We start from the raw sequence: 113,960 nt of genomic DNA, 5'->3' as shown, positions 1-113,960 counted from the left end.
GCGAACTGTGCGCCGTGCCGGTTCGCACCGTGCACGCCGACGAACAGGTCACCCGGCTGCACCTCGGTGGCGCTCAGCGTGACACCGGTGGTCTCGATGCTGTCGACCGAGCCGACGACTCGCAGACCGAACGCGTTGGCGAGTTCGGAGACGGCCCTCGGGGTCGGGTGTTCGGGTCGGAGGACCGGGGGGATCCGTGCGGACAAGTGTTCCTTCTTCCTCACCACGTGGACGGGTAGAGCTTCGCCTCGGACGCGGAGGGGGCTACTCGGTACTTCTCGAGCACCTGGGACATGAGTGTGCGGAACGCCGGAGCCGCTCCGCTGGACCACTTGTTGGTCTGCGGCTTCGTGAACGTCACCGTGACAACATACTGGGGGTCTTCGGCGGGTGCCATTCCGGCCACCGACGTGATGCGCTGACCGCCGTAGCCCTGCGACCCCTCGGCCACCTCGGCGGTCCCCGTCTTCGCGGCGATGTTGTAGCCGGAGATCGGCTTCATGCCCACCAGCGTGCCCCCCGTGACGACGCTCTGCAGCATGCCGGTGACCTGCGTGGCGGCGGCTGCGGAGACGACCCGCTGCTTCTGCACGTCGGGCGCGTCGATCGTCTTGCCGTCCGCCGTGGTGCAGCCCTTGACGAAGTGCAGCGGGATCCGGACACCGTCGTTCGCGATGGTCTGGAACACGCTCGCGACCTGCACCGCCGTGGTCGAGATGCCCTGGCCGAACATCGAGTTGATGTTCGTCTGCTGGTCCCAGTTCGGGGTGGTGCCGTAGTCCATCGACGGCTGGCCCGGGTAGTCGATCGCCGTCTCCGGCTCGAACAGCCCGAACTTCTTCATGTAGTCGAAGCGCTGCTGGGCCGTCAACCGTGCGCCGAGCTCGGTGATGCCGACGTTCGACGAGTTCTGCAGGATGCCGGTGAGCGTGAGGTTCTCGGTGGCGTGGAACTCGGAGTCGTGGATCGTGCCGCCCCAGGGGAACGTGCGCGAGTACGGCACGACGGCCTGGTCGGTCGGGCTCGACTTGCCCTGGTCGAGCAGTGCCGCGGCGATGGCGGCCTTGATCGTGGAGCCCGGCTCGTACGACGCCGTCAGGGCACGGGAACCGAAGGCACCCTTGTCGGTCGTGGCGTCGACGTCGTTCGGGTCGACCGTCGGGTAGTCCGCGACCGCCAGCAGCTCACCCGTCTTGACGCTCGTGACCGTCGCCGTCGCGGACTCCGCCTGCAGGGTCTTGGCCGCGGACGCGATGGTCTGCTGCGCCATGTACTGCAGGTCGCTGTCGATGGTGGTCTCGAGCGTGCCGCCGTCCTTGGCCTTCTTCGTGGTCACGGTGCTGCCAGGGAGCTGCACGCCGTCCTCGCCGCGCTCGTACGTCTCGGAGCCGTTGGTGCCCGCCAGGCACTGGTTGTAGGAGTACTCCAGGCCGGCCTGGGCGCCGTCCGTGCCCATGAAGCCGGTCAGGTTGCCCGTCGTCGCACCCGTCGGGTACACCCGCGCCGCCTGCGGCTCCGGGTAGAGCCAGGGGATGCCGAGCGCACGCACGGCCTCGTAGTGCTGCACGTCGAGGCCCTTGACCAGGTACGCGAAGTCGGACTTCGGGTTCGCGGCGATGTTCTTCCGCATGGTCGCGACGTCACCGCCGGAGGCCTTCGCCAGCGCACTCAGGGCGGTGCCGACACTGACGTCCTTGATGCGGGTGCCGCCGAGCTTGCCCTTGAAGCCCTTCACCAGACGCGGCGAGGTCGTGATGTTGTACCGGGTGACGCTGTCCGCGAGTTCGGTGCCGTTGCGGTCCACGATCGACCCGCGGGTGCCGTAGATCGTCACGGGGATGCTGCGCTTCTGGGCGGACGCCTTGTTCAGCTCCGACGCCTGGACGACCTGGATGTCGACGAGCCGCACCACGAACACCCCGACGAGGGCGATCACGGCGAGCATCACGATGCTGTAGCGCAGGCGTCGGTTGCGGATCGTCTTCGTCACGCGGTGCGGTCCTTCCCGGGCGGTGCTGAGGGTGCGGCGGACCCGCTGGTCACCGGGTGGAGGGCGCCTGGAGCGGGTTCGCGTCGGACTCTACGGACGACTTCGCCGTCCCCTGGTCCGACGCGCTGGCGCCGCTCGTCTTCTCAGACGTGGCGGTGCCGCTCGTCTTCTCGGACGGCGCGGTGCCGTCGGCGGATCCCGTGGTGCCCGTCGTGTCCGTCGTGTCCGTCGTGCCGGTCTCCTTGCTGGTGGAGGTGTCCCCCGGCTTCGTGGCCAGCGGCACGTCGCTCAGCAGCGAGTTCGGCACCTGGTTCTCGGTGGACGCCGTGGCCTCGTCGGGCTTCGCCGGGGTCGGCGTGCCGTACACACGACCGGTCTTCGGGTCGAGGTACACCGGCGTCGAGTTGGCGATCATGCCGAGCGACTGGGCGTTGCGGGCCAGGTTCTGCGGCGAGTCGAGGACCCGGAGCTGCTCGGACAGCGACTGCTGCGTGCGGGACAGGTTCGTCTGCTCGGCCGACAGCGAGTTGAGCGTGTAGGCGCCCTGGCTGAGCACCATGCTGATGCCGAGCTGGGCCAGCAGCAGGATCCCGAGCGCGGCGACGGCCACCACGGCGTACCCGATGCGGGGGCGTGCCCGGCGCTGGGCCGCGGTCGGGGTGACCTCGACCAGCTCGGGGCGGTGCTGACGGTCGGGGCGCGGGGCCCGCGACGGGACGACCGCAGGGTCGACGAGTGCGAGGTTCGTGCTCATGTCAGTTCCGGATCCGCTCGGCCGCGCGCAGGCGCACGGGGGTTGCTCGGGGGTTGGCGGCGCGTTCGGCCTCGTCGGCCAGCTCGGCGCCCTTGACGATCAGGGAGAAGGTGGGGGCGTGCTCGGGCAGCTCCACCGGCAGGCCGGCGGGGGCGCTCGACTTCGTGCGCTCCACCAGTGCCCGCTTGACGATGCGGTCCTCGAGGGACTGGTACGACTCGACGACGATCCGACCGCCGACCGCGATGGCGTCGAGCGCCGCCGGGATCGCCCGCTCGAGCACGCTGAGTTCGGCGTTGACCTCGATGCGGAGCGCCTGGAAGACGCGCTTGGCGGGGTGCCCCTGGCGCTGGATGGCGACCGGGGTCGCGTCGTGCAGCACCTGGACCAGGTCGCCGGACATCTCGAACGGCTTCGTCGCCCGCCGCTCGACGATCGCTCGGGCGTAGCGGCCGGCCAGCTTCTCCTCGCCGTAGCGCTGGAAGATGCGGCGGAGTTCGCCCTCGTCGTAGGTGGCCAGGACGTCGGCGGCGGTCTGCCCCTCGGTCCGGTCCATCCGCATGTCGAGCGGGGCGTCCTGGCTGTACGCGAACCCGCGCTCGGCCCGGTCGAGCTGCAGCGAGCTCACGCCGAGGTCGAAGAGCACGCCGTCGACCTTCGTGAAGCCCTCGCCCTCGATCGCGTCGACGATGCCGTCGTACACGGTGTGCACGAGCCGGACGCGGTCACCGAAGCGGGCCAGGCGCTCCCCCGCGATGCCGAGTGCGTCGGTGTCCCGGTCGAGCCCGATGAGCGTGAGCTCCGGGAACCGCTCGAGCAGACCCTCGGAGTGGCCGCCCATGCCGAGCGTGGCGTCGACGACGACCTTGCCCGGGCCCTCGAGCGTCGGCGTGAACAGGTCGACGATGCGCTGGAGCATCACCGGCGTGTGCGGGAAGCGTGGCGTCTCGTTGTCGTTGTCGGCCATGTGCAGCCCCTCGTCTCCTGGGCCGTGGGTCCGGATCCCCATCCATGCGACCTGACACCGGGGAAGTGGCGTCAGGGCTTCACGGCTGGGAGTCCCGATCCGCGGATCAGAAGATCCCCGGGATCACCTCCTCGTCGTTGTCGGCGAATGCCTCTTCGGCTTCGGCGTAGTAGGCCTCCCACGCGGGGGTGGACCAGATCTCGGCACGGTCACCGCTGCCGATGACCGTGAGGTCCCGTTCGAGCCCCGCGTACTCGCGGAGGTTCTGCGGGATCGTCACGCGGTTCTGCTTGTCGGGCTGTTCGGCGCTGGCCCCCGAGAGGAACAGACGCATGTAGTCCCTGGTGCGCTTCGACGTCATCGGGGCGGTCCGGATGCGCTCGTGGAGTTCCTCGAACGTCCGGGCACTGAAGACCACGACGCAGCGTTCCTGGCCGCGGGTCATCACGAGCCCGCCGGACAGTTCGTCCCGGAACTTGGCGGGGAGGATCACGCGACCCTTCTCGTCGAGCTTCGGGGCATGAGTACCGAGCAGCACGTCGGGCCTCCCCTCCGCTCCACCGGACCGTTGCGAGCCCCACTTTACTCCACTCCCCTCCCCACGCCCAGGTTTCCGCTCCCTTTTCGGCCCGCGACACCCCTACTGGGGGCACGCAGACCGGAATGGACCAGGCAGCGACGACCCCCGAGGCCCGGAATCATGCGGTTCGACAGCACCGGGGATGGCGTGGAGGAAAGTGGAGGACTTTCGCAGCCGGTGGAGCGCCCCGGGGCGCGCCGCGGGTTCGGGGTCGGCCCCGCCACGCCCGGCTTCCGGTCAGCGCGCGGTCACGACGTGCCGCCGCCACCACCCCGAGTGGTCACCGACCGTCGCCCGCGCCGGCCCCAGCCGACTGTTCCCGCACCTTCGGCGACCCGCACGCGGCATGTCGTGACCACTCGCGCACGCACGCGGCGACGGTCCACCCCGGCCTGGAGGCCCGCCCCACCCTCGCCGCGGTGCCCACGCGGGCGCATGGTCGACCCCACCACGCCCGGCTGCCGGCCAGCGCACGGTCACGACATGCCCGCCGCCGCGACGCCGAGTGGTCACGAACCGTCGCTTGCGCGGGCCCCGGCCGACAGTTCCCGCACCCTCGGCAACCCGCACGCGGCGTGTCGTGACCACTCGCGCGGCACGATCCCGCCCCCGGAAACACGAAACGGGGCCGACCCGAAGGCCGACCCCGTGGAGGAGTGTGGAGGGAGTCCTGACGACTCCTGTCAGCTACTGACTCTGATCGTTTACTAGCTCTGGTCGTTGCGCTTGTCCCAGCGCTCGTTCATCCGGTCCATGAAGGACCCGCCGCCACCGGTGGACGGACGCGCCGACCCACCGGACGCGGGCTTGCCCGGTCGAGCGGGCTTCGCCTTCGGGGCACGCATGCCCGGGCGCAGCGCGAACAGGACACCGGCGAGCATCACGACGAAGCCGAGGATGCCCAGCAGCGGCGCCTTGATGACGAGGCCGACGATGACGATGGCGACCCCGGCGAGTGCGCCGAGGACCCCGAGCGTGATGGCTGTGTACGTCGGACGACCCTGTCGACGTGTGACACGAGCCACGAAATCGGAATCGTTCTGGTAGAGGCTGCGCTCCATCTCTTCGAGAAGGCGCTGCTCCTGTTCCGAGAGCGGCATCTTGGTTCCCTCTGTTCCTGGGATCGACGCGGGGTTGAAAAACGCGGGTTGAGTGGACCGATTCTATGCCTCGACCACTCCACTAGGGTAGGGATCGTGGCTGAGAGTACGCGATTAGTGGACCTCGTATCGGCGCGTATCGACCGGGCACTCGACGAGCAGCGTGAACGGCTCCTCGCGATCAGCCCCGACCTCGCGCCGTTCGACCGGTACGCACGAGACCTGTTGTCCGGCGGCAAGCGCTTCCGGGCACTGTTCTGCTACTGGGGATGGCAGTCGGTGGCGGGCCGTTCGGGCTCGTTCGACCCGCTGGCCGAAGGGTCCCGGCAGACCACCGCCGAGGCGGTCGTCACGGTCGCCGCCGCGCTCGAGGTCTTCCACGCCGCCGCCCTGGTGCACGACGACATCATGGACCGCTCGGACACCCGCCGCGGGCGTCCGGCCGCGCACCGCCGCTTCGAGTCCCTGCACGAGGAGTCCGGCTTCGTCGGCGACCGCGGGCAGTACGGCACGAACTCCGCGCTGCTCCTCGGCGACCTGCTGCTCTCGCTGAGCGACTCGGTCTTCGACGAGGGCCTCGCGCTCCTCGACCCGGTGCGGGCCCGCATCGTCCGCCAGGAGTTCCACGCGATGCGCCTCGACGTCACGGCGGGGCAGTACCTCGACGTGCACGAGGAGACCGCCTGGCCGGTCATCGACGAGTCCGAGCACCTGCTCCGCGCCCAGCGCGTCATCGTCTTCAAGTCGGCGAAGTACTCGATCGAGGCCCCGCTGGTCATCGGTGCCCTCGTCGCCGGCGCGAGCGACTCACAGCTCGAGGGCCTCCGCGCCTTCGGACTCCCCCTCGGCGTGGCGTACCAGCTCCGCGACGACATGCTCGGGGTCTTCGGCGATCCCGAGGTCACCGGCAAGCCGGCCGGCGACGACCTGCGCGAGGGCAAGCGCACCGTCCTCATCGCCTCGGCGCGCAAGACGCTGGCGAACGGCCCGCGGCAGCTCCTGGACGAGCTCCTCGGAGACCCCGACCTCGACGAGGAGCAGGTGCAGATGCTCCGCGCGACCCTCACCGAGTCCGGCGCCGTGGCCGCCGTGGAGCGGTCGATCGAGCGGCACGTCCAGCGCGCCAAGGCGGCGCTCGACGCCTCGCCGCTGACGCCGTCGGCGCGCGAACAGCTCGCGTCGCTGGCCGACACGGTCAGCCGCCGGTCGTCCTAGACGCGAGGCAAGGACAGACAGGAGGCCCGTGGCGACACCGCCACGGGCCTCCTGTCCGTCCTGATGGCGTCTAGAGCAGCGACTGGGCGACGCGACGCACCTCGGCCTTGCGGCCGGCGCGGAGCGCCGCGATCGGCGTGGTGCCCATCGCGTCGTCGACGGTGAGCATCCAGCGCACCGCCTCGTCGTCGGTGAAGCCGTTGTCGCCGAGCACGATCAGCGTGCCGCGGAGCTCGGGCATCGGCTCCCCGTCCTCGAGGAACTCGACCGGCACGCGCAGCACACCGCCGACGCGGGCTGCCAGCAGGGTCTTCTGCTCGAAGAGTCGGTGGATCCGTCCGGGGCTCGTGCTGAACATGTCCACCAGCTCGGGGACGGTCAGCCAGCGTTCGGAGAGGGACAGGTCGTCGGCGGGTGCGGCACTCACACGCCCATGGTGCCAGAGTGACCGCCGGAGTGAATCCGCCTCGTTCGTCACATTCGTCACATCCACCCCATCTGACTCTCTGGTTGACTTGGGAATCAGGCCATGCCAGCGTTGTGGCACCTGTGAGTGCGCGCATGCGTGCGCACGGCTCAGTCGAGATCAGGAGAAACCCGTGGACCACGCTGCAGACGAAGTCGCCCGGCGCGCACGATCCGCCCGGTTCGCCACCATGCCCATCGTCCTCGCGGGCACGATCGCCGTGACCGCCGGCCTGACCGGCCCGATCGCGCACGTCGAGCCGCGGCACGACCACGCCGACGCGAACCACAAGCGCCACGTCGACCAGGACCGCGCCGTGACCGACCGCCCGGTGTTCGGCACCGCCGTCGCCCGGCCGACGCAGACCGTCGTGCGGACGGTCGCCGCCACCACGAAGGCCCCCACGACCGCTGTGCCCACGAACTACACCGTCCGCCACGGCGACACGGTCTCGGGCATCGCCGCCCGCTTCGGCCTGTCGGCGCAGGAGATCCTCGTGCGCAACGGCCTCGGCTGGAACACGATCATCCACCCCGGGCAGACGCTCCACCTCGCATCGACGCCCGCCGTCACCACCGCATCGGTGCGGACCTCCGGGTCGACCGGCGGCTCCGGCTCGGACACCTCGAACTACCACGTGAAGCAGGGCGACACCGTCTCCGCCATCGCGTCCCGCGTCGGCGTGTCGACCACGGCGCTCCTCAGCGCGAACAAGCTGTCGCAGCGCAGCGTCATCTACCCCGGGCAGACGCTCCGGGTGCCGCACGGCACGTCGTCGACGCCGTCGGTGTCCACCGCCTCGGCCCCGTCGACGAAGACGAGCGTGAAGATCAGCGCCGGCGACACCGTCGCCTCGATCGCCGCCGCGCACCACGTCTCCGTCAAGTCGCTCCTGTCGGCGAACGGCCTGTCGTACACGAGCACGATCTACGCCGGCAAGACGCTCGTCATCCCGTCGTCGAACGCCACCGCCGCACCAGCGGTCTCGGCGAGTGCGGCGGTCAGCGGTGCCGTCGGCCTGAGCGCCGAGCAGCGCCAGAACGCCGCGACCATCGTGGCCGTCGGTCGATCACTGGGCGTCCCGGACCGCGGCATCGTCGTGGCCCTCGCCGCCGCGATGCAGGAGTCGAGCCTCCGGAACCTGCCGCACGGCGACCGCGACTCGGTCGGCCTCTTCCAGCAGCGTCCGAGCCAGGGTTGGGGCAGCGCGCTGAAGCTGCAGGACCCGGCGCACGCCACCGCGCTGTTCTTCGGCGGGCGACACAACCCGAACGCCGGCAAGACCCGCGGCCTGCTCGACGTGCCCGGTTGGTCCTCGATGAGCATCACCGACGCGGCCCAGGCCGTGCAGCTCTCCGCCTACCCGAAGGCCTACGCCACCTGGGCGAGCGCCGCCGAGGGCTGGCTGGCGACGCTCTGAGCCTCATCCGGAAGATCGAGATTGGGTCACGGGCGGTGCGCCGGTGCGTCCGAGTGCGGTTCCGATTCGTAGAATGCCGCCGATGACCACCAACGCCGCCACGGATCCGATGATCGGTCGCATGATCGATCAGCGGTACCGCGTCCGCTCCCGCATCGCGCGCGGGGGCATGGCGACCGTCTACCTCGCGACCGACGTGCGCCTCGAGCGACGCGTCGCGATCAAGATCATGCACGGGCACCTGGCCGACGACCAGGCCTTCCGTGAGCGCTTCATCCAGGAAGCCCGGTCGGCGGCCCGGCTGTCGCACCCGAACCTGGTGGGCGTGTACGACCAGGGCGCCGAGGGCGAGATCGCCTACATCGTCATGGAGTACATCCCCGGCATCACGCTCCGGGACCTGCTGCAAGAGCACCACGCCCTGACGCCCGAGCAGGCGACCGACATCCTGCGCGCCGTGCTGGCCGGCCTCGCCTCGGCCCACCGCGCCGGGATCGTGCACCGCGACCTGAAGCCCGAGAACGTCCTGCTCGCCGACGACGGCCGCATCAAGCTCGGCGACTTCGGCCTGGCCCGGGCCACGACCGCGAACACGGCGACCGGCGCGGCCCTGCTCGGCACGATCGCCTACCTGTCCCCCGAGCTCGTGACCCGCGGCGCCGCCGACTCGCGCAGCGACATCTACGCGCTCGGCATCATGCTGTACGAGATGCTCACCGGCGAGCAGCCCTACAAGGGCGAGCAGCCGATGCAGATCGCGTACCAGCACGCCAACGACTCCGTGCCGGCACCGAGCGCCGCCGTGTCCGGGGTGCCGCCGGAGCTCGACGAGCTGGTCGCCTGGTCGACCGCACGCGACCCCGAGGACCGCCCCCGCGACGCCCGCGAGATGCTCGACCACATGGCGGGCAACCAGCAGCGTGCGACCGGCCAGTACCGCACCGCCGTGCTCCGGCCCGAGAACGGCACCGCGATCCTGCCCTCGGGTGGCGCCGGCACGCTCGGCGCGGCAGCGGCCGCAGGAGCCGCAGGTGCGGACGAGACCGCCATAATCGACCGGTCCGGCGACCGCGACACCGGCGACCGCGGTCGAGCACCCGCCCGTGCGCGCGGCAACGCCCCGGGACCCCGTCGGACCGGCGCCCAGCCGGGCGTGCTCTCCCCCGCCGGACAGCGGCTCGCCGACCAGTCGGCGAAGCGACGGAAGCGCGGCTGGATCCTGCTGTCCGTGGTCGTCGTGCTCGCGCTGATCGGCGCCGGCTTCGGCTGGTACTTCGGCCCGGGGCCGGGTGGCAACGTGCGGATCCCGGAAGTCACGGGCAAGTCGGTCTCGCAGGCCCGGCAGCTGCTCGAAGCACAGGGCCTGCAGGCGGCGTCGAAGACCGGGACACGGTTCGACGCCGTCGTCGCGAAGGGGCAGGTCTCCACGACCAAGCCCGCCCCGAAGCGCGAGGTGCAGAAGGGCACGGCGGTGCAGATCGTCGTGTCGAACGGCCCCCGGATGATCCCGCTGCCGGCGATCGTCGGGCAGCCGCTCTCCACCGTGACGGCCGCGCTCGACGACGACTTCGAGCTGCAGGACGACCGGTACGAGTTCTCCGCCGACGCCCCGAAGGACACCGTGGTCGCGGCGACCGGTCGCGCGTCCGGCGGCAAGCCGCTCGACCTCACGACGGTGAAGGCCTACGGCGAGACCGGGCCGGTCACGCTGACCGTCTCGCTCGGCCCCGTACCCGACGTGGTCGGCAAGACGGCCGACGAGGCCGCCGCTGCACTCGATGACGTCGGACTGATCCTCGGCGCCCGCACCGAGGAGTACAGCGAGACCGTGCCAGCGGGCCAGATCGTCTCCGCCGCCGTGCAGGACTCCCCAGCCGTGCGCGGGTCCGCGGTGGACGTCGTCGTGTCGAAGGGGCCGACGCCGATCACCGTGCCCGAGGACGGCGTCGTCGGGGCGACGATCAACGAGGCGACGAAGACCCTCGAGGACCTCGGCCTCAAGGTCTCCGTGCCCGACTGCACGAACATCCTCTGCGGCTTCTACGACTGGAAGTCGTCGCTGCCCGTCACCGGCACCGACCCGGGGGCCGGCGCCACCGTCTACCGCGGCGACACGGTCACCCTGTCCTACGACCAGTAGGGGCCGGGGCGGACGCTGCACGGGCGGTGTGCCGCCAGAGCGACACTGTCTCGCCCGACAGCGCCGACACCGTCGCGAAAGCGACAGTGTGCCGCCACCGTTCGGCAGCACACGGTCGCTTTCGCGAGCAGCAGATGCTGACGCTCCGCATCCTCGGCCGTCGACGCGACCCCGGGACGGACGGGAGGCCCGTGACGGCGCCGTCACGGGCCTCCCGTCCGACACACGAAAGCGACAGAACCCCGCGAACATGCCGCGGGGTTCTGTCGCTTTTGCGAAACGGTTCCTGCGTTACGAGCGGTCGGGCTGGTGCGCGCCGAGTTCCTCGGCCACCAGGAAGGCAAGCTCGAGCGACTGCATGTGGTTGAGGCGCGGGTCGCACAGCGACTCGTAGCGCGTGGCGAGGGTGGCCTCGTCGATGTGCTCCGAGCCGCCGAGGCACTCGGTGACGTCGTCACCAGTGAGCTCGACGTGCATGCCACCCGGGTACGTGCCGACCTGGCGGTGCGCCTCGAAGAAGCCGAGGACCTCTTCCACCACGTCGTCGAACCGGCGGGTCTTGTAGCCCGTCGGCGTGGTCAGGCCGTTGCCGTGCATCGGGTCGGTGACCCACAGCGGGTTGGCGTCCATGCCCTTGATCGCCTCGAGCAGCTTGGGCAGCTCGTCGCGGATCTTGCCCGCACCCATCCGCGTGATGAAGGTCAGACGACCCGGCTCACGGTTCGGGTCGAGCTTGTCGACGAGCGCCTTCATGTCGTCGACGCTCGTCGTCGGGCCGAGCTTCACGCCGATCGGGTTGCGCACCCGCGACAGGAAGTCCACGTGGGCGCCGTCGAGGTCGCGCGTGCGCTCACCGATCCAGATGAAGTGACCGGACGTGTCGTACGCCAGGCCGGAGCGCGAGTCGATGCGGGTCATCGGGCGCTCGTAGTCCATCAGCAGCCCCTCGTGCGAGGCGTAGAACTCGACGTGCTTGAGCGCCTCGAAGTCGGCACCGCAGGCGTCCATGAAGCGGATCGCGCGGTCGATCTCCTTGGCGAGGTGCTCGTAGCGGGCGTTCGCGGGGTTCGAGGCGAAGCCCTTGTTCCACGAGTGCACCTGGCGCAGGTCGGCGAAGCCCCCCTGCGTGAAGGCACGGACGAGGTTCAGCGTCGAAGCAGCGGTGTGGTACCCCTGCACCAGGCGGCGCGGGTCGGCCGTCCGGCTCTCCGACGTGAAGTCGTAGCCGTTCACGATGTCACCGCGGTAGGCGGGCAGCGTGACGTCGCCACGGGTCTCGAAGTCGCTCGAGCGGGGCTTGGCGAACTGCCCGGCCATGCGCCCCATCTTGATGACGGGCATCGAGGCGCCGTAGGTCAGCACGACGGCCATCTGCAGGATCGTCTTGACCCGGTCACGGATGGAGTCGGCGGTGGCACCGGCGAAGGTCTCGGCGCAGTCACCGCCCTGCAGCAGGAAGGCCTTGCCCTGGGCGGCGGCGGCGAGCCGCTCGCGCAGCTTGTCGACCTCGCCCGCGAACACGAGCGGCGGGAGCGTGGCGATCTCGGCCGAGGCGGCCTCGGCAGCGGCGGCGTCCGGCCAGGTCGGCTGCTGCTTGATCGGGAGCGTCCGCCAATAGTCGAGCCCCTCGATGACGTCCGGATCCTGCAGGGCGACGAAGTCGGTCGACTCGAACAAGGGCGTTACCTCGGTGTTCTGTGCGGGCGGCCCGACGACGCCACCGGCACCAGGCCGCGCGTCGTCGATGGGCGTCCTGGCGGGGTGCCGGGACCATCAGAGCCTAACGTGCAGGCGTCGACTTCCGTTCCCGCATGACGGCCTCGCGCGCGGAGCTCGCCCGCTCCTTCACGCTGGTGGCGTAGACGTCCACGTACTCCTGTCGGCTCAGGCCGGCGAGCTCGTGCATGACCTCGTCCGTGACGCTGCGCAGGATGAAGCGGTCGGTCTCGAACCCCTGGAACCGCGAGAAGTCGAGCGGCTTGCCGAACACGACCCCGACGCGCTTGATCTTCGGGAAGCGCTGCCCGATCTGCTGCACCTCGCGCGTGCCGACCATGGCGACGGGGACGACGAGCACGCGCCCCTCGAGGATCATCCGGGCGATGCCGGTGCGGCCGCGGTAGAGCTTGCCGTCGGGGCTGCGGGTGCCCTCGGGGTAGATGCCGAGCTGTTCACCGCGCGCCAGGACCTGCAGGCCGGTGCGCAGCGATGCCTCGGACGCCTTGCCGCCGGAGCGGTCGATCGGCAGCTGGCCGATGGCGTTGAAGAACGTCTTCGTCGCCCAGCCCTTCAACCCGCGGCCGGTGAAGTAGTCGCTCTTCGCCAGGAACGAGAGTCGGCGGTCGAGCACCGCCGGCAGGATCACCGAGTCGATGAACGAGATGTGGTTCGACGCGAAGATGACCGGGCCCTTGGCGGGCACGTGCTCGCGCCCGACGACCCACGGCCGGAACAGGGTGAGGATGAGCGGGCCGAGCACGAAGTTCTTCAGCAGCCAGTAGGTCATCGACGACTCCAGGTGGTGAGAAGGTGGTGGCCCGGGCGGGTGGCCTGACCCTACGCCGTGCGGGCGTGGATGCGGGCGAGGTCGGCGGCACCGACGACGCCGGCGTCGTTGACGAGTTCGGCGATCACGAAGTCCGGCTCCGGGTGGTACCCGCGGGCCGGCAGGTTGTTGAGGTACGCCTGCTTGATCGGGTCGAGCAGCCGGTCCCCCGCGCTGGCGACGCCGCCGCCGAACACGAAGAGCTGCGGGTCGAGCACCGCGGACAGCGACGCGCACGCCTCGCCGAGGTGTCGACCGAGCCGACGGAGGGCCGCGAGGGCACCCGGGTCGTCGGCCAGGATCAGGTCGCCGACGATCTTGCCGTCGAGCTGGCCGCCGTTGTCGGCGCGGGCGTCGGCCAGGGCCGAACCGATGCCACCGGCGTCGGCGACGTCGTTCGCCATGCGCTGCAGGGCACGACCCGAGCCGTACTGCTCGATGCAGCCGCGGGCACCGCAGCCGCAGGGCAGCCCGTTCGGGACGATGCGCAGGTGGCCGATCTCGCCGCCGGTGCCGAAGCCCCCGCGGAACAGACGGTCCTCGGTCACGATGGCCCCGCCGACGCCCGTGCCGATGGTGAGCATCGTCATGTCGGACACGAGCCGACCGGCGCCGAACCGGAACTCGGCCCAGCCCGCGGCGTTCGCGTCGTTGTCCACCGTGATGTGCAGGTCGCCGAGGCGCTGCTGCAGCTTCTGCCGGAGCGGTTCGTTCCGCCACCGGATGTTCGGCGTGTAGTAGACGATCGACTGCGAGGCGTCGATGAACCCGGGGGCGGCGACCCCCACGGCGCCGACCTGGTGGAGCGAGCTGAGTCGCTCGACCATCGAGACGACGTCGTCGAGCATGGCGTTCGGGTCCGCAGCGTTGGTGGCCACGCGGTCCTCGGCGACGATCTCGCCCAGTTCCGTCACGACCGCACCCGCGATCTTGGTGCCCCCGATGTCGATTCCGATGGCGTGCACGAGCAACGAGCCTACCGGTTCGCCGCGAAGTCACGGAACGCCCGGTGACGCGTCCTATGCTGGCGGTGTCGCCTCGGTGTTGAGGCGCACTCGAGTCGAACCGGCAGACAAGGGAGTCACCGTGAACGATCAGCGTCCTGCACGCAGCAGCGCCTCCACCGACACGTCCACCGCTGGCAGTGCCGCCACCGGGACGACACCGTCGGCCGGCAGACACGCCACACCCGCCGGCACCGGCGCCGGCGCCGGTCCGGCCACCGCGGCCGCACCGGCCGCACCGACCGCCCCGGCCCAGGACCACCCGGTGTCCACGGCCCACGGCGGTCCCGTCGCCCCGGACCACGGCTCGGCGGCACGGCTGCTCGGCGACCGTGTCCGCCTGACGCCCGACCGTCCGATCCTGGCCCAGCGCCACGGTGACACCTGGACGACCTTCACCGCGGCGGAGACGCTCGCCCGGGTGCGCGGCATCGCCAAGGGCTTCGTCGCCGCCGGGCTCGAACCGGGCGCGCACGTCGCGATCCTGTCGCGGACGCGGCTCGAGTGGACCCTGGTCGACTTCGCCGTGTGGACAGCCGGCCTCGTGTCCGTCCCCGTGTACGAGACGAGCTCCCCCGACCAGGTGCGCTGGATCCTGTCCGACTCCGAGTCGGTCGCGATCGTCGTCGAGCAGGAGGAGCACGCGCGCCGCGTCGCCTCCATCGCGCCCGACCTGCCCTCCCTGGGCCAGCACTGGACGATCGACGGCGGCGGCCTCGACGACCTGACCCGGCTCGGCGAGGACGTCACCGACGACGAACTCGACGCCCGGACCGCGAACGTGCACGGCCACGACGACGCCACGATCATCTACACCTCGGGCAGCACCGGTCGCCCCAAGGGCTGCGTCCTGCGGCACGACAACTTCACCGCCACGGTGGAGGGCGCGAGCGAGGCGATGCCCGAGGTCGTCGCCGACGGCGCCTCGACCCTGCTGTTCATCCCGCTCGCCCACGTCTTCGCCCGGTTCATCGCCGCGATGTCGGTGTCCGCCGGCGTCCTCGTCGGCCACGAGCCGGACACCAAGGACCTGATGCGCGCGGTGTCGACCTTCAAGCCGACGTTCCTGCTCGCGGTCCCCCGGGTGTTCGAGAAGATCTACAACTCCGCGGAGCAGAAGGCCGACCTCGGTGGCAAGGGCAGGATCTTCCGCGCGGCGGCCGACACCGCGGTCGCCCACTCCGAGGCCCTCGCCGCCGGCAGGGTGCCGTTCCTGCTCGGGCTGAAGTTCACGCTGTTCGACCGGCTCGTGTACGCCAAGCTCCGCGACGCCCTCGGCGGCCGGGTCGGGTACGCCGTCAGCGGTTCGGCGCCCCTCTCTCCGCGGCTCTCACACTTCTTCCGCTCGATCGGGGTGCTCATCCTCGAGGGCTACGGCCTGACCGAGACCACGGCACCCGCCACGGTCAACCGCGCCCGCGAACTCCGCATCGGGACCGTCGGCCGCGCGCTGCCCGGCATCGAGGTCCGGATCGCCGACGACGGCGAGATCCTGATCCGCGGCGTCGACGTCTTCGACCGGTACTGGCGGAACGACGAAGCGACCGAGCACGCCTTCGCCGACGGCTGGTTCCGCACCGGTGACCTGGGCAGGCTCGACGCCGACGGAGTCCTCACCGTCACCGGACGCGCCAAGGAGCTCATCGTCACCGCGAGCGGCAAGAACGTCGCCCCGGCACCGCTCGAGGACGGCATCCGCGAGCACCCGCTCATCGGCCAGGTCGTGGTCGTCGGCGAGGGCAAGCCGTTCGTCGCCGCGCTCGTGACGCTCGACCGCGAGATGCTGCCCGGCTGGTGCGAGTCCCGCGGGATCACCCCGGCGCTGAGCGGGCACGAGGCCGCGTACGACGAGCGCGTGCTCTCCGCCGTCCAGGAGGCCATCGACGCCGCCAACGGCCGGGTCTCCCGCGCCGAGTCGGTCCGGTCGTTCACGATCCTCGACACGGACCTGACGGAGGCCTCCGGGCACCTCACGCCGAAGCTGACGATCAAGCGGTCGGTCATCCTGAAGGACTTCGCCGCCGACATCGACCACATCTACTCCGGGTCGAAGGTGCAGACGACGGCGACCCCGGTGATCGAGGGTCGGCGCCGCAACCGCGCGTAGCGCCCGCCGGGCGCACCGGGGCGTACCGGGTCGTTTCGGGCGTACCGGGTCGGTTCGGGCGTACCGGGTCGGTTCGGGCGTACCGGGTCGGTTCTTCTGACCAGGTACGCCCGATTCCGGTAGGCACGCGCAGGTGTGGGCGCAACCGCCTGGAGGTCCGGCGCCGGTCCGCCGGACTGGCGCCGGGCCTCCAGGCGGTTGCCGCGTGGGCGTAACGGGTCGATTCGGGCGTACCGGGTCGATTCTTCCGACCAAGTACGCCCGATTCCGCCAGGTACACGCGGGGCCGGCCCGTGACCGACCGGCAGCGGGCGTACCGGGTCGATTCGGGCGTACCGGGTCGGTTCTTCCGACCAGGTACGCCCGATTCCGCCAGGTACGCCCGATTCCGCCAGGCACGCGCGGGTGTGCACGCAACGGCCTGGAGGCCCGGATCACGTCCGTCGGACGTGATCCGGGCCTCCAGGCTGTTCAGCGGGCGCCGGGGGCGCCTGCGGGGCTCAGGCCTCCTGCGACTGCTCCGTCGCGGGGGCGTCGAGGACGGCGGTCGAACCGGTCGTGACGGTGACCTCGGCCGGTCGACGGTTGGTGCGGGTGCGGTGCGAGCTGAGCTCGTCGTTCTGACTGGTCATGCGGGAGTCCTGGGGGGATGGGATGGTCGTCGGTGGGAGGCCGACAGCAGCACGGTACCCCCTCGTCAGGACAAAGCGACAATCCCCCGTGGGGGTGTCACACCCCTGTTCACAGCCGGCGAACGCGGGCCTGTGCGAGCACTCAGTGGAACCAGTCCTGCGCACGGATGTCGCGCAGCGCCTGACGGCGGATCTCGGGGTCGAGCGTCATCACGTAGACGGTGCCGTCGAGGTGGTCGCACTCGTGCTGGAGCGCCTCGGCCATCAGGCCCGTGCCCTCGAGGATGACCTCGTCGCCGTCGACGTCGACACCCCGCACCTTCGCGTACGGGGAGCGACGCGTCGGGTAGCCGAGCCCCGGGACGGAGAGGCACCCTTCTTCCATGAGCTCGGGCTCCCCGGAGACCTCGACGATCTCGGGGTTGAGGACGTAGCCGACCTCGCCGTCCACGTTGTACGAGAACGCACGGAGTCCGACGCCGATCTGGGGCGCGGCCACTCCGGCACGTCCGGGTTCCTTGACGGTGTCGATGAGGTCCTGCACGAGGTCACGGACCCCGGCGCTCCCGAGCAGTTCGGGGCGGATCGGGTCGGCCGGCGAACGGAGGACGGGGTCGCCGAACAGGCGGATGGGACGAACGGTCAATTTACTGCAGCACCACCAGGAGGTCGCCGGCGTCCACCTGCTGGGTCACCGGGATCGCGAGTCGGCCGACGGTGCCCGACACGGGCGCCGTGATGGCCGCTTCCATCTTCATCGCCTCGATGCTCGCCACCGGCGTACCGGCCTCGACGACGTCACCGACGGCGACCTTGAGCGTCACCACGCCGGAGAACGGCGCGGCCACGTGCTTGGGGTCGGACGCGTCGGCCTTCTCGGCCGCCTTCGTCTCGACCTCGACCGAACGGTCACGGACGGCGACCGGGCGGAGCTGCCCGTTCATCGTCGCCATGACCGTGCGGATGCCCTTGGCGTCCACCTCGCCGATCGCCTCGAGCCCGACGAACAGGTCGACGCCCTTGCCGAGCGGGACGCTGTGCTCCTGTCCGGGGCGCAACCCGTACAGGTAGTCGACGGTCGGCACGACGGACAGGTCGCCGTACTGCTCCCGCACGCGCTGGAACTGCTGCGTCGGCTGCGGGAAGAGCAGGCGGTTGAGGGCCTGCTGTCGCGCGGGTCCGGGGGTCTCGAGGTGCGCGCGTTCGTCCGCGGGCACGGGGGTGATCTCGAGTCGGACGTCACGACCGGCCAGGACCTTCGAGCGGAACGGCTCGGGCCAGCCGCCGGGCAGGTCGCCCAGCTCGCCGGCCATGAACCCGACCACGGAGTCCGGGATGTCGTACTTGTCGGGGTTCTGCTCGAAGTCGACCGGGTCGGCACCGACCGCGGCGAGCTGCAGCGCGAGGTCGCCGACGACCTTCGACGACGGCGTGACCTTGGTCGGGCGCCCGAGGATCCGGTTCGCCTCGGCGTACCAGTCCTCGACCTGCTCGAACCGGTCGCCGAGCCCGAGGGCGATCGCCTGCTGCCGGAGGTTCGACAGCTGACCGCCGGGGATCTCGTGCTTGTAGACACGCCCGGTCGGACCGGCGAGCCCGGACTCGAACGGGGCGTACACGCGACGGACCGATTCCCAGTACGGCTCGAGGTCACCGACGGCGTCGAGGGACAGACCGGTGTCGCGCTCGGTGTGGGCCAGTGCGGCGACCAGGGCGGACATGCTCGGCTGGCTGGTCGTGCCGGCCATGGGTGCTGCGGCCACGTCGACGGCGTCGGCCCCGGCGCGCGAGGCGGCGAGCAGGGTCGCGAGCTGGCCGCCGGCGGTGTCGTGGGTGTGCACGTGCACGGGCTGGTCGAAGCGCTCGCGCAGGGCGGTGACGAGCTTCTCGGCCGCACCCGCGCGGAGGAGCCCCGCCATGTCCTTGATGCCGATGACGTGCGCGCCGGCCTCGACCATCTGCTCCGCCAGGCGGAGGTAGTAGTCGAGCGTGTAGAGGTCCTCGGCGGGGTCGAGGAGGTCGGCGGTGTAGCAGAGCGCCGCCTCGGCGACGGCCGTGCCGGTCGCGAGCACTGCCTCCAGGGCTGGACGCAGCTGGCTGACGTCGTTCAGCGCGTCGAACACGCGGAAGACGTCGACGCCGGACCGAGCCGCCTCGTCGACGAAGGCGTCCGTGACCTCGGTCGGGTAGGGCGTGTACCCGACGGTGTTGCGGCCGCGAAGCAGCATCTGGATCGGGATGTTCGGCATCGCTTCGCGCAGCGAGGACAGGCGCTCCCAGGGGTCTTCACCGAGGAACCGGAGCGCGACGTCGTACGTGGCGCCACCCCAGGCCTCGACGCTGAGCAGCTGCGGGGTGAGCCGCGCCACGTGCGGTGCGACGGCGACGAGGTCCTTCGTGCGGACCCGGGTCGCGAGGAGCGACTGGTGGGCGTCCCGCATCGTCGTCTCGGTCACCGCGAGGGCCGTCTGGGCGCGCAGGGCCTTCGACCACTCGGCCGGGCCCATCGCCAGCAGACGGTCGCGCTGTCCCTCGGGCACCGGGGTCGTCAGGTCGGTGGCCGGGAGCTTGTCGGCCGGGTCGGTGACCAGCGGCGACCGCTCACCGTTCGGCTTGTTCACCGTGACGTCGGCGAGCCAGGTGAGCACCTTCGTGCCGCGGTCCTTCGAGACGTGACCGCCGAAGAGCTGCGGGCGTTCCTCGATGAACTTCGTCGAGACGTCGCCGCGGGCGAAGTCCGGGTCCTCGAGCACGGCCTGCAGGAAGGGGATGTTCGTGCTGACGCCGCGGATGCGGAACTCGGCGAGGGCGCGCTTGGCCCGGGACACCGCCGCCGGGAAGTCCCGACCGCGGCACGTCATCTTCGCGAGCATCGAGTCGAAGTGCGGGCTGATCTGTGCGCCGGTGGCGACGGTGCCGCCGTCGAGCCGGACGCCGGCACCGCCGGGGCTGCGGTAGGTGCTGATCCGGCCGGTGTCCGGACGGAAGCCCTGCGTCGGGTCCTCGGTCGTGATGCGGGTCTGCAGCGCGGCGCCGTGCACGGCGACGGTGTCCTGGGACAGACCGAGGTCGGCGAGGGTCTCCCCCGCCGCGATGCGCATCTGCGACTGCACCAGGTCGACGTCGGTGACCTCTTCGGTGACCGTGTGCTCGACCTGGATGCGCGGGTTCATCTCGATGAAGACGTGCTGCCCCTCGCGCTCGCCCTCGGTGTCGAGGAGGAACTCCACGGTGCCGGCGTTGACGTACCCGATCGACCGGGCGAAGGCCACGGCGTCGCGGTGCAGTGCCTGCGCGATCGCGGGGTCGAGGTTCGGCGCCGGCGCGATCTCGACGACCTTCTGGTTGCGCCGCTGCACCGAGCAGTCCCGCTCGAACAGGTGGATCGTGCCCGCGTCGGTGCCGGTCGCGTCGGCGAGGATCTGCACCTCGATGTGGCGCGGACGGATGACGGCCTGCTCGAGGAACATCGTCGGGTCGCCGAACGCACTGTCGGCCTCGCGCATCGCTGCTTCGAGGGCGTCGCGCAGCTCGGGCTTCGTCTCCACCCGGCGCATGCCACGGCCGCCACCACCGGCGACGGCCTTGGCGAAGACCGGGAACCCGATCGCGTCGGCGCCGGCGATCAGTTCGTCGATGTCGCGGCTCGCCGGGGTGCTCGCGAGGACCGGGACGCCGGCCGCGATCGCGTGCTCCTTGGCGGTGACCTTGTTGCCGGCCATCTCGAGCACGTGTTCGCCCGGACCGATGAAGGTGATGCCGTTCGCGGCTGCTGCCGCGGCGAGCTCGGGGTTCTCGGACAGGAACCCATAGCCCGGGTAGATCGCGTCGGCCCCCGACTCGCGGGCGACGCGGATGATCTCGGAGACGTCCAGGTACGCCCGGACCGGGTGGCCCCGCTCCCCGATCAGGTAGGCCTCGTCGGCCTTGAGGCGGTGCAGGGAGTTCCGGTCTTCGTACGGGTAGACGGCCACCGTACGGGCCCCCAACTCGTAGGCGGCACGGAACGCGCGGATGGCGATCTCGCCACGGTTCGCAACGAGGATCTTCGTGAACACGACGTCCCTTTCAGCCCGGGTTGAGGTGAGACAACCCTAGTGGCGGTAACGTTGCTCAACGTGCATGTACTCAGCGTGAGCTCCCTCAAGGGTGGTGTCGGCAAGACGACGGTGACGCTCGGCCTGACCTCGGCCGCGTTCGCCAAGGGACTGCGCACGCTGGTGGTGGATCTGGACCCGCAGTCCGACGTCTCCACGGGCCTCGACATCAACCTCGCCGGCCACCTCAACGTCGCCGACGTCCTCGAGAACCCGAAGGAGAAGATCGTCCGTCAGGCGATCGCCCCCTCGGGCTGGACGAAGGGGTCGCAGGGCAAGATCGACGTCATGGTCGGGTCACCCTCCGCCATCAACTTCGACGGGCCGCACCCGTCGATCCGCGACATCTGGAAGCTCGAAGAGGCCCTGGCCAACGTCGAGCAGGACTACGAGCTCGTCCTCATCGACTGCGCGCCGTCGCTGAACGCCCTGACCCGCACCGCGTGGGCCGCGTCCGACCGCGTCACCGTCGTCACCGAGCCCGGCCTGTTCTCCGTCGCCGCCGCCGACCGTGCGCTGCGTGCCATCGAGGAGATCCGCCGCGGACTCTCCCCGCGCCTGCAGCCCCTCGGCATCATCGTGAACCGTGCCCGGGTGCAGTCGCTCGAGCACCAGTTCCGCATCAAGGAACTCCGCGACATGTTCGGCCCGCTGGTGCTCTCCCCGCAGCTGCCGGAGCGCACCTCGCTGCAGCAGGCGCAGGGTGCCGCGAAGCCGCTGCACGTGTGGCCCGGCGAGTCCGCGCAGGAGATGGCGAAGAACTTCGACCAGCTGCTCGAGCGCATCATGCGCACCGGCAAGATCGGTCCGTACGCCGAGGGTGGCGCCGCGTAGGTCGGTGCTCGTGCGGTCGCGGCGCGGTTGCGGCCAGGTGACGTGCCGCTCACCTTCGCCGAACGGTCACCAACTGTCGGCTGGCAGTGTCGCAGGCGACAGTTCGTGACCACTCGGCGACGCGCACACGACGGTTCGTGACCACTCGGCCGCCGCCGGGAGGCCCGCCCCGGCCCCGGTAGACACGCCCGGCCCCGGCACTCCGAGCGGTCACAACACCCCGCTCACGTCCGCCGAGCGGTCACCAGCTGTCGGCTGGCACCGTCGCAGGCGACAGTTCGTGACCACTCGGCGAGGCGCACACGACGGTTCGCGACCACTCGGCGAGGCGCACACGACGGTTCGTGACCACTCGGCCGCCGCCGGGAGGCCCGCCCCGGCCCCGGTAGACACGCCCGGCCCCGGCACTCCGAGCGGTCACAACACACCGCTCACCTCCGCCGAGCGGTCACCAGCTGTCGGCTGGCAGTGTCGCAGGCGACAGTTCGTGACCGCTCGGCGAGGCGCACACGACGGTTCGTGACCACTCGGCCGCCGCCGGGAGGCCCGCCCCGGCCCCGGTAGACACGCCCGGCCCCGGCACTCCGAGCGGTCACAACACACCGCTCACGTCCGCCGAGCGGTCACCAACTGTTGGCTGGCAGTGTCGCAGGCGACAGTCCATGACCACTCGGCGACGCGCACACGACGGTTCGCGACCACTGGGCCCGAACCCGAACCTGAACCCGAAAGGTCAGGAAGCGCGGGAAGCGCGACGAGCGGCGAGCTCGTCGGAGGGGTCGGCCGCCGCGGTGGCGTCGAGCTCGACCAGGGAGCTCTCGACCTCGCGCAGGACCTTGCCGACCGCGATGCCGAAGACACCCTGGCCGCGGGACACGAGGTCGATGACCTCGTCGTCGGAGGTGCACAGGTACACCGAGGCGCCGTCGGACATCAGCGTGGTCTGCGCCAGGTCGGAGACGCCGGACTCACGGAGCTGGTTGACCGCCGTGCGGATCTGCTGCAGCGAGATGCCGGTGTCGAGCAGCCGCTTCACGAGCTTGAGCACGAGGATGTCGCGGAACCCGTACAGGCGCTGCGACCCGGAGCCGGCGGCCCCACGAATCGTCGGCTGCACGAGTTCGGTGCGGGCCCAGTAATCGAGCTGTCGGTACGAGATGCCGGCTGCCCGTGCGGCGACGGTGCCGCGGTAGCCGTTCTGCTCGTCGTGCTCGGGCAGACCATCGGTGAAGAGCAGCCCGAGGTCGTACCGGGTCACATCAGACTCGGTGCCAGGGGTGTCGTTCCCACTCATGAGCTTGCCTTCCACGACGATCGAGCTCCCACCCGAAGCTTCAACGACGGGTTGAGAGTTGTTCCGAGGTCCACGGTAGCGACTCCGACCGCTCCCGCGCGGGACATCCGACCCGGCGCGTCCGGCGTGTCGAGGATACGCCTCGGCCACTGACACACAAGCCCTGTCGGAGCACCGGACGGTGTCATGCGTCGAGACGACCGATGGCCTGGCGGATGAGGTTCGACCGGATGATCTCGAGGTGCCCGGCGATCTCGCGCGCCAGCTCGGTGGCCTTCGCCCGCGAGGTCGCATCACCCCGGCGGGAGACCGGCATGAGGGCCGACTCGATGAGACCGACCTCGCGCTCGGCAGTGCTGCGCAACGTGCGGAGGTGTCGCGGTTCGATCCCCGTGCGCTGCAGTTCGACCAGGGCCTTCAGCACGGAGACGCCGTCGTCGCCGTAGGTGTCGGTGGCCGGCAGCAGCGAGGCCGAGACCGCGTCGGCGAGGAGCATCGGTGAGGCACCGGCTGCACGGACCGTTTCGTCGCGGGTGTACCGACGCTCGCGTCCGAGGATCGACGGCTTCGGTGCGTCTCCGCCGCCGGGCAACACGGGGTCACGCCCGGCATCGAGGTCGGCCAGGTAGTCCTTGATGACCTTGAGCGGCAGGTAGTGGTCGCGCTGCAGTCCGAGGATCACCCGGAGCCGCTCGACGTCGGCCGCGGAGAACTTGCGGTACCCACTGGCCGTGCGGATCGGGGTGACGAGCTCGCGCTCTTCGAGGAACCGCAGCTTGGAGCTCGACAGGTCCGGGAACTCGGGCTTGAGGCGAGCGAGGACCTGCCCGATGGTGAGCAGGTCCGGTGCCGCGGACCCCGCCCGGGCCGCAGCGGACCGTGCGGCCACTACGCGTTCGCCAGGCGCGCCAGGTCGACCCGAGATGAGTAGAACGTCAGGCGGAACTTGCCGACCTGGACCTCGGCCCCGTCGGTGAGCAGCGCTTCGTCGATGCGGACACCGTCGAAGTACGTGCCGTTCAGGGAACCGTTGTCCTTGACGCTGAAGCTCGTGCCGTGGCGCAGGAACTGCGCGTGCTTGCGCGACACGGTGACGTCGTCGAGGAAGATGTCGGCGTCGGGGTGTCGACCGGCCGTCGTGACGTCGGAGTCGAGGAGGAACCGCGCACCCACGTTGGGGCCACGACGGACCACGAGCAACGCCGACCCGGAGGGCAGGGCGTTGACGGCTTCACGTTCTTCGGTCGAGACACCGGACTCGGCGGTGAGCGCCGCGCCCATGTCCATGCTGAAGGTCAGCGTGGTGTCGACCAGCCGCTGCTCCGGGGTCTTCTGACCGCCCGGCTGCGGGACCACTGGATCTGGCATCGGTGGACCTCCTCCTCTTGGCCCACCAGCGTATCGGAAACGAAGGCCCGAGCGGCAGCCCCGATCTGGGACTGTGGAGGGACTTCCGCGATCCGCGAACGCACGAGCGGCGTCAGCGACCCGTGCGACCCGGCGTCACCGGCCCCGTGCGAGCAACCAGAGCAGGTACGGCGCCCCCACGACGCCCGTCACGACCCCCACCGGCAGCGCGTTGCCGGGGATCGCGAACTGGGCGAGCAGGTCGCTGCCGAGCGTGATCGCGGCGCCGACGGCTGCGGCCGGCGCGAGCGCGACCCGTCCGCCGCCGACCAGGCGTCGGGCGATCGGCGCGGCCATCAGCGCCACGAACGAGACCGGCCCCGCCGTGGCGACGGCTGCGGCGGTCAGGCACACGGCGGTGAGGAGCAGGAGCACCTTCGCCCGGTCCGGCCGGAGTCCGAGCGCGGCGGCGACCTCGTCCCCGAGGCTCAGCACCTGGAGGCGTGCGGACTGCAGCAGTGCGAGTACGCCGAGCACGACGAACGCGACGGCGAGCACCCCGACCAGGTCGCGGTCGACGGCGTTCAGGCTGCCGGAGAGCCAGAGCAGCGCGGTGCCGGCCTGCGTGACGGTGCCGCTCGTGAGCATCCAGCCGGTGATGCTCAGGCAGATCGCAGCGACGCCGATTCCGACGAGGACCACTCGGTTGCCGGTGATCCCCCGTCGCCAGGCGAGCCCGGCGATGACGATCGAGACCACCACCGCGCCGACGAGCACGACCGCGAAGAGCGTTCCACCGCTGGCACCGAACAGCACGATGGCGGTGATCCCGGCGGCACTGGCCCCCGAGGTGATCCCGATGACGTCGGGGCTCGCGATCGGGTTCCGCACGACGCTCTGCACGATCGCGCCCGCGATGCCGAGACTGGCGCCGACGAGGACGGCACCGAGCACCCGCGGCCCGCGGAGCTGCCCGATCACGAAGTCCGAGATCCGGTCCCCCTGGCCGAACAGGGAGGCGAGCACCTGGCCCGGCGTGAGCGGGATCGAACCGGCGCCGAGCCCGACCAGGACGAGCACCACGACGACCACGACCACGGCGACGAGCACCGCGACCTCGCGGCGCAGGCCGACGGAGCCGAACACCCGCCTCACAGTCCCCGCACCACCCTCGACCGCACGAGCGCGATGAACACCGGCGCCCCGATGAGCGCCGTGACGATGCCGACCTGCAGCTCCCCCGGGTACGCCACGACGCGGCCGATGACGTCGGCGACGAGCAGCAGTGCGGGGGCGACGATCGCCGACAGCAGGATGGTCCAGCGGTGGTCGGGGCCGCTCAGCCGGCGGACGGCGTGCGGCACGGCGAGCCCGACGAAGGCGATCGGCCCGGCGGCGGCCACCGCGGACCCGGCCAGCAGCACCGCGACCAGACCGCCGACGGCGCGGACGAGCACGACCCGCTGCCCGAGCGACGCCGCGAGTTCGTCCCCGAGCGCGAGGGTGTTGAGCGATCGACCGAGACCGAACGCGATCACCAGCCCGACGAGCACCGGCGCCGTGATGATCCCTGCCGTGCCGAGGTCCTTGCCGGCGAGGGCACCGACCTGCCAGAACCGCAGCTGGTCGAGCAGGCTCTGGTCGGTCACGAGCACCGCGGTGGTGACCGACGACAGCGCTGCGGCGACCACGGCTCCGGCGAGGGCGAGTCCGACGGGTGAGAGGCCGCGACGGGCAACGGTCGCGATCGCGTACACGAGCAGTGCGGCGAGGGCTGCCCCGACGAACGCGAACGGCAGGTAGGCCGCCGTGCCGCTCACGCCGAAGAGCGCGATCCCGGCCACCACGGCCAGGGTCGCACCGGAGTTGATGCCGAGCACGCTCGGGTCGGCGAGCGGGTTCCGCGTCACACCCTGCATGACCGCCCCGGCCACCCCGAGCGCGGCCCCGGCGAGCAGTCCGACGACGGTGCGGGGCACGCGGTTGCCGAGCACGATGAGCCCGACCTCGTCGCTCCGACCGGGGTGCATCACCGTGTCGAGGACGGTGCCGAGCGGGATCGGCCGCGAGCCGTACGCGATCGACAGCGCACACGCCACGGCGAGGACGACGACCGCCAGCACGGTCGCACCGACGAGTCGGGGGACGGAGCTGGGAGCCGGGGGCGTGGACGACGACGGAGGCATGGAAGTAAGGCCACCCTAACGCCGGAGCCCCACTCGGCGTCCCCCGAGCAAGCCCGGAGCGTGCGCAGGGTTCGTTCATAGGCTCGTCATGGGGAAGCGCTCTGTACTGATCTCCATCGACGCCCGACCGGGCCGTCGAGGGACGACCGGAGAGCACCGATGAACGAGACCCCGAACCCCGCAGCCGCCGACCACGACGAGAACGGCACCCCCGCCGCGCAGCAGCAGGCTCCCGGGATGCACTGGGAGGCACCGCACGCCGACCCGGCCTCCCTGCGCCCGGCGTACGCGTTCGACGGCTCCGGTCCCTACCTCTACGGCCCCGACGGCTCCGGCCCCTACGCCTACACGCCGGACGGCCGCGGCCCGTACCTGATCGGCAGTCCGGCACTCGCCGGCGCGAACCACGCCTGGGCCTACTCGGCGGCGACCGCGAACCACCCCGGTACGACGAAGCGCCCGCGTCGGCTCGGGCTGGTGATCGGCTCCGGCATCGCCGCGCTCGCCATCGTCGGCGCGGCCGGTGGCACGGCCCTCGGCCTGTCCTCGCAGGGGACGACCACGACGTCGAGCCAGTCGCAGGGCACCACCACGCTGCCCGGCACCGGATCCGGCACCGACGGCACAGGCGGCTCCGGCAGCAGCGACGGCACGAACGGCTTCACGGTGCCCGGCGACGGCACCGGCACCGGCACCGGCACCGGCACGACCCAGTCCCCCGCCACCGCGGCGACGGCCGCCGACAAGAAGGGCGTCGTGACCATCAACACCGTCCTGAACTACGACGAGTCGTCGCAGGCGGCCGGCACCGGCATGGTCCTGACCTCCGACGGCACGATCCTGACGAACAACCACGTGATCCAGGGCGCGACGAGCATCACCGTCACCGACGAGACCACCGGCAAGGAGTACAAGGCCGACGTGGTCGGGGCCGACGCCACCAACGACGTCGCCGTCCTGAAGCTCGAGAACGCCTCCGGGCTGTCCACGGTCACGCTCGACGACGACGGCGAGCCGAGCACGGGTGACACCGTCAAGGACGTCGGCAACGCCGAGGGCACCGGCAACCTCGTCGCCGCCGAGGGCACCGTCACCGCGACCGATCAGGACATCCAGGTGCAGAGCGAGTCCGGCACCGGCACCGAGTCCCTGACCGGCCTGATCGAGATCTCGGCGGACATCGTCTCCGGTGACTCCGGCGGACCGGTGCTGGACAGCGAGGGCGAGGTCGTCGGCATGGCCACGGCAGCGTCCTCGGGCACGGCCGACGTCACCGGGTACGCCATCCCGATCACCACCGCGAAGACGATCGCCGAGAAGATCCTCGCCGGGGAGTCGTCGAGCACGATCACCATCGGGCTGCCCGCGTTCCTCGGGGTCGAGGTCAGCAACACCACCGGCACCACGGGCGGCGTCGCCGTCGCCGGAACGGTCGAGGGCTCGGGCGCTGCGAGCGCCGGCCTGGCCGCCGGGGACACCATCACGAGCATCGACGGCACCGCCGTGACGAGCTCGGACCAGCTGACCAAGGTCGTCCAGTCGCACTCCGTGGGCGACAAGGTCAGCGTCCGCTACACCGACAGCACCGGTGCCGCGAAGACGGTCACGATCACCCTGACCGCCGGCCCCGCCGCGTAGCGGGAGAACGCAGGCGCGCTCAGCCCAGCAGCGCCCGCACCACCGACCGGTAGACGTTGGCCGGGGAGTCCGTCCGGAAGGCGGTCTCCCCGGCCTTCGTCGTGCCCACCCGCGCGAATCCGTGTCCCTCGGCCCGCACGATCGTGATCGGCTTCGGCTTGCCCGGTCGACGCAGGTACGAGACAGCCCACGGCGCAGCCCAGAACCGCGCGAGGCGCGGGTCCGCCTCGGCGAGGGCCTCGGGCAGGTCCGGCGCGTCCGGACCGCCGGCCAGCTTGCGGCCGAGCAGGTGCCCTGGGAGCGACCCCGTGCGGAACGGGAAGGTCCACGTCGGACCGATGCCGAGCCTCCCGGCCATCAGCGCGACGGCCCGGTCGGGCGTGACGGACGCGACCACGGCGCCCGCCGCGTCGGTCCCGTCGACGACGGTCTGCGACCAGGCCTGGAGGCGCGACTCGCCCCCGTCGGGCAGGTGCTGTTCCAGCGTGACCGGCTGGGCATCGCCCTGCCAGGGTTCGAGCAGGGTCTGGGTCGACTCCGGCAGGGTGCCGAGCCGGCCGACGAGGCCCGCCTCGATGAGTTCGCGGCCCGCAGCGGTGCGGAGGAGCGTGGGGTTCCACCGGCGTCCGGCGAGGCTCTGCAGGGTGCCGATCGCGTCCGTGCTGAGCCGGGGGCCCTCGAGCGGTGTCGTCGGGGCGGGGGCCGGCAGGGGTTCGAGGTCGCGCTCGGGGCGGACCGGGACCGTCTCGGTGGCGCGGACGCTCTCGAGGACGGCGAGCACGAGGTCGTCGGTCTCGAGCAGCCGGGTGAGCGGGCGTTCGATCGTCAGGTCGACCCGGTGCCGACCGGTGACGAAGAGCAGGTGGGTGCCGGCGACGTCGCCGTGTTCGTCGGGCCGGACGTACTCGACCAGCCGGGCCGGGGCGCCGGCGGTGGTCCACGGGTCGCAGCCGACGAGCAGCAGGCCCTCGACCGAGCCGGGCAGCCGTGCGAGCAGGCCGGTGTTCTCGTCGCCGATCGCGCGGTCGCTGGGTCGGGATCGGACGGTGAGGACGATGTCGTCGCCGGTGACGCGCAGGTCCGCCTGGGCTGTGTCCTCGCGGCGCCAGGAGTCCGGGCGGCGGAGGGTGAGGCGGGCGGTGCGGTCCTCGGTGCCGAGCGGGACGGGGACTGCCATGGGATGAGCGTATGTCGGGAGCGGGGCGCGGGGGCGTGCGGCTCGCCGGGGTGGGCGGGGTGGGACGCACGTCGGGATGCGTGCTTGCGCGCGGCGGGGCGGGGTGGAGTGCGGGGCGGGCGGGGTGCGGGGCGCCGGGTTCGTACGGAGGTGTGGTTCGCACGGTGCGAGGTTCGTCAGCCGGTGCGGGGCTGGTGGCTCCGTGCAGCACCACAACCCCGCACCGAGCCTCCGGCGGCGCACCCGCCGACGAAGTCCGCACCGTGCGACCCCGGCTCGACAGCACGACAAGTCCGCACGGTGCGAGCCGAGCGCCTCAGCGCCGAGCAGGCCGCGTGGGCGGGGGCGGCGGGACGGGCTTCGCGGCGACGACGTCGGCGACCCGGACCTCGACCGGACCGCGGCGGGTCGCGATCGTCACGGCGTCGGACGTCCGGGCGACCAGGTCGCCGAGGGCGTCCTGCGCGCCGTCCCCGTGGTGCGCCCGGACCACCAGGCGGTCCCCGATCGCGGCGTCGCGCAGCACCCCGAGCGCACGGGCCCGGGCGATCGCCGCCTGTTCGTCCGCATGCACCGCCCCAGGGTACGGGCCGCCTAGAGTGTCGGCATGGAGAAGGCCCGGGTCGACAGCTGGATCTGGGCCGTCCGGATCACCAAGACCCGGTCGGCCGCGACCGCCGCGTGCAAGGCCGGTCACGTCCGGGTGAACGGGGAGCGCGCGAAGCCGGCGCAACCGATCGGCCCCGGCGACGAGGTGCGGGTGCGCCAGAACGGCTTCGACCGCATCGTCGTGGTGACCGGGATCATCCTGAAGCGCACGAGCGCCCCCGAGGCCGCGAAGCACTTCGAGGACAGGACCCCGCCGCGGCTGTCGAAGGAAGAGGCCGGGTTCGTCCCGATGCGCGACCGCGGCGCCGGACGGCCGAGCAAGCGGGAGCGCCGCGACCTCGAGAAGCTCCGCGGCTACTGACGCTTCGGCTTGCCGTACGGGTCGATGACGACTTCGAACTCCGTCTCGCCGTCCCACTCGACGGCGACCGGCTGCCCGGTCCAGCGGGCCTCGAGGTGACCGTCGTCGTCCTCGTCGGAACCGCACAGGGCCGAACCGCTCGGCACCCGCTCGATCGCCACCCGTCCGTCACGGCCGACCGCGTACAGCTCGACGACCCGTCCACGGATCGACTGCGTCCGCGCCGAGTCGTGTCGGACCTCGCCGAACCGCCGTGCTCCGTCCGCGGAGACGACCCAGTACTCCACGACGTCGCCGATCTCCACGGCCGGGCCACAGCACTCGTGCTCCCAGCCGCCGATCTCGACCACGACGCGCGACGCGGACATCAGACGAAGCGGACGGTCTGCTGCAGGCGGTCGCGGATCTCGAACACGTCGACCGAACCGGCCGGCGACCAGACGCCGCCCAGCACCTGGGCGAGCGCACTGCGGCGGACGACGAGCGCGGTGGGCTTCTTCGGGGAGCCCACGAGCTGCACGTCCTCGGTGACGGCGGCGTCCGGCACGACGAGCAGCCGCCCGGAGAACCGCACCCGGGTCTGCTTCTGCACGGCGCGGGCCGCGCGGACGAGTTCCTTGACGGGTCGCTCCCCCGGCGCGAGCGTCTCGCCGACGATCTCGCCGTGCTCGACGCGGACCGGAGCGCCCCAGTCGATCGACTCGACGGCCCAGAGTCCGCTCGGGGTCAGGACGGCGTGGTCGAGCTTGCCCTCGGCCCCGGCGTCGAGGTCGTGCCACACCGTGACGCCGATCCCCATGTCGGAGACGATCAGGGCGGTCGCCTCTTCCGCCAGGGCCTCGGCGAGCAGCCGTCGGATGTGCCGGGGCGCGGAGCGGATGAGCGTGGGGTCGTAGGGGTCCTCGATGGGGTCGCCGAGGCCGACCCACTCGCGCTCGGCCTGCAGGAAGACCTCGCGCGACCGACCACCGGGGTGTCCGTGGGACCGCGCCCGGGGGCGGGTGTCGCGACGCGCTGCCGGGGGTGCGTAGGCGTCGCGACCGGTGTCGCCCCTGCCGGTCGAGCCGGAAGCACCGAACGAAGCCGACGCGCGGGACCCGATGTCGTACGCGCGCCGGGCTTCCGGCGTGCCGATGCGCTCCCATGCGAGCTGGACCTGGCGGAAGCGCTGGGCATCGCCGCCGAGGTCGGGGTGCGTCTCGCGGGCCGCCCGCCGGTAGGCGCGGCGGAGCGCGTCGTCGTCAGCCGTCGCGGGGACGCCGAGGACTTCGTAGGGGGTGGCGTCGGCCGGGCTGTCCGTCATGGCCCTGCGACATTACCGGAGGCAGTGTCGGAGTCCGCCGCATGGTTGCTGGGTACGGTCTGGGCCCACGCCGCCGGTTCCGCACCGACGCCAGCGGCGGGGCGGCCGTGCCGGTGGGGAGAGGAGCGGTGCGGCCGGGCAGCCTCGGCACACGATCCGCAGGTGGTCGCGTCAGACCACCGTGGTCACGACCGGCGCTCCGAGGAACGCCGCATACCGCGCGGCCGCCGTCTCGAGCGCACGGACGGACGACGTGTCGAGGACGCCGAAGGGTGCGATGGTGACGAGGTGCTCGGCCCGGCGCTCGGTGCGCTTCCAGGTGCCGACGACGCGACCCCGGACGACGGCCATCGGCAGGAACACGCCGTTGGCCCCGGGGACGACCCGGTCGGCGTGGGCGGGGTCGAGCTGCGCGGACCGGTCGGCGTACCCGAGCAGGTACTCGTCGAACCCGGGGAGCAGGTGCCCGGTGGGGACGCGTGCGGCTGCCGGCCGGTCGGCGAGGGCGAGGAGCCCGTCGCCGAGGTCCTCCACCGCGTCCCCCGCCGCGGCCCGAGCACGGCGGAGGTCGCCGAGCGGCAGCTTCGTCCAGCTCGCGGCGTCGGCCTCGGTCGCGGGGCCACGGCCACGCAGGTACCCGAGCAGGACCCGGCGGAGGGCTTCGTCACGGTCCGGCGGGTCAGCGGTGGCGGGTGCCCACTCGTCGAGCAGCACGAGCCCCTGCCCGACGCGGGCGGTGGGACCCCAGGCGACGAGGCGTTCCTGCGCGAGCTGCAGGACCAGGTGGTAGCCGCGACCTCCGGCCGGGTCGATGCCGGCGGCGCGGTACGCCGCGAACAGGTCGTCCCGGACCAGCGCACGGCCGCCCTCGAGGGCCGCGATCGTCGCGTCACGGGCCCGACCGAGCAGGGCGTCGTCGATGCCGAGCTCGGCGGCGCGTCGGGCGATCGTGCGGAGGGTCCGCTCAGCGGTGAGCGAGAGCAGCAGGCGCAGGTCGTCGGGGCGCAGGGCGTGCAGGGTGCCGCGCATCGGCCACGAGCGGACGAGTTCCCCGCGGTCGAAGGCACCGCGGACGTCGTCCCGCGTCGATCCGGGAGCGCGGACCCCGATGGCCCAGAGCACCTGACCGAGGTCCTGCCCCTGCACCGCCAGCATCCGCTCGACGACCTCGGTGGGGCGCAGCCCGGGCACGGCGATGCCCTGCGCCGCGAACCGCGCCGTCCGGAGCCGCGCGGGGCTGGTGGTCACGCGACGGCGGCGGTGACGGCGTCGGCGTGCTGCTCCAGGTAGGCGACGTCGGCGCGGTACAGGTCGGCGTGGCCGTGCTGCAGGTCGCTGACGAACTTCGGGTTGCCGGCGGCGGCCTCGTGCTCGATCGTCGTGACGAGCGCGACGAGGGACGCGATCATCGTCTCGGCAAGGACGCTGCGGGAGCGGTCGTCGAGGGCGTAGGCGCGGCAGAACTCGGCGGCGCGTGCCAGCCGCTCGTCGAGGTCGGGGGCGGTCGATCCCTCGACAGCGCCGGTGGTGAACGGCGCGAACCGGTAGACCGCACTCGCGACGTCCCAGACGCGGGGCCCGGGGTGCGCGGTGTCGAAGTCGATCAGGCCGACGGCGGCGATGCCGTCGTAGACGCAGTTGTACGGGGCGAAGTCGCCGTGCACGATCGTCTCGACCGGGGCACGGTCGGCCTGCGACCAGAGGTCATCGGTGGCGCTGCGCGGGAAGCTGGCGGCGGCGTCGTGGAACTGGCGGAGCAGGCGGGCGCTGGTGACGAGGGCTGCCTCACTGGCGATGTCCTCGGTCCAGGGGTACTCCCCCGCGACGCCCGGGACGAACGAGACCGTCTCGAGGGTGTCACCGAGGGCGATGGGTTCGGGGGCTGCGACGAACCCCTGCTCGTGCAGGTGGGCGAGCAGCCGGTGCACCGTGGGGGTCCACGGCCCGGCGGGGCGGTGGACTCGGTCGTCGGCCCTGGTGATGCGCTCCAAGGGGAACCTCCTGCGTGTTGCGTCTCCGTTGACGGAGGGCCAGCGTACCTGCAGCGACCGACGGCCGCTCCGCGACCGTCCAGAACACGGCGGTCCGAGTGGCGGCTACAGCTGGTCGCGCAACCAGGACGGCCCGTGGACGACCGCGCCGAGGGCCTCGACGCGGTCGCGGAGTTCGCGGTCGGCCGTCACGACGACGACCGGCCCGTCGCCGGCCTGCACCGCGGCCCGCGCGGACTCGACGATCGCGTCGTCGCCGGAGGCCGGAGCACGGACGACGTCGACAGCGCCCGTGTCGGCGACGTCAGCAGCGGCCCGGGCCTCCCCCTCGAGCACCACGGTCCACCGCGGCCACCACCGGGCGAACGGCAGGTCGAGCAACGACGCGGACACCCCGCCCGCGGCGAGCGCCGACACCTGTGCGAGCAGGCGTGACGCGGCGCCGGCTCGGTCCTTCCACCAGCCGTCGGGCACGCTGCCGACGACGTTCGCCGCGTCGACGACGACGTGCGGTGTGGTCGCGACGGTGGCACGGAGCGCCGGCCACGACCTGCCGAAGCCGGGGTGCAGGGGCAGGTCGTCGACCTGCTCGATCGGGATCCACGACAGGGCGAGGCTCTCGCGGTCGGCGATGACGGGTTCGAAGGGTCGGGAGGCGCGCCCCACGACGGTCGTGTAGGTCCAGAACCCCAGGTCGAGCAGTGCCGTGTGGCGCAGGGCGATCGCGTCGTCGGGCACGCCGGCTTCCTCGGCGGATTCGCGGAGGGCGGCGGTCACGGCTGCTTCGCCCTGGTGCCGTGCGCCGCCGGGGATGCCCCAGGTGCCGCCGTGGTGGCTCCACTCGACGCGGTGCTGCAGGAGCACGCGGCCGGCGCCGTCGTCGACGAGCAGGCCGGCGGCGCCGAAGCGTCCCCACGCCTTGGTGCCGTCGGGGCCGACCGCCCAGGCGTCGCCGGGGTCGCGGGGGCCGGGTGGGGGCCCGGGGGGCGTTGCATCTGGCACGGTCCAACCCTGGCACACGGTGCCCGGAGCGGGCCTCGAAGTGGTCACCGGGCGTCGTGTACGGTGTCGCTCGAGACACGGGGTGCCGCATCCAGCGGCTGAGATCACACCCGTCGAACCTGCTCGAGCTCGTACTCGCGAAGGGATCGTCCATGGAAACCGCTGCGCCCTCCCCTGCCTGGGCCCACCGAACCGCCGAACTGCTCGAGGCTGTGCGTGCCCGGGCCCCGCTGGTGCAGTGCATCACGAACACCGTCGTGCAGAACGTCACGGCGAACGTGCTGCTCGCGCTCGGGGCCTCGCCCGCGATGGTCGACGTGCCGACCGAGGCGGGGCCGTTCGCCCGCGTCGCGGATGCCCTGCTGGTGAACACCGGCACCCCGCACGCCGAACCGCGGGTCGCCGCGCTCGAGGCCGTGCACGCGGCCCGTGACGCGGGCACCCCGTGGGTCCTGGACCCGGTGGCCGTCGGTTCGCTGCCGGTGCGGACCGCCCTGGCACGTGACCTGCTCGCGCTGCACCCGACGGTGCTGCGGGGCAACGCCTCCGAGGTGCTCGCCCTGCTCGGCGACTCGGCCGGTGGCCGCGGGGTCGACAGCACCGTGGGCACCGAGGACGCCCGGGTCGCGTCCGTCGCTGCTTCGGACGGGAGGCTCGTGGCCGCGGTGGCCGTTTCGGGTGCGGTCGACCTGCTGGTCGCGCCCGGCATCGGTGTGGTCCGGGTCGCGAACGGGACCGACCTGTTGACGCGGATCACCGGTGGCGGGTGCGCGCTCGGCGCGGTCGTCGCCGCGTTCACGTCGGTCGCGCCGGAGGACGCGGGGGCCGCTGCCGTCGCCGCCACCGCGGTGCACACGATCGCCGCGGAACTCGCGGCACGGGACGCCGGCGGACCGGGGACCTTCGAGCCGCTGTTCCTCGACCGGTTGGCGTCGCTGACCCCGGAGGACGTCGTCCGCGAGGCCCGGATCACCCTCGAGGCCGCTCCTGCGGTCGACACCCGGGCGGTGTCGGCGTGAGCGGGCTGCAGTCTGCGGGGTTCGGCGTCTACCTGGTGACCGACGGTGCCCTGGCCGACCGGCACGGCATCGGGGTGCTCGGGGTCGTCCGCGCCGCCGTGCACGCCGGGGTCCGGATCGTGCAGGTGCGGGACAAGGACGCCTCGGCGCGTGACCTGCTCGCCCTGACCGCCGCGGTCGCCGACGCCGTCGGGGACCGCGCGAGGGTGGTGGTCGACGACCGGCTCGACGTCGTCCTCGCCGCACGGCACGCGGGACACCGGGCCGCGGGCGTGCACCTCGGCCAGTCCGACGTCCCCGTCACGGTCGCCCGCGCCCTGCTCGGAGCGGACGCCCACGTGGGCCTCACGGCGAACACGCTCGCGCACCTGGCTGCCGTCGAACGACTCCCCCGCGGCACCGTGGACCTGCTCGGCGTCGGGGTCGTGCACCCCACGGCGACGAAGGCCGACCACCCGCCGGCCCTCGGCCACGACGGGTTCGCCCGGCTGGCCGCCACCACCGACCTGCCCTGCGTGGCGATCGGCGGGGTGACCCTCGACGACGTCGTGCCGCTCCGGGCAGCGGGCGCAGCCGGGGTCGCGATCGTCTCGGGCATCTGCGCCGCGGCCGATCCCGGGTCCGCCGCGGCCGCGTACGTGGCCGCGTGGGGCCCTGGACCCGGCCATGCGGCGGAGCGGGAGCGGCTTGCAGCGGGCGATCCGTTCCTCCCGGCTGGGACGTCGTCGTGAGCGTCCCGCGGGTGCTGAGCATCGCCGGGACCGACCCGACGGGCGGAGCCGGGATGCAGGCCGACCTCAAGGCGATCGCCGCGCACGACGGGTACGGGATGGGGGTCGTGACGGCACTCGTCGCGCAGAACACGCACGGGGTGCGGTCCGTGCACGTGCCGGACGTCGGGTTCCTGCGGGAGCAGCTCGACGCGGTGTCCGACGACGTCGTGGTCGACGCGGTGAAGATCGGGATGCTCGGCACCGCCGACGTCGTGCGGGTCGTGACGGACTGGCTGCGGGAGCACCGGCCGCCCGAGGTCGTCGTGGACCCGGTGATGGTGGCGACGAGCGGTGACCGGTTGCTCGACGAGGACGCCGCCTCGGCGATGGGTGCGCTGTTCGGGCTGGCCGACCTGGTGACGCCGAACCGGGCCGAGCTCGCGGTGCTGGCGGAGCTCGCCGGCGCGTCTGCCTCGTCGTCGGCGTCGTCGGCGTCGTCGCTGGATGCCGCGCGTGCCGTGGCGGCGCGGTGGGACGTCCTGGTGCTGGCGAAGGGCGGCCACGACGAGGGACCGACCTCCGACGACGTGCTCGTGGCACCGGACGGCACCGTGCGGGTGTTCACCGGTCCCCGGGTCGCGACGACGAACACGCACGGCACCGGGTGCTCCCTGTCGAGCGCGATCGCGACGCTCGCAGCACGGCACGGCGACTGGGAACTCGCGGTCGGGGTGGCGAAGGAGTGGCTGACGGCGGCGCTGCACGGGGCCGACGACCTGGCGGTCGGGAGCGGCAACGGCCCGGTCGACCACGGGGCGCAGGCACGGGCGGCCCTGCCGGCGCTGTCGTACACGGACGTGTGGTGGGCGGATGCGGCGTCGGTGCTGCAGGAGACGATCGACTGCGCGTTCCTGGTGGGGCTCCGGGACGGGACGCTCGAGCCGGAGGTGTTCGCGGGCTACCTGGCGCAGGACGTCCACTACCTGCGGGCGTACGAGCGGCACCTGGCGGCACTCGGGGTCGGTGCTCCCGGTGCCGGCTCGGATGCGGGTGCTGCTGCTGCGTTCTGGGCGGCTGCTGCGCAGGGGTGTGCCGACGAGGCCCGCGACCTGCACCACCGTCGGCTGGCCGGTTCGCACGCCGACGATCCCGTGCACCCCACGTGCGCCGGGTACCTCGCACACCTGCAGCAGGCGGCCGACTCCGGCTCCGCGGCAGTGCTCGCCGCCGCGGTACTGCCCTGCTTCCGGGTCTACGCCTGGGTCGGGTCGCAGCTCGGGGTCGCTCCGGACGGGCACGCCTTCGCCGACTGGATCACGGCGTACGGGGACCCGGGGTTCGCGGCGTCGAGTGCCGAGGCGACCCGGCTCGTCGAGGAGCTGGCCCGTGCGGCGACGCCCGACGAGCGAGGGCGGATGGCGCGGGCGTTCCGGCGTTCGACGGAGTGGGAGCTGGCGTTCTTCCGGATGTCGACGGAGGCACGCGACCGGGGCGAGCGGGCAACCGGGGTCAGCGGGCGACCGGCGGCAGCCGCACCAGTTCGACGGACAGTTCCGCGCCGCTGACGGTGCCGCGCATCCACGTGTGGTCGGGCTGGCGACGGCGGTCGGTCGGCGATCCGGGGTTGAGCAGGCGCATCCCCGACGGTGCCACGGTGTCCCACGGGATGTGCGAGTGCCCGAAGACGAGCACGTCGGTGTCCGGGTACTCGGCGTCCATCCGCCGTTCCCGACCGGTCGATGCCCCGGTCTCGTGCACCAGGGCGAACCGCAGGTCCTCGACGCCGAACCGGGCGACGAGCGGCAGCCGGTCGTCGAACTCCGGACCGTCGTTGTTGCCCCGCACGCCCGCGAAGCGGCGGGAGCGCGCCTGGACGGCGTCGAGGGTCGCGAGGTCGACCCAGTCCCCCGCGTGCACCACGAGGTCGGCCGCGTCGACGTCGGCCCACAGCCCGGGCGGCAGGTCCTTCGCGCGCTTCGGCAGGTGCGTGTCGGACAGCAGGACGAACGACGTCGTCACGACTCGGTGGGTGCCGGCATCGGGAGCCCGGCCTCGTCCGAGGCACCGAGGCGCTCCAGCAGTCCGGCGAGCAACGCGATGTCGTCGTCCGACCAGTCGGCGAGCCGTTCGTCGAGCGCGTCGCGGTGCAGCTGCACCGACCGTTCGAGCGCTGCGCGGCCGGCATCGGTCGCCTCGAGCGGCTTCGCGTTGCCGCTGCCGCCGTCGGTCGTCCGCACCAGTCCGGTCGCGAGGAGCCCGGACAGTTGCCGCGAGATCGTCGAACGGTTCAGCCGCAGGTAGCGGGCGATGTCGATGGCCATGCAGCCCGGGTGCTGGACGACGAAGTCGACGAGGGACTGGTCGACGACGCTCAACACCTGATCCGAGCCCCGGGCACGGATGCTCGCCCGACGGGTGATGCGGGCGAGCTCGGTGTACGCCCGGCTGATGTCGCTGTTCCGGACCCTCGAACTCGGGTGGTCCATGGTGGCTCCAGCCTGTCTGTGCCGGCGCCTGCCGGCGGTCTTCTGGTCCGGTCACACTACCGGCGGGTCCGCGTGGAGTGGGGTCAGCGACCGGCCGCGGCAGCCTGCAGTGCGGGGATGTCCAACTTGACCATCTGCATCATGGCCTCGAACACGCGGGCGTTGGCCTCCGGGTCGCCCGATCCGCTCATCAGCTCCCCCAGCATCGACGGGGTCACCTGCCACGCCAGACCCCAGCGGTCGGTCAACCACCCGCACGCCATCGGGCTCCCGCCGTCGGCGAGCAGGGCGTCCCACAGCCGGTCGAGCTCGTCCTGCGTGTCCACGTCGATCTGGAACGAGACCGCGTCGGTGTGCGGGTGCCCGGGGCCGCCGTTCATCGCGCGGTACGGGGCGCCGAGCAACGTGAACTCGACGACGAGGGCACGGCCGTCGGGCATCCGGCTGACACTGTCGACGCGGCTGTCGGGGAACAGACCGACGTAGTACTCGGCCGCTTGTTCGGCCTGGTCGTCGTACCAGAGGAACGGGGTGATGGTGGGCACGGGAGCCCCTTCGTTCGGTGCTCAGTCCGCGGCGCTGCGGCTGAGCAGGTCGGCTTTCTCGGGGTGTTCGTCGAACCACTTGCCGACGAACCAGCACATCGGCACGATGCGCTTCGTGGTCGACGACTCGACGTCGGCGACGGCGTACTCGACGAGTTCCGCCGCGTAGCCGTGGCCGCGGTGCTTCGGGACCGTGTACGTGTGCGGGAACGCCACAGCGTCACCGTTCACCCGGTAGTCGAGCACGCTCACGAGCTCGCCGCCGACGTACATCGCGTAGCGGTCCTGGTCGGTCTCGTCGCGGAACTCGTGGTCCATGCCGCCATCATGCTCCCGGCGGGGCGTCCATGTCCCCGGGGAATGCACGACGGCGGGCAGCGTTGCAGGGACACCATGACAACCATCGGAATCATCGGCGCCGGCAACATCGGATCCCAGCTCGCACGACTCGCGGTACGGAACGGCCACCAGGTCGTCATCGCGAACTCCCGCGGCCCGGAGACCCTGACCGACCTGGTCACGGAACTCGGCGACGGCGCACGCGCAGCGACCCGCGACGAGGCAGCCGCAGCGGGCGAGATCGTCGTCGTGACGGTGCCGCTCGCCGCGATCGAGACGATCCCCGTCGAGCCCCTCGTCGGCAAGGTCGTCATCGACACGAACAACTACTACTGGGAGCGCGACGGCCAAATCGCCGCCCTCGACGACCAGTCGACGACCACCGCCGAGATGCTGCAGGACCACCTGCCCGGCGCCCGTGTCGTGAAGGCGTTCAACCACATCGGCGCCGACGACCTGACCGGCCACGCGACGACCGCCGGTACCCCGGACCGTCGTGCCCTCGTCATCGCCGGCGACGACGACTCCGCCAAGCAGACCGTCGCCGAGCTCATCGACGCGTTCGGCTTCGACGTCGTCGACGCCGGGCCCCTCGCCGAGGGCTGGCGCATCCAGCGGGACACCCCCGGCTACGGCCCGCGGATGACCGCCGCCGAGCTGCGCGACGCCCTGGCCGCCGCGACGCGCTAGTCCGCGGCTCCGCGCAGCCCGCCGCGCACCGCCGCCGTTCCGCGCTGAGCGACACCCCACGGGCTCCGCAGCCCGTGACCTGTCGCTCAGCGCGAAACACCCCGGCGCGAAACGAACCGGCGCGAGACAGCGCGAAACGCCCGCTCAGGCCCGGTCGAAGATCATCGCCATGTCGGCGATGTCGTCCTCGGTCGGCGTCCACGTCGTGCCGGCCTCGACGTTCTGCGTGATCTGCTCCGGCTTCGTCGCCCCCGCGATGACGCTCGACAGCCCCGGCTGCGCCAGGAGCCACGCGAACGTCGCCTGCAGCATCGTCACGCCCCGGTCATCGCAGAACCGCTGGTAGTCGTCGAGCACGTCCCACGGGGCGTCCTCGAGCACCTGCGGCTTCGAGGTCGTCAGCCGCCCGTCGGCCGGGCCGCCCGCCTTCGTGTACTTGCCGGTGAGCAGCCCGTTGTAGAGCGGGAAGAACGGCAGGAACCCGAGCGCGTACGCGCGTACCGCCGGCAAGACCTCGGCCTCGGCGTCCCGGGCGAGCGGGCTGTACTCGTTCTGCGCGGACACGAACGCGGTGGTGCCGGCGATCGACGCCGTGAGCTCGGCCTCGGCGATCTGCCACCCCGCGAAGTTCGAGTGGCCGACGTACCGGATCTTGCCCTCGCGGACCAGGTCGTCGAGGACCGACAGGGTCTCCTCGATCGGCGTCACCTCGTCCGGCCGGTGCATCTGGTACAGGTCGATCCAGTCCGTGCCGAGTCGGCGCAGCGACGACTCGACCGCGAGCCGCACGTACCGGCGGGACCCGCGGACTCCCCAGTCCGGGCCGTTCGCGCCCTGCATGTCCATGCCGAACTTCGTGGCGAGGACGATCTCGTCGCGGCGGCCGCGGATCGAGCGTCCGAGCATCTCCTCGGACATGCCCGGCACGCCGCCGTAGATGTCGGCGGTGTCGAAGAGCGTCACCCCGGCGTCCAGGGCCGCGGCGACGACCGCGTCGGTGCCCTCCTGCGACTCGGACGCGGTCCCCCGCCGCCCGAAGTTGTTGCAGCCGAGGCCGACGGTGGAGACGACGAGCCCCGAGGGGCCCAGGGGACGGTGTTCGATTCCGGTCATCACCCGAACGTACCGGCGACCCCGAACTGGGGCTGCGATCCTCACAGCGGTTGCCGCTACAACTGAGCATGGATCAGTCGACGGAAGGAGCGCCGCAGTGGCAGCGCATCGCATGCCCGAATCGGACCGGCCCCGTCGGCCCGTCCCGGCCTGGGTGACCGCGCCGCCCGTCGACGAGGTCGCGCCCGAGCGGGTCGCCGCCGCCGGTCACGTGAACGCCTCCGGCCGGGAGGCCCGCCCCACCCCCGCCTCGTCCCGCGCCGCCCACGCGGCGCCGGTCCCACCGACCACGGTCGCCCCGGCCGGGACCGTGCCCACCGCGCACGCACCCGCGCTCGCACCGACCGCCGAGCCCGCGTCGATCGCCGCCCTGGTCGAGGCCGACGCCCCGGTGCCCGACTTCCCCCCGCAGCAGGAACTGCTCCCCCCGGCCCCGACGTCGCCGAACGTGCACACCGTGCCGTTCGAGACCCCAGCGGTGCCGCCGTCGTCGGTCGTCCCCGCGTCCGGGCTCGTGGTGCCGGTCTCCCCGGTCGCCGCCGCACCCGCCTCGGCGGACGCCGCACCGCTCGTCGCACCGCTCACCACCCCGTCGCCGGAGGCCGCCCCGGCACCGCCGACCGCCGCACCCGCGGTGCCCGTCGCCGGACAGCCCCGGTTCTCGGTGCCCGGCCTGGAACACGTGGTAGTCGAGGGCACCGAACCCGAGCCCGTCGGCCCGATCGGCTACCGGACGCCCCGACGCTTCGCGCACCAGCAGGCCGCCGCACGGTCGGCCGCACCGGCACCCGCAGCCGCACCCGCACCCGCACGATCCTTCGACGCCGTCCTGCACGCGGCGCCGGCCGCCGCCGCTCCCGGCAGCCCCGCCGTCGCGACCCAGAACGCCGACGCAACCACGGCCGTGGTCGCACCCGTCCCGGTGCCGAAGGGTGCTGGCGGGGGCGAGGCGGGCCTCCCGACCGAACTGCTCGACCAGCCCGTGGTCGCAGCCGCCGCGCCGGAGCCACGCCGTGCGCTCGGCGCGACCGCCAGTGCGGTGCTCGGTGCCGTCGCCGGGATCGTGACGATCGGTCTGGCGGCCTGGTGGTTCACCGCTCCCGCGACCGTGCACGGTGTCGGTGTGGCGCTCGGACTGCTCGCGCTGGTGCTCTCGATCGTGACGCTGCGCGACCGGACGGCCACGTGGCAGCGGCCGGTCGCGCTGCTCGGCGCCGTGCTCGGTGGTGTCGGCACGGTCGTGCTGCTGTGGGCCGTCGCGGCGGCGCTGCTGCCGCTCGCGGGGGTGACGCTGCCGGACGTCACCGGCACCGGCACGACCCCGACGCTCGCCCCGTAGCGCCGCGCGGCCCGCCAGCGCTCAGACGGCGCGGACGACCCCGCGGGACAGGATCGCGTTCGTCAGCGCGTCGATCGGCTCCCGCTGCACCGTCGGGTTGGCGATGAGGACGTAGTCCACCGCCGGCAGGTCCGGCAGCCCGAGCCGCTGCGACACCTTCACCAGGTCCGCCGGGATCAGCGAGTGCGGGAACACCGCGACGCCGATGCCTGCGCGCACCGCGGCGAGCACCCCGTTGACGTCGCGGGTGTTGCAGGTGATCCGCCAGGTGCGGCCGGCGGCCTCGAGGGCGTCGATCGCCATCTGCCGGCTGATGCTCGGCGCCTGGTACGCGATGAGCGGGACGGGTTCGCCGGGTTCCAGGGCGATGCCGTCCTGCGCCATCCACACCATCTGGTCGGTGGCCACCCGGGTGCCCTCGGCGGACTCCCCCGCCGTCTGCTTGATGAACACCAGGTCGAGCTGGCCGGCGTGCACCCGGCGGAGCAGCGGTGACGACTGGTTCACCGTGAGCTCGAGGTTCACCTGCGGGTGCAGTCTTCGGAAGTCCCGCAGGATCCGCGGCAGCTGGGTGATGGCGAGGTCGTCCGCCGCCCCGAACCGCAGCCGTCCGCGGGTGGCCGCGCCGGAGAAGTAGGCGTCGGCGGTGGCGTGCGCGGCGAGGATCGTCCGCGCGAACCCGGCCATGGCGTCCCCGTTGTCGGTCAGGGCGACGCCGCGGGTGTCCCGGGCGACCAAGGTGCGCGCCACCGCGGTCTCCAGGCGCCGGACGTGCTGCGACACCGTCGGCTGGCTGATGCCGAGCCGGGTGCCGGCCTGCGTGAAGCTGCCGGTCTCCGCCACGGCCAGGAACGTCTGCAACAGGACCGGATCGAGCACGGGGCACCTCGTTCGTTCGCGCGGTCATTCGACATCGCAATGGACTGATAGCCACCATAGGGGTATCGAATGGGCCGGCGCCACGTAGTTTCGTTGGGGTACCAGATCCACACCGACGTCCGGAGAACCCCGCACCGTGAGCGCGTCACCGACGACCCTCCCCCCGCCCACCGAACCGCTCCCGATCCAGGCCACGCGCCCGCCGTGGCGCCACACGCTCATCGCCCTGTCCGTGCCGAACTTCCGGCTGTTCACGGCGACGAACCTGGTGGCGATGACCGCCGGCTGGATGCAGCGCATCGCACAGGACTGGCTCGTGCTGCAGCTCACCGGGTCGGTCGCGCAGGTCGGCATCACGGTCGCCTGTCAGTTCGCACCGATGCTGCTGTTCGGGCTGCTCGGCGGCGTCCTGGTCGACCGGTTCTCGAAGCGCGCGCTCATGATGATCACGCAGGGAGCCTTCGCGGTGCTGTCCGCGCTGCTCGCCGTCCTGACACTGGCCGGCGTCGTCGAGGCGTGGCACATCTGGGTGATCGCGTTCCTGGTCGGCATGGTCACCGTGATCGACAACCCGGCACGGCAGGTGTTCGTCACCGAGATCGTCGGGCACAAGCACCTGCGGAACGCCATCAGCGTGAACTCGTCGGTGTTCCAGCTCGGCGGCATGATCGGTCCGGCGCTGTCCGGGGCCCTGCTCGTCGCGGTCGGCGCGGGGTGGTCGTTCGGTGTGAACGCGATCGCCTGCGTCGCCGTCGTCGTGACGCTCGGGTTCCTGAAGGCCTCCGAACTGCACCGCACACCTCCGGCACCCCGCGGCAAGGGGCAGCTCGTGGAGGGCCTCCGCTACGCCGTGCACAAGCCGACGATCATCGTGCCGGTGATCCTCGTCGCGTTCTTCTCGGTGTTCGCACTGACGATGCCCGTGCTGCTCTCCGCCTTCGCGTCACAGGTGTACGACGTCGGTGCCGGCGGTTACGGGGTCTTCAACTCCGCAGTGGCGATCGGCGCCCTGGTCGGCGCGCTGCTGTCCACCCGCCGGGCCGTCGTCCGACTCCGCACCATCGTCGGTGGGGTGTTCTGGACGGGCCTGCTGCTCGTCGTCTCGGGGTCGATCCCGGCGATCGCACCGTTCACCGTCGCGCTCGTGGCGGTGGGGATGTCGCAGCTGCTGTTCCAGACCGCGTCGAACTCGCTCGTGCAGCTGTCGTCGAACGTGGCGATCCGCGGCCGGGTGATGTCGCTCTACGTCCTGGTGCTGCTCGGTGGGCAGGCGATCGGCGGGCCCCTGATGGGGCAGATCGTCGACCACTACGGCGCGCACGTGGGGATGATGGTCGCCGGTGGCGTGCCGGCAGCTGCCGCCGCGGTGATCGCGCTCGTGCTCGCCCGCCGGGGCGGCCTGCACCTGGCGGTGCGGATGCGCCACCACCTGCCGGTGCCGGCGATCGTCGCCCACTAGCGGGGGCCCTGGCGGTGACCACCCGCCGGCCTGGAGGCCCGTGGCGGCCCCGCCCCGCGCCTCCCGTCCGCCCGTTGGTCGCGCCGGGCAGTACGCAAAACACCGGTGTTCACGCTGGACGCCGCGGGATCCCGCGGTGCGTTGTGTGAACACCGGTGTCTTGCGGGGGGGGCAGTGCCTCAGTAGGCGACGCCGAAACGCGTCTGGTGGTGCGCCGGGGTGACGATCTCGTCGACGAACGCGATCGCGTAGTCGGCGCCGGAGATGTCCGAGTTGCCCTCGGCGTCGGCGAGCAGGACCTCGTCCGAGGCGCGGTAGGTGCCGCGACGCTCGCCCGGGTTGTAGCCACCGAAGGCCGCGGCGGGGCTCACGTAGAACCAGTCGACCTGGGTGTCCGAGGCGCGCAGGGCGTCGAGGATCTGCGCGTGGCTCTTCGCCTCACCCTTGAAGGCATCCGGGAAGCCGTCGGTGTCGAAGAGGCGGGGGCCGTCCTCGGACACGCGCATCGAACCGGCACCGCCGACGATGCCGAGACGCGCACCCGCTGCGGCGGCGGCGTCGACGAAGTGCTGGAACTTGTCCTTCAGCTCGCTGCCGTCCGCCTGCACGGCGTGGAGCGAGACGACGACGACGTCGGCACCCTTCGTGACCTCGGACACGAAGTCGGCGTCGAACGCGTCACCCTGCGCCAGGGTGAGGCCCTCGGCCGGCTCGAGCTTGCTCGTGTCGCGAGCGACCGCGGTGACGGTGATGCCGCGGGAGAGTGCCTCGTGGGTGATGGCGGAGCCGGCGTAGCCGGTGCCTCCGAAGACGACGATGTTGGTCATGGTGTTCCCTTCGTGAACGTGCTGGGCGTCAGTGACGTTGACAGTCACCGTACAAGAGTTACTCTCTTTGAGTAAGTAGGCACCTGGCGGTGCGTTGCGGAGGACACCATGTCAGCACTCGAGTACAGCCCCTACGCGGCGGACTGCCCCAGTCGGCAGCTGCTCGACCGCATCGGCGACCGGTGGAGCGTGCTGACGATCGGCGCCCTCGCCGACGGTCCCGCACGGTACTCGGCGGTGGCGGCCCGGGTGCAGGGGGTCTCGCAGAAGATGCTCACCCAGACGCTGCGGGCCCTCGAACGCGACGGCATGGTGACTCGGACGGTGTTCCCCGAGATCCCGCCGCACGTGGAGTACGAACTGACCGAACTCGGGCGGTCGCTGCGCACGGTGCTCGTGCCGCTGGAGGACTGGGCCACCTCGCACATGCCCGACGTCGCCGAGGCGCGCGAGGGGTACGACGCGCGCTGAGCGAGGGGTACGACGCGCGCTGAGCGAGGGGTACGACGCGCGCTGAGCACCGGCGCACTCGGAATCCCCGACGGCGACGGGTGGTTGCCTGGGGACATGCGATCGATCGTCTACACGAAGCCCGGTGCCAGCAGCGTCCTCGAACTCGTCGAGCGGGAGATCCCGGAGCCCGGTGCCGGAGAGGTCCGCGTCCGCGTCGCCGTCTCCGGCGTCAACCCGACCGACTGGAAGGCACGTGCCGGCGGGACCTACGGCGACGGGCTGCCGTTCCCCGAGATCACGCCGAACCAGGACGGCGCAGGTGTCGTCGACGCCGTCGGTCCCGGAGTCGACGGACTGGCCGTCGGCGACCGTGTCTGGCTGTTCATGGCGGCGGCGTCCCGTCCGACCGGCACCGCGCAGGAGTACACGGTCGTACCCGAGTCGCGCGTGGTCCCGCTGCCCGACGGCGTCTCGTTCGACGTCGGCGCCTCGCTCGGCGTGCCCGCCATGACGGCGCACCGAGCGCTCACCACCCACGAGGACGGCCCCGCACGCCTGGGCCCCGGTGCCCTGGACGGCTTCACCGTGCTCGTCGCCGGCGGCGCCGGTGCCGTGGGGCACGCCGCGATCCAGCTCGCCCGCTGGGCCGGCGCGACCGTCATCACGACGATCAGCTCGGACGCGAAGGCAGCACTGGCGACTGCGGCCGGCGCCCACCACGTCGTGAACTACCGCGACGAGGACGCCGCCGAGCGCATCCGGTCGATCGCACCGGACGGTGTCGACATCGTCGTCGAGGTGTCGATCCCACAGAACGCCGCGCTGGTCGCCGACGTGCTGGCGAACCACGGCGTCGTGTCGATCTACGCGAACAACGGCGGTGACGAGGCGAGCCTGCCGATCCGCCCGAACATGAGCGTGAACGCCCGCTACCAGTTCCTGCTGCTCTACACGATCGGCGACGAGGCGCTGTCCGCGGCGGCCGAGGACGTCACCGAGGCGCTGCACGACGGCGTGCTGCCGGTCGGTGAGGACGCCGGTCTCCCGCTCACCCGGTTCGCGCTCGAGCAGACCGCCCAGGCGCACGACGCGGTCGAGCAGGACACCGTCGGCAAGGTCCTCATCGACGTGACCGAGGCGCGGTAGCCGCGACACCGGCTCGGGCGCGGGCTCCGGCTCCGCTCCGGCTCGGACTCGGGCTTGGGCTCGGTGACGACGAACGGCTCCCACGCATGCGTGGGAGCCGTTCGTCGTGGACGATGCGGGAGGGGTCAGCGACCCAGACGCGCGGCGATGGCTGCGGTGACCCGGAGCCGGGCTGCAACGCGCTCGCGTTCGATGTTGGCGGCGATGACGTCGAGGTCTTCGTAGTCGGCGTCGGTGGTGGTGTCGTTCCAGTTCGGCGAAGAGATCCGGGCACGCCCGAACGACGGCGGAGCAGGGTTCACGGTCGTCATGGGGGCATCGTACGTCGAGCGTCCGACAGAGCGTGTGAGCATCACGGGCCTTTCCTTGGATTGCGGTCGCGCTCGGGGAACGAGTAGGTCAGCGAGAACGCGACGGCCATGAACGACGCCATCATCGCGATGTTCTTGGCGTCGAGTTCGGTGAAGGCGTCGGGGACCGGGGAGTCGACGGTGAGCATGCCGAACGAGTACTGGTCCGACCGGATCACCACCGAGACGTACGAGGTGTACCGCGGTTCGAAGCCCTGCAGGTCCTGGTCGACGTCCACGTCGGCCGAGCGGTCACCGACGATCCGGGGTGATCCCCCGACCAGCACCCACTCGAGGTTGCGGTCGCCGTAGGGCGTGCCCGCTCGGAAGACCCCGGCGGTGTCGCCGGCGCCACCGTGACCGATCGGCTCGAGCGCCCGCAGATCGGTGGACAGCTGGTACACGTTGGCGCGGACGTCGGGCACCTTCGGCAGCAGGTAGAACGCCAGGGCCACGGCGACGCGGTCGGCGACGACCGAGAGTTCGCCGTGGCGATCGGACCGGGGCAGCTCGGTGAACCGGACGAGCCGGGTGGCGATCTGGCCGAACGCGTACCGGACCGCCGTCGACTGCTCGAGCTCGGCCGCGGTGGCGTTGTCCTCGGCCACGGACCGTGCGGCGTCGCTGCGCCGGGTCCGGACGACCTGCACGGTCACGGCACCGACGAGCACGACGAGCCCGAACGCGACGAGCGACAGTCGGACCGCCGGCGTGACGAACAGGTTCGGCAGCTGGAACGCCGCGGTGGGCGCGGCAGCCACCACGATCGGCCACACGACCGTGCCGACCCGTCCTGAACGCTGGTTCCCCATGACCACGACGCTAGGTCACGCCACCGACGCGGACGGAGTTGTCCACAGGCGGGTTCTCCACAGGATCCATCGGCCTCCACCGGCCCGTCGCACGCAGCTGGTAAGCAGGACCCATGACCGACGTCAGCACGCCCGTTCCCGGATCCAGAGCACTCGTCCTCGGTGGCGGAGGTGTCGCCGGCATCGCGTGGGAAGTCGGTGTCCTCGTCGCCCTGCACGAGGCCGGCGTCGACCTCGACGCCGCCGACCTCGTCGTCGGCACCAGCGCCGGCAGCGTCGTCGGCGCGTTCGTCCGGAACGGTGCCGTCCAGCAGGCCTACGACCAGCAGCACACCCCGGCGCCCACCACCTACGAAGAGCCGGCGCCCATCGACGTCGAAGCCGTGCAGCAGCACATCGGCGCAGCACTGCAGGGTGCGACCGGCGAGCAGGACGCCCGCGCTCGACTCGGCCAGGCCGCCCAGCAGGTCGTCGGCGGGCAGAGCGACGACGAGCGCACGGCGACCTTCGGCGAGACGCTCCCGTCCACCGAGTGGCCGGACAAGCCGCTCGCCGTCACCGCGGTCGACGCCACCGACGGCACCTTCCGCCTGCTGACGGCGGCCGACGGTGTGCCGCTCCCCCGTGCGGTCGCGGCCAGCTGCTCGGTACCCTTCGTCTGGACACCGGTCGCCGTCGACGGCCGCCCCCACGTCGACGGTGGCGTCCGCTCGGGCACCAACGCCGACGCCGCCGTCGGGTACGAGCGGGTCCTCGTCATCGCCTGCGGCCCCGAGGGGCCGTCACCCTGCGGGCCATGGCTCGACGTCGCCGTCGAGGCACTGCGCGCCGGCGGTTCGTCGGTCGAGGTCGTCGTGGCGGACAGCGCGTCCCAGCAGGCCTTCGGCACCAACTCGCTCTCGCTCGCCACGCAGGCGCCGTCGGCCGAGGCCGGTCACGCCCAGGGCACCGCGGTCGCCGAGCAGGTCGCCGCCTTCTGGGCCGAAGACCTGGCGAGCGTGCACGCATGAGCACCCCGTTCTCCGACCTCGACCAGTACGTCGCGCTCCCCCGCGTCGACGGCATCGACATCAGCCCCGACGGCACCCGCGTCGCGCTGACGGTCAGTGCGCTCGACCCGGACGCCACCGGGTACCGCCGATCGATCTGGCAGGTGCCCGCGACGCCGACCCCCGACACCGCCGCGCGCCCGGTCCGCCTGACACGCTCCGCCAAGGGCGAGGGCGGCATCGCCTTCACCCGCACCGGTGACCTGCTCTTCGTCTCCGCCCGGCCCAGCGCCGACGCCACCGACCTCGAGGCAGCCCAGCTCTGGGTACTGCCCGCGACCGGCGGCGAGGCCCGTCCGCTCACCCGCCTGGCCGGGGGCGTCGGTGGCGTCCTGGCCACCGCGGCGTCGTCGGACGTCGTCGCGCTGACGGTCGACCTGCTGCCGGGGGCCGGCTCCGACCCGGCGACCGTGCTCGAAGCCGACGCGGAGCTCCGGAAGACCCGGAAGGACAAGCACGTCCGGGCGATCCTGCACGAGACCTACCCGGTCCGGTACTGGGACCACGACCTCGGCCCGGCACAGACGCACGTCCTGACCCTCGACACGGCCGGCATCGACACCGACGGTGACGGCGACGGCGCCGGCGTGAGCGCCGAACCCGTCCGGCCCGTCGACCGCACACCGGCCCCCGGCCGCTCGCTCGACCACGTCAGCGGGGCGCTCGCACCCGACGGCGCGGTCCTGCTGGCATCAGTGGGCGTCCGGGAGGCCCGTGGGGACCGCTCGACGCTCGTCACCATCGAGCTGTCCAGCGACCACCGCACGGTCCTGTTCGACGACGTCGACGTCGACCACGAGATGCCGGCGCTCAGCCACGACGGCAGGACGATCGCCTGGGTCCGCACCGTCCGTTCGACCCCGGCCGGCGGGAACCAGCAGGAGGTATGGGTCGCCGGCATCGACGGCTCCGACGCCCGCCGCGTCGCGACCGACTGGGACCGTTGGCCGAGCGAGCTCGTGTTCGAGCACGGCGACCGCGCGCTCCTGGCGGTGGCCGACCAGGACGGCCGCGCGCCGGTCTTCCGCATCCCCCTGGACGGCGGAGCCGTCGAGCAGCTGACGCACGACGACTGGGCGTACTCCAGCTTGCGCGTGGCGGCGGCGACGGGCGTGGTCGTGGCGCTCCGGGCCTCCTGGGCGGCCCCGCTGCACCCGGTGCGGATCGCGACGGACGGCACGGTGACCCCGTTGGCGACGCCGGCGCCCCTGCCGGACGTGCCCGCCCACCTGGAAGAGGTCGAGACGACCGCAGCCGACGGTGCCCGCGTGCGCGGCTGGCTCGTCGTGCCCGAGGGCGACGGGCCGCACCCGCTCGTCCTGTGGATCCACGGCGGACCGCTCAACTCGTGGAACCAGTGGTCCTGGCGCTGGAACCCGATGCTGCTCGCAGCCCGGGGCTACGCCGTGTTGCTGCCGGACCCCGCGCTCTCGACCGGTTACGGACTCGACTTCGTGAACCGCGGCTGGAACGCCTGGGGGCAGGCGCCGTACACCGACCTGATGGCGATCACCGACGTGGTCGAGGCGCGGGCGGACATCGACGCGACCCGGACCGCAGCGATGGGCGGGTCGTTCGGCGGGTACATGGCGAACTGGGTCGCCGGGCACACCGACCGGTTCCGTGCGATCGTCACCCACGCCAGCCTGTGGGCGCTCGACCAGTTCAACGGCACGACGGACTCGTCGCAGTACTGGTCGTCGATCTTCGACGCCGACGGGATCGCGGCGAACGACCCGCACCGGTTCGTGGCCGACATCGCGTCACCGATGCTCGTGATCCACGGCGACAAGGACTACCGGGTGCCGATCGGCGAGGGGCTGCGGCTCTGGTCCGAACTCGCGGAGCACCACGCGGCACCGGACGGCTCGATGCCGCACCGGTTCCTGTACTTCCCGGACGAGAACCACTGGGTCCTCGCTCCGCAGCACGCCGTGGTCTGGTACGAGACGGTGTTCGCGTTCCTCGGGCAGCACGTGCTCGACCAGGAGTGGGAGCGGCCGGCCCTGCTCGGCTAGCGCGGCGGGCCGGGCGGCCCGCTAGACGAACGCGGCCTGCCCGGTGATCGCCCGCCCGACGATCAGGGTGTTGACCTCGCGCGTGCCCTCGTACGAGTAGATCGCCTCGGCATCGGCGAAGAACCGGGCCACGCCCTTGTCGAGCACGATGCCGTTGCCGCCCTGCACCTCGCGGCACCAGGCCACGGTCTCCCGCATCTTCGCGGTGGCGAACGCCTTGGCCATCGCCGAGTGCTCGTCGCCACCGACCCCGGCGTCCTGCATGGCCGAGGCCTGCGTGCACAGTGCGATCGAAGCCGTGATGTTCGAGAGCGACTTGACGAGCAGGTCCTGCACGAGCTGGTGCGCAGCGATCGGCTTGCCGAACTGGATCCGCTCGCGGGCGTAGGCCAGCGCGGCCTCGTACGCTCCGACCGCGATGCCGACGGCCTGCCAGGCGACCTCGGTGCGGGTCAGTCGGAGCACCTCGGCGGTCGAGCGGAACGACGTCGCGTTCTGCAGCCGACGCGACTCGGGCACCCGGACGTCCTGCATGACGATGTCGGCGTTCTGCACCCCGCGCAGGGCGATCTTGTCCTCGATCTTGGTCGCGGTGAAGCCCGCGGTGTCGGTGGTGACGAGGAAGCCCTTGACCTGACCGTCGGCCACGTCCTTCGCCCAGATCACGACGACGTCGGCGAAGGTGGCGTTGCCGATCCAGCGCTTCTCGCCGTCGAGCACCCACTCGTCGCCCTCGCGCCGAGCGGTGGTGCGCAGACCCTTCGCCGAGTCACTGCCCGAGTACGGCTCGGTGAGCCCGAACGCCCCGACGATCTCGCCCGTGGCCATCCGGGGCAGCCACTCGCGCTGCTGTTCGTCACTGCCGGCGACCGCGATCGAGTTCATCGCCAGGCCCGACTGCACGCCGATGAAGGTGGCGACGCTCGCGTCCACGCGTCCGAGTTCGAGGGCCGCCCACCCGCGGTACACGGCCGAGTTCTCGAACTGCCGCACGAGCGGGACGCCGGGCCCGTACATGCCGAGCTCGGCCAGAGGCGCGATCACCTGCATCGGGAACTCTGCGCGCGCCCAGTACGCGTCGGCGATGGGCGCGACCTCGCGCTCGAGGTACTGCCGGAGCTGCCCGAGCGACGCGCGCTCCTGCGCGGTGAGCTGTTGCTGGAAGCCGTAGAAGTCCGATTCGAGCAGGGGCGTCGCGGGCATCGTCGTTGACATGGGAACCACGATGCATCATTCTCGAAAACGTTGCAAGAGAGGATCGCGTGTACACATCAGACTCTGCGCTGCGCGCCTTCCGGGAGGCCCGTCACACCTTCATCGCCGGCTCACGGATCGACATGGGGGCGTTGGCTGCCGCACTCGGCGTCGACCGGACGTCGCTGTTCCGCTGGGTCGGCAACCGTGACCGGTTGCTGTCCGAGATCCTGTGGTCCCTCGCAGTCCCGACCCTCGACGGAGCCACCCATGCCGCCGACGAGATCGGGGCCACCGGAGCAGCCCGGCTCGTCGTCGTGCTCGACCGGTTCACCGCCGACCTGATCGACGCCCCGTACTTCCGGGCGTTCCTGACGCGCGAACCCGCTCGGGCGATGCGTCTGCTCACCACCTCGGACAGTGACGTGCAGAGCCGCTTCGTCGCCCGGGTCACCGCACTCATCGAGCAGCAGGAGTCGTCCGGTACGTTCGATCCGGCACCGTTGTCGGCTGAGGAGCTCGCACGGCTGCTCGTCCGGATCTCCGAGTCGTTCACCTACGCCGAGTTCATCTCCGGTGAGACCCCTGATCCCGACCGGGCCCGTGCGGCGTTCGAGTACGTCCTGCGGCCCGACGCGGTGCACGCCTCACCCGCACCACCGATCGGAGACCGATGACCATCGACGAGTACCCGTTCCGCCGCTCCTACCCCACCAGGTGGAACGACAACGACATGTTCGGGCACGTCAACAACACGATCTACTACTCGGCGATGGACAACGCGTCGACGTACTGGTTCCGTGAGGCCGCCGGGCTCGACCCGTTCTCGTCGGAGTGGATCGCCGTGCTGGTGTCGTCGAGCTGCCGGTTCGTCGAGTCCGCCGTCTGGCCGGACGTCATCGAGGTCGGGATGCGCTCGAAACACCTCGGCACCACGAGCCTGTCGTGGGAGTTCGGCCTGTTCCGGCAGTCCGACGGCGCCCTGCTCGCCACCGGTGAGTTCGTGCACGTCATCATCGACCGCGAGGGCGCCCGCCGTCCGATCCCGCTGCCAGCCGAGCTCCGCGAGCTCGTGACCGGCTCGATGGTCGCGCAGCAGCCCGCCGTCGCGGACTGACCGGCCGCGCGGCGCGCGTCCCGCCCGGAGCCCCGCGCACAACCAAAGTGCTCCCGAACCGCGCATTCGCGTGGTTCGGGAGCCCTTTGGTTGCGCCGATCAGATCGGCACCGGGTTCCGGCCGAGGACGGCGCGGACTGCTCAGGACTTGAGGGCTGCGAGCTCGAGGTTGATGTCGTCGGGGTCCTGCACGGACAGGATCACCATGCCGGCGTCGCCCAGGTCGGTGACCTCGCCGTGCTCGACACCCGCGGCATCGAGTCGGGCGGCCGCCTCGTGCAGCTCGTCGACCGAACCCACGACGAAGCTCACGTGGTCGAGGCCGACGGTGTCCGGGTCGAACGTCTGCCCTGCGGGAGCGACCGGACGGAGTCCGAACACCTGGTCGCCGAGCCGGAACACCGATCCGCCGTAGAAACGCTCGCGATCCTCGCGGACACCCGGCTCGTCGACCTGGTCACTGAAGTCGATCGCCGGATCCGTGCCGAGCAGCAGCTGGTAGAAGGCCTTGCTCCGGTGGATGTCGGTCACGGTGACACGGACGTGGGCCAGGGCGGTCGGGCGTGCGAACGGCTCGGTCATGGTGGAGCTCCTCAGGGTTGCGCGCCGTGGTTGCGACGCGCTCCCGAGGCAACGCTCGGTCCCTCCGAAGCACCCGAGGCCGTGCGGCGACCGGACAGCCCCCTACACGACGTTCCACACGCCGCAGAGCCGAAGTGCCCCCGAACCACGCGATCGCGCGGTTCGGGGGCACTTCGGTTCTGCAAGCGGCGCTGGACCCGAACGCCAGCGCCGCAGTCCGGGGTCAGATCAGGTCGTCGGTCAGGTGGTTCGGCGTGCCGAAGCGGTGCGCCGTGATCGACACCGCCTGCTCGCGGACGAACGGCAGGATCTCGAGCCGCCCGGCCTCGGTCACGGGGCCGCCGTACACGGCGACGTCCGGACGACCACCGACGGCCGAGTACAGCGCCGAGGTGTCCCCGCCGATGAGCCGGACACGGGTCGACGGACCCGAGGCGACCGAGCTCGCGAAGGCCTCGTCGGACACCGTCTGCGACAGCGACCGGACGATCGGCAGCGAACGGATCGCCGCGGCGACGGACGACGGCAGCGTCGCGGCCGTGGAGACCTCGATCGTCGTGCCGGCACGGAGCGCAGCGGCGACGACGCGGACGAGCTCGACCACCGAGGCGTCGGGGTCCGTGTCCGAGCCGGCACCCGCGGCCAGCCGCACCTGCACCGCCGGGAACGGCAGGTACCGGGCGATGTTCCGCTCGGCGCTGAGAGCCGAGACGTCGTTCACGGTGCCGAACAGCGTCGACCACGCCTGCTCGTCGGACGCCAGCGCACGGTCGAGCACCGGCGAAGCGACCTCGGCAGCCCGGACGAACGCCGAGACCGGACCCGACACGGCGACACCGGACGCAGCGATCGCCGGTGCCGGCGTCCACGACCCGAGCCCGAGCAGGTAGTTCAGCCCACCGGCCTTCGTGCCGGCGCCCACGGCCGACTTCTTCCACCCGCCGAACGGCTGACGCCGGACGATGGCGCCCGTGATGCCGCGGTTGACGTAGAGGTTGCCCGCCTGGATCCGCGACAGCCACGTGCCGATCTCACCCGGGTCGAGCGAGTGCAGGCCCGAGGTCAGGCCGTAGTCGACCTCGTTCACGATGTCGATCGCCTCGTCGAGGGAGTCGGCGGTCATCATGCCGAGGATCGGGCCGAAGTACTCCGTGCGGTGGAACTCCGAACCACGGCGGACGCCCTGTCGGACACCCGGGCTCCAGAGCTTGCCGGTCTCGTCGAGCTGCTTCGGCTCGACGGCCCAGGACTCCCCCGCGCCGAGCTTCGTCAGGCCGTCGAGCAGCTTGCCCGAGGCCGGCTCGATGACCGGGCCCATCTGGGTCGCCGCGTCGGTCGGGTACCCCACGGTGAGCGAGGACACCGCGTCGAGCAGCTGGTTGCGGAAGCGCTTCGACCCGGCGACCGAGCCGACCATGACGACGAGGGACGCGGCCGAGCACTTCTGGCCGGCGTGCCCGAACGCGGACGCGACGACGTCCTTGACGGCGAGGTCGAGGTCGGACGACGGCGTGACGATCACGGCGTTCTTGCCCGAGGTCTCGGCGAGCAGCGGCAGGTCGGGGCGGAACGAGCGGAAGAGCTCGGCCGTCTCGTAGGCACCGGTGAGGATGACCTGGTCGACCATCGGCGACGCGATGAGCTGCTGCCCGAGGTCGTTCTCGGACACCTGCAGGAACGCGAGCACGTCGGCCGGGGCGCCGTGGGCGTCGAGCGCGGTCTCGATGATCGAGGCGAGCACCGCCCCGGAACGCTCGGCGGGCGGCGCGGGCTTCAGCACGACGGCCGACCCGGCCGCCAGCGCGGCGAGGGTGGATCCGGCGGGGATCGCGACCGGGAAGTTCCAGGGCGGCGCGACCAGGGTCAGCGCCGCGGGCGTGAAGGTCGCACCGTCGACGTCGTCGAGCGAGGAAGCCAGGGTGCCGTAGAAGTGCGCGAAGTCGATCGCCTCGGACACCTCGGGGTCGGCTTGGTCGATGGTCTTGCCGGTCTCGGACGCCATGACCTCGACGAGGGCGGCGCGGTTCGCCTCGAGTGCGTCGCCGACGGCGTGCAGCACGGCGCCACGTGCACCACCGGACCAGGTCCCCCAGACCGCACCCGCGGCCTTGGCGCGACCGAGCGCGGTGTCGAGCGCCGTGTCGGAGTCGACCCGGGCCTCCTGGACGGCACGGACGCCGAGCGTCGACGAGGCGACCCGTGCGGTGATGGCGTCGCCCCAGGCGCGGACGGCGCCGACCGAGGGGTCGCTGTCCGGGGTGTTCTCGAAGTGACCGGGGCCGGGGCGACCGACGGCGGCGTAGCGGTCGGCGACCCGGTGTGATGCCGGTGCTGCGAGCCCCTCGGGCGTCGCGAGCGGCACGAGGGACGCGCGGAAGCGCTCCTCTTCGCGGGCGAACAGCGGCGGCGAGGACACCAGCGAGAAGACCGCGGACATGAAGTTGTCCTGCGACGCGCCCTCCTCCAGGCGACGGATCAGGTACGCGATCGCGACGTCGAACTCGCCCGGGTGGACGACCGGCGTGTAGAGCAGCAGCGAGCCGACGGTGTTCTTCACGGCCGACGCCTGGCCCTGCGCCATGCCGAGCAGCATCTCGAACTCGATGCCGTCCCGCACGCCGCGCTCACCGGCGAGCAGCCAGGCGTGGGCGACGTCGAACAGGTTGTGCCCGGCGACACCGACGCGGACGTTCTCGACGCGCGATGGGGTGAGCGCCCAGTCGAGCACGCGCTTGTAGTTGGTGTCGGAGTCCTGCTTGGTGTGCCAGGTGGCGAGCGGCCAGCCGTGCACCGAGGCCTCGACCTGCTCCATCGGCAGGTTCGCGCCCTTGACCAGACGGACCTTGATGCCGGCACCACCGCGGGCACGGCGGGCGGCGGACCACTCCTGCAGCTCCTGCATCGCGGCGAGCGCGTCGGGCAGGTACGCCTGCAGCACGATGCCGGCTTCGAGGCCGAGGAACTCGGGCTCGTCGAGGAGCTTCGTGAAGACCGCGATGGTGAGGTCGAGGTCCTTGTACTCCTCCATGTCGAGGTTGATGAACTTGGCCGGGCTGGCGGCTGCGGCGCGCTGGAAGAGCGGTCGGAGCTGTTCGACGATGTCGTCCACCGCGTGGTCGAACGCCCACGGCGAGTGCGGGTGCACCGTCGAGGACACCTTGATGGAGACGTAGTCGACGTCGTCGCGGGCCAGGAGCTTGTGCGTGCCCTCCAGTCGTCGGGCGGCTTCGCGCTCGCCCAGCACGGCCTCGCCGAGCAGGTTGACGTTGAGGCGGACGCCGTCGCGCTTGATGCCGGCGATGGCCGGGCCGAGCTTGGAGTCGGTGGCGTCGACGATGAGGTGGCCGACCATGTTGCGGAGGACGCGTCGGGCGATGGGGACGACGACGTTCGGCAGCACCGGGGCCATGCCGCCGCCGAGCCGGACGAGTCCGCGGAGCGCGGCGGGCAGGAACCCGGGGGCGTCCGGGGCGATCTGGCGGAGCTTGCGGGCGGCGACGGCGAGGTCCTCCGGGCGCACGACCCCGTCGACGAACCCGACGGCGAAGTCGAGTCCGGCGGGGTCGGCGAGCACGCCGGCGAGCTGCTTCGCGGAGCCGTCGACCGGGTACGACTCGGCCTCGGCCAGCCACTGTCGGACGAGTGCGACGGACTGGTCCGCCAGGGCGTCGTGGTCGATGGCGGAGTCCTCGTGCAGCGTCGTCATGGGTTCAGTGTGGAGGTCCGGGATGCGGTAGCGGAAGTGAGCGTTCCTGATGGATACCGTTCAGTTGCGCTACCGTTCCGGTCGTGACCCGGCTAGCGTCGGACCATGCTCGACGTCCGCCGTCTCGTGCTCCTCCGTGAGCTGTCCATCCGCGGCACGATCGCGGCCGTCGCCGAGGCGGTGAACTTCACCCCGTCGGCGGTCTCGCAGCAGCTGAGTGCACTGGAGCGGGAGGCCGGCGTGCAGCTCCTCCGCAAGGCCGGGCGGCGGCTCCAGCTCACCCCGCAGGCCGAGGTGCTGGTTGCCGCGGCGGGCCAGGTGCTCGACGTCCTCGAGCACGCGCAGTCCCAGGTTGAGGAGACCCTGTCGTCGGTGCAGGGTCGCGTGCGGGTCGCCGTGTTCCAGTCGGCGGCCCTGGCCCTGATGCCGAGCGCCCTGCACGAGATGGCCACGGAACACCCTGACGTCCGGGTCGAGATGGTGCAGCGCGAACCGGAGACCGCGCTGAACGAGACGTGGGCTCGCGACTTCGACATGGTCATCGCCGAGCAGTACCCGGCCCATGCCGCTCCGCACCTGCCCGGGCTCGACCGGTCCGACCTGACGACGGACGCGGTCCGGCTCGCCCTGCCCCCGCGCGACACGGCGCTGCGCCCGGTGTCGTCGCTCGAGGACGCCCGCACCATGCCCTGGGTGATGGAGCCCCGCGGGACCGCGTCGCGGCACTTCGCCGAGCAGGTCTGCCGGCGCTGGGGTTTCGAGCCCGACGTCCGGTACGAGACCGCCGACCTGCAGACGCAGATCCGCCTGGTCGAGTCGGGCAACGCCGTCAGCCTGATGCCCGACCTGATGTGGACCGGTCGGACGACGACCTGCCGGCTGCTCGAGCTGCCCGAGCGCCCGCGTCGGACGATCTTCACGGTGGTCCGCGCCGCTGGCGCGTCGTCGCCAGCCGTGCGCGCACTCCGCGCCGCGCTCGAACGTGCCGCGTCCGTCGTCGGAGCGTGACACGGCGGTCTGGAGGCGCGGCTCGGGTCCGGCACGACGGCTGCGGACCTCCGTCGCCATCGTGATCATTCCGTGATCGAGCGATCGTCAGGACTGGTCAGCGGGCGACATTCCCTGAGTAGAGGACGCTGATCCGGCGTCCCACCCAGGCATCCGAGGGGGATCCCGTGAACCAGTCCTGCAAGTACACTTTCCGCCGCAGCGCGGCGATCGGAGCGGCGATCGCGATCGTCACCGCTTCGTCGGCGTTCGGCATCGGGGCGAGCGCCGCCTCCGCAGCGACCGACGAGACCGCTGCACCGAGCACCACCGCGACGTCGGCTCCGCAGGACGCGACCACCGCGAACGCCGCGACCGACACCACGGCGGCCGACACCGACACCGGCACCGACACCGCTCCCGACACGGCGCAGGCCGCACCGGACGGCGAGACCGCCGACCCGGCACCGGCGCCTGCACCGGCACCGGCACCGGCACCGACCGACGAGACGGCGACGCCGGACACCACCCCGGCCGCGACCACACCGCCCGCCGCGGGCACCGCGACGACGACCCCCGCCGCCGCAGACCAGCCCGCCCCCGAGGCATCGACGCCCGTCACCTGGGCGGAGCCGTCGAGCAAGGACGCGCCGATCGTCCTCACCGCGACCGCCGGCCAGCCGTTCTCGCACACCTTCACCGCCCAGGGCGGCGACGGCCCACTGGAGTACCTGTTCAACCCGCTGAACTTCGACCCGACCAACGACATCAACGGCTGGTCCTGGAACGAGCAGACCGGTGTCCTGAGCGCCACCCCGAAGAGCACGTTCGACGGCCCCGCACTGTTCCAGGTCACCGCGACCGACCTGCACCAGACCGCCGTGCAGTACGTCCAGGTCGACATCGAGCCCGGCGCCCCGGTGGGCGTCACGTTCAGCGTCGACAGCTCGGACTCCGACGTCAGCTGGCAGGTCGACGCCGACGGGACGATCCGGGAGTACGCGCCGGGTGGCACCGGTGACACCGTGGTGTCGGAGGTCCCCGCCACGGTCGGCTCCTCGATGACCCTCGCGGGTCTGGCCGTCGACGCGCTGGGCAACCGCACCACCCCGGGCGACGAGTACCCGCGCTCGACCGTCACGAGCACCACCGCGTCCGACGGCGTGGTCTGGGACCCGAACTGGTCGGCGAACACGGTGACGTTCTCGGAGCCGGGCACCCGCACACTGACGGTGTCCGAGGGCGGCGTCTCGACCTCGTTCACGGTCCGCGTCTCCGAGGCCCCCGCTGCCGTCGCCGGCATCACCATCGGCGTGCTCCCCGCGGACGGGACGTCCGGCGACCGGTGGGGCGTCGAGGGCGACGTGATCACCTACTACCCGGCGGACGGCGACCCGCAGCAGGTCGACGCGATCCCGGCCCGACAGGGTGACCGGGTGCAGATCCGCGCCCTGGCCGTGGACGCCGACGGGCAGCCGGTCGGTGACCACACCGACCTCACCTTCACGAGCGACGTGGCCAGTGACCGCATCGAGTACGACCCCGAGGCTGTGGCCACGTGGGTGACCTTCGAGCACGCGTCGCCGCACACGATCACCGTCGCGTCCGGAGACGTGTCGAGCACCGTCCGCTTCGAGGTGCAGCCGACGGCGACGACCACGGTCACGACCGCCCACACGCCGACCGAGTCGGGCACCCTCGCGTACACCGGTGCCGACGAGTCCGGCCCGCTCGGGTGGGCCCTCGGCCTCCTGGCATCGGGCGCCGGCCTGCTCGTCTGGCGCCTGCGTCGCCGACTCGGCTGAGGCACGTCACAGCGACCGCCTGACGGACCGGAGGCGCGGGGCAGGACCGTCCCGCGCCTCCGGTCCGTCTTTGCGCGATTCTGTGAAAAACCCCAGATGAGAGCCGGTAGTACCGAGATGAAACCGTAATCTCCGGTAGGGGTCGGAACGGGTCCGCGAACCGTAACGTCAGCACCGAGGAGCGCGCGGGCACCGCGTGCTCACCACCAGACTCCCGAGGGGGAACCATGCACCAGTCCACCAAGCCGCCCGTCCGCCGCGCGGCGACGATCGGCATCGTCGTCGCGGCGACCGCCATCGGCTCGGTCATCGGCGTCGGCGCGCCCGCGACGGCGGCGATGCCGACGGGGACGACGACACCGACGAGCACCACGGCGACCTCCACGGCCGCCAAGACACCGAGCGTCAGCCCGACGCCCGGCGCCGGCCCCGCCGCGAAGGCCACGGACAGCGCCAGCCCGGCGGCAGCACCGGGTGACGGCAGCGACCTCGCGTTCACCGAGCCGTCGACCCAGGCCGCCCCGATCGCCCTCACCGCGACGGTCGGCACGCCGTTCAGCCACACGTTCACCACCACGGGCGGCAACGGCACCGTCGGGTACGCCATCCAGGACGCCCCGTCGGCGCACTACACGGTGAACGTCGAGACCGGCGTGCTGAGCGGCACGCCGACGACCGCCGGCACGTTCGACTTCGAGGTCGTGGCGCTCAGCGGCTCGACACAGGTGACCGAGTACGTCCGCCTGACCGTCTCACCGTCGCCGGTCGTCTTCACCGAGCCGTCGACGAAGGCGAAGCCGCTCGCCCTCACCGCCACCGCCGGCGCGACGTTCACGCACACGTTCCGCACCACGGGCGGGACGGGGTCGCTGGCGTACGCGATCCAGGACGCACCCTCGTCCGACCTGACCGTCAACGTCGAGACCGGGGTGCTCACCAGCACCGTGACCACCGCTGGCACGTACGACTTCGAGGTCGTCGCCCTCCGTGGCACCGCGACCGCCACGGAGTACGTGCGCCTGACCGTCCTGCCGGCCGCACCCATCGGGGTCCGCGCGATCGTCGACACCGGCACACCCGGCGCAACGGGCTGGTCGGTCGCGCCCGGTGGCGTCATCAGCGCGTTCTCCGGCGGGGGCGAGCCCCTCGGCACCGTCGCGTCGATCCCCGTCCAGCAGGGCGGCTCACTGGTGGTGTCCGGCCTCGCCGTCGACCGGTTCGGCAACGCGACCGCGCCGGCTTCCGTGAGCACCGGGTTCGGCGCGACGGTGACGAGCTCGGTGGCGTCGGACCGGGTCGTCACCGATCCCCGGGGCGACGCCTCGAAGGTGACGTTCCCGCACGCCTCGGACCACCGTCTCACCATCACCCAGGGTGGCGCCTCGACCACGTTCGTCGTCGCCGTCCGTCCCGTCGCCACGGCCGCGGTCGCGACCACGACGAGCGGCACCGGCGGCACCGGCGGCACACTCGCCTACACCGGCGCCGACGAGACCACGCCGTTGGCGTGGGCCCTGGGGCTGCTCGCCGCCGGCGGCGGGCTGCTGGTGCTCCGCCTGCGCCGCCGTCGCGCCTGAGACGCGACCGACGAGCGCACGGGAGGCCCGGTGCCAGCTGGCACCGGGCCTCCCGTCCGTCCTTCCGCACGCACGCAGGCGAGCCGCGCCTGCGGCGGTCAGGCGGTTTTCCGCACGCACCCCCAACCCGGGTCACATTCCGATCAATGAGCCCGGATCGGCAACGTCATCCCGCTACGATCCGAGAACGCCGACATTCTCGGCAAATTCACATGATCCGGGCACTGCGCCCGGACCGACCCCTGGGGGGAACCCGTGCACCGCAGCACCTCCACCGTCCGTCGCGCCTGCGCCGTCGGCACCACCGTGGCACTCGTCGGCCTGACCACCGGCCTCGGCATCATGACCGCGACGGCCGCCAACGCCGAGACGATCGTCACGCCGCAGCCGATCTCGGCCGTCGAGACGCCGACCCCGGCCGACGGCATCGAGACGCCCACGCCGACGGACCCGTCCGCCGAGACGCCCGAGACCCCGGTTCCGGTCCCTGGTGACGAGGAGACCCCGGCGGCACCCGCCCCCGAAGCCACCGACGAGCCCGCCGCGCCGGAGACCACCGCGCCGACCGCCACCGAGGCGCCGAAGCCGACCGCGACCCCGAAGCCCGACGTCACCGCGAAGGCCGCCGACGCCACCGTCACCATCGCGGGCTCGGCCAAGGTCGGCACCCGACTCGTCGCCGTCGTCACCGGTTTCGACGACGAGGCCGGCTACAAGTACTCCTGGACCGACCAGGACGGCAACGTCCTGTCGAAGGCCGCGAGCTACGTCGTCGACCCGACCGACGTGCGCAAGACCATCACGGTCGCCGTGACGGGCACGCTGCCCGGCGCGACCGAGGCGAACACCGTCACGTCCGCGGCCACCGTGCCCGTGACGCAGAGCCCGGCGTTCCTCGGTGCGGACGGCGAACCGACCACGGCCGGCGCCAGCCGGAAGAGCCCCCTCGTGCTGACCAGCACCGCCGGCGACTCCTTCTCGCACACCTTCCGTGCGCAGGGCTTCCCGGAGCCGACCTACAGCCTCTCCTGGTTCAGCCAGGACGACGCCGACTTCGCCGACGAGTACCCCGGGGAGTCGGACCCCGAGGAACAGCTCCCCTACGAGCTCTCCTTCGACGCGTCCACCGGTGAACTCAGCGGTACCGCCACCCTCGCGATGGACTCGGAGTTCGCCGTCACCGCGACCAGCGGCACCGAGTCGGTCACGCAGTACGTCTCGATGACCGTCGAGGCCGCTGCCCCGGTCGGCGTCATGGTCTACACGACCGACCGCGCCGGACTGTTCGACGAGAGCGACGACGACGACACCGAGCGGACCAGCTGGATCATCGAGCCCGACGGCAGTGTCTACACGCTCGGTGAGGAGGACTTCACCGTCGGCGGTCGCCCGACCGTCAAGCAGGGCGGCACGCTCGTCATCCAGGGTGGCGCCGTCGACCGGTTCGGCAACCCCATCGGTGGCTTCGACGACGAGACCCCGGAGATGCCCGTCGTGACCTCGGACGTCGCCAGCGACGTGATCGCCCCCGACCCCGACCTCGGTGACCTCGGCCTGGTCGACGTCACGTTCCCGCACGCGTCGATCCACAACCTGACCGTCGCCTCCGGCGCGTTCAGCACGTCGTTCGCCGTGGACGTCCGGCCCACGGTGGCCCCCGCCGTCGCTCCTGTCCCGGTCGCCGCGCCGGGAGCGCCGGTCAACACCGGTGGGACCCTCGCCTACACCGGCTCGGACACCACCGACGCACTGCCGTGGGCCCTGGGCCTGCTCGTCGCCGGTGCCGGCCTCATCGGCGCCCGCTTCGCGCGTCGTCGTCGCGCCCAGCGCTGACACCCTGAGTCGTCTCCCGTCCGTCGCGTGCCCGCGCGTCGGACGGGAGGCCCGTGACGGCCCCGCCTGTTCCTCCACCGGAACAGGCGGGGCCGTTCCCGCATCCGCGCCCGGCCGAGTCCGCGCCGGTAGCGTTGGCGACATGCCCACGCTGCTGCACATCGACTCCTCGGCCGACCTGTCCCACTCCCGCTCGCGCGCACTGACCGCGGCCTTCGCCGACGCCTGGCGCGCCCGTGGCCCGGAGTACACGGTCGTCCGGCGGGACCTGCACGTCGACCAGCTCCCCCACCTGGAGAGCTCGGCGCTGCACTGGGCCGCCGCCGACCGCACCGCCGAGGAGACCGTCGCGCCCGAGGCCGAGGCCCTGCGCCAGGAGGTCATCGACGAGCTCCTGGCGGCCGACGTCGTCGTGGTGGGTGCGCCGCTGTACAACTACACCGTGCCGTCGACCCTGAAGGCCTGGATCGACCGCATCCACGTGCCCGGCATCCTGACCGGTGGCGTGCAGCCCCTGGCCGGACGACCCGTCGTCACCGTGGTGAGCCGCGGCGCGACCTACGACGCCGGCACCCCGACCGAGGGCTGGGACCACGGCTCCCCCGTCCTGCACATCGTGCTCGGCACCGCGCTCGGCATGAAGCTGTACCCGATCACCGTCAGCGCGACCCTGGCCGACCGGCTGCCGGACCTCGCACCGCTGGCCGACCACGCCGCCGCGGAGTTCGCCGACGCGAAGACGACGATCGAGCGCCTCGCGACCACGCTCGGCTGAGCCGCGCCGCCGCGGACGCCTGAGGTCAGGCGGGCCGGATCTCGCCTGCCCGCCCGAGCAGCTCCGCGTGGAAGGCCGTCTGCGTCAGCGCGCTCGCGAGCAGGAACCCGGTCATCGACTCGATCCCGCCGCTGAAGGGCACCCGGGCCGCGACCTCGAACAGCGTCGGACGGTCCAGCGCATCGAGGGCCGCGGCGACGTGGCGTGAGCGCTCCTCCCGGTGCCGGGCCAGGGTCTCGGCACGGGTGACGACGTCACGGAACCGGTACTCGTGCCCCGGACAGACCTCGAGCTCGGCGTACGGGTCGAGCCGCGCGAGCGAAGCCAAGTAGTCCCCGAGCGGGTTCGTGCCGGTCCGGCCGCCGAGCCCGATGCCGGAGTTGATCCGCGGTAGCACGTGGTCGCCGGAGAACAGCAGCCCGTCGGCCTCGTCGAGGAAGCACACGTGCCCGGTCGTGTGTCCCGGGGTCCAGAGCGTCCGGATCGTCCGACCGGGGATCGGCAGCAGGTCGCCGTCCTCGAGCAGCACGTCCGCGTACGGCGCCTCGATCCGGCCCATCCCGATCCGGCGTCCGCTGCCCCACGCCTCGACGACCCCGGCCCGCAGGTGTTCGGGCAGCCCCCACGTCGCGATGTCCGCGTCGTTCCGCTCGGCGTCGGCGCGTTCCCGTTCGAGCGCACGGACCTCGAGGCCGTGCATCGCCACGCGGGCACCCGTCGCCCGGCGGAGGGCCGCCGCGGCACCCAGGTGGTCGGCGTGCAGGTGTGTGACGGCCACGAGCGACACGTCGTCCAGGGTGCGTCCGATCACGGCGAGCCCGTCCCGCAGCTCGGCGAGTCCGCCGTCGGCCGACCACCCGGGGTCGATCACCGCGAGCGAGCCGTCCGACCCCTCGACGACGTACACGAGGGTCGCATCGGGCACCCCGAACCGGAACGGCACCGCGAGGGTCCAGATGCCCGGCCGGACCTGCTCGACGGGTGGCAGGACGCCGTCGCGGAGCGCGGCGGCCTGCACGGGGCTGATCGGTTCCGGGGCCGGCGCTGCCGGCGGGGGCACGGTCGTCACGCCGGCCACCCTACCGACGCGGGCCGTTTCGGCGACAAGAGCAGCACGTTGAAATGTTTCGTTCTGACGTTGTCATTCCAGTATCTTTGGATCGTGATCGCTGAGGATCACGACGAGAGGAATCCATGCGCAAGTTCACAGTCCTGATCGCGAGCGTCGGTCTCGCGGCGACATCGATGACGATCTCGCCGTTTGCAGCAGCGAACGCTTCCCACGGGCCGACCATCGGTGGAACAGCGACACGGGCAGACGGATCACCGTTCTCGAGGGGCGCGCCGGTCGCACTGTTCGCAACTGCTCGCGATCGTGCCGACTCCGCGGTGGGCCGGACCGTCGAGTCCGTTCGCGTCGCGACCTCCCGCGTCGGAGCGAGTGGGGCCTTCGAGTTGACCATCGAGGACATCGCGACGGTCGAAGCGTTGGCGGACGAGTCCGCCGTCGTCGACTTCGAGGTCCGCGCCGTCGACGGGACTGCACTGGCCCCGTTCTCGATCAGCCGCAAGATCGTCCACGCCGACGGTCGAGTGGTCCTGGCCGACCCGGACTTCGACCGGGAGACGTCACATGCTCGGGCAGCTGCGACCGTCGAACCGCTGCAGATCACCGGAACCACCACCGTCGAATCCCCGATGGAAGCCGGCGTGATCGAAGAAGAAACGGCTTCGACGGTCCAGGGTTCGGGCGCAGCGCCGATGACGCAGGTGTGCGGGGAGACGAAGACCAAGAACCTGGGTACCCGTCGTGTGCTGGTCGGGGCGACCTACGCGATGGCCGGATCGACGACCGGGAGGTTCACGTACAAAGCCGGGGCTTCATCCAGCCTCGGAGTGGCCTACTCAGCCAGCGGCCGAGGCGGAACCTGGTCGAGGGCAGGCGCCACGAGTCGGTCGTCGACCGCCGGCGTGAGCTTCGGATCTCGCACGGGCGGCACCGCGTACTCGACCTACTTCACATACGGGCAGTACGCCCAGTGGTGCCGACCGCTCGGAAGCTCGAAGAACAACGTGTACAACCACGTCGTGAAGGCGAACGGCTACGCGGGGGGCTCCTACGTCAAGAAAGCTCCCGCTCCGTCGGCGAAGTACTGCACTCCCTTGAGCCGACGAGACACGGTCACGCGAAAGACGACGACGTCGAACACGTGGAGCAACGCGGTCAACTTCAGCGGTCCGCTCGGGGTGAACCTGACGGCGAAGACCGGTTGGTCGTCGTCGGCTTCGATGTCCTACACGAACAACTCATCGTCGAACAAGCGCATCTGCGGAACAAACGGCTACTGGGGAGGCACGCCCGTCCGGGCGGTGACCAAGTGAAACGCGCTGGAGCTCCTGCTCTCGCGGTGGCCCTCGTGCTCGGCATCACCTCGTGCACACCTTCGACGAACGGGCCGCTCCGGTTCACCGACAGCGGCACTGTCTGGTGCCAGAGCGCCCGTCTCGATGGTTCGATCGGCATCCCCATCGACAGGGAGAACGGTCCGTCCATCGTGGTCACCGGCATCAGGACGCCGGAGCAGACGGGCGTGACGACGCACGAAGTCCTGTTGGTTCCGGTTTCCCCGTACAGCAGGACGGGATCCGTGTCGTGGCCGTTGACGGAGGAATGGGGCGATCCGAAGTCTGCGATCGGCCGGTCCGTTCCGGCAGGGAAGCACTTCGACCTCGCCATCCACCTCTCACGTGACAAGGGAACTTCAGGTACGACGGGACCCATCTTCATCGATTACCAGGCCGACGGTCGCTCGTACACGGCCGACACCTCCACGCAGGTGGAGATGGAGCCGGACTGCCGAGGCTGAACATGCTGCCCGCGCATGGTGAGCAGACACGGTCGGATACGGGCCGCCAACCCGACCGTTTCTGCTCACCGAGCGCACGCGCGGGGCGTGGCGCGGGCCTCCAGTCAGACAGCCCCGCCGACGCGCGCGAGTAGACAGGACCCATGGAGATCGCACCGATGCTCGCCAAGGCCGTCGCCACCGTCCCCGACCCGGACAGCACGAAGGGCGGGCTGCGGTACGAACCCAAGTGGGACGGCTTCCGCGGCATCGTGACCATCGACGGCGACGACGTCGAGATCGGCAGCCGCGGCGCCAAGCCGCTCACCCGGTACTTCCCCGAGCTCGTCGAGGCGTTCCGCGCCCAGTTCGGCGGGCGCGACCACCCGGTCGTCCTGGACGGCGAGGTGATCCTGCGCTCCGGCGAGCCCGGTGCCGAGCGCCTCGACTGGGAGGCGTTGTCGCAGCGCATCCACCCGGCGGCCTCGCGGATCGCCAAGCTCAGCGTCGAGACCCCGGCGCAGTTCGTGGCCTTCGACCTGCTGGCCGTCGACGGGCAGGAGCTCCTCGACCTACCCTTCGACGAGCGTCGTGAGCGCCTGGAACAGCTCGGCGACGGGATGGCCGACCCGCTCTTCGTCACGCGCACCACGCTCGACGTCGAGCAGGCGCGCGAGTGGCTCACCACCTTCGAGGGCGCCGGGCTCGACGGCGTCGTCGCGAAGCCCCGCGCGCGGCCGTACGAACCGAACAAGCGCTCGATGCTCAAGATCAAGCACCACCGCACCGCCGACGTCGTCGCCATCGGCTACCGCGTGCACAAGAGCGGCTCCGGAGTCGGGTCGCTGCTGGTCGGCCTGTACGACGCGGACGGCGAGCTCCGCCAGGTCGGCGGCGTCTCCGCCTTCTCCGACAAGCGCCGGGCCGCGTTGATCGGCGAGCTCGAGCCCGTCGTGCTCCGCGATGCGGACGGGAGGCCCGTCACCGGTGACGGGGAACGGTCGCGGTTCTCGTCGGGGCGCGACACGTCGTTCGTCCGGCTGGCGCCGGAACTGGTGCTCGAGGTCCGGTACGACCAGATGGAGGGCGACCGGTTCCGGCACACCGTGCAGTTCGAGCGGTGGCGGCCCGACCGTGACGCGACGTCGTGCGGGTTCGAGCAGCTCGAGGTGCCGAGTGCGTACGACCTGAGCGACGTGCTGTCCTGACGCGGAACGCACTGCGGTGTCCATTTGTCGCTGTTCTGTCACGTTCGGGGAAAAGTAGTTAGTCGAACTAGCGAAGCCGTGCCAGGATGATCTCAGCAGCACGAGGCGTCCAGTCCGGATGCCCGGATCGGAGCGGATCGACATGAGCACCAGCACGCTTGTCCGCCACCCTCGGCGGAGCCCCTTCACAGAAGTCCGAGAGGCACGGCGCCAGCGCGTCCTGCAGCTCAGCGCGGTCATCAGCGCCATCGCCGGCGTGACCGCCACGGCGCTCGCTCTCGTCACGGTCGGACTCGGCTCGTGATCGTCGACGGCATCACCGACGTGCACCGCGGCACCTGGTCGCGGCTCACCCGCCTGCACACCGCCAGCATCGGACTGCCGACGCACACCACGCGCGTCGAGGATCCGGACCGTCAGCGGGACGTCCCCTCCGCAGCCTGAGGCTCGGTTCGACTCGGCTGGGTCCGGCTGGTCGGCCGCTCGGCTGCTCGGCCTCAGCTCGGCTTCTTCGCCCGTGAGGGCTGCACGCGCGGCGGCTCCCCGGGCATCTTCGGGAAGTCCGGCGGGAAGGGCAGCTCACCCTCACCGTTCGCCAGGTCCCGCTCCCACCACTCGAGCAGCGGTGCGATGCTGCCCGGTTGCTCCCCCATCGACTCCCACGGGTCGCCGGTGGTCCGGAGCCGCTCCGGCACCGTCCGGATCGTGAAGGTAGTCGGGTCGGCGGTCCGCAGTTCCTCCCACGTGATCGGCGTCGACACCGAGGCGTGTGCCAGGGCCCGGGGGCTGTAGGCACCGGCCATCGTGCGGTCGCGGTTCGCCTGGTTGAAGTCGACGAAGATCCGCTTCCCCCGCTCCTCCTTCCACCACGCCGTCGTGACCCGGTCGGGCATCCGTCGTTCGAGTTCGCGCGCCGCGGCGATCACCGCGTGCCGCACGTCGAGGAACTCGTGCTCGGCGCGGATCGGTGCGAACACGTGCAGGCCGCGGTTGCCGCTCGTCTTGATCCAGGTCGTCAGGCCGACCTCGTCGAGGACCTTCCGCAGCTCCTCGGCTACCGGCACGGCGTCGCCGAAGTCCGTGCCGGGCTGCGGGTCGAGGTCGATGCGGAGCTGGTCCGGGTGGTCGCTGTCCTCGGCCCGAGAGGCCCACGGGTGGAACACCACCGTGTTCATCTGGGCGGCCCACACCGCCACGGCCGGCTCGTCGATCACGAGCTGCGGGTGCGACCGGGCACTCGGGTAGGTCACCGTGACCGAGCGGACGTAGTCGGGCGCACCCTTCGGCGGGTTCTTCGAGAAGAACTGCTCGCCGTCGACACCGCCCGGGAACCGCTGCAGTGAGATCGGCCGGTCGCCGTTCGCCCGCACGAAGGCGTCGCCCACCGTCACGAGGTACTCCGCCAGGTCGAGCTTCGTGATGCCCGCCTCGGGCCAGAGCACCCGCGAGGGGCTGCTGATCCGGACCTCACGGTCACCGTCGGGCCCCGGCACCCGCACCGTCGTCGCTTCGCTCGCCATGCAGCGGACCGTACACGCGTGCCGGCTGCCCGCCCGCAGCCGGGTGTGCGCCGCCGCGCTCCCGCTGGACACCGGTGTTCCCTGGTCGAACACGCGCAGGCCGGTGTTCAGCGCGCGGACACCGGTGTCTTGCGGGCAGGGTCGGCAGGATGGGCGGGTGAACGCGTACCTCGGCATCGACCTCGCGTGGGGGCTCGGCTCCGAGCGCAAGGCCGCGAACGAGACCGGGCTGGTCGCGATGGACCACGACGGCACGATCACCGACGCCGGGTGGGCCCGCGGGGTCGACGCCGTCACGGACTGGATCGCCGAGCACCTGGGGCCACGATCCCTGATCGCCGTGGACGCCTCGCTCGTCGTGACGAACCCGACGGGCATCCGCGAGTCCGAGCGGCAGGTCGGGCAGCGCTACGGCCGGTGGAAGGTCGCGGCGAACCCGACGAACCAGGCATCGGCGGCGAGCGCCGGCTCAGCGCTGCTCGACCGGCTGACCGCGCTGGGCGTGGGGTACGTCTCCGACACGGACTCGATGCGCCGACGCACCGGTCCGGCGGTGTTCGAGTGCTACCCGTACACGACGCTGGTCGGGGTGGAAGAGCTCGGCTACGACGTGGAACGACCCCGGTACAAGCGGCTCGACCTCCGGATCCCCGCCGCCGAGGCACGTGCCCGTCGCGCCGAGGCCTTCGACGAGCTGGTCCGGCGGCTGCGCGAGACCCCGCTCGACCCGCCGCTGCTGCTCGACTCCCATCCGCTGACGCGGCGGCTCGCAGACCCGTCGGTGCTGCACGGTCCGACGCACAAGCACCGCGAGGACCTGCTCGACGGGGCGCTGTGCGCGTGGACGGCGGCGTTCTGGGAGCGACACGGCGACGAGCGCGTGCAGATCCTGGGAGGTGATCCGGCCCTCCCCACCGACACGCCGGACGAGGCGGGCCGCCGGCCCGTCGTGGTGGCGCCCGCGCGCCCGTCGCAGCGGAGGCCGCGCGGCTAGGGTTGAGCGGTGAGCGCGACGATCGAACCCCTGCACATCGGGCTGGTGTCGCTGCACACCTCCCCCGGAGACGAACCCGGTTCAGGCGAGGTCGGCGGCATGAACGTCGTCGTCCGGCACCAGGCCGAGGCGCTGGCCGACCGGGGCCACCACGTGGACATCATCACGCGCCGGTCCGCTCCGACGCAGCCGGACTCGGTGTCGCTCGTACCGGGCGTCTGCCTGCGGTTCCTGTCCGCGGGGCCGGCCGAGCCGGTGCCGAAGGGTGAGCACGACGCGTTCATCGAACCGTTCCGTCTCGAGCTCCAGCAGCTCGGGCCGTTCGACGTCCTGCACTCGCACCACTGGTTCTCCGGTGCCGCCGCGCTGCCCGTCGCCCGCGAGCGCGGCATCCCCCACGTGCAGTCGTTCCACTCCATCGCCGCCGACCCGGCCACGCCGCTGTCCGAGGGAGAACGCCCCGAGTCCGCGGGCCGCATCGCCGGCGAGGAACTGCTGGCTCGCGAGTCGGACGCCGTCGTCGTGGTGTCCGAGGCCGAGGCGTCGACCGTGCGCACCCGGCTCGGCGGCGACGACGCCCGCATCTGGATCGTGCCGCCGGGGGTCGACGGGTCCGTCTTCCGGCCCGCCGCGGTCGGTGCGCGCCGCGCCGCCACCCCCTACGTGGTCGCGGCGGCGCGCGTGCAACCGCTCAAGGGCCTGGACCTGGCGATCGAGGCGATCGCCGACATCAGCCTGGAGGCCCGCCCCACCCTGGTCATCGCGGGCGACGTCTCGAGTGAGGCGGGTGACTACGTGGACGAACTGCGTCGGCTCGCCGACGCGCGGGGCATCGCCGACCACGTCACCTTCATCGGGCCGCAGTCGCGTGCCGACCTGGCGTTCCTGTTCCGTGGCGCGGCAGCCGTGCTCGTGCCGTCCCACTCCGAGACGTACGGGCTCGTCGCGCTCGAGGGCTCCGCTTCCGGGGTGCCGGTCGTGGCCGCCGCTGCCGGGGGCCTGCGTGAGGCCGTGGTCGACGGTGAGACGGGCGTCGTGCTCGAATCCCGCGATCCGCAGGCGTGGGCTGACGAGATCGAGCGGATCCTGACGGATGCGCCGTACGCCGCCGGCCTCGCCGCTGCGGGCCGGGAGCACGCGGAGCGCCTGAGCTGGGAGCGGTCGGCCGCGGGGCTCGAGGACGTCTACCGCCGGGTGCTCGGGCGATCGTGAGCGGGACGGGCGGTCGGTTCGCCGCGTTCTGGGCGGCACTCGACGCCGTGCCCGTCGAGTCGGACGCCGAGGCGCTCTACGACGTCGGATCGGCCGAGGGACGGCTGCGGCGCGCGAACCTGACGCGGTACCTGGAGCAGTCCGGGGCGGGGGCCGACACGTTGCTCGTGGCCGAGGCCCCGGGGTGGCGCGGCATGACGAACACGGGTGTGCCGTTCACGAGCATGCGCGAGCTCGGGCCCGGGTTCTCGGCGCCGCCGGAGCCGACGGCACCGTGGGAGGCCTCGTCGCGCGTCGTGCACGCCGCGATGGAGGGCTGGCGCGGTGCGCTCCCGGTCGCGTGGGCGATCTTCCCGCACCACCCCTTCGTGGCACCGGACCGGCTGACGAACCGGACACCTCGGCCCGCCGAGGTCCGCTCGGGCGCGCCCGTCGCGCTCGCGCTGCTGGAGGCCCTCGGCGGCGCGGACCGGGTCCGGGTGGTCGCGGTCGGTCGGAAGGCGCAGGGAGCGCTCGCCCTGGCCGGCATCGAGGCGATCGCCGTGCGGCACCCGGCGCAGGGCGGCGCGAAGCAGTTCACCGAGCAGCTGCGGGCGCTGGACCGCTAGCCAGCTGGTCGATCGCGCGGGCGTCCCGGTCGCATCCTGGTCGCGTCCTGCTCAGGCTGAGCGGACCTCGACGCCCTTGGCCGCGAGCCGCTCGGCGACGTGGGCAGGCAGTGGTGCGGCGGCGTACACGGTCCGGAGCTCCGGCAGGTCGAGCAGGTCGTCCCAGTTCTGCGGGTCGAAGCGGTCGTCCGAGCCGTCCCAGCCGGGGTGGACGTCCCGCAGCACCTCGAGGTCGGAGTCCACCGTGATCTCGGTGACGAGCGCCAGGTGCGACGGCAGCAGGTCGAGGTCGTCGTAGTACTCGCGCGCCCGGTCGTCCTGCCCGTCGACGTCGAGGTCCTCGTCGGTCTCGTCCTCGGCGTCCGGGTCGTAGGGGTCGAGGACGTCGAGGTCGTAGCAGAGGACGTCGAGCACCAGGAGCTTCGCGTTGAAGTCCGCGAACTCGATGGGCTCCTCGGTGGTGTTCGACTGCTGGTCCATGGCCGGAGCGTATCCGTCGCCGAGCGACCGTGTTGCGATCGCGAGAAACCTTCCTGTGGGACTGGACAGAAAGGCACCTCGCGCGCAAGGGTGACGCATGGCCACCACCAAGACGGACCGCCCACAGCAGGAGCAGCACGAGCTCCGCCGGGTCATCGGTCCCAAGCTCCTGCTGCTCTTCATCGTCGGAGACATCCTCGGCACGGGTGTCTACGCGCTCACCGGTCAGGTCGCGGCCGAGGTCGGCGGGGCAGCGTGGCTCCCCTTCCTCATCGCGTTCGCGGTCGCGCTGCTGACGGCGTTCTCGTACCTCGAACTCGTGACGAAGTACCCGCAGACCGCCGGTGCCGCCCTCTACGTGCACAAGGCGTTCGGCATCCACTTCGTCACCTTCATCGTGACGTTCATCGTGATGTGTTCCGGGATCACGTCGGCGTCGACGGCATCGCGGGCGTTCGCGGCGAACCTCGGCGCCGGGTTCGGCATCGAGCTGCCGAACGGCGTGGTGATGCTCATCGCGATGGGCTTCATGCTCGCGGTGATGTTCATCAACTTCCGCGGGGTGAGCGAGAGCGTCAAGACGAACGTCGTGCTGACGCTGGTCGAGCTGTCCGGTCTCGTCATGGTGATCCTGATCGGGTTCTGGGCGATCGCGGGCGGCAACGCGGACTTCTCGCGGGTCGTGATGTTCGAGACGCCGGAGGACAAGTCCCTGCTGATGTCGATCAGCACCGCGACGTCGCTGGCGTTCTTCGCGATGGTCGGGTTCGAGGACTCGGTCAACATGGCCGAGGAGACCAAGGACCCCTCGCGCATCTTCCCGAAGATCATGCTCACCGGCCTCGGCATCACCGCCGTGATCTACGTGCTCGTGTCGATCTGCGCCGTGGCCGTCGTGCCGATCGGTGAGCTTGCCGGCAACGAGACCCCGCTCGTCACCGTCGTGCAGACCGCCGCGCCGGACTTCCCGATCGCCGACCTGCTGCCCTTCATCTCGATGTTCGCCGTCGCCAACACCGCCCTGATCAACATGATGATGGCGTCGCGCCTGCTCTACGGCATGAGCAAGCAGGGCGTGCTGCCGGGCTTCCTGTCCCGCATCTCCCCCGCCCGCCGCACCCCGTCGACCGCGATCGTCTTCACCACGCTCATCTCGCTGCTGCTGATCGGGTGGGTCTCGCTCGACCCGGACTCCCCCATCGTCGTCGTCCTCGGTGGCACCACCTCGCTGTTGCTGCTGACGGTGTTCGCCGTCGTCAACGTGACCGTGCTCGTGCTACGCCGCGACAAGGTCGACCACAAGCACTTCCGGGCCGGCGTCGTCATCCCGGTCATCGGCATCGTCACGTGCCTGTGGCTCGTCATGCCGTTCTCGTCCGGTCGTGACCCGCAGCAGTACCAGATCGCCGGCGCGCTTCTGGCCCTGGGCGTGCTGCTCTGGGTCCTGACCTGGTTCACCCACGGACGGAAGCAGGCCGAGAAGGCCCCGACCGGACTCGTGACGGAGCCGACGAAGGTGCAGCGCCCTCCGCACGACAGCTGAGCGCGTACACGTCCTGACGGTTCTGGTGCGCGAAGCCCTGCGCTTCGTGAACCAGGACCGTCACTCGTGGAGCGTGCGATCACGGCGGGCCGCCGCACGCTTCCCAGGAGGCGCCCGTACGCTCGTGCTGCTCTTCCTGCTCCGCCCGCCCAGCCCGTCGAGAGGTCCCGTCATGCGCCGTGTCGGCATCACCGTCGCCTCGGTGTTCGGCGCCGGGATCGTGGCGGTCGGCATCGGTGTGGTCGTCCTCGTCGTGATCGCGGTCAACTCGCTCGCCGGCATCGCGAAGTCGAGCGCCGCCACCCCGACTCCCGCGTGCCCGGCCGTCGCCTCGAAGACGATCGGCGGCATGGTCGTGCCGGCCGGACCCGTCGGTGGCTTCTGCCAGGACCGCCTGGTGAACGCCGCGCACGTGATCGAAGCCGCCCAGGCGCTCGGCATCGGTCCGCACACGCAGGCCGTCGGGGTGATGACCGCGATCGGCGAGTCGAGCCTGGTGAACCTGGACCACGGCGACGCCGCGGGCCCGGACAGCCGCGGCCTGTTCCAGCAGCGCGACAACGGCGCCTGGGGCACGTACGAGCAGCGGATGGACCCGTACACGGCCGCGTCGATGTTCTACGCGAAGCTGGTGAAGGTGCCCGGCTGGAAGACGATGAGCCCGACGCAGATGGCGCACGCGGTGCAGATCAACTCGGACCCGGACCACTACGCGAAGTCGTGGCCGCAGGCGAAGGCGATCGTCGAGGAGCTCACCGGCCAGGACGTGCCGGACGCCGCGCCCCAGGGCTGACCACTCACGAGGCCACCGGCTGCGTGTCCTCGTCGAACTCGACGATCGCGGCTCCGCCGGAGTGCACGACGACCTGGGCGCGGAGCCGGATCGTGTGCTCGTCGAGGGCGCACGCACAGGCGTCGACCCACTCCCAGTCCACCGGGTAGAGCCGGTCCGCGTCGGGGCGCTCCCACACGAGCACGACGTCGACGGCCCCGAGCTGCGCCACGATGTCCGCGATCAGGGCCGCGAAGTCGTCGACGTGTTCGTCCGGGGAGTACGGCAGGTCGGCGATCGGCAGCAGGAACGGGATCGACATCCCACGGTCGTCGAGGAACAGCACCCAGCACTGCCGGCGCAGCGGTCGTTCGACGACGGCTTCGACGAGTCGGACGACGTCGTCGTCGGTACGGACGGGTTCACGGATCAGGCGGTCGAGCATCTCGGTGTCAGGCATGGCTCCAGCGTGTCGGTCCGACCGCCGCCACCGAGGCGCACGCCGGCTTCTGTGGAGAGACGCCCGGCACTCCCCCGCCTGTGGAGGAAGAAGCGCCTAGATGCCGTGCGTGACCGAGCTGTCGACGAGCAACAGCGAGGCGAAGAACACCGCCACGATCGCCGCCATGCCGACGAGCACCACCGGCCAGGTCAGCCGCCGCCGCACGAGCCGCAGCACACAGACCGTGATCGTCGCGACCAGGACCGCCGCCACGACGATCGGCCCCACGACGACGACCGAGTCCCCCAGCGTCTCGTTGCACGTGTTGCCCGGCGCCCCGCACGACACGAACGCGAGCGACATCAGCCGGATCCCCCACCCCGCTGCCAACGCGCCGACCGTCAGCACGACGAGCAGGGCGGTGGAGGCGACCAGGTCCGCGACGCGGCTGCGACCTGCCAGGGGGTGGCGGGCCTCCCGACCGAAGCGTGACGGGCCGGACCCGAGCGGATCCGGACCCGCGCCGGGGGCCGGGCCACTCTGGCGCGCGGGCGCGCCCATCAGGAGCGCCGGCCGCGCGTCGACCAGAGGGCGAGCGCGATGAGGACGGGCTGACCGAACAGGCGGACGAAGCGCTTCTCGTCGCTGTCCAGACCGAAGGCGTCGCGACGGTTCACCCACTGCGACAGGTTGCCGGGGAAGATGACCGTGAAGAACAGGGCCGCGACCGAGCCGACGAAGCGGCGGGCCGGCTTCGGAGCGAGCACCAGGGCCGAGCCGAGCGTGATCTCCGCGACCCCGGACGCGAGCACCGTCGTGTCGTCGTCCAGGGGGACGAAGTCGGGCACCTGCGCCGTGAACTCCTTGCGCGCGAAGGTGAGGTGGCTCGTGCCCGCGACGACGAGGGCCAGGCCGAGCAGGACGCGGAAGAAGGAACGCATGCCTCCATGGTGCCCGTTCCCGCGATCGGGTGCCCGCGCTGCGCGACCTGGACGTGCTCGAAGCGAGGTTCACTCGCTAACATGCGGTCCATGGGAGCAGTTGCTCGTGACCACGAACCGCCGGCAGCCCCGGCGACCTTCGCGGTGCTGCTCGGACCGGTCGCGTTCTACCTCGGCATCATCGTGCCCGCGCAGTCCACCGTGCGGCACGTGCTGCTCGGTGCGGTGTTCGGGCTCGTGTGCGTGCTGAGCGGCTGGCGGGCGATCCGGATCGCCGGGCGTCGGCGCGCGGTGCAGGTGTGGTCGTGGATCGGCATCGTGATCGGGACCGCCGGGCTCGTCATGCTCGTCTGGCAGGTGCTCGTGATCGTGACCGGGGGCGCGTTCCCGCCGCCGTTCTGGTCGCCGTACGCCAACCGCTGACGCGGGGTCACCAGCCGAGCGTGCCGGGCGCGCCCTTGAACGGTCCGACGATGTCCGCCGTGATCCAGCCGCCGTAGAAGTCGCCGTCCTGCGCCTGGACCCGTTCGCCACCGACCTCGCACGAGTTCATCGCCGACGGGTAGATCGCCACGCGTTCCCGCAGCGACTCGTAGCCGGGCACGGGCGTCGGGTAGTTCCAGGCGGCACGGCTCGCGACCGTCCCGGCACCGCCGACGACGTCGAAGTAGCGCGCCAAGCCCTTGAACTCGCACATGCTCGAGCCGGGTGCCTTCACGAGCGCACCCTCGGCCAGGTCGGCCATCGGCAGGTAGTAGACCGGCGGGTGCGAGGTCTCGAGCACGCGGACGGCGTCGGTCGTGTCGGCGACGACCGTGCCGCCCAGACGGACGACGACGCGGGCGGTGACCCGCTCGACGGCGGGTGGGCGGGGGTAGTCCCAGACGGACTCCTGGCCGGGGCCGGGCTCGGTCCTCTTCGGGTGGCGCATGCTCCAGGTCTACGCCCGGTGTCTGCGGTGCAGCCGCGTGCGTGCCTCGCGCCCCCGACCTTTCGCGCTGAGCGACAGCTCACGGGCTCGGCGGCGCGAGAAGTGTCGTCCAGCGCGAAACTCCGCCCGGCCCCACCGCCGCGCACGCGCGCAACCCGCCGCCCGAACGCCCGCAGCCCACCCGTGCGCACGGCCGCCTCCGGGTGCACCATGGGCGGGTGACGACGACGACACGCACCCTGTTCCGACGGAAGCCCATCGACACGATCGATGACGAGGCCGGGGGCGAGGGCGGCCTGAAACGGCACCTCGGCCTGTGGCAGCTCACCGCGATCGGCATCGGCGGCATCATCGGTGCCGGCATCTTCACCCTCGCCGGCACCGTCGCGAACGGCGTCGCCGGGCCCGCGGTGCTGATCAGCTTCCTGGTCGCCGGGGTCGCGAGCGCCGCCGCAGCACTGTCGTACGCCGAGTTCGCCGGGCTCATCCCGAAGGCCGGCAGCGCGTACACGTACGGCTACGCGGTGCTCGGCGAGATCGTCGGGTGGTTCATCGGCTGGGACCTGCTGCTCGAGTACACGGCGATCGTGGCGGTGGTCGCGATCGGCATCTCCGGCTACGTGGGGTTCCTGGTCGGCCAGTTCGGCATCGACCTGCCCGCGTGGATGCTCGGCGCCCCGGGCACCGGTGACGGGCACGTGATCGACGTCTTCGCGATCGCGCTGTGCCTGCTCACCGCGTTCGTGCTCACGCGCGGCATCCGCAGCGCCGCCCGGTTCGAGTTCGTCGCCGTCGGCATCAAGGTGGCGCTCGTCGTGCTCATCGTCGTGCTCGGCGTGTTCCACATCAACAGCGCGAACTACTCCCCGTACTTCCCGTTCGGGTTCGGCGGTGTGATGACCGGTGCCGCGACCGTGTTCTTCGCGGTGTTCGGTTACGACGCCATGTCCACCGCGGCCGAGGAGTCCACCGATGCCCGCAAGCACATGCCGAAGGCGATCCTGCTGTCCCTCGGCATCTCGATGGTGCTGTACGTCCTGGCGACGCTCGTGCTCACGGGGATGCAGAAGTACACCGACATCGACCCGGCGTCGGGCTTCTCGTCGGCGTTCGCGTCGGTCGGGCTCGGTGGTGTCGCCAACGTCATCGCGATCGGTGCCATCGTCGGCATCGTCACGGTGCTCGTGACGTTCATGCTCGGAGCCTCGCGCGTCTGGTTCTCGATGAGCCGCGACGGCCTGATGCCGAAGTGGTTCGCGAAGACCGACCCCAAGCGGCACGTGCCGACCCGGGTGACCTGGATCCTCGGCATCGCGTCGGCGATCCTGGCCGGGGTGCTGCCGATCGGTGTCGTCGCCGAGCTCACGAACATCGGCATCCTGCTCGCGTTCGTGGTGGTGTGCTCGGCCGTGGTGGTGCTGCGCTACCGACAGCCCGACCTGGACCGCCAGTTCCGGCTGCCGTTCATGCCCGTCATCCCGATCATCGGCGTCATCGCGTCGCTGTGGCTCGTCACGTTCCTGCAGTGGGAGACGTGGGTGCGGTTCGCGATCTGGTTCGCGATCGGCCTCGGCGTGTACTTCGGGTACTCGCGGAAGCACAGCAAGCTCGCCGAGCCGGCGAAGCGCTGAGCGCCGCCGACGAAGCGCCGCGCACAGCCGACGCCCGCGCCCCTCAGCGCCGCAACGTCTCCCGCGGGTACTCCCCGAACCGGTTCGCGTACACCGAGGCGAACCGCCCCATGTGCGCGAAGCCCCACCGCCGGGCGACGTCCGCCACCGAGGTCGCCTGCGGGTCGAGGATCCGCAGTTCCTCGTGCACCCGTCCGAGCCGGACCTCGCGCAGGTACGTCATCGGCGAGCGCTCGAACGCCCGCTGGAACGACTCCTGGATCCCCCGGATGCTGAGCCCCGCGGCCTGCGCGATGTCGGCGACGGTGAGCGGTTCGTGGGCGTGCGCCTGGATGAACTCGACCGCGGCCCGGAGTCGTCCGTCGCTGCGGGTGCCGTAGCCCGCTGGGAACCGCTCGGCCTGCAGCGGGTACATGCGGAACAGTGCCCGGGCGACGTCACGCTGCGCCTCGTGCCAGGCGAGGGACTCGTCGCCCTCCTCCCGCAGCGCACGGAGCGCGCCGGACACGGCGGTCCGCCACTGGCCCAGAGCTGCGGAGTCAGGCGTCGTCGTGGTGTCGAACACCATGGTGCCGTCGACCAGGTGGTCCTCGGCGGCGACGTCGAGCACCAGGTCACGGCGCAGGTGCACCAGGCGCTGGTCCCAGTCCTGGTACTCCATCTCGAACCGGCGCTCGACGGGGAACAGCGTCGGGACGCCGGGCTGCATGCGGACCTCGTCGCGGCCGACGTCGACGCGGGCCTCGCCGCGTTCGAGCCACTGCACGACGACCTCGCCCTCGGTGGCGACGTCACCCCGCAGGTACCCGTGCATCTGGGAACGGCGGACACTCAGCCGTTCGTCACCGACACCGACGTACTTGAACCAGTAGTCCTGGTCGAGGGCTCGGGAGTACCAGGCCTTGCCCGCGTACATGCCGGCGAGCGAGCTGATGGCGTCGTCGGTGTCCTGACCGGCCACGGCGACGAGCGAACGCGGCGGGGCCGGGCGTGCAGCAGGATCGGAACCCGGAGCGGGCGTCTGCGACTCGGTCGTGTCGGTCACGGGAACACCTCTCTCTCGTCGAGCAGAGCGGTGTGACCACGTGCGTTGTGTTGCCGACCTGCCCTCTCACGCTAGGGAGCAGCGGGTGGTCGTACAACCAGGTTGCGCTCTGCGGCCTAACGGCCGGTCCAGCGCACCCAACCGTGCACCTGAGCCGCCGCGCTCTCGAAGGACGAGTGCCCGCCGGTCAGCGAGTGGTCCGGGGAATCGACGGTGTACGTGTCGGTCCGGGTGATGTCGCACACGACCTCGGCGTCGATCCACCCGTTCCAGTGGTCGGCTGAGTCGCGTACCCACCGCAGTCGGTCCGGCATGAGGTTCCAATCGATTCCGTGGACCGCTGTCGTCGCGCTCCGAGTTGGACGGTAGTCCTGCCAGATGTCCGTCGCACAGGGTGGCGGCGGGGATCGTCGGTGGCGACTGGCACGATGGTCCCGTGCCTGCTGCCCCGATGATCGACGCCGTCGACGTCATCCGCTTCGTCGGGCCGCAGACCTTCGGCCGCGCACGCGACGTCGTCCGCGCCGGCCTGGTCGACGACGCCACCTGGCACGACGACGACGGCACGGTCACCGCGGTCGTGTCCGGCACCGCCGACGACCCGTACGAACTCCGCGTCGACACCACCCCCGCGCGCGGCGACTTCGTCCGCCCGGTCCGCAGCACCTGCAGCTGCCCGCTCGGCGGCGACTGCAAGCACGTCGCGGCCGCGCTCCTCACCATCAACGCCCGCGCCCTCGCCGCGAACGCCGGCCCACGCCCGGAAGCGCCGGCTCCGCCGCCCTCGGACTGGAGGCACGACCTCGCCCGCCTCGCCGGTGACGACGAGCGGGCGCCCACCCCGCAGGGCACCCGGATGGGACTGCAGTTCGAGTTGCGTGACGCGGTCCCCGCCAAGCTCGCCTCGCGAGCCCGTGCCGCCGGCCGCGCCCTGCCGGCGCCGTCCCGCAGCGTGCGGCTCGGGGTCCGTCCGGTGACCCGCAGCGACGCCGGCAACTGGGTGCGCGGGCAGCTGACCTGGGGCACGCTCCCCTACTCGCAGAACCGGCTCGGCGTCGGTGCCGAGCAGCACGCCTGGTTCCTGCAGCTCGCCGCCCTCCACCGCGCCGGGCAGCTCGCGGGCCTGCCGGGTGAGAGCGACTGGCTGCACCTCGACGACTTCCGGAGCCCCCTGCTCTGGCCGCTCCTGCAGCAGGCCGCGGCGCTCGACATCGCGTTCGTCACCGGCAAGCGCGAGGGCGGTGCGGTCCTCGGCACACAGGCCCAGGTGCTGCTCGACGTCGCCCGGCACGACGACGCCGTGGTGATCGCCGCGAGTGCCGTGCTGGACGGCCGGCCCGTGGTGCCCGGAGCAGCGCGGATGATCGGCGACCACGGCGTCTACGTGTTCCGCGAGAGCCCCGAGTTCACGGTCGCCGTCGCCCCGACCCCGGCGCCGGTGCCCGAGGACCAGCGCCGCATGCTCGTCGAGGGCACCCGGATCACCGTGCCGACCGCCGAGGTCGACGAGTTCCTGGCCGACTGGTCACCCCGGCTGCGTGGTGCCCTCGGCTTGGTCAGCTCCGACGGCTCGGTGGAGCTGCCCGAGCGCACCCCGCCGGAGCTCGTGCTCACCGCGACCTTCGAGCCGGCCCGGGCGCCGCGCACCGACGACCGCGTGCACCTGCACTGGCGCTGGCACGTCGACGGCCGGAAGGACCCGGTGTCCCTGCACGGCCCGCTCCCCGACCTGTCCGGGCTCCGTGCCGCCGACGATCCGACGGGCACCGACGTTCCTGCCAGTACCGATGATGCCTCCGTGGCGGACCCGGCCGCGGCGGTGGAGCCGACCACGTCGACGACGCCGGCCGACGACGCGACGCAGGCCGGGCCTCCCGTCCGCCCTGCCGGACCCGGTGGCGGACTGGACTGGTTCCAGGACGGCACCATCGACGGGGCCGACGTCGCGGTGTTCGCGAACGAGTTCCTGCCCGAGCTGCCGTCGCTCGGCGTCCGCACCGTCGTGCGTGGTGAGCGCCTCGACTACGAGCGGTTGAGCGGGCGGCCGCACATCCGGGTCACGACGATGCCGTCGGACAAGCACGACTGGTTCGACCTCGGCATCATCGTCAGCGTCAACGGCAAGCAGATCCCCTTCACGCCGCTGCTCACCGCGCTCGCGGGTCGGCAGCGACGGCTCAAGCTCGTCGACAACTCGTACCTGTCGCTGGCCGACCCCGCGTTCGACCGGCTCAAGGAGCTCATCGACGAGGCCCGCGACCTGGACGAGTGGGAGCCCGACCAGCCGATCGCCGTCACGCCCCTGCACGCCGGGCTGTGGTCGGAGTTCGACCTGCTGGCCGACGAGACCTCGCACGACGAGCGGTGGCAGGCGATCGCCTCGGGGCTGCTCGGGGCGACTCCCCCGGGTGACGTCCCCGTGCCGGACACCGTGCACGCCGACCTGCGGCCGTACCAGCACGCCGGGTACGCGTGGCTGTCGTTCCTGGTGACGCACGGCATCGGCGGGGTGCTCGCCGACGACATGGGGCTCGGCAAGACGCTGCAGGTGCTCGCGATGGTCGCCGCCCGTCGTGCCGCGGAGCCCGACGCGCCGCCGTTCCTGGTCGTCGCACCGACCTCGGTCGTCGGCAACTGGGCCGCCGAGGCCGCCAAGTTCGTGCCGACGCTGCGGGTCGCGACGGTGACCTCGACGTCGCTGAAGGACCCGGGGCTCGTCGCCCGGACCGCCGCTGCGTCGGACGTCGTCGTCACCTCGTACGCGCTGCTGCGGCTCGACGCCCGCGCCTGGACCGACCTGCCGTGGTCGGCGCTGGTGCTCGACGAGGCCCAGTTCGTGAAGAACCCGCAGTCCCAGACCCACCGTGTGGCCTCGGAGCTGCAGGCACCGGTGAAGTTCGCGATCACCGGCACCCCGCTCGAGAACGGCCTGACGGACCTGTGGGCACTGTTCCACATCGTCGCGCCCGGGCTGCTGTCCACCTGGACCCGGTTCGGCGACGACTACGTGAAGCCCCTCGCCTCGCCCGAGCTCCGCGGCGAGGCCCGACAGGAACTCACCGGGCGGCTCCGCCGACGGATCCGGCCGCTCATGCTCCGCCGCACCAAGGAAGCCGTCGCGGCCGACCTGCCCCCGAAGCAGGAGCAGGTCGTCCGGGTCACGCTCGACCCCGCGCACCGGGAGCTGTACGAGCGCACCCTGAACCGGGAGCGCCTGAAGGTCCTCGACCTGATCGACGACCTGTCGAAGAACCGGATGATCGTGTTCCGGTCGCTGACGCTGCTGCGGATGCTCGCGCTGTCGCCGGCGCTGGTGTCGTCCGGGTCGGCGTCAGCGGACTCGGACGTCACGTCGGGATCGACCCCGATCCCCTCGGCCAAGCTCGACCTGCTGCTCGACGAACTCGAACAGCTCGCGGCTGAGGGCCGTCGCGCCCTGGTGTTCAGCCAGTTCACCTCGTTCCTGCGGATGGTGTCAGACGCCCTCGACGCCCGCGGCATCGGCTACGAGTACCTCGACGGCTCCACCCGCAAGCGCCCGGAGGTCATCGAGCGCTTCCGGCAGGGCACCGCCCCGGCGTTCCTCATCTCGTTGAAGGCCGGCGGGTTCGGGCTCACCCTGACCGAGGCGGACACCGTGTTCGTGCTCGACCCGTGGTGGAACCCCGCCGCCGAGTCCCAGGCCGTCGACCGCACGCACCGCATCGGGCAGACCCGGTCGGTCAGCGTCCAACGGTTCATCGCCGAGGACACCATCGAGGAGAAGGTCCTCGCCCTCGCCGCCCGCAAGGCCGAGCTGTTCGCCACGATGATCGACGACGACGCCCTGTTCGCCGACGACCTGACCGCCGACGACATCCGCTCCCTGCTGACCTGAGCCGCTGCGCACACCGCCGCACCGCCCGCACCACCGTTCCGCCCCGCACCACCTGGAGTCCCACCGCATGACGTCCCGCCGACGCCGCAGCCGCATCACCCTGACCTCCGTCCTCGTCGTCCTGGCCCTCGCCGTCGGCGGCTACGCGCTCGATGCGTCCGGCGTCCTCGGGCCGGACGCCGACGCGGCGGGCACGACCGGGGCGGGCGGTCCCACGGCCGGGGAGACGACCACCATCGGACCGCAGCAGGCGTCGTCGGGGGCGACCCCCGCCTCCAGTCCGACCGTCAGCCGCGGAACCGACGCCGACGCGGTCCGCGCACGCACCCAGCTCGCCGACCTGCCCGTCAAGGGCAAGGCAGCCGGCACCGGCTACGACCGCACCGGTGACTTCGGCAGCGCCTGGCTCGACGTCGACCACAACGGGTGCGACACCCGGAACGACGTCCTCGCCCGCGACCTCGCCGACATCACCCGCGAGGGCCGCTGCAAGGTCCTCACGGGCACCCTCGTCTCCCCGTACACCGGTGCGACGGTGGACTTCGTGCGCGGCAACACGACGTCGACGCTCGTGCAGATCGACCACGTCGTCGCGCTCGAGAACGCCTGGCGCACCGGGGCCCAGCGGCTCACCGAAGCCGACCGGCAGGCGCTGGCGAACGACCCGGTGAACCTGTTCGCCGTCGACGGCCGGTCCAACTCGCAGAAGGGCTCCGGCGACGCTGCGACCTGGCTCCCCGCGAACAAGGCGTTCCGCTGCACCTACGTCGAGCACCAGGTCACGGTGAAGGCGAAGTACCGCCTGTGGGTGGCCCCGGCGGAGCGGGACGCGATGGTGCGGGTGCTGGACGCCTGCTGACGTCGGGCGGTGCGGCGCCGCTGGGTGTCGGCTCGGAGGCCCGGCGCACCTCCGCCCCGCGTGGCAGGCTGCGGGCATGGCTGAGCAACTCACGGTCCCCCAGGCGTTCGCGCTCCTGCAGGTCGAGCCCGACGGACGCCACGCTCTTGACGGTTCGACGCTCGACACGGGTCTCGCGGGAGCGGTCCTCGCCGACCTCGCGCTGCGCGGTGCCGTCTCGCTGCAGGACGGACTCGTCACCGTCGTGAACGGCGCCGCAACGGGCGACCCCGTGCTCGACGGCGTGGTCGGCTCCATCGCGGCGGCCGGTGCACCACGCAAGGCGAAGTGGTGGGTGAGCCGACTCGGCAAGCGCCAGCTGCGCGACGACGTGTTCGCCGGACTCGTCGAGCGCGGCGTCATCAGCATCGAGCAGGGGAAGGTGCTCGGCCTCTTCCCCACCACGAAGCACCCGGAGCGGGACGGAGCCCCGGAGGCGCTGCTGCGATCCGGCATCGGGGACGTGCTGGCCGGCCGCGCAGGACCCACGCCGTTCTCCGCCGCGGTCATCGGCCTGCTCGACGCGACGTACACCCTGCGGAAGCAGTTCGGCGCCGTCGACAAGGACCTGGTCAAGCAGATCACCTCGGGCTCCTGGGCGAGCCCGGCGGTGAAGGCGGTACTCGAGGAGATCGAGGCCGCGACGATGGTCGTGATCATGGCGGCGACCATGGCAACGACGACCTCGATCGTCACGAGCTGAGGTCGGCAGCGTGATGGTGCGGGTGCTGAACGCCATCTGACCCGGCCGTTAAACGACAGGTGTAGTCTAGGTCTCTCGATGCAGATGCATCGATCGGACTCGCTGCCCCACCGCGGACCCCGAGCCCTTCACCGTCGAAGACCTCAGGAGGCCTCCCCCATGCCCGAAACCAGCACCGTCACCACCCGCTTCGCCGACCGCGTCGTCCTCATCACCGGCGGCGGCTCCGGCCTCGGCCGCGCGACCGCCGTCCGCCTGGCCGCCGAGGGCGCCGCGCTCTCCCTGGTCGACGTCTCCGAGCAGGGACTCGAGGCGACGAAGACCGCCGTGCTCGAGGCCACCCCCGACGCGCAGGTCCTGACGACCGTCGCCGACGTGTCCGACGAGGCCCAGGTCGACGCCTACGTCACCGCCACGACCGAGCGCTTCGGCCGCATCGACGGCTTCTTCAACAACGCCGGCATCGAGGGCAAGCAGAACCCCACCGAGTCCTTCACCGCCGCCGAGTTCGACCGTGTCGTGTCGATCAACCTGCGCGGCGTCTTCCTCGGGCTCGAGAAGGTGCTCAAGGTCATGCGCGAGCAGGGCTCCGGCATGGTCGTGAACACCGCGAGCGTCGGCGGCATCCGCGGCATCGGCAACCAGTCCGGGTACGCGGCAGCCAAGCACGGCGTCGTCGGCCTCACCCGCAACTCGGCCGTCGAGTACGGCCGTTACGGCATCCGCATCAACGCCATCGCCCCCGGAGCCATCTGGACGCCCATGGTCGAGAACTCGATGAAGCAGCTCGACGCGGAGAACCCGCGCAAGGCCGCTGAGGAGTTCATCCAGGTCAACCCGACGAAGCGCTACGGCGAGGCCCCCGAGATCGCCGCCGTCGTCGCCTTCCTGCTGTCGGACGACGCGTCCTACGTCAACGCGACGGTCGTCCCGATCGACGGCGGGCAGTCGGCCGCGTACTGAGACGGTCGCCTCCGACGCCCGGCCCACGTCCGCGTGCGCCGGGCATCGGCCTGGAGGCGCGGCTCGGCCCCGCCGTGTCCGCCGACCGTGACAGCATGGCTGGCGTGAGTACCGATGAGACGAACGGATCAGCCTTCGGCCGAGGCGTCGACAAGGCCCCGCCGACCGCGGCCGCCGAACTCCGACGGAGGATGGCGGCCTCGCCCGCGGGCTTCCTGCGCAGCGCGGCGTGGGTCCCCTGGAAGGCTGCGGGCACTCCGGAGGCCGGCAGCGTCGCCCACGTCATGATCCGCGACAAGCCGTTCGTGCCCGTCTTCACCGACCCGGACGAACTCGCCGCCGGGCTTCCCGAGGCCGAGGGGCGTCCGGTGCCGATGTCGGAGCTCGTGTCCGCGCTCCCCGATCAGTTCGGCATCGTGGTCGACCCCACGAGTGCGGCCGAGGCGAACTTCCTGCATGCCGACGTCCTCGCCGAGATGCGGGCGCAGATGCAGGGTGGCGTCCCCGGAAGCTCGTGATCGTACCGGCCCGCAGTGTTCGGTCGTGGCCAGCCGGTCAACCCAGTTCTGGGGATCGCTCACGTCGGCGTCGCCCATCAAGATGGGTCCGTCGTACTGAACGGACGGGGGAACGACGATGCCGTTGGGCGGGCCAGGACCACGAGATTGGTCCCCTCCGGAGTACTCGTCAGGACCCTCGCGAAGTGGTGCTCGGCGGCTGCCGACACTCCACGCCCCATCACCGCTGCTGAACGCGAAGCCACGCAGGCGCACGAGGCCCTGGGCGTTCGCCACCCTTGCGATGTTGCTCGGCGTCGGCAGCGTGGTCATCGCGCTCGTCGAGCCGCAACATTCCGGGATCCAGACGGGCTTCATCGTCTCGACGATCGGCATCTCGGCGATCGTCTTCGGCGTGCAGGCGGTCAAGACAGCACGATGGGGCTCGGCCGCGGCGCGGGCGTTCGGTCGCGGAGGGGCGATCCTCGGCAGCGTCGGGACGGCGCTGATGGCGTACGCGGTGATCGGGTCGGCTCTGGTGGGTACCGGTGTCCACCTGCCAGCACTCTCGCTCCCCCTCGACGGCCGGAGCACTGTCGTCGGGACGGTGGCGGTCCCGTTCCGCTCGGCGGCCGCTGCCCCGGTGGAGTCTGCTGCGCCAGCAGCGACACCGGAACCTGCCGCGCCGCCGGCTCCGGCTCCGACTCCGGCGACTGTCGAGACCGAGCGGTCGGCCGTCGTACAGAGCGCGGGCACGCTTGCCTTCGTCATGGAGCAGAGGTTCGGCGCCGGTCCATACCCGTCGACCTTGTCCGTGGGGATGACCGCGCCGGAACGGATCCTGCTGCCCGACGGCACCGGGCTCGCTGCCGTTCCTGATGGCGCACGCGTCCTGTACTCCGTCGCCCCGGACGGCACCGCGTGGTCCGTCACGATCATCGGAGCGCAGTTCGGTGCGGTGGCGACCTACAGCTCGACCATCGGCACTGTCGAGTCGGGGTGAGTCACCAGGCAGTCCCGGCGCCGACGAAGATGCTGAGGAACGCCAGGCTCCCGAGGATCAATCCGGTCACGGCCATCCCCATGCCACGGGCACCACGGTTCGCCCGGATCACCCCGCAGATTCCGAACACGATCGCGAGCACATCGGGGACGAATCCGAGAAACAGTCCGATGAAGAAGGGGATCCACGTGACGAGGAAGCCCCAGATGCCGAGCACGAGGGCTGCGACGGCGAACCCGTTGCCCGATCGCTGCGGGTACGGACCCGCCATCGGCTGGTGCGGGTCCGGTGGCATCTGGTAGCTCATCCGGAAATCCTACATGTCACTCCGCTGCGGGTCGACGAGCTCGATGAAGCGGGACAACAGGGACAGGCCCGCGATCGACGGGGGCAGCCCGGTGGTCAGCGCCGGTGAGTGCACGAGGTATGCCGCCCACTTCGCCCGCGAGATCGCCACGTTCAACCGGTTCGGCATGAGCAGGAAGTCGAGGCCGCGCGGGATGTCCGCCGCACTCGACGCCGCCAGGGACACGATCGACACGACGGCCTCCCGGCCCTGGAACAGGTCGACCGTGCCGACCTGGGTGCCGGTGAAGCCCGCGCGGTCGAGCTCCTGCCGGATCAGTGCCCCCTGCGCGTTGTACGGCGCCACCACGATGACGTCCTCGTCGGTCAGCGCCCGGGTGTCGGAGCCGTCGGTCCAGGTGCGGCCGACGACGTCACCGACGAGCGCGACGACCCGGGCGGCCTCTTCAGCCGAGGACGTCGTGTTGCCCGCGTGCACGACCGGCACGGGGTGCACACCCGCCTCGATGCCGTCGAGGTGCCGACCGGAGACCATCGAGGCGAGCTGCCCGTCGTAGGACAGGGCCGACACGGATTCGGTCAGCGCGGGCTCCATGCGGCGGGTGCGAGCGAGGAAGTACCCGAACTCGGGCGGTAGGACGTGTTGTCCGTCGGCGAGCCAGCCGAGCGCGGACTCGTCGACGGGCTCGGGGTGCGAGCCCTGCGACACCTGGGGCAGCTGCTGGGGGTCCCCGAGCAGCAGGAGCCGGGTCGCGGCGACCGACGAGGCGATGGTCGGGGCGAGGGAGAACTGTCCGGCTTCGTCGACCACGAGCAGGTCGAGGGACCGGCGCTCGATCGTCGACTCGTTCGCGAACGTCCACGCAGTGCCACCGACGACACCACCGGTGCCCGAGGCCTCGCACGAGGACAGGAACGCGGCGACCGCGGCACCGTTCTTCACGGGGGTCCAGGCTGCGGCGTCGAGCTCGTCCTCGGTCGCACCGGACTTCGGCACCTTCACGACCCGGTCCGCGGGGACGCCGGCGTTCACGACCGAGGTCAGGAAGTTCTCCGACGTCGCGTGCGACTGGCCGACGACCCCGACGCGCCAGCCGTACTCGCGGACGAGCCGGGCGACGACGTTCGAGCCGACGTAGGTCTTGCCCGTGCCGGGAGGGCCTTGGATCGCCAGGTACGAGCGGTCGAGGTCGAGCAGGGTCGAGACGACGGCCGACACCGTGTCGTCGCCCTGCACCGGGACGATCGGGCCACGCGGGGGCACCCGTCGCAGCAGGTCGAGCGCAGGGTCGGGCAGCATCTCGGGCAGCTCGTCGAGTACGGCCTGACCCCACCACGCGATCGCCTCGGGCTGCGGCTTCGCTCGGGGCGGTGCCGACGGGGCGAGGGCCACGGGGAACTCGTGGTGCGGCTCGCCGCCGACGGGCAGTCCCTCTTTCACGAGGACCTCGACGGCATCGCCGTTGTCCCGGACGTCCACGATCACGGCGCGCGACGAAGCGCCCTTCGACCCGGGGCCCGGGGAGGCGACCGATGGCGGAAGTGGGTCGTCGTACACCAGGTGGGGCGTGCCTCCAGGCCGGAGCCGCGAACCGGGGGCGAGCGTCCCCGACAACCGGAGTTCCCGCGACTGCGACCGGGCACGCGGCAGCGTGTCCCAGTCGCGCTCGACGGACGCCCGCTCCACGACCAGGACGTCACGCGTGTCGGCCCAGTCGTCGACCGGGTTCCGCAGGCGGTCGAAGTGGTCCTGCCAGAAGGTCTTGGCCTCGCGGCGGTGGTAGTCGATCGCGGCCGCGGCGAGCGCCAACGCGGTCTGGTCAGGGGTGCGGTCGAGGGCGTCGACGTCCTCGAGCTGCTCGGCCAGCGCGACGGACACCGGATTGGGTTCGCGCTCGACGGGGATCGGTGGGACCTCGAGCTCGAGCGACGGGTCGGCCGCGTCGGGGTCGTCGGTGCGCAGCGAGCGGAGCCAGTCGCGCAGGCGCAGGGTCGAGCGGCAGTCGTAGGCGTTGTAGTCGGCGACCTGGTCGAGCATCCGCTGCCCCTCGGCCGCGTCGCCGTTCCGGAGCTCCTCGATCGCGTCGACGTAGGCGGTGATGCTGTCCGCGGCGTTCGTGACGTCGCTCTCGCGCAGGTCCGACCCCATGTACAGCGGTTCGAGCTTCTTGATGGAGTAGCTGTGGCTGCCGACGACCAGGGCCTTGCGGACGATCGGGTACAGGTCGACCAGGACCCCGGCTCGGAGCAGGTCGTCGACGGCGTCCTCGCCCACGCCGTGCCGGGCGGCGAGTGACAGCAGGTGCGTCCGCTCGTAGGCCGCGTAGTGGTAGATGTGCATGCCCGGGTACTGCTGCCGCCGGGCCTCGATGAACGCGAGGAACTGCTCCAGCGCAACTCGTTCGTCGCGGATGGTGTGTGCCCAGAACGCGGTGAACTCGGCGCGGTCGTCGACCAGGCCGAACAGGTAGTCGAGGCCCCAGTGCACGCCGTCCTCGGTGTGCAGCGGGTCGCCCTCGAAGTCGAAGAACACGTCGCCCTGGTCGGGTGCCGGGATCGCGTCGAGCGCCCGGGCGTCGAGCACCTCGAAGCGCGGCTTGACGGGCTGGTCCGGCCCGTCGGCGCCCTTCCGTCGGGCGTCTTCCGACTCGATCTGGAGGCTCGCCTGACGCACCAGCCGATCCTGCGTCGCGCGGGACAAGCCCGGCACTGCCCGGGTGCGGACCGCCAGGTCGTCGATCGTCCGCACCTCGTGCTTGATCAGCTTCGCCCGTTGGTCGAGGCGCATGCCCGCGACGAGGACGAGGTCGCGGTGCTCGGCGACCTGGGTCGAGCAGACGGCGCAACGGCCACAGCTCGAGTAGCGCGGGTCGCCCCACTGCAGCGGTTCGTCTGCCGCGATGCGCTCGGCGATGACCCGCTGCAGTTCGGCGCGCTGCGTGCGGTACACCGGCGCGATGTCGGCGAGGTCGTGCGTGGTCGTCGTCCGGTCGCCGAGCACCAGGTGCACCTGCTCACCGGTGGGGATGCCGTGCGCCTGCATCTGCTCGGCATAGGCGGCGAGCTGCAGCAGGGCGCTGATCTTGGCGTGGCGGGCGAGCTTGGTGTCGTAGACCTCGTACTCGCCGCGGTCGTTGCGGATGATGAAGTCCGCGAAGCCGATGAACCCGGGCTCGTCGGCCGTCGGCGCTGCGTGGAACGTCGGCTGGTACAGCACGTCGGCAGCGTCGGCGAAGGCCTGTCGTGCTTCGGCTGCGGCGCGTGCGTAGTCCGGCGGGGCAGGGCGGTCGAACTCGACGACGTCGCGGGTCTGCTTGAGGATCTCGAGGTAGTCGAGCTCGTGCTGGTCCCCCAGCCGTGCGGTGCGCTCGAGCATGTCGTCGTGCACGTCCGGCAGGGCTTCCCCGCGACCGAGCTTGGCGTCGAGTCGGCGGAGGAACGCCCACTCGCAGGCCGACCACGTGCTCAGGTCACTCGGGCTGAGCAGCACGTGCCCGTCGACGCCGATCTGCATGCGCTCCCCCGTCTCTATGGTGCGCTGAAAGCCTAGGGGCGGGCGCCGACACCGGTTGCTCGGGCTGTCAGCTGCCGACCGGCACGAACCGGGGCCCGTCGTACCCGTCGCGGGTGACGTGCGCGGTGAAGTCGGCGAGTGATCGGACCCAGTGCCCGCGTTCGCCGTACAGCGCCTGGTACACGACCACGGGCTCCTCGGTCTCGACGTCACGGGCGACCAGGACGACTTCGTAGTCGTTCCCCTTGAAGTGCCGGTACCGCCCGGGTGTCACGTCGAAGCTCACGCCCCGATGCTAGGGCGGCGGCCCGTGCACTCCCTACACTCACCCCATGACGGAGCACGCACGCACCGAGCACGCCCGCACGGACCGCGGACTCGACCGCCTGGTGAACTTCTCCGATGCCACCGTCGCGATCGCCATCACGCTGCTGATCCTGCCGCTGGTCGACATCGCCAGCGAGATGTCCTCGGGCGAGAGCGCCGGCGACCTCCTCCGGGAGCACTGGCCCGCCCTGCTCGAGTTCCTCATCACGTTCTGGTTGATCTCGCGGTTCTGGATCCTGCACCACCAGGTGTTCGAGCACGTCCGGTCCTACAACCCACGGATCATGCAGCTGAACTTCGTGTGGCTCATCAGCATCGTGTTCCTGCCGTTCGCCGCCAACCTGCTCAACAGCGGCGAGAACGACGACCGTGTGGCACACGCGCTCTACCTCGGCAGCATGGTCGTGACGAGCCTGGCGCTGACCGCGATCGAACTCGTGCTCCGACGGAACCCCGAGTTGCTCGCCACGCCGCTGGGCGACTCGGCGCGTGGTCTCATCGCCGCCGGACTGCTGTCGGCGGCGCTGGTCTTGTCGGTGGTGTTTCCGAGCATCGGCCTGCTCTGGGCGCTGCTGTTGCTGTTGCAGGGCACGGTCGCCCGGCTGCTCCGACGCGTCTGAGCACGATGCGCTCCGGTTCGCCTGTCCACGACCGTACTGCGGCACCCCGTTCGAGCGTGTGCACGGCCCGAGCGGTGGGACCATGACCGCGCGTTCTGCTTGACTGAGCAGCACGGGGAACGAGCACCACGGGGGAACGACATGACCGCACTGAGCACTCGCGAGCGGGACCGTCGCGCACAGCGTGTCTTCTTCGTCGTCATGGCGGTCGTCCTGGCGGTCGCGGACGTCTGGCTGCACTTCCACGCCGGCGTCATCCGCCCCTCGGCCTTTTGGGTCCCCACGGTCGTCGGACTCCTGTACGGCGCCGTGGTGTGGCCGCTCGGCCTGCGTCAGGAGTCGAGGTGGTGGCCGAACCTGGTCGCGGCGGGGTTCCTGGGTGGCTTCCTCGTCCTCATCGCGACGAAGACGTTCTCGCCGTACGCATGGTTCCTGGCGGTGGTGATCGGGACGTTGCTGTTCCAGGCCGCCCTCCCGCCGAAACGACCCGCAGCGCGGGTCGCCGCCAGGCTCCCCCTGACCGACGTGCGACCGTGGACCGGCTCGGGAGTCACGGCCACGGCCGTCGAGCGCCCCTTCGGCAAGAGTCGGACGAAGCCGACCGTCGCTCTCACCACGCAGGACGGGGCCACCGCGTTCCTGGTGATGGAGCTCGCCTCGTTCTTCGACGGTGATGCGGCGATCGCAGAATCGGCGAACGGCGAACAGCTGACCTTCCTCACCAGGAAGGGCGTCGCGGCGAAGTCGTCCGTCCTCGACGACGCGACGACGGGGATGGCCGACGGCACGCTGTTCCTGCACTCGGCGAAGGACGAGTCGCGGCCTGCCGCCGTCTTCAGCGACGACGACGCCGCCGCGTTCGAGCAGTGGGTCCGCACGCTCCCCGAGGACTGAGCCCCCGCCGAGCCCGGCGCGACGCGCACAGCTCCGCGTCACATCCGGTCACGTTCGACAGCAGTTCGTCGGCTGCGCGTACCGTCGCCGTGTGACCTTCGGAACCGCAGTGGCCGTGCTCGTGGGGGTCCTCGCGCTCGCGACGGTCCTCGGTCTCCTGCTCCGCCACCGGACCGGTCGAGCCCGGTCGGCGGGCAGCGCCGCGTCGACGAGGCAGGACGCAGACGGCCTCGCGCTCGACACCGATTACGGCACCGCCGCCACGTTCGTCCAGTTCTCGACGCCGACTTGTGCGCGGTGCCCGGCGACCCGGCGCCAGCTCGCCTCCGTCGCCGATCAACACGAGGGCGTCCGACGCATCGAGATCGACCTCGCCGAGCACCCCGAACTCGCTCGCCGCTTCGACGTGATGCAGACGCCGACGGTCCTGCTCCTCGACGCCAACCGGACCGTTCGCACCCGCTTCGGAGGCCCACCCCGCCCACCCGAGCTCACCGCAGCCCTCGACGCCGTCCTGACCGCAGGCAGAACAGACACCACACGCGGCACAGGCACCCCAGGAACCACCGGCACCCAGGAGTCCCGATGACCACCCCGAACGACCCCGACCGCGGCATCGACCCGCGCTCCCCACGCTTCGGCGCCGCCATCACCACGGTGCTCCTCGCCGCGACGATCGTCCTCACGCTGATCCCCGAGACGTGGGTCGCCGGCATCGTGCTGCTCGCGGTCATCGTCGTGCTGTTCGCCGTCGGAGGCATCGCGGGCATCCGCCGACACCCCTACGGCGCGCTCTTCCGACGGGTCGTCCGCCCACGCCTTGCCCCGCCCGCCGAACTCGAGGCTCCAGAGCCCCCGACCTTCGCCCAGCGGGTCGGCCTGTTCGTGACCGCGGTCGCCCTGCTCCTCGCACTGCTCGGCGTGCCGTACGCCGCACCGATCGGTGCCGCGGTCGCCCTGGTCGCCGCGTTCCTCAACGCCGTCTTCGACGTCTGCATCGGCTGCCTGCTCTACGTGTGGCTGGTCCGCGCGGGGGTCTTCCGTCCGCGACGCGGCGTCGCCTGACGGCGTCCGGCCTGGAGGCCCGCCTCGCCTCCGCCCCGCCGCCCGCGCCGCGAGTTCGGTCGCGCCCACCGCCCGGCGAACAACCAAAGTCACCTCGCGCCGCGCAATTCCACGGTTCGAGGTGACTTTGGGTTTGCGACGGCGGAAGCTCGATGCCCAAACTGACCGCGACGGCCACGAAGCGGGCGGACCAGCCGGGGAAGCCAGCGACGCGGTACCGGCGGGGGTGACAGGGCCGGCCAGCCGCAGGCGCGACCGACCGGCGACACCGGCTCAGTAGGACTGGCGCACCGTCGTCACCGACAGACGCAACGCCGGCTCGTACGACGCCCCGTTGAGCGCCGAGATCGTCCAGTGGTAGCGGTCCGGCCGGGTCATCACACCCCAGTCACTCCTGCCACACGTGTTGACCTTCGTGCCCATGCTCTTGTCCGGCAGAAGACCTCGTTCGTCGTAGAGCCTCACAGACGCGGACTTGAAGCCACTCGCATTGCCAGAGATCCGGCAGCCGGCGAACGCCGTCGCGGTCCGGACCCTGTCCTTGTGCGGGTCCTGCCAGCTTCGTGAGTTCTTGCCGATGGCGACGCCGGTCAGCTTCGACGACCACGCGCCCTCAGCGAATGCCGGCGACGCCGCGAGCACTGTAGCGAGCACGACTCCCCCGGAGACGATTGCGGCCGCACGACGACTGATGTTGATCATCTTGATTCCCCCTTGAGTAGTGGCGCGGAAGGTCCGAGCCGATCGAACGCTAATGTACGGTGAAACATCAATGCAAGGTTCCAGGGGGTTGTCTTGGCCGTTCAGATCGATGAGCTCGCTTTCGGGTACCGACGAGACCACCATGTCTTCGCGTCCCTGTCAGCGGTGTTCCCGAGCGGCGGCAGCGTCTTGCTCGGGCCGAACGGGGCCGGTAAGTCGACGCTGCTCAGCCTCGTCGCTGACGCCCTTCGACCGAGTTCGGGGACGATCCGTGTCGACGGTCTGGGCAGACCTAGCGATCGTGCGAGCCGACGGAGGTACCGCCGAGGGGTGGCTTGGCTTCCGCAGCGGAGTGGTGCCTTCCCCGGGCTCTCCGCTCGAGAGCACGTCGCCTACTGCGGCTGGTTGAAGGGACTCTCGCGCAGAGATGCCTGGGACGGTGCCGTGGCAGCCTTGACCGCGGTCGATCTCTCCACCCGATCCGATGTACGGGCCAGCACCCTGTCGGGCGGGCAGATCCGCCGTCTCGGCGTCGCCGGTGCGCTGGTCTCGGGAGCGCAGTGGATCCTGCTCGACGAACCCACCGCGGGGCTGGACCCAGCGCAACGCGCACGATTCGCGCAGGTGATGCAGAACCTGCCGCGCGAGATCTCCGTGATCGTCTCGACGCACCAGACCGAGGACGTTGCTGCGACGTACGACCACGTGACCGTGCTCGTGGACGGACACGTCCCGTTTTCCGGTTCCGTCGACTCTTTCACGGAACCGTTCCCGGGACTCTCCCCCGCAGATGCGATCACCGCCTCGTACGCACGGTTCACGAGCGAGGACGACTGATGCGCCCGATCGTCCCGTGGCGCAGTCGCGCAGCAGTGTGGCTCCTCGCGCCTGGACTGCTCGGCGTGGTCGCTTACAGCGTGCAGTTCTCGTCTGAGACGTCCGTCTCGGGGTACTGGCCGGCCGCGGTCGCCGGCGCCGCGATCTTCTTGGTCTTCTCCTGCGGTGTCGCTGCGACTGCCGCGGCGTGGGAGGGGAAGCGCTACCGCGCCGGCACAGCATTCATCCAGACCAGCAGTCGATCGAGTGCGACGATCTTCGCCGATCATCTGTGGACACCACTCGCCGCCGGCATCCTGCTCCAGGCCGTCGCCGTCGCGCTCATGAGCCGCGACACCTGGGGTGCTCCGGGTGCCCCGTCGCCGCTCGTCGGACTGACGTTCGCGAGCATCCTGTTCTTCCACACGTGCATCGGGTTCGCCATCGGTCGCTGGCTCCCGCCGGTCGCGTCGCTGCCGCTCAGCCTGCTCGCGTCGTACAGCTGGCTCGGCTTCTCGTGGTCCGTGGACTACTTTCCGCTGCGCTACCTCGCCGGCCTCGTGACGTCAGACTGCTGCTCTGTCGAGACGTCGTTGGATCCACGGGCGCCGATCATCGCAACCGCCTTCAGCGCATTCGCGGGAGTCGGTCTGCTGATCATCGCGGTCGCTCGACGCACGAGTGGCGATCGGCTCCACCGCTTCGGGGTCCAGATCGGCGCCAGCTTGTTCGTGGTCGTCACGGTCGTCGCGCTCGTGTCCGGTTCGGGGCTGGGCGCCGCGCCGATCATCGAGCGTCCGCAGGCCGAATCGATCTGCAGCGGCAACCGTCCGACGATCTGCTTGTTCCCGGAGCAGCGCGCCGACGGCGACTCAGAGGCCGTGATCCGGAAGGCCGCCGAGAACCTCAGCCACTCGGGCATCACGATCCAGCCGACGATCCGGGCGAGCAACGCACCCTCGTCTCCGGACGACCTGAACATGATCGTGCAGGTGCGGATGACGAACGCCGACCTCGTGCACAGCCTCACCACCTCGGTCCTGGGCGACGCAGAGGTCGCGTACTGCGAGTCCGAACCAGACGACACCGAGCGACTCAACGACGCCGCCGTCGCGAACCGCTGGCTCGTCGACGTGGCTGCCCGCGGGATCGTCGATGCGGATCGCGTGGAACCCGCGCTGGAGATGAACGATCCCTCGGCACTCCGAGAACTGCGGAAGGCCCCGGTGCCGGCGCAGGCAGCGTGGGTCACCGCGACGGTCCACCGCCTGATCGACTGCTCGATCGGCCACATCGCAGTGCCGGCCGCATGACCTGGTGGCTGCGTGTGCACCGCACGGTGGCCCTCCTCGGGCTCACGACCTCCGTCACGGTGCTCACGATCGGCCTCGGACCGATCGGCATGCTGTTCCCGTCGTTCGGCGGTGGCGCTCCCTTCGCGATGATCCCCGTCGCTGCGGTCGGACCGCTGGTGCTCGCGATCGCGGCGGGTGCATCGATCAGTCGCGCACCGTTCCCCGCTCCGACCCGACGGACCGACCTGCTCGAGCTGAGCACCGTCCTGGTGGTGATCGGACTGGTGTGCGCGATCGGTACCGTCGGCCTCATCCTCGGCGCGCATCCCGCTGTCTCGCTCGCCACCATCCGGAACACCATCGCGTTCTGTGCGCTCGCGGTGGCCAGCCGCGCGGTGCTCGGTGATCGCTACCAATCCGTGCCGGGCGTCCTGTACTTGCTCGTCGCAGGGCTGTTCGGACGCGGAACGCCGGATCGCCCTGCCGTCTGGGCCAGCATCGTCACGACGAACACCGAGCTGACCTACTGGCTGTTCATTGCGCCGATCGTCATCGTCGCGGCCGTCGTCACCGTCGGGCGATCCGCTCCTAGGGTGGGGGCATGGGGGAACTCGAACTGACAGCACGTCGCGCCTGGCGGCGGACGACCTTCCTTGCGCTGATCGGAGCCGTCGTGGGCGCCGTCATCGGCTGGCTGCTGGCCACGACCGAGTCGGGCGCCGTCGCAGTCTTCACCGTCGTCGGCTTCGGCGCGTCCGTCGGTGGCCTGGCCGGCACCTTCTCGATCCTCGCAACGACGATCGGGATGTCGACCGCGATGCAGGCCACGACGGCGGGGCTCTCCCCTGTCGGCAAGCGCATGGTGACGCAAGCGATCAAGACCGGCAGCCCGATCCAGCCGCACGAGTCCGATCTCGCCCTCCGAGCACACGAGCACGCACGACTGCTCTCCACCTACCAGCCGCTCGCCCTCGCCCAGTTCCTGCTGCTCTACGTCGGCATCGCCGGCATCCAGTTCCCGAGGCTCGCGGACGACGACGTCTTTGGCTCGGCGTTCGCCCGGTTCCTCTGCGCGGCACTGCTCATCACCGCACTGATCATGACGCCGATCCTGCTGCGAGCGGCACGTCGATCGCGGCGGTACCTGCAGGCGTCGACCGTCGTGGCAGCCCCGGCCTCGCAGGCCTGACGAGCACGACCGCCCGCACAACCAAAGTGCGTCCGAGCCGCGCGATCCCGCGGCGCGGGCGCACTTTGGTTGCGCGAAGCCGAACCGCACCGCCCGCCCCCGTAACACGCAATTTACTTTCAGAACTGGCGCTCTCTCACGAAAGACGCTTTCATGGCGGGATGACGATCACCGAGCGGTCCGAGCGCGCCGACGCCTTCGCCCTCGTCCGCACCCAGTCGGCGAGCATGCCGTCGAGCATGCGCGCCATCGCCGACGCCGTCCTCGACGACCCTGCAGCCGCGGCCACCACGAACGCCACGGACCTCGCCGGCCGAGCCGGGGTGTCCCCCGCCACCGTCTCCCGGTTCGCCCAGCACCTGGGCTTCGCGAACTTCGCCGCCCTGCAGCGGAGCATGACCCGGGCAGTCGAACGCGGGATCCACGAGCGTGAGTCCACCGAGATCCACGCCGGGGTCGCGGTCGACGACGACGTCGCCACCGTGATCGCGAAGGTCACCGAGGACGTCCGCGCGGTGATGGCCGACACCCGCGCCGCGCTCGACCCGCACGCGCTCGAAGCAGCGGCAGCAGCCGTGAGCGACGCCCGCCGCGTCGTCCTGTACGGCGTCGGCGCGAGCGGCATCGTCGCCCGCGACCTGCACCTCAAGCTCGAACGCATCGGCATCGTGAGCTCGATCGCCGACGACCCGCACAACGCCCTGACCCTGGCGAGCGTGATCGGCGAGGACGACGTCCTGGTGCTCGTCAGCCACTCGGGCTCCACCGTCGAGACCCTCGAGGTCGCCCACGCCGCCCGAGCCCAACACGCCACGATCGTCGCGATCACCGGCCACGCCTCCGCCCCGCTCGCCGTCACCGCCGACCACGTCCTGCTCGGTGTCGCCGGTGCCGAGAGTGCCCTGCGCCCCGCGGCCATGGGCAGCCGGATGAGCCAGCTCGCCATCGTCGACACCCTGTTCATCGTCGTCGCGCAGCGCACCGACGAGCGCTCCCAGCCGCTCCTCGCCCGCAGCCGCGATGCCGTCCGCACCCACCACCGGAACTGAGCACCACCATGAACCAGACGCACGAAACCCACGACGCCCTCCGCGACGAACTCGCCGCCCTCACCACCGAGGCGACCGACCACTCTCTGGACGACATCGACACGATCTCCACGCTGGAAGCTGCCCAGCGCATGAACGCCGGAGACCGCAGCGTGCCTGCGGCACTGGAGCCGTGCCTCCCGGCCATCGCCCTGGCGGCAGACTCGATCGCCGCAGCGTTCGCGCGTGGTGGCCGGCTCGTCTACGTCGGCGCCGGCACGCCGGGCCGGCTCGGCGTCCTCGACGCCAGCGAGTGCCCGCCCACCTTCGGTACCGACCCGAGCCAGGTGGTCGGCCTGATCGCCGGCGGCGGCCCCGCCCTGACCACCGCGGTGGAGGGCGCCGAGGACGACGAAGCAGCGGCCGTCCGCGACCTCGACGCGCTCGGCCTGACGGCCGACGACGTGGTCGTCGGGATCAGCGCGTCCGGCAGGACGCCCTACGTGATCGCAGCCATCCTGGAGGCCCGGCGCCGCTCCGCCCTGTCGGTCTCCGTCGCGTGCAACCCCGACTCGGCCGCGGGGCGGGAAGCGGACATCGCCATTGACGTCGTCGTCGGCCCCGAGTTCATCGCCGGATCGACCCGCCTGAAGGCGGGCACCGCGCAGAAGCTCGTGCTCAACATGCTCACCACGCTCGCGATGGTGCGCAGCCACAAGACGTACGGCAACCGCATGGTCGACGTGCGGGCGACGAACGCGAAGCTCGTCGCCCGGGCGTTCTCGCTCGTGCAGGACGTCACCGGCGCGCCCCCCGCCGAGGTCCAGGCGGCGCTCGACGCCTCGGACGGTGAGGTCAAGACCGCCATCGCCGTGATTCTGACCGGCGCCTCGGCTACCGATGCCCGCGAGCGCCTCGATGCTGCTGCTGGCTCGTTGCGCGCCGTGCTGTAGACCCCGTTCCCCCTTTTCCGTTTCCTTTCCCCCGAGGAGCACAGCAATGCCCGATGCCCAGCAACTCGCTCAGCAGATCCTCGACGCCGTCGGCGGTTCCGCGAACATCGCCGACGTCGAGAACTGCATGACCCGCCTGCGGGTCGAGGTCATCTCCGACTCGTCCGTCGCGCTCGACGACCTCAAGGCCACCGACGGCGTCATGGCCGCCATCGCGGCCGGCTCGAACCTGCAGATCGTGCTCGGCCCGGGTCTCGTCGACCGCGTGGCCGACGACCTGGAGGCCCTGCGCACGGCCGCCCCGTCGGCTGCGGCTGGTGGGTCTGGTGCGTCGCCCGAGGAGCTCGCTGCTCGCGGTGCGTCCATCAAGGCGACCGCGCGGTCCCGTTCCGACGGCCGCACCATGCGCGCGATCCGGAAGATCTCCGCGATCTTCATCCCGCTCATCCCCGCGCTGATCGCCTGCGGGCTGATCGCCGGGATCAACGGCATCCTGACGAACCTGGGGTGGGTGCCCGGGGTGACGCCGTTCCTCGGTGTGCTCTCGTCCGGCTTCCTGTCCCTGCTCGCCGTGTTCGTCGGGATGAACGCCGCGAAGGAGTTCGGCGGCACGCCCATCCTCGGTGGCGCGGTCGGCGGCATCATCGTCGCGGCCGGCGTCGCGAACGTCACGGTGTTCGGCGAGACCCTGGCTCCCGGACAGGGCGGTGTGCTCGGTGCGCTGGCGGGCGGCATCCTCGCCGCCTACGTCGAGCGCTTCATGCGGCGCGTGACTCCGGACGTCATCGCGCTCATCGTCGTGCCGACCGTGACCGTGCTCGTCGCCGGCTCGATCACCCTCGGCGTGCTCATGTCCGTCGCCGGTGTCGTCTCGGTCGCCATCGGTACTGCTGCGACCTGGCTGCTCGCGAACGGCGGGGCGTTCGCCGGCTTCGTGCTCGGAGGCCTGTTCCTGCCCCTCGTGATGACCGGGATGCACCAGGGGCTCATCCCGATCCACACCACGCTGATCGACCAGACCGGGTGGACCGTGCTGCTGCCCGTGCTGGCGATGGGTGGCGCCGGGCAGATCGGTGCCTGCATCGCGCTGTGGGTTCGGTTCCGTTCGAACGCTTCGTTGGTGCGGACCATCCGCGGTGCACTGCCGGCTGGGTTCCTCGGCGTCGGTGAGCCCCTGATCTACGGCGTGACGCTCCCCTTGGGTCGGCCGTTCATCACCGCCTGCATCGGTGGAGCGTTCGGCGGCGGTGTCGTCGGGCTGTTCGACCAGCTCGGGCACTCCGTCGGGGCGATCGCCATCGGGGCCTCGGACCTGTCGCTCATCCCATTGCTGAACGGCTCGTCCGGGTACGGGTGGGCGTTGCTCGGGTACGGGTCGGGGCTCGTGGTGGCGTACGTCGTGGCGTTCGTGGCGACGTTGTTGTTCGGGGTCTCCGCGTCGGTCAAGGCTGATCTGGAGGCGCAGTCAGCCCCTTCGGCCAGCAATCCCGTTGCTCCGGATGCCCCGGTCTATGTGCCACTTACGCCAACACAGCCCTGACACCCCGCCTGCAATAGGAGGGACCATCGCCGCAAGTACCATAAGCGGGTACAACTCGACTACGCCAAAGTAACCAAAACAAGACTCCGGTCCAAAACCTACGCTGCGAACGGCCCAGCAGCCAATTCACGAGCACCGGAAAGCCTTGTCTCAAGCGTGTTCGCAATCAAATAAGCTCCCACTCGAATACCGGTAACCGAGAAACGTCCACCCACTAGTGTCATGTCTTATCGACGATAACTGAATCTCTCAAATCAGTGCGACGCACCCGGAATCCGACCCGGCCAGCTGGGGCCGACTTGAACGGGAAAACAAGCGAGAATAGGCTTGCAACGTCCAAGGACGAAAGTTCTTTCGCTTCTAACGCCTCTTGAATGACGAGCTTGCGCTCGTCGTTTGGAGTCCGAGTGAGATCAGGGTCGGGTGAGAACGTAAGAAGGATCGCTCCTCGCGTTCCATCCCCCATAAGTGATTCGGCTTCGGGCCCGCCATAGCGCGCTTGGGGATGGCCAGCGATGTGTTGCAGCGCATGCCGTTGACGGAACGAACTGCCAGAAAAACCCGGACGGTCTTGACGCCTACTGCGCTTGAGGAGTGGAACACTGACACCATCAACTAATGCGCGATACGGCGTCAGGTCAGGAGTAAGTACAACCCATTCCGTTAAAGTTCCTTCCTCAATGGCCATATCCATCAAGCGGAGCGTTGGGTCAAGCGTGTAATCCTTCGCCCATTGGAAGCGCGCGAGGCGATCACGAACTTCTTGCGCCGACACGAGATTAGTCCACGCCTTGAACGTCTTGGTAGTCGAATTGGCGTCGCCGAGCGCCTCTTCATCCCCCTCGACGTCAAGATTGGCAAGACGATATGTGAATTCAGTCCGCGCCTTTTCCTCGCCCAACTCCTGGGCCCAGGAGTTTACGAGCGCAAAGTGCTTTGAGTTTACCCCCTCCGGCCGAGAGGCCTGACGAGGAAAGTCTTTCACGCTGCCACCGTCCCCCTCGAACTCCAACTCAGCGTTATACATCTTGTTACGCGCGGAAGGGCGGAGCCAGGGCAACGACTGGAACACCAAAGGAGGAATGTCAATAGGTCGTATTACCGGCCGACCATCCTCCCGGAGCAACGAGAACTTCAGAAGCTGCCGGCGGAAATCACGCTCATCACGAAGAATTGCCTCGAACGCTTCGTAGAGATTGAACGCTTTCCCCCGAGTGTCAATTGCTTGGGTGGCGATGTACAGACGCACAAGATCACCGTAGCCTTTCCGGAAACCGAACCAGCGCCCCATCTGCATGAGGCTGTCGGCTGCTTGAGAACGACGGCGATAATACGTTATCGTCAACTCCTCGACGGTAAAACCGCGACTGAGCTTTGCACCGCCGACCAGTATTCTCCAGACTCGGCCAGCTTGGAAGTCAAGCTTCTGGTAATCGGAGTTATTGTCACCGTTCACGACCACAACGGGCGAGTTGTGAGCCGTCATCCTGTCGATGGCCCGACCGAGATGCGGAATCAGCTCGCCAAAATCCTCAGGCAAGGAGAGGTCGCCCCATTTCCCCGTGCCAAGACGCGATCGCCAAACCGGAAGAAAGTCAGAAGCAAACAGCGTCCGAAGCCGCTCGATCGCTGAGGGTGTCGAGTATCCAGCAGCCTCCCATAACCTGTCGATGCGCTTGGCCATGTCAGCATGGGACTGCGTAGTCACAGACTCGTGCACGAGCATCGTGTGATGATGAAAGGAGACTGCCTTTCCCCCGACGGAATTCAGCTCAGGGTTTGCCTCACGCCAAAGCTTGATCGCTCCGGTAAGCACGAAAGCATCGATGGCCTCTGAAAGCTCGTCATCTTGATTAGGTAGACGATCAAGCTCTCGAACGAACGCAATTCGGTTAGATTCTCCAGGTCCCTGCACTACATCGTCGGAAAACCCATCAAGATCATGGAAGGCCGCGCCGCCCATGTACTCCTTACTCGGGTCTAGTGAATACACGAAATCCTTCGGGAAGATGTCGGCTACATCTTCTGGATCTACGAACACATTGGCAAACGGAGTCGCTGTATACCCGACGTACTGGGCACGCTTGAGTAGAGCCAGAAGCTCAGCAAGCCGCCGATTGATCGCGGTTCGCTCCTTTTTCCCGTCTGCATCCACCCGGCCCAATTGGGTTGTGTTTACAGACGCAAGATCCGCCTCGTCGTCTAGAATCAGAGTCGGAATTTCTCCAAGATCCGCGTGGATCTTTTTGAGGTCGGCTAGAATCTTCGTTAAGACTGAGGAGTTCTTCTTGATCACCATGAGGCGAACGTCGGTACCAAATAGGTTCTCGGGTGCCCAAACCCCCTTATTCGGGTAACGCACTTCATTACCAGCCCGAAAGTCCAAAGCAGGGAGACCTTGTTTTAGATCCTTGTAATCATCTGTGGACGTGGTGAGCCGGCGGATCCGTGGGATACCTTCAGTTGCCCAGAACTGTGAACCATGTCGGACGAACTTATCCTCTCGCCAATCCTGATCGTCGCTTCGCCAGTAGTCGACGTCCATTGCCTGAGATTCGTCACTCCCGTCGACGCCCCCAAGGATGTTTTCTCGGCCTACGAGCTCTTTGTCGAGCCGCCGCTGAGTCTGATTGCGCAAGATATCGTAGGTCCCCGTGAGAACTATGACGAGACGGTAGCCAGCATCCATGGCTTTGGCAATGACGCCTGTGAAGTTGGCAGTTTTCCCGCTCTGCACATGTCCAACGACGAGCCCCTTAGCCTGGTAGGGCACTTCGGCGCACGGCTCCGACAATCTGCTGACAATCCGGTTCGTGGTGTCATCGATGTCCTGGATGGAGGTCGGCGGTAGCGTTCGCTCGAGGACAGCACGGTAGGCGTCCCAATAGAAGGAGTGAGACTGCCGGACTTCGGGAGTATACCAAGGCTCCCAGTCGACATCTTCAATGAAGACATTCTTGGCTCGATTAGGAGGGAATGTCTCGTTGATCTTCGCTGCAGCTTCTGGGGAGAATGCAAGGCGCGTCAATATCAAGTGCCTACGCTCGTCGGTGAGGGGCAGGCTGTCGTGAACCCACTTCGCACTCTCGGCGAGGTCCCACGCCCCAAGCTGAAGGTGAAATGCGGTTGACTGCGATTCTCCCACCGAGAATAGAAGTTCCAGTAGCACAGCTTCGTTAACTGGCGACTCGTCGGCAAATCCGAGATTCCGGTTTACCTCCTCAAGCAAGGCGCGAGGCCCGAGACCCTTCATCCCGTCGAGCGCGTCCTTCGTGACAGTCCGCAACATCTCGGCTCCGGTCATGTTAACTTCTCCCCAGTCAGGTCCCGAAATGGCGCCGGCATGACGACTGGATCGAGATTGCTCACGTCAATTCGATAATTGATGCCGGAAACTAAGTGCGCTCGTGGTACCACTTGTTGCAGGCGCAGGCTCGTGATAGCTGGAAATGTGTCGTCGACGAGATAACCAGTCGGGGCGGTTCGGAGCACCCAACGCCGTGGATACTGATCCGCATCGACTGGTCGCCAACCAACTGTCATGAGACGCTCGTCAAAAATGCGAGTGAGCTGCACACTAAGTCGTCGACGAACCGCCGTAATTTGATCCCCGAGGGTTCTAGCACTGCTCGCGGCGCCACCAGCGGTGAGCTGGATCGACAACAGGTACAGCGGCCTCGCGAGCGTTGGCTCGAGTTGAGTTGGGGAATTGACGAGATGGACTCGCGCCTCACTACGCGTGGTTTTCACCTCGGCATCAAAATCGGCAAAAACAAAATCGTGCTCCTCGTTCGCTGGTCCAACCCATGCTTCCATCACCGCTTCAGGAGCGAGTACTTCAATCGCGTTCTCAAAGACGATCAGTTCGCCGAATAGGCCAACTTGGGCCTCGTCACTCAACTTCTGCCTTCGCTTGAGAATTTCTTGGAAGGATTCAACGCTCACCGCAGCCGCTGTTGCAAAGCTCGTACCACCACGCATCAAGTCCACGATGGCCGCCATTACGAGGTAGGCCTCATACTGATTGCCCTCTGCGTCGACACGAAGCTCGACCCAACTTCCGTTGGCGAGCTCGTCAAGTAGATCGATCTCGAATCGCTCGAAACCGGACAGCTCGGGAACACTCCCCGTTGCAGGGGTCCGTAGACGGATCTCTGTTTTGGAAGGGTCAAACTCTAGAAAGACGTCAGGTGCGTGTAGAACTTTACGCACGGTCTGGAACCCAGCCGAAAAGTAGGCCTCAACGTCCTCTCCGCTCAACCGTGCACCTCGGGTCACGTCGTCGTTCATCTGGTTCAGTCCTCCCACGTCGCCATCGCCCACGGAGCTGATCTTAGATGGGAACGCTTCGCCTCAAGTATCGCGACGCACGTCACCGACAAAGTCAGTGCTGCTCGCTACGCTCGGACCATGACGCCAGCAGGATCCGATGCGCGGGGGGACGTGAGCCGAACGGTCGAGCTCATGCCGGATGAGAGCATCACGGACGCCATCGGGCGTGGCCATACCCTCTCAACGGCCGTCGCGGACATCATCGACAACGCTCTCGACGCGAAGGCCGAGCACGTCCGAGTACGGCTAGTCACCGAAGACGACCGGCTCGTAGCCCTGCGGATCCGCGACGACGGTTCCGGGATGACACCCTCGACGCTGCAAGATGCCCTGACGCTCGGAAAGCAGAAGTTCCGCCGCGAAGGAGAGCTCGGGCACTTTGGCGTAGGACTGAAAGCGGCATCTCTTAGCCAAGCATTGACGCTCACCGTCTACTCCCGTAACGATCGGGCCGCCCCCTGTGCGATGCGCATTCACCGTGGCTCCTTTGCTGGTGAGGTACTCGACGATGCCACTGCCTTAGAAGGATTTGAATGGGACGCGCGAGGGCCCGCCAGCACAGGCACCGTTGTTGAGTGGCGTGATCTCGAATCCGTCAACCAATCGCAGCTGTCCAATGAGCGGCGAATCTGGCTCGAGCGGACCATCACGACACTCATGTTGTCGCTTGGCCTAACGTTCCACCGCCTGATTAATGATCGCGGGCTCAGGATTACTATCGATACTTGGGATCGGACTCTCGGAATTCCCGGGTTGCCACGCGTCGTCGAGCCAAGGGATCCATTCCAATTCAGTGTCTCCGGTCATCCCAATTATCCAGCGGCGGTGAGCGCCGTGACCAGCGACGGCGCTCGTCTCGAAGCCGATTGCTTCATTATTCCTCCGCGATCCGAATCGCCATCCGCGTGGCTTCTCGGAAGGAGTCCGGTCGAATGGCAGGGCATATACGTTTACCGGAATGACCGGCTATTACAGGCGGGCGGCTGGCTGGGAGTGAGGCAAGACGATAGGCGTCTTCGGCTCGCGCGGATGCGCATCGACCTGACCGAACCGCTTGAACGCCATCTACGCCTACGGCATGAGAAAAACGGTGTCGTGGCGACTCCGGAATTCACCGCCGCGCTCGAAGCCGCATTTAACTCTGAAGAGGTAACTTTAGATCGCTTTCGCAGTGACGCGCTGGAGACGTATCGATCGTCTAACCTAAAAAAGCAGGTGGTAAAGCCGGCGATTGCAGTACATCATGGCTTGCCGGAGCGCGTAGTTGAAGCGGTACGAGACGAACTCGGCGAGCGGGAAGATGATCCAATCGGCATTGATTGGGGGATGCTGCCTGAGGGACAACTGTTCGAGGTTCAACATGACCGACGTCTCATTCGGTTCAATCTTGGATACCGGTCGGCGCTAGGCGGTGAGGATGCGATGGTTATTCCCACACTCGTCTATCTACTCCTCGAGAGTAACTTTACGAAATCGAGGTTGAATCAGGTCACTAGGAATCAAATCGATGCTTGGCAAGCAGTAACTTCCGCTGCCCTACTCGTTCAGGTAGGCGAAGACGCGTACGACCCCCTAGCGAATTGGCCGAAGATTGAAGTCCCCCGGGCCGAAGGGAATAGGCCAAGTATCATGGCAGGCCCCCGTCCTGCGCCGCCAACGATCCCGTTGGGCTGGGCGCATCTCGGCCATCGAGGCACGCTGGGGAGTGCCGAAGGGGTTCTCACACCAAGCGAGGGCACCGCACAGACCCCTGCCAGCCTCGAACCCATTATCCAGTCAGAGGAACAAGCTAGCGCAGGTAACGAGCTCTCAGAAAGTGAGCTGCAGACATCGGTTGATCCGCTCTCGTCGCGCGGGACCAGCGACCACTCGGAAGTGGCGGAGGCGACCGCCCCGGCCTCCCATAGGACAAATAGGCTAAATTCGCACCGCACTTCTCCCCCTTTAGGGATGACTGTCATGGCAGGCGATCGCGAAATCGTAGCAATGTATCGAGGGCGAGCCGATATCGAAACGATTTCGACGACGCTGAGTCTTGACCCTCGAGACGTCGCCTTGAGGCTTTGTGCACTATTGCTTCAGCTCGAGGGCGACGATATTGATGACATCTCTGTCGCAGCGATGCACGGTATGCCTTACACTCCGGACGACCGCGAGCGTATTCTCGAGATGTATCGCGATCAGCGATCTATTCGTGCGATCGCCGCGCACTTCAACCGCACTCCTTTTGCGATCGCCTGGCAGCTCCTTTCAAGTACCAAGCGTCCTGTAGACGTGCACAAAGGCCTGCTCCGACGCATCGATCGCGCGCTGCCGGCAGCCGTTGACAAGTCTCGCTCCAGTGCAAACGAACTGTCGCTGGACCTCTAGGATCGATCTGATGACACAGACACCGTCGCGCAGGGACCGGATCAAGGTGCTCGACCTCTTCGCCGGAGCAGGTGGACTGTCTGCCGGCCTCCATCAGGCATCCGCGCGGTTCGACACGGTCCGCGCCGTCGAGATGGACCGCGCCGCGGCCGCGTCTTATGACGCAACCTTCGGTGACGAGCGCTCGTACGCTGGCTCGATCCAAGACTGGCTGGCTGAGGAGGATGTCCCAGAGGTCGACGTCATCGTCGGCGGACCACCATGTCAAGGCTTTTCCACCCTCGGCAAGCAGGACGCCGAGGACACTCGTAATTTCCTATGGAGAGAATACGCGGAGACAATTGCTCGCGCGCAACCTCGATACTTCGTCGTTGAGAACGTCGCTGCATTTGCGAAATCTTCTCAGTTTGAGGACTTTACGGCAGCAACGGCTCCGGGTGGCCAGCTGGACAGTTACGGGTTCGAACATCGCGTTCTAAATGCTGCGGATTACGGTACTCCACAAGCCCGCAAGCGCGCCGTGGTAATCGGCTGGCACCGCGATTTGAGGTTCCCTGGGTGGCCGGAGCCAACACATTCGGCCGACGGCGTTCGCTTGCCGAAGCATAGGACGGTTGCGGACGCAATTCGAGGGATTCCAGCCGACCCGGATATGGACGAAACATTTCACGGTCGTAAGATCGAAGTTGGGGGGATGCAATTCACGGGGGCATTCAGTCCGCGTGAACTACACGTAAGCCGAACTTATTCAGAACTATCTCGTCGAAGGTTCCGCGAGATTCCGGCCGGTGGTAACAGATTTGACCTACCGGATTCACTGCTTGCCGACTGTTGGAGAAAACACAGCTCGGGATCTGCTGACGTAATGGGACGACTGCATTGGCATAGGCCATCCGTCACGATTAGGACCGAATTCTTTAAGCCAGAGAAGGGTCGATATCTTCACCCCGACCCCAATATAGACCGGGCGATAACTCATTACGAAGCCGCAAAGCTCCAGGGCTTCCCTGATAGCCATCGTTTCGTGGGCTCACGAACTGCCATAGCCAAGCAAATTGGAAATGCAGTTCCGATTCCACTTGGAGCCGCAATCGGCCGCCAACTTGCGTCCGCTCTTTGACACACCTGTACCTGCAAACCCCCACCTAACAGGCACTCTAAACGGCTGTCCCAAAGCGTGACGGGCGTACATCCCCATGCCTATCCTATGCAAACGATGCCAATACTTGATTCGTCACTATCAGTGACGCCGCGGAGCGTTGCTGCCCATCGGGCCTGACTGAATAAATGCGCTCAGGTGGCGCCGCAGATTGAAGTCAGTCACATACACGTACGTCCCCTGGACTCCACGCGTTAGCAGCACCGAGTATATGTTGGTGATCAGGCGTTGCAACTCAGCGTCTGAGTAGGTGATGCCAAGTCGCGGGTTGTTCTCCATGCCCTTTCTATCGAAGTAGTTCGACCGGTCGAACTCGATTGCATTCGTGACAGGGTCGAGCCGCAAATCGGCTCCGATGATTACCCCGACGTAGTTCAAGTCGTAGCCCTGAACGGTGTGAATTGAGCCGACTTGGTCGATGGCTCCTGGGGAGGTGATCCAGTCGGTTTGTGTTTGGTTCCACTGCAGCTGGCGGTCATCGATCTCGATGTCGATGGCGCTCTTGTCGTGCTTGCTCTTCCACTCCCACGCGTACCCGGCGACGAGCCTTGAGAGGCCCACTTCGTCGTCGCGCGCCCGAATTGCATCGTGCATCTCCCCCAGGTCGTCGAACATCCGGAACTCGTAGTCGCCGAACGTCCGCGGCTCCGGCGACTCTCCTCGCATGGCAGCGCGGACGTATGAGACGTAGTCGGCTCCGCCTTGCACGCGCATCTGGGTGAAGAGCCGGTAGTAGCGGTGCTGAGCTCTCACCTCGTTCACGAGGTCCTTCTGCAGGTCCTGCGGAAGATCCGCTGGGCGCACGCTCTGCTCCGAGTCGAGCAAGAAGATCTGGTGTCTGCTCCGGTCTCGGATCCAGTCGAGCTGGGTGTAGTGGTCAGCATCAGCGCCGAAGAGCTGCTGATTGATCTCGCCGAAGCTCTTATTCTGCGGTCCCGACGCTTGGTTCGCACGGTGGTTCAGTCGGTGGGACTCGTCGACAACCAGCAGGTCCCACTTCTCAGCACTCTTCCCCACCTCGAACGGCGTGAGCACCATGGTCTTCTCGAGGCCAGGGGTCTTGCGGAACACGCGCTTCAAGGACGCGCGGAGCGCCTGCTGCGGGATGACTAGGCCGACTCGGAAGTCAGCCAGGCGCTTACGGTTCTCCTCGGTGAAGTAGTCCGAGAACATCGAGTCCCCGTCCGCCTCGTCGACCCCGACGCCGTTCGCGATGTCGCGGAGCAACTTGAGCAGGTAGACGGCCACGATCGTCTTGCCTGTCCCCGGGCCGCCCTGCACGACGATCGTGCTGCCGGCGCCCGTTGATAGGTCGTCGAACAACCCCTCGAGAATGTCCTCCATTACGACGGCCTGATCACGGTTGAGCGCCTTGAATGGGGAGAGTTTGAACAGCTCGCTGTTCTCGATCTCGGCGATGCTGCGTGTGAAGAGCTTCTGCTCGCGCAGCGCTTCGAAGATCTCCTCGAAGGTCTCTCGGTACCGCGCACGGTCGTAGTAGTCCGCATTGACGACACCCTTGTTGCTGTTGAGGACGGTGTACTTGTCGTCTCCAGCGAACAGTCCGATCAGCTGCGACTCCAGGTCCAGGCACACGGACTTGTTGAAGGTGCTGTCGAGTATTAGGCGCACGGCCTTCAACGACTGCCGTTCTGCGGAATCGAGGTGCTGCCGCATGCGTGAGGCAGTGTTGAGCGTCTCGCCGACGTAGACACGCTTGCCGTCGTCGAGGATGTATACGACGGGCCAGTTTAGGAACCGAGGGTCCTCTCCGCGCCACAGCCGCAGATGCCGCTCGTTGAACGGGAGCTGCGCGATGTCAAAGCTGGTCATACTTCGTGCTTCGTCCTCGGGCCTGATCGATCGGGTACTTGCCCCGAGTGAGGGCGAGTTTCTCGCGAATGATCTCTGCGGGATCGGAGCCGAGTCGATCGGCGAGTAGGTGGCAGTAGGTGAGGACGTCGGCGAGTTCGAGACGGACGCGCGCCACATCGGCCTCAGACGTCCACTGGAAACACTCGAGCAGCTCCCCTGCCTCGATCGAGATGCTCTTCGCCAGGTTCTCCGGCGAGTGGAATTGCGCCCAGTCGCGTTCCGCCACGAACTCACGGAGTTCCTCGCGTAGCCCCTCATCCGCCATGTCCGCACGCTAGCAGGCCAGCGA

The 113,960-nt window shown here is 70.3% G+C and carries 108 protein-coding genes, 1 pseudogene and 1 riboswitch (1 of these 110 only partly in view); of the genes and pseudogenes, 55 read left to right on the top strand and 54 right to left on the bottom strand.

The window, feature by feature from the left end; translation table 11 throughout:
- The 6 genes from FFG40_RS10045 to FFG40_RS10020 all read right to left on the bottom strand — a co-directional run.
- Positions 1-206, bottom strand: the 5' end (the start) of a protein-coding gene (locus FFG40_RS10045) for a Mur ligase family protein (RefSeq protein WP_138803080.1). The gene continues 1,441 nt to the left of window position 1, outside the view; the window shows 206 of its 1,647 coding nt (coding positions 1-206); the start codon lies at positions 204-206; the stop codon falls past the left edge of the window.
- A gap of 14 nt (positions 207-220) precedes the next feature.
- Entirely contained in the window at positions 221-1,990 is a 1,770-nt protein-coding gene (locus FFG40_RS10040) for a penicillin-binding protein 2 (protein WP_138803079.1), read from the bottom strand.
- 49 nt (positions 1,991-2,039) lie between these two features.
- Complete coding sequence (locus tag FFG40_RS10035; protein ID WP_138803078.1) at positions 2,040-2,744, bottom strand: hypothetical protein; 705 nt, start codon at positions 2,742-2,744, stop codon at positions 2,040-2,042.
- Position 2,745: 1 nt separating this feature from the next.
- The gene (gene rsmH, locus FFG40_RS10030) at positions 2,746-3,711 is read right to left on the bottom strand and encodes a 16S rRNA (cytosine(1402)-N(4))-methyltransferase RsmH (RefSeq protein WP_071405412.1); all 966 of its coding nucleotides are present in this window, start codon (positions 3,709-3,711) and stop codon (positions 2,746-2,748) included.
- Positions 3,712-3,817: 106 nt separating this feature from the next.
- Positions 3,818-4,249 (bottom strand): division/cell wall cluster transcriptional repressor MraZ, encoded by a 432-nt coding sequence (mraZ, locus tag FFG40_RS10025; RefSeq protein WP_017886616.1) that lies wholly within the window; start codon positions 4,247-4,249, stop codon positions 3,818-3,820.
- Positions 4,250-4,998: 749 nt separating this feature from the next.
- The gene (locus tag FFG40_RS10020) at positions 4,999-5,391 is read right to left on the bottom strand and encodes a DUF3040 domain-containing protein (protein ID WP_071245712.1); all 393 of its coding nucleotides are present in this window, start codon (positions 5,389-5,391) and stop codon (positions 4,999-5,001) included.
- Between the two features lie 96 nt (positions 5,392-5,487).
- Here FFG40_RS10020 and FFG40_RS10015 point away from each other — a divergent pair, with 96 nt between their 5' ends.
- The gene (locus FFG40_RS10015) at positions 5,488-6,606 is read left to right on the top strand and encodes a polyprenyl synthetase family protein (protein ID WP_027465241.1); all 1,119 of its coding nucleotides are present in this window, start codon (positions 5,488-5,490) and stop codon (positions 6,604-6,606) included.
- 70 nt (positions 6,607-6,676) lie between these two features.
- On the opposite strand, the gene FFG40_RS10010 is transcribed toward FFG40_RS10015, so the two are convergent.
- Positions 6,677-7,033 carry an Rv2175c family DNA-binding protein gene (locus FFG40_RS10010; protein WP_173033316.1) on the bottom strand — a complete coding sequence of 119 codons (357 nt, stop codon included), beginning with the start codon at positions 7,031-7,033 and terminating at the stop codon, positions 6,677-6,679.
- 172 nt (positions 7,034-7,205) lie between these two features.
- On the opposite strand from FFG40_RS10010, the gene FFG40_RS10005 reads away from it, so the two are divergent.
- Both FFG40_RS10005 and pknB read left to right on the top strand, forming a co-directional pair.
- Positions 7,206-8,492 (top strand): LysM peptidoglycan-binding domain-containing protein, encoded by a 1,287-nt coding sequence (locus FFG40_RS10005; protein WP_260678851.1) that lies wholly within the window; start codon positions 7,206-7,208, stop codon positions 8,490-8,492.
- A gap of 82 nt (positions 8,493-8,574) precedes the next feature.
- Positions 8,575-10,632, top strand: a complete 2,058-nt coding sequence (gene pknB, locus FFG40_RS10000; protein WP_138803077.1) for a Stk1 family PASTA domain-containing Ser/Thr kinase — start codon at positions 8,575-8,577, stop codon at positions 10,630-10,632.
- A gap of 291 nt (positions 10,633-10,923) precedes the next feature.
- On the opposite strand, the gene FFG40_RS09995 is transcribed toward pknB, so the two are convergent.
- The 3 genes from FFG40_RS09995 to FFG40_RS09985 all read right to left on the bottom strand — a co-directional run bounded on the left by FFG40_RS09995 (position 10,924) and on the right by FFG40_RS09985 (position 14,142).
- The gene (locus FFG40_RS09995) at positions 10,924-12,309 is read right to left on the bottom strand and encodes a class II 3-deoxy-7-phosphoheptulonate synthase (protein WP_138803076.1); all 1,386 of its coding nucleotides are present in this window, start codon (positions 12,307-12,309) and stop codon (positions 10,924-10,926) included.
- A gap of 103 nt (positions 12,310-12,412) precedes the next feature.
- Positions 12,413-13,138, bottom strand: a complete 726-nt coding sequence (locus FFG40_RS09990) for a 1-acyl-sn-glycerol-3-phosphate acyltransferase (protein WP_027465236.1) — start codon at positions 13,136-13,138, stop codon at positions 12,413-12,415.
- Positions 13,139-13,188: 50 nt separating this feature from the next.
- Positions 13,189-14,142 (bottom strand): ROK family glucokinase, encoded by a 954-nt coding sequence (locus FFG40_RS09985; RefSeq protein WP_017886608.1) that lies wholly within the window; start codon positions 14,140-14,142, stop codon positions 13,189-13,191.
- Positions 14,143-14,263: 121 nt separating this feature from the next.
- Here FFG40_RS09985 and FFG40_RS09980 point away from each other — a divergent pair, with 121 nt between their 5' ends.
- Positions 14,264-16,288 carry a long-chain fatty acid--CoA ligase gene (locus FFG40_RS09980; protein ID WP_260678850.1) on the top strand — a complete coding sequence of 675 codons (2,025 nt, stop codon included), beginning with the start codon at positions 14,264-14,266 and terminating at the stop codon, positions 16,286-16,288.
- A gap of 500 nt (positions 16,289-16,788) precedes the next feature.
- On the opposite strand, the gene FFG40_RS17295 is transcribed toward FFG40_RS09980, so the two are convergent.
- The 3 genes from FFG40_RS17295 to FFG40_RS09970 all read right to left on the bottom strand — a co-directional run bounded on the left by FFG40_RS17295 (position 16,789) and on the right by FFG40_RS09970 (position 20,978).
- Positions 16,789-16,920 (bottom strand): hypothetical protein, encoded by a 132-nt coding sequence (locus FFG40_RS17295; protein WP_260678849.1) that lies wholly within the window; start codon positions 16,918-16,920, stop codon positions 16,789-16,791.
- Positions 16,921-17,062: 142 nt separating this feature from the next.
- Positions 17,063-17,566 carry a peptide deformylase gene (locus FFG40_RS09975; RefSeq protein WP_138803075.1) on the bottom strand — a complete coding sequence of 168 codons (504 nt, stop codon included), beginning with the start codon at positions 17,564-17,566 and terminating at the stop codon, positions 17,063-17,065.
- 1 nt (position 17,567) lies between these two features.
- On the bottom strand, positions 17,568-20,978 hold the full coding sequence (locus FFG40_RS09970; protein WP_138803074.1) for a pyruvate carboxylase: 3,411 nt from the start codon (positions 20,976-20,978) through the stop codon (positions 17,568-17,570).
- A gap of 60 nt (positions 20,979-21,038) precedes the next feature.
- Here FFG40_RS09970 and FFG40_RS09965 point away from each other — a divergent pair, with 60 nt between their 5' ends.
- On the top strand, positions 21,039-21,851 hold the full coding sequence (locus FFG40_RS09965; protein ID WP_027465232.1) for a ParA family protein: 813 nt from the start codon (positions 21,039-21,041) through the stop codon (positions 21,849-21,851).
- A 733-nt stretch (positions 21,852-22,584) separates the two neighbouring features.
- On the opposite strand, the gene FFG40_RS09960 is transcribed toward FFG40_RS09965, so the two are convergent.
- The 5 genes from FFG40_RS09960 to FFG40_RS09940 form a co-directional block, all read right to left on the bottom strand.
- Entirely contained in the window at positions 22,585-23,145 is a 561-nt protein-coding gene (locus FFG40_RS09960) for a MerR family transcriptional regulator (protein ID WP_027465231.1), read from the bottom strand.
- 184 nt (positions 23,146-23,329) lie between these two features.
- Entirely contained in the window at positions 23,330-24,034 is a 705-nt protein-coding gene (locus tag FFG40_RS09955; RefSeq protein ID WP_138803073.1) for a MerR family transcriptional regulator, read from the bottom strand.
- Positions 24,034-24,513: an FHA domain-containing protein gene (locus tag FFG40_RS09950; RefSeq protein WP_138803072.1), complete on the bottom strand. Its 480-nt coding sequence runs from the start codon at positions 24,511-24,513 to the stop codon at positions 24,034-24,036. Before FFG40_RS09950 ends, FFG40_RS09955 begins: the two co-directional genes overlap by 1 nt.
- Before the next feature lie 135 nt (positions 24,514-24,648).
- Positions 24,649-25,638: an iron chelate uptake ABC transporter family permease subunit gene (locus FFG40_RS09945; protein ID WP_260678848.1), complete on the bottom strand. Its 990-nt coding sequence runs from the start codon at positions 25,636-25,638 to the stop codon at positions 24,649-24,651.
- Positions 25,639-25,643: 5 nt separating this feature from the next.
- Positions 25,644-26,678 (bottom strand): iron ABC transporter permease, encoded by a 1,035-nt coding sequence (locus tag FFG40_RS09940; protein ID WP_138803070.1) that lies wholly within the window; start codon positions 26,676-26,678, stop codon positions 25,644-25,646.
- Between the two features lie 159 nt (positions 26,679-26,837).
- Here FFG40_RS09940 and FFG40_RS09935 point away from each other — a divergent pair, with 159 nt between their 5' ends.
- Positions 26,838-28,316 carry a trypsin-like peptidase domain-containing protein gene (locus tag FFG40_RS09935; RefSeq protein WP_260678847.1) on the top strand — a complete coding sequence of 493 codons (1,479 nt, stop codon included), beginning with the start codon at positions 26,838-26,840 and terminating at the stop codon, positions 28,314-28,316.
- Positions 28,317-28,335: 19 nt separating this feature from the next.
- Here FFG40_RS09935 and FFG40_RS09930 read toward each other — a convergent pair whose 3' ends face one another.
- Positions 28,336-29,493: a hypothetical protein gene (locus FFG40_RS09930; RefSeq protein ID WP_138803069.1), complete on the bottom strand. Its 1,158-nt coding sequence runs from the start codon at positions 29,491-29,493 to the stop codon at positions 28,336-28,338.
- Positions 29,494-29,809: 316 nt separating this feature from the next.
- Positions 29,810-30,067 (bottom strand): hypothetical protein, encoded by a 258-nt coding sequence (locus FFG40_RS09925; protein ID WP_260678846.1) that lies wholly within the window; start codon positions 30,065-30,067, stop codon positions 29,810-29,812.
- 33 nt (positions 30,068-30,100) lie between these two features.
- Here FFG40_RS09925 and FFG40_RS09920 point away from each other — a divergent pair, with 33 nt between their 5' ends.
- Positions 30,101-30,463, top strand: coding sequence for an RNA-binding S4 domain-containing protein (locus FFG40_RS09920; RefSeq protein WP_138803068.1), 363 nt, complete (start codon positions 30,101-30,103; stop codon positions 30,461-30,463).
- On the opposite strand, the gene FFG40_RS09915 is transcribed toward FFG40_RS09920, so the two are convergent.
- The 5 genes from FFG40_RS09915 to FFG40_RS09895 all read right to left on the bottom strand — a co-directional run bounded on the left by FFG40_RS09915 (position 30,457) and on the right by FFG40_RS09895 (position 34,759).
- Positions 30,457-30,831, bottom strand: coding sequence for a DUF6578 domain-containing protein (locus FFG40_RS09915; protein WP_185974154.1), 375 nt, complete (start codon positions 30,829-30,831; stop codon positions 30,457-30,459). The two genes, FFG40_RS09920 and FFG40_RS09915, sit on opposite strands and share 7 nt — an antisense overlap.
- A complete protein-coding gene (locus FFG40_RS09910) occupies positions 30,831-31,766 on the bottom strand; it encodes a DnaJ domain-containing protein (RefSeq protein ID WP_138803067.1) in 936 nt (311 codons plus the stop codon). The genes FFG40_RS09915 and FFG40_RS09910 overlap by 1 nt, the downstream gene beginning before the upstream one ends.
- 171 nt (positions 31,767-31,937) lie before the next feature.
- Positions 31,938-33,014 (bottom strand): winged helix DNA-binding domain-containing protein, encoded by a 1,077-nt coding sequence (locus FFG40_RS09905; protein WP_138803066.1) that lies wholly within the window; start codon positions 33,012-33,014, stop codon positions 31,938-31,940.
- Positions 33,011-33,757, bottom strand: a complete 747-nt coding sequence (locus FFG40_RS09900; RefSeq protein WP_027465222.1) for a phosphotransferase enzyme family protein — start codon at positions 33,755-33,757, stop codon at positions 33,011-33,013. Before FFG40_RS09900 ends, FFG40_RS09905 begins: the two co-directional genes overlap by 4 nt.
- Positions 33,758-33,862: 105 nt before the next feature.
- Positions 33,863-34,759, bottom strand: coding sequence for an NUDIX domain-containing protein (locus tag FFG40_RS09895; protein WP_138803064.1), 897 nt, complete (start codon positions 34,757-34,759; stop codon positions 33,863-33,865).
- A 68-nt stretch (positions 34,760-34,827) separates the two neighbouring features.
- Positions 34,828-34,923: riboswitch (TPP riboswitch) on the top strand.
- Here FFG40_RS09895 and thiM point away from each other — a divergent pair.
- The 3 genes from thiM (at position 34,912) to thiD (ending at position 38,056) form a co-directional block, all read left to right on the top strand.
- Positions 34,912-35,778, top strand: coding sequence for a hydroxyethylthiazole kinase (thiM, locus tag FFG40_RS09890; protein ID WP_185974153.1), 867 nt, complete (start codon positions 34,912-34,914; stop codon positions 35,776-35,778). It overlaps the preceding riboswitch by 12 nt.
- Positions 35,775-36,509, top strand: coding sequence for a thiamine phosphate synthase (thiE, locus tag FFG40_RS09885; protein WP_138803063.1), 735 nt, complete (start codon positions 35,775-35,777; stop codon positions 36,507-36,509). Before thiM ends, thiE begins: the two co-directional genes overlap by 4 nt.
- Positions 36,506-38,056: a bifunctional hydroxymethylpyrimidine kinase/phosphomethylpyrimidine kinase gene (gene thiD, locus FFG40_RS09880; protein ID WP_260678845.1), complete on the top strand. Its 1,551-nt coding sequence runs from the start codon at positions 36,506-36,508 to the stop codon at positions 38,054-38,056. The genes thiE and thiD overlap by 4 nt, the downstream gene beginning before the upstream one ends.
- On the opposite strand, the gene FFG40_RS09875 is transcribed toward thiD, so the two are convergent.
- The 4 genes from FFG40_RS09875 to FFG40_RS09860 all read right to left on the bottom strand — a co-directional run bounded on the left by FFG40_RS09875 (position 38,001) and on the right by FFG40_RS09860 (position 39,840).
- Positions 38,001-38,510 (bottom strand): metallophosphoesterase, encoded by a 510-nt coding sequence (locus FFG40_RS09875; protein WP_138803062.1) that lies wholly within the window; start codon positions 38,508-38,510, stop codon positions 38,001-38,003. The genes thiD and FFG40_RS09875 overlap by 56 nt on opposite strands.
- On the bottom strand, positions 38,507-38,977 hold the full coding sequence (locus FFG40_RS09870) for a MarR family winged helix-turn-helix transcriptional regulator (RefSeq protein ID WP_051596672.1): 471 nt from the start codon (positions 38,975-38,977) through the stop codon (positions 38,507-38,509). Before FFG40_RS09870 ends, FFG40_RS09875 begins: the two co-directional genes overlap by 4 nt.
- 83 nt (positions 38,978-39,060) lie before the next feature.
- Positions 39,061-39,522, bottom strand: coding sequence for a VOC family protein (locus FFG40_RS09865; RefSeq protein ID WP_071247264.1), 462 nt, complete (start codon positions 39,520-39,522; stop codon positions 39,061-39,063).
- Between the two features lie 21 nt (positions 39,523-39,543).
- Positions 39,544-39,840 carry a GNAT family N-acetyltransferase gene (locus FFG40_RS09860; RefSeq protein WP_110862566.1) on the bottom strand — a complete coding sequence of 99 codons (297 nt, stop codon included), beginning with the start codon at positions 39,838-39,840 and terminating at the stop codon, positions 39,544-39,546.
- Between the two features lie 75 nt (positions 39,841-39,915).
- On the opposite strand from FFG40_RS09860, the gene FFG40_RS09855 reads away from it, so the two are divergent.
- A complete protein-coding gene (locus FFG40_RS09855; RefSeq protein WP_138803061.1) occupies positions 39,916-40,551 on the top strand; it encodes an NADPH-dependent F420 reductase in 636 nt (211 codons plus the stop codon).
- 144 nt (positions 40,552-40,695) lie between these two features.
- On the opposite strand, the gene FFG40_RS09850 is transcribed toward FFG40_RS09855, so the two are convergent.
- Entirely contained in the window at positions 40,696-41,664 is a 969-nt protein-coding gene (locus FFG40_RS09850; protein WP_138803060.1) for an aldo/keto reductase, read from the bottom strand.
- Between the two features lie 97 nt (positions 41,665-41,761).
- Between FFG40_RS09850 and FFG40_RS09845 the strand changes: the two genes are divergently transcribed.
- Complete coding sequence (locus FFG40_RS09845; protein WP_138803059.1) at positions 41,762-43,003, top strand: hypothetical protein; 1,242 nt, start codon at positions 41,762-41,764, stop codon at positions 43,001-43,003.
- 21 nt (positions 43,004-43,024) lie between these two features.
- On the opposite strand, the gene FFG40_RS09840 is transcribed toward FFG40_RS09845, so the two are convergent.
- Positions 43,025-43,882 (bottom strand): LysR substrate-binding domain-containing protein, encoded by an 858-nt coding sequence (locus FFG40_RS09840; RefSeq protein WP_017886578.1) that lies wholly within the window; start codon positions 43,880-43,882, stop codon positions 43,025-43,027.
- A 136-nt stretch (positions 43,883-44,018) separates the two neighbouring features.
- Between FFG40_RS09840 and FFG40_RS09835 the strand changes: the two genes are divergently transcribed.
- Positions 44,019-45,341: an MFS transporter gene (locus tag FFG40_RS09835; RefSeq protein ID WP_138803058.1), complete on the top strand. Its 1,323-nt coding sequence runs from the start codon at positions 44,019-44,021 to the stop codon at positions 45,339-45,341.
- Positions 45,342-45,520: 179 nt separating this feature from the next.
- On the opposite strand, the gene FFG40_RS09830 is transcribed toward FFG40_RS09835, so the two are convergent.
- Positions 45,521-46,168 (bottom strand): NAD(P)-dependent oxidoreductase, encoded by a 648-nt coding sequence (locus FFG40_RS09830; protein ID WP_111058181.1) that lies wholly within the window; start codon positions 46,166-46,168, stop codon positions 45,521-45,523.
- 108 nt (positions 46,169-46,276) lie between these two features.
- Between FFG40_RS09830 and FFG40_RS09825 the strand changes: the two genes are divergently transcribed.
- Both FFG40_RS09825 and FFG40_RS09820 read left to right on the top strand, forming a co-directional pair.
- Positions 46,277-46,639 (top strand): helix-turn-helix domain-containing protein, encoded by a 363-nt coding sequence (locus FFG40_RS09825; RefSeq protein ID WP_071247254.1) that lies wholly within the window; start codon positions 46,277-46,279, stop codon positions 46,637-46,639.
- A 96-nt stretch (positions 46,640-46,735) separates the two neighbouring features.
- Positions 46,736-47,767: an NADPH:quinone reductase gene (locus FFG40_RS09820; RefSeq protein WP_138803057.1), complete on the top strand. Its 1,032-nt coding sequence runs from the start codon at positions 46,736-46,738 to the stop codon at positions 47,765-47,767.
- 125 nt (positions 47,768-47,892) lie between these two features.
- Here FFG40_RS09820 and FFG40_RS09815 read toward each other — a convergent pair whose 3' ends face one another.
- Together FFG40_RS09815 and FFG40_RS09810 are read right to left on the bottom strand one after the other, a co-directional pair.
- Entirely contained in the window at positions 47,893-48,078 is a 186-nt protein-coding gene (locus FFG40_RS09815; protein ID WP_027465208.1) for a hypothetical protein, read from the bottom strand.
- 41 nt (positions 48,079-48,119) lie between these two features.
- A complete protein-coding gene (locus FFG40_RS09810; RefSeq protein ID WP_138803056.1) occupies positions 48,120-48,929 on the bottom strand; it encodes a GAF domain-containing protein in 810 nt (269 codons plus the stop codon).
- Positions 48,930-49,042: 113 nt separating this feature from the next.
- Here FFG40_RS09810 and FFG40_RS09805 point away from each other — a divergent pair, with 113 nt between their 5' ends.
- Complete coding sequence (locus FFG40_RS09805; protein WP_138803055.1) at positions 49,043-49,939, top strand: patatin-like phospholipase family protein; 897 nt, start codon at positions 49,043-49,045, stop codon at positions 49,937-49,939.
- Positions 49,936-51,996, top strand: coding sequence for an alpha/beta fold hydrolase (locus FFG40_RS09800; RefSeq protein WP_138803054.1), 2,061 nt, complete (start codon positions 49,936-49,938; stop codon positions 51,994-51,996). The genes FFG40_RS09805 and FFG40_RS09800 overlap by 4 nt, the downstream gene beginning before the upstream one ends.
- 21 nt (positions 51,997-52,017) lie before the next feature.
- Here FFG40_RS09800 and FFG40_RS09795 read toward each other — a convergent pair whose 3' ends face one another.
- Positions 52,018-53,199: an acyl-CoA dehydrogenase family protein gene (locus FFG40_RS09795; protein ID WP_138803498.1), complete on the bottom strand. Its 1,182-nt coding sequence runs from the start codon at positions 53,197-53,199 to the stop codon at positions 52,018-52,020.
- A gap of 59 nt (positions 53,200-53,258) precedes the next feature.
- Between FFG40_RS09795 and FFG40_RS09790 the strand changes: the two genes are divergently transcribed.
- Together FFG40_RS09790 and FFG40_RS09785 are read left to right on the top strand one after the other, a co-directional pair.
- On the top strand, positions 53,259-53,867 hold the full coding sequence (locus FFG40_RS09790; RefSeq protein WP_138803053.1) for a QsdR family transcriptional regulator: 609 nt from the start codon (positions 53,259-53,261) through the stop codon (positions 53,865-53,867).
- Entirely contained in the window at positions 53,864-54,307 is a 444-nt protein-coding gene (locus FFG40_RS09785) for a thioesterase family protein (RefSeq protein ID WP_111039501.1), read from the top strand. Before FFG40_RS09790 ends, FFG40_RS09785 begins: the two co-directional genes overlap by 4 nt.
- 141 nt (positions 54,308-54,448) lie before the next feature.
- Here the strand turns inward: FFG40_RS09785 and FFG40_RS09780 are convergent, their stop codons facing one another.
- Entirely contained in the window at positions 54,449-54,889 is a 441-nt protein-coding gene (locus FFG40_RS09780) for a VOC family protein (protein WP_027465202.1), read from the bottom strand.
- A gap of 223 nt (positions 54,890-55,112) precedes the next feature.
- Positions 55,113-58,595, bottom strand: coding sequence for a bifunctional proline dehydrogenase/L-glutamate gamma-semialdehyde dehydrogenase (locus FFG40_RS09775; RefSeq protein ID WP_138803052.1), 3,483 nt, complete (start codon positions 58,593-58,595; stop codon positions 55,113-55,115).
- 105 nt (positions 58,596-58,700) lie between these two features.
- On the opposite strand from FFG40_RS09775, the gene FFG40_RS09770 reads away from it, so the two are divergent.
- From FFG40_RS09770 to FFG40_RS09750, 5 genes are all read left to right on the top strand, one after another.
- A complete protein-coding gene (locus tag FFG40_RS09770; RefSeq protein ID WP_111123921.1) occupies positions 58,701-59,603 on the top strand; it encodes a LysR substrate-binding domain-containing protein in 903 nt (300 codons plus the stop codon).
- 167 nt (positions 59,604-59,770) lie between these two features.
- Positions 59,771-61,387, top strand: a complete 1,617-nt coding sequence (locus FFG40_RS09765; RefSeq protein WP_138803051.1) for a hypothetical protein — start codon at positions 59,771-59,773, stop codon at positions 61,385-61,387.
- A gap of 227 nt (positions 61,388-61,614) precedes the next feature.
- Positions 61,615-62,964 (top strand): hypothetical protein, encoded by a 1,350-nt coding sequence (locus FFG40_RS09760; RefSeq protein WP_138803050.1) that lies wholly within the window; start codon positions 61,615-61,617, stop codon positions 62,962-62,964.
- Between the two features lie 255 nt (positions 62,965-63,219).
- Positions 63,220-64,797 carry a putative Ig domain-containing protein gene (locus FFG40_RS09755; protein ID WP_138803049.1) on the top strand — a complete coding sequence of 526 codons (1,578 nt, stop codon included), beginning with the start codon at positions 63,220-63,222 and terminating at the stop codon, positions 64,795-64,797.
- A gap of 142 nt (positions 64,798-64,939) precedes the next feature.
- The gene (locus tag FFG40_RS09750) at positions 64,940-65,572 is read left to right on the top strand and encodes an FMN-dependent NADH-azoreductase (protein ID WP_111047389.1); all 633 of its coding nucleotides are present in this window, start codon (positions 64,940-64,942) and stop codon (positions 65,570-65,572) included.
- A 25-nt stretch (positions 65,573-65,597) separates the two neighbouring features.
- Here FFG40_RS09750 and FFG40_RS09745 read toward each other — a convergent pair whose 3' ends face one another.
- Positions 65,598-66,641 carry an MBL fold metallo-hydrolase gene (locus FFG40_RS09745; protein WP_185974152.1) on the bottom strand — a complete coding sequence of 348 codons (1,044 nt, stop codon included), beginning with the start codon at positions 66,639-66,641 and terminating at the stop codon, positions 65,598-65,600.
- A gap of 386 nt (positions 66,642-67,027) precedes the next feature.
- Here FFG40_RS09745 and FFG40_RS09740 point away from each other — a divergent pair, with 386 nt between their 5' ends.
- From FFG40_RS09740 to FFG40_RS17120, 5 genes are all read left to right on the top strand, one after another.
- Positions 67,028-67,954 (top strand): hypothetical protein, encoded by a 927-nt coding sequence (locus FFG40_RS09740; protein WP_143882748.1) that lies wholly within the window; start codon positions 67,028-67,030, stop codon positions 67,952-67,954.
- A gap of 35 nt (positions 67,955-67,989) precedes the next feature.
- On the top strand, positions 67,990-68,439 hold the full coding sequence (locus FFG40_RS09735; RefSeq protein ID WP_138803046.1) for a hypothetical protein: 450 nt from the start codon (positions 67,990-67,992) through the stop codon (positions 68,437-68,439).
- Between the two features lie 143 nt (positions 68,440-68,582).
- Positions 68,583-69,626, top strand: coding sequence for an ATP-dependent DNA ligase (locus FFG40_RS09730; RefSeq protein ID WP_138803045.1), 1,044 nt, complete (start codon positions 68,583-68,585; stop codon positions 69,624-69,626).
- A 142-nt stretch (positions 69,627-69,768) separates the two neighbouring features.
- Positions 69,769-69,930: a hypothetical protein gene (locus tag FFG40_RS17125; RefSeq protein ID WP_163343780.1), complete on the top strand. Its 162-nt coding sequence runs from the start codon at positions 69,769-69,771 to the stop codon at positions 69,928-69,930.
- Positions 69,927-70,070 (top strand): hypothetical protein, encoded by a 144-nt coding sequence (locus FFG40_RS17120; protein ID WP_181440222.1) that lies wholly within the window; start codon positions 69,927-69,929, stop codon positions 70,068-70,070. Before FFG40_RS17125 ends, FFG40_RS17120 begins: the two co-directional genes overlap by 4 nt.
- A 227-nt stretch (positions 70,071-70,297) precedes the next feature.
- Here the strand turns inward: FFG40_RS17120 and ligD are convergent.
- Positions 70,298-71,146: pseudogene (gene ligD, locus FFG40_RS09725) on the bottom strand (non-homologous end-joining DNA ligase); the annotation flags it as partial.
- A 157-nt stretch (positions 71,147-71,303) separates the two neighbouring features.
- Here ligD and FFG40_RS09720 point away from each other — a divergent pair.
- Genes FFG40_RS09720 through FFG40_RS09710 form a run of 3 tightly spaced genes read left to right on the top strand, consistent with a single transcriptional unit; the run spans position 71,304 to position 73,960 of the window.
- The gene (locus FFG40_RS09720) at positions 71,304-72,140 is read left to right on the top strand and encodes a DUF429 domain-containing protein (protein ID WP_221935166.1); all 837 of its coding nucleotides are present in this window, start codon (positions 71,304-71,306) and stop codon (positions 72,138-72,140) included.
- A 9-nt stretch (positions 72,141-72,149) separates the two neighbouring features.
- Positions 72,150-73,352, top strand: coding sequence for a glycosyltransferase (locus FFG40_RS09715; RefSeq protein ID WP_138803042.1), 1,203 nt, complete (start codon positions 72,150-72,152; stop codon positions 73,350-73,352).
- Positions 73,349-73,960 carry a uracil-DNA glycosylase gene (locus tag FFG40_RS09710; protein WP_138803041.1) on the top strand — a complete coding sequence of 204 codons (612 nt, stop codon included), beginning with the start codon at positions 73,349-73,351 and terminating at the stop codon, positions 73,958-73,960. The genes FFG40_RS09715 and FFG40_RS09710 overlap by 4 nt, the downstream gene beginning before the upstream one ends.
- 51 nt (positions 73,961-74,011) lie before the next feature.
- Here FFG40_RS09710 and FFG40_RS09705 read toward each other — a convergent pair whose 3' ends face one another.
- Entirely contained in the window at positions 74,012-74,440 is a 429-nt protein-coding gene (locus tag FFG40_RS09705) for a DUF6892 domain-containing protein (protein ID WP_138803040.1), read from the bottom strand.
- Positions 74,441-74,537: 97 nt separating this feature from the next.
- On the opposite strand from FFG40_RS09705, the gene FFG40_RS09700 reads away from it, so the two are divergent.
- Together FFG40_RS09700 and FFG40_RS09695 are read left to right on the top strand one after the other, a co-directional pair.
- The gene (locus FFG40_RS09700; RefSeq protein ID WP_138803039.1) at positions 74,538-75,983 is read left to right on the top strand and encodes an APC family permease; all 1,446 of its coding nucleotides are present in this window, start codon (positions 74,538-74,540) and stop codon (positions 75,981-75,983) included.
- 172 nt (positions 75,984-76,155) lie between these two features.
- On the top strand, positions 76,156-76,776 hold the full coding sequence (locus tag FFG40_RS09695; RefSeq protein WP_138803038.1) for a hypothetical protein: 621 nt from the start codon (positions 76,156-76,158) through the stop codon (positions 76,774-76,776).
- A 4-nt stretch (positions 76,777-76,780) separates the two neighbouring features.
- On the opposite strand, the gene FFG40_RS09690 is transcribed toward FFG40_RS09695, so the two are convergent.
- From FFG40_RS09690 to FFG40_RS09680, 3 genes are all read right to left on the bottom strand, one after another.
- Positions 76,781-77,215 (bottom strand): hypothetical protein, encoded by a 435-nt coding sequence (locus FFG40_RS09690; RefSeq protein ID WP_138803037.1) that lies wholly within the window; start codon positions 77,213-77,215, stop codon positions 76,781-76,783.
- A gap of 96 nt (positions 77,216-77,311) precedes the next feature.
- Positions 77,312-77,785 carry a DUF6264 family protein gene (locus FFG40_RS09685; protein WP_395876601.1) on the bottom strand — a complete coding sequence of 158 codons (474 nt, stop codon included), beginning with the start codon at positions 77,783-77,785 and terminating at the stop codon, positions 77,312-77,314.
- On the bottom strand, positions 77,758-78,138 hold the full coding sequence (locus tag FFG40_RS09680) for a membrane protein (protein ID WP_027465186.1): 381 nt from the start codon (positions 78,136-78,138) through the stop codon (positions 77,758-77,760). Before FFG40_RS09680 ends, FFG40_RS09685 begins: the two co-directional genes overlap by 28 nt.
- Before the next feature lie 90 nt (positions 78,139-78,228).
- Here FFG40_RS09680 and FFG40_RS09675 point away from each other — a divergent pair, with 90 nt between their 5' ends.
- Positions 78,229-78,561 carry a hypothetical protein gene (locus tag FFG40_RS09675; RefSeq protein WP_035808197.1) on the top strand — a complete coding sequence of 111 codons (333 nt, stop codon included), beginning with the start codon at positions 78,229-78,231 and terminating at the stop codon, positions 78,559-78,561.
- Between the two features lie 7 nt (positions 78,562-78,568).
- Here the strand turns inward: FFG40_RS09675 and FFG40_RS09670 are convergent, their stop codons facing one another.
- Positions 78,569-79,069 carry a DUF427 domain-containing protein gene (locus tag FFG40_RS09670; protein WP_138803035.1) on the bottom strand — a complete coding sequence of 167 codons (501 nt, stop codon included), beginning with the start codon at positions 79,067-79,069 and terminating at the stop codon, positions 78,569-78,571.
- 218 nt (positions 79,070-79,287) lie between these two features.
- Between FFG40_RS09670 and FFG40_RS09665 the strand changes: the two genes are divergently transcribed.
- Entirely contained in the window at positions 79,288-80,700 is a 1,413-nt protein-coding gene (locus FFG40_RS09665) for an amino acid permease (protein WP_110865115.1), read from the top strand.
- Positions 80,701-80,743: 43 nt separating this feature from the next.
- Here the strand turns inward: FFG40_RS09665 and FFG40_RS09660 are convergent, their stop codons facing one another.
- Both FFG40_RS09660 and FFG40_RS09655 read right to left on the bottom strand, forming a co-directional pair.
- On the bottom strand, positions 80,744-81,745 hold the full coding sequence (locus FFG40_RS09660) for an AraC family transcriptional regulator (protein WP_138803034.1): 1,002 nt from the start codon (positions 81,743-81,745) through the stop codon (positions 80,744-80,746).
- A 116-nt stretch (positions 81,746-81,861) separates the two neighbouring features.
- Positions 81,862-82,059: a hypothetical protein gene (locus FFG40_RS09655; protein WP_027465181.1), complete on the bottom strand. Its 198-nt coding sequence runs from the start codon at positions 82,057-82,059 to the stop codon at positions 81,862-81,864.
- A 122-nt stretch (positions 82,060-82,181) separates the two neighbouring features.
- Here FFG40_RS09655 and FFG40_RS09650 point away from each other — a divergent pair, with 122 nt between their 5' ends.
- The 6 genes from FFG40_RS09650 to FFG40_RS09625 all read left to right on the top strand — a co-directional run bounded on the left by FFG40_RS09650 (position 82,182) and on the right by FFG40_RS09625 (position 89,686).
- Entirely contained in the window at positions 82,182-85,622 is a 3,441-nt protein-coding gene (locus tag FFG40_RS09650) for a DEAD/DEAH box helicase (protein ID WP_138803033.1), read from the top strand.
- A 67-nt stretch (positions 85,623-85,689) separates the two neighbouring features.
- Positions 85,690-86,481 (top strand): HNH endonuclease family protein, encoded by a 792-nt coding sequence (locus tag FFG40_RS09645; RefSeq protein ID WP_138803032.1) that lies wholly within the window; start codon positions 85,690-85,692, stop codon positions 86,479-86,481.
- 76 nt (positions 86,482-86,557) lie between these two features.
- The gene (locus tag FFG40_RS09640) at positions 86,558-87,223 is read left to right on the top strand and encodes a GPP34 family phosphoprotein (RefSeq protein ID WP_138803031.1); all 666 of its coding nucleotides are present in this window, start codon (positions 86,558-86,560) and stop codon (positions 87,221-87,223) included.
- Positions 87,224-87,382: 159 nt separating this feature from the next.
- On the top strand, positions 87,383-88,186 hold the full coding sequence (locus FFG40_RS09635) for an SDR family oxidoreductase (protein ID WP_027465177.1): 804 nt from the start codon (positions 87,383-87,385) through the stop codon (positions 88,184-88,186).
- 95 nt (positions 88,187-88,281) lie between these two features.
- Positions 88,282-88,704, top strand: a complete 423-nt coding sequence (locus FFG40_RS09630; protein ID WP_138803030.1) for an SseB family protein — start codon at positions 88,282-88,284, stop codon at positions 88,702-88,704.
- Positions 88,705-88,987: 283 nt separating this feature from the next.
- On the top strand, positions 88,988-89,686 hold the full coding sequence (locus FFG40_RS09625) for a hypothetical protein (protein ID WP_138803029.1): 699 nt from the start codon (positions 88,988-88,990) through the stop codon (positions 89,684-89,686).
- A 1-nt stretch (position 89,687) separates the two neighbouring features.
- Here FFG40_RS09625 and FFG40_RS09620 read toward each other — a convergent pair whose 3' ends face one another.
- The 3 genes from FFG40_RS09620 to FFG40_RS09610 all read right to left on the bottom strand — a co-directional run bounded on the left by FFG40_RS09620 (position 89,688) and on the right by FFG40_RS09610 (position 93,792).
- Positions 89,688-89,993, bottom strand: coding sequence for a DUF4190 domain-containing protein (locus FFG40_RS09620; protein ID WP_138803028.1), 306 nt, complete (start codon positions 89,991-89,993; stop codon positions 89,688-89,690).
- 9 nt (positions 89,994-90,002) lie between these two features.
- Entirely contained in the window at positions 90,003-93,506 is a 3,504-nt protein-coding gene (locus FFG40_RS09615; protein ID WP_138803027.1) for a TM0106 family RecB-like putative nuclease, read from the bottom strand.
- A gap of 67 nt (positions 93,507-93,573) precedes the next feature.
- Complete coding sequence (locus FFG40_RS09610; RefSeq protein ID WP_241660336.1) at positions 93,574-93,792, bottom strand: DUF1653 domain-containing protein; 219 nt, start codon at positions 93,790-93,792, stop codon at positions 93,574-93,576.
- Positions 93,793-93,838: 46 nt separating this feature from the next.
- Here FFG40_RS09610 and FFG40_RS09605 point away from each other — a divergent pair, with 46 nt between their 5' ends.
- The 4 genes from FFG40_RS09605 (at position 93,839) to FFG40_RS09590 (ending at position 96,412) form a co-directional block, all read left to right on the top strand.
- A complete protein-coding gene (locus tag FFG40_RS09605; protein WP_138803026.1) occupies positions 93,839-94,453 on the top strand; it encodes a TMEM175 family protein in 615 nt (204 codons plus the stop codon).
- A gap of 141 nt (positions 94,454-94,594) precedes the next feature.
- Entirely contained in the window at positions 94,595-95,347 is a 753-nt protein-coding gene (locus FFG40_RS09600; RefSeq protein WP_138803025.1) for a hypothetical protein, read from the top strand.
- A 91-nt stretch (positions 95,348-95,438) separates the two neighbouring features.
- Entirely contained in the window at positions 95,439-95,936 is a 498-nt protein-coding gene (locus FFG40_RS09595) for a thioredoxin family protein (RefSeq protein WP_138803024.1), read from the top strand.
- Complete coding sequence (locus tag FFG40_RS09590) at positions 95,933-96,412, top strand: DUF4395 domain-containing protein (protein ID WP_138803023.1); 480 nt, start codon at positions 95,933-95,935, stop codon at positions 96,410-96,412. The genes FFG40_RS09595 and FFG40_RS09590 overlap by 4 nt, the downstream gene beginning before the upstream one ends.
- Positions 96,413-96,685: 273 nt before the next feature.
- Here the strand turns inward: FFG40_RS09590 and FFG40_RS09585 are convergent, their stop codons facing one another.
- Positions 96,686-97,114 (bottom strand): hypothetical protein, encoded by a 429-nt coding sequence (locus FFG40_RS09585; protein ID WP_138803022.1) that lies wholly within the window; start codon positions 97,112-97,114, stop codon positions 96,686-96,688.
- Positions 97,115-97,279: 165 nt separating this feature from the next.
- Here FFG40_RS09585 and FFG40_RS09580 point away from each other — a divergent pair, with 165 nt between their 5' ends.
- The 7 genes from FFG40_RS09580 to FFG40_RS09550 all read left to right on the top strand — a co-directional run bounded on the left by FFG40_RS09580 (position 97,280) and on the right by FFG40_RS09550 (position 103,935).
- Positions 97,280-97,951: an ATP-binding cassette domain-containing protein gene (locus tag FFG40_RS09580; protein WP_260678911.1), complete on the top strand. Its 672-nt coding sequence runs from the start codon at positions 97,280-97,282 to the stop codon at positions 97,949-97,951.
- A complete protein-coding gene (locus tag FFG40_RS09575) occupies positions 97,951-99,243 on the top strand; it encodes a hypothetical protein (protein WP_138803020.1) in 1,293 nt (430 codons plus the stop codon). The genes FFG40_RS09580 and FFG40_RS09575 overlap by 1 nt, the downstream gene beginning before the upstream one ends.
- The gene (locus FFG40_RS09570) at positions 99,240-99,845 is read left to right on the top strand and encodes a hypothetical protein (RefSeq protein WP_138803019.1); all 606 of its coding nucleotides are present in this window, start codon (positions 99,240-99,242) and stop codon (positions 99,843-99,845) included. Before FFG40_RS09575 ends, FFG40_RS09570 begins: the two co-directional genes overlap by 4 nt.
- Entirely contained in the window at positions 99,827-100,414 is a 588-nt protein-coding gene (locus FFG40_RS09565; protein ID WP_138803018.1) for a hypothetical protein, read from the top strand. Before FFG40_RS09570 ends, FFG40_RS09565 begins: the two co-directional genes overlap by 19 nt.
- A gap of 161 nt (positions 100,415-100,575) precedes the next feature.
- Entirely contained in the window at positions 100,576-101,463 is an 888-nt protein-coding gene (locus FFG40_RS09560; protein WP_138803017.1) for a MurR/RpiR family transcriptional regulator, read from the top strand.
- Positions 101,464-101,471: 8 nt separating this feature from the next.
- Positions 101,472-102,395 (top strand): N-acetylmuramic acid 6-phosphate etherase, encoded by a 924-nt coding sequence (gene murQ, locus FFG40_RS09555; RefSeq protein ID WP_138803016.1) that lies wholly within the window; start codon positions 101,472-101,474, stop codon positions 102,393-102,395.
- Positions 102,396-102,441: 46 nt separating this feature from the next.
- Positions 102,442-103,935, top strand: coding sequence for a PTS transporter subunit EIIC (locus FFG40_RS09550; RefSeq protein WP_138803015.1), 1,494 nt, complete (start codon positions 102,442-102,444; stop codon positions 103,933-103,935).
- Positions 103,936-104,155: 220 nt separating this feature from the next.
- On the opposite strand, the gene FFG40_RS09545 is transcribed toward FFG40_RS09550, so the two are convergent.
- Both FFG40_RS09545 and FFG40_RS09540 read right to left on the bottom strand, forming a co-directional pair.
- Positions 104,156-107,239, bottom strand: coding sequence for a Z1 domain-containing protein (locus FFG40_RS09545; protein ID WP_138803014.1), 3,084 nt, complete (start codon positions 107,237-107,239; stop codon positions 104,156-104,158).
- Complete coding sequence (locus FFG40_RS09540; RefSeq protein WP_138803013.1) at positions 107,236-108,258, bottom strand: PD-(D/E)XK motif protein; 1,023 nt, start codon at positions 108,256-108,258, stop codon at positions 107,236-107,238. The genes FFG40_RS09545 and FFG40_RS09540 overlap by 4 nt, the downstream gene beginning before the upstream one ends.
- 87 nt (positions 108,259-108,345) lie before the next feature.
- Here FFG40_RS09540 and FFG40_RS09535 point away from each other — a divergent pair, with 87 nt between their 5' ends.
- Positions 108,346-110,637 carry an ATP-binding protein gene (locus tag FFG40_RS09535; protein WP_138803012.1) on the top strand — a complete coding sequence of 764 codons (2,292 nt, stop codon included), beginning with the start codon at positions 108,346-108,348 and terminating at the stop codon, positions 110,635-110,637.
- A gap of 10 nt (positions 110,638-110,647) precedes the next feature.
- Complete coding sequence (locus FFG40_RS09530; protein WP_138803011.1) at positions 110,648-111,757, top strand: DNA cytosine methyltransferase; 1,110 nt, start codon at positions 110,648-110,650, stop codon at positions 111,755-111,757.
- Between the two features lie 120 nt (positions 111,758-111,877).
- On the opposite strand, the gene FFG40_RS09525 is transcribed toward FFG40_RS09530, so the two are convergent.
- Positions 111,878-113,629 (bottom strand): DUF2075 domain-containing protein, encoded by a 1,752-nt coding sequence (locus FFG40_RS09525; protein WP_138803010.1) that lies wholly within the window; start codon positions 113,627-113,629, stop codon positions 111,878-111,880.
- The gene (locus FFG40_RS09520) at positions 113,616-113,936 is read right to left on the bottom strand and encodes a nucleotide pyrophosphohydrolase (RefSeq protein WP_138803009.1); all 321 of its coding nucleotides are present in this window, start codon (positions 113,934-113,936) and stop codon (positions 113,616-113,618) included. Before FFG40_RS09520 ends, FFG40_RS09525 begins: the two co-directional genes overlap by 14 nt.
- Positions 113,937-113,960 lie beyond the last annotated feature (24 nt).

The sequence above is a fragment of the Curtobacterium sp. KBS0715 genome (assembly GCF_005938005.2).
Classification (GTDB): domain Bacteria; phylum Actinomycetota; class Actinomycetes; order Actinomycetales; family Microbacteriaceae; genus Curtobacterium; species Curtobacterium flaccumfaciens.
Note: the sequence above shows the minus strand (reverse complement) of the source record. Positions and strands in the feature narration are given on the sequence as shown.

Bases quoted from the DNA above. Each gene is read 5' to 3' on its own strand.
- FFG40_RS09810 (WP_138803056.1), bottom strand. From the start codon at position 48,929: ATGGGGAACCAGCGTTCAGGACGGGTCGGCACGGTCGTGTGGCCGATC.
- FFG40_RS09690 (WP_138803037.1), bottom strand. From the start codon at position 77,215: ATGCCTGACACCGAGATGCTCGACCGCCTGATCCGTGAACCCGTCCGT.
- FFG40_RS09640 (WP_138803031.1), top strand. From the start codon at position 86,558: ATGGCTGAGCAACTCACGGTCCCCCAGGCGTTCGCGCTCCTGCAGGTC.
- FFG40_RS09820 (WP_138803057.1), top strand. From the start codon at position 46,736: ATGCGATCGATCGTCTACACGAAGCCCGGTGCCAGCAGCGTCCTCGAA.
- FFG40_RS09870 (WP_051596672.1), bottom strand. From the start codon at position 38,977: ATGGACCACCCGAGTTCGAGGGTCCGGAACAGCGACATCAGCCGGGCG.
- FFG40_RS09625 (WP_138803029.1), top strand. From the start codon at position 88,988: ATGTTGCTCGGCGTCGGCAGCGTGGTCATCGCGCTCGTCGAGCCGCAA.
- FFG40_RS09700 (WP_138803039.1), top strand. From the start codon at position 74,538: ATGGCCACCACCAAGACGGACCGCCCACAGCAGGAGCAGCACGAGCTC.
- FFG40_RS09800 (WP_138803054.1), top strand. From the start codon at position 49,936: ATGAGCACCCCGTTCTCCGACCTCGACCAGTACGTCGCGCTCCCCCGC.
- FFG40_RS09910 (WP_138803067.1), bottom strand. From the start codon at position 31,766: ATGACGGACAGCCCGGCCGACGCCACCCCCTACGAAGTCCTCGGCGTC.
- FFG40_RS09565 (WP_138803018.1), top strand. From the start codon at position 99,827: ATGGGGGAACTCGAACTGACAGCACGTCGCGCCTGGCGGCGGACGACC.
- FFG40_RS09680 (WP_027465186.1), bottom strand. From the start codon at position 78,138: ATGCGTTCCTTCTTCCGCGTCCTGCTCGGCCTGGCCCTCGTCGTCGCG.
- FFG40_RS09670 (WP_138803035.1), bottom strand. From the start codon at position 79,069: ATGCGCCACCCGAAGAGGACCGAGCCCGGCCCCGGCCAGGAGTCCGTC.
- FFG40_RS09655 (WP_027465181.1), bottom strand. From the start codon at position 82,059: ATGCCGGACCGACTGCGGTGGGTACGCGACTCAGCCGACCACTGGAAC.
- rsmH (WP_071405412.1), bottom strand. From the start codon at position 3,711: ATGGCCGACAACGACAACGAGACGCCACGCTTCCCGCACACGCCGGTG.
- FFG40_RS09560 (WP_138803017.1), top strand. From the start codon at position 100,576: ATGACGATCACCGAGCGGTCCGAGCGCGCCGACGCCTTCGCCCTCGTC.
- FFG40_RS09645 (WP_138803032.1), top strand. From the start codon at position 85,690: ATGACGTCCCGCCGACGCCGCAGCCGCATCACCCTGACCTCCGTCCTC.
- FFG40_RS09520 (WP_138803009.1), bottom strand. From the start codon at position 113,936: ATGGCGGATGAGGGGCTACGCGAGGAACTCCGTGAGTTCGTGGCGGAA.
- FFG40_RS09785 (WP_111039501.1), top strand. From the start codon at position 53,864: ATGACCATCGACGAGTACCCGTTCCGCCGCTCCTACCCCACCAGGTGG.
- FFG40_RS09525 (WP_138803010.1), bottom strand. From the start codon at position 113,629: ATGACCAGCTTTGACATCGCGCAGCTCCCGTTCAACGAGCGGCATCTG.
- FFG40_RS09630 (WP_138803030.1), top strand. From the start codon at position 88,282: ATGGCTGGCGTGAGTACCGATGAGACGAACGGATCAGCCTTCGGCCGA.
- FFG40_RS09605 (WP_138803026.1), top strand. From the start codon at position 93,839: ATGACGGAGCACGCACGCACCGAGCACGCCCGCACGGACCGCGGACTC.
- FFG40_RS09990 (WP_027465236.1), bottom strand. From the start codon at position 13,138: ATGACCTACTGGCTGCTGAAGAACTTCGTGCTCGGCCCGCTCATCCTC.
- FFG40_RS09775 (WP_138803052.1), bottom strand. From the start codon at position 58,595: ATGACGACGCTGCACGAGGACTCCGCCATCGACCACGACGCCCTGGCG.
- pknB (WP_138803077.1), top strand. From the start codon at position 8,575: ATGACCACCAACGCCGCCACGGATCCGATGATCGGTCGCATGATCGAT.
- FFG40_RS09535 (WP_138803012.1), top strand. From the start codon at position 108,346: ATGACGCCAGCAGGATCCGATGCGCGGGGGGACGTGAGCCGAACGGTC.
- FFG40_RS09760 (WP_138803050.1), top strand. From the start codon at position 61,615: ATGCACCAGTCCACCAAGCCGCCCGTCCGCCGCGCGGCGACGATCGGC.
- FFG40_RS09935 (WP_260678847.1), top strand. From the start codon at position 26,838: ATGAACGAGACCCCGAACCCCGCAGCCGCCGACCACGACGAGAACGGC.
- FFG40_RS09530 (WP_138803011.1), top strand. From the start codon at position 110,648: ATGACACAGACACCGTCGCGCAGGGACCGGATCAAGGTGCTCGACCTC.
- FFG40_RS09930 (WP_138803069.1), bottom strand. From the start codon at position 29,493: ATGGCAGTCCCCGTCCCGCTCGGCACCGAGGACCGCACCGCCCGCCTC.
- FFG40_RS09770 (WP_111123921.1), top strand. From the start codon at position 58,701: ATGCTCGACGTCCGCCGTCTCGTGCTCCTCCGTGAGCTGTCCATCCGC.
- FFG40_RS09705 (WP_138803040.1), bottom strand. From the start codon at position 74,440: ATGGACCAGCAGTCGAACACCACCGAGGAGCCCATCGAGTTCGCGGAC.
- FFG40_RS09695 (WP_138803038.1), top strand. From the start codon at position 76,156: ATGCGCCGTGTCGGCATCACCGTCGCCTCGGTGTTCGGCGCCGGGATC.
- thiM (WP_185974153.1), top strand. From the start codon at position 34,912: ATGGAAACCGCTGCGCCCTCCCCTGCCTGGGCCCACCGAACCGCCGAA.
- FFG40_RS09950 (WP_138803072.1), bottom strand. From the start codon at position 24,513: ATGCCAGATCCAGTGGTCCCGCAGCCGGGCGGTCAGAAGACCCCGGAG.
- FFG40_RS09940 (WP_138803070.1), bottom strand. From the start codon at position 26,678: ATGCCTCCGTCGTCGTCCACGCCCCCGGCTCCCAGCTCCGTCCCCCGA.
- FFG40_RS09825 (WP_071247254.1), top strand. From the start codon at position 46,277: ATGTCAGCACTCGAGTACAGCCCCTACGCGGCGGACTGCCCCAGTCGG.
- FFG40_RS09860 (WP_110862566.1), bottom strand. From the start codon at position 39,840: ATGGACCACGAGTTCCGCGACGAGACCGACCAGGACCGCTACGCGATG.
- FFG40_RS17295 (WP_260678849.1), bottom strand. From the start codon at position 16,920: ATGACCAGTCAGAACGACGAGCTCAGCTCGCACCGCACCCGCACCAAC.
- FFG40_RS10020 (WP_071245712.1), bottom strand. From the start codon at position 5,391: ATGCCGCTCTCGGAACAGGAGCAGCGCCTTCTCGAAGAGATGGAGCGC.
- FFG40_RS09830 (WP_111058181.1), bottom strand. From the start codon at position 46,168: ATGACCAACATCGTCGTCTTCGGAGGCACCGGCTACGCCGGCTCCGCC.
- FFG40_RS09585 (WP_138803022.1), bottom strand. From the start codon at position 97,114: ATGATCAACATCAGTCGTCGTGCGGCCGCAATCGTCTCCGGGGGAGTC.
- FFG40_RS09915 (WP_185974154.1), bottom strand. From the start codon at position 30,831: ATGTCCGCGTCGCGCGTCGTGGTCGAGATCGGCGGCTGGGAGCACGAG.
- FFG40_RS09575 (WP_138803020.1), top strand. From the start codon at position 97,951: ATGCGCCCGATCGTCCCGTGGCGCAGTCGCGCAGCAGTGTGGCTCCTC.
- FFG40_RS09750 (WP_111047389.1), top strand. From the start codon at position 64,940: ATGCCCACGCTGCTGCACATCGACTCCTCGGCCGACCTGTCCCACTCC.
- FFG40_RS09615 (WP_138803027.1), bottom strand. From the start codon at position 93,506: ATGCAGATCGGCGTCGACGGGCACGTGCTGCTCAGCCCGAGTGACCTG.
- FFG40_RS09855 (WP_138803061.1), top strand. From the start codon at position 39,916: ATGACAACCATCGGAATCATCGGCGCCGGCAACATCGGATCCCAGCTC.
- FFG40_RS09795 (WP_138803498.1), bottom strand. From the start codon at position 53,199: ATGCCCGCGACGCCCCTGCTCGAATCGGACTTCTACGGCTTCCAGCAA.
- FFG40_RS09805 (WP_138803055.1), top strand. From the start codon at position 49,043: ATGACCGACGTCAGCACGCCCGTTCCCGGATCCAGAGCACTCGTCCTC.
- FFG40_RS09590 (WP_138803023.1), top strand. From the start codon at position 95,933: ATGACCACCCCGAACGACCCCGACCGCGGCATCGACCCGCGCTCCCCA.
- FFG40_RS09620 (WP_138803028.1), bottom strand. From the start codon at position 89,993: ATGAGCTACCAGATGCCACCGGACCCGCACCAGCCGATGGCGGGTCCG.
- FFG40_RS09600 (WP_138803025.1), top strand. From the start codon at position 94,595: ATGACCGCACTGAGCACTCGCGAGCGGGACCGTCGCGCACAGCGTGTC.
- FFG40_RS09815 (WP_027465208.1), bottom strand. From the start codon at position 48,078: ATGACGACCGTGAACCCTGCTCCGCCGTCGTTCGGGCGTGCCCGGATC.
- FFG40_RS09545 (WP_138803014.1), bottom strand. From the start codon at position 107,239: ATGACCGGAGCCGAGATGTTGCGGACTGTCACGAAGGACGCGCTCGAC.
- FFG40_RS09780 (WP_027465202.1), bottom strand. From the start codon at position 54,889: ATGACCGAGCCGTTCGCACGCCCGACCGCCCTGGCCCACGTCCGTGTC.
- FFG40_RS09850 (WP_138803060.1), bottom strand. From the start codon at position 41,664: ATGACCGGAATCGAACACCGTCCCCTGGGCCCCTCGGGGCTCGTCGTC.
- FFG40_RS09570 (WP_138803019.1), top strand. From the start codon at position 99,240: ATGACCTGGTGGCTGCGTGTGCACCGCACGGTGGCCCTCCTCGGGCTC.
- FFG40_RS09960 (WP_027465231.1), bottom strand. From the start codon at position 23,145: ATGAGTGGGAACGACACCCCTGGCACCGAGTCTGATGTGACCCGGTAC.
- FFG40_RS09635 (WP_027465177.1), top strand. From the start codon at position 87,383: ATGCCCGAAACCAGCACCGTCACCACCCGCTTCGCCGACCGCGTCGTC.
- FFG40_RS09675 (WP_035808197.1), top strand. From the start codon at position 78,229: ATGGGAGCAGTTGCTCGTGACCACGAACCGCCGGCAGCCCCGGCGACC.
- FFG40_RS09550 (WP_138803015.1), top strand. From the start codon at position 102,442: ATGCCCGATGCCCAGCAACTCGCTCAGCAGATCCTCGACGCCGTCGGC.
- FFG40_RS10035 (WP_138803078.1), bottom strand. From the start codon at position 2,744: ATGAGCACGAACCTCGCACTCGTCGACCCTGCGGTCGTCCCGTCGCGG.
- murQ (WP_138803016.1), top strand. From the start codon at position 101,472: ATGAACCAGACGCACGAAACCCACGACGCCCTCCGCGACGAACTCGCC.
- FFG40_RS17125 (WP_163343780.1), top strand. From the start codon at position 69,769: ATGAGCACCAGCACGCTTGTCCGCCACCCTCGGCGGAGCCCCTTCACA.
- FFG40_RS09730 (WP_138803045.1), top strand. From the start codon at position 68,583: ATGGAGATCGCACCGATGCTCGCCAAGGCCGTCGCCACCGTCCCCGAC.
- FFG40_RS09920 (WP_138803068.1), top strand. From the start codon at position 30,101: ATGGAGAAGGCCCGGGTCGACAGCTGGATCTGGGCCGTCCGGATCACC.